Annotated in this window: 92 protein-coding genes (2 of these 92 cut by a window edge); 46 read left to right on the top strand and 46 right to left on the bottom strand. The window is 38.3% G+C overall.

Annotated elements, in window-relative coordinates:
- The 6 genes from ABIB30_RS01930 to ABIB30_RS01905 form a co-directional block, all read right to left on the bottom strand.
- Positions 1 to 492, bottom strand: the start of a protein-coding gene (locus ABIB30_RS01930) for an aldo/keto reductase (RefSeq protein WP_354299060.1). Its footprint begins 513 nt before the window's first position; the window shows 492 of its 1,005 coding nt (coding positions 1-492); its start codon is at positions 490 to 492; its stop codon lies off the left edge, out of view.
- A 144-nt stretch (positions 493 to 636) separates the two neighbouring features.
- A complete protein-coding gene (locus ABIB30_RS01925) occupies positions 637 to 1,548 on the bottom strand; it encodes a helix-turn-helix domain-containing protein (RefSeq protein ID WP_354299059.1) in 912 nt (303 codons plus the stop codon).
- A gap of 59 nt (positions 1,549 to 1,607) precedes the next feature.
- A complete protein-coding gene (locus ABIB30_RS01920; protein ID WP_354299058.1) occupies positions 1,608 to 2,210 on the bottom strand; it encodes an ExbD/TolR family protein in 603 nt (200 codons plus the stop codon).
- A 44-nt stretch (positions 2,211 to 2,254) separates the two neighbouring features.
- Positions 2,255 to 2,836 carry an NAD(P)H-dependent oxidoreductase gene (locus tag ABIB30_RS01915; RefSeq protein ID WP_354299057.1) on the bottom strand — a complete coding sequence of 194 codons (582 nt, stop codon included), beginning with the start codon at positions 2,834 to 2,836 and terminating at the stop codon, positions 2,255 to 2,257.
- Between the two features lie 66 nt (positions 2,837 to 2,902).
- On the bottom strand, positions 2,903 to 3,469 hold the full coding sequence (locus tag ABIB30_RS01910) for a Crp/Fnr family transcriptional regulator (RefSeq protein WP_354299056.1): 567 nt from the start codon (positions 3,467 to 3,469) through the stop codon (positions 2,903 to 2,905).
- 328 nt (positions 3,470 to 3,797) lie between these two features.
- Positions 3,798 to 4,376, bottom strand: a complete 579-nt coding sequence (locus tag ABIB30_RS01905; protein WP_354299055.1) for an RNA polymerase sigma factor — start codon at positions 4,374 to 4,376, stop codon at positions 3,798 to 3,800.
- Positions 4,377 to 5,409: 1,033 nt separating this feature from the next.
- On the opposite strand from ABIB30_RS01905, the gene ABIB30_RS01900 reads away from it, so the two are divergent.
- The gene (locus ABIB30_RS01900) at positions 5,410 to 5,898 is read left to right on the top strand and encodes an RNA polymerase sigma factor (RefSeq protein WP_354299054.1); all 489 of its coding nucleotides are present in this window, start codon (positions 5,410 to 5,412) and stop codon (positions 5,896 to 5,898) included.
- The gene (locus ABIB30_RS01895; protein ID WP_354299053.1) at positions 5,888 to 6,400 is read left to right on the top strand and encodes a hypothetical protein; all 513 of its coding nucleotides are present in this window, start codon (positions 5,888 to 5,890) and stop codon (positions 6,398 to 6,400) included. The genes ABIB30_RS01900 and ABIB30_RS01895 overlap by 11 nt, the downstream gene beginning before the upstream one ends.
- Before the next feature lie 54 nt (positions 6,401 to 6,454).
- Here ABIB30_RS01895 and ABIB30_RS01890 read toward each other — a convergent pair whose 3' ends face one another.
- The gene (locus ABIB30_RS01890) at positions 6,455 to 7,717 is read right to left on the bottom strand and encodes an outer membrane beta-barrel family protein (RefSeq protein ID WP_354299448.1); all 1,263 of its coding nucleotides are present in this window, start codon (positions 7,715 to 7,717) and stop codon (positions 6,455 to 6,457) included.
- 8 nt (positions 7,718 to 7,725) lie between these two features.
- Complete coding sequence (locus ABIB30_RS01885; RefSeq protein WP_354299052.1) at positions 7,726 to 8,892, bottom strand: hypothetical protein; 1,167 nt, start codon at positions 8,890 to 8,892, stop codon at positions 7,726 to 7,728.
- Between the two features lie 153 nt (positions 8,893 to 9,045).
- Here ABIB30_RS01885 and ABIB30_RS01880 point away from each other — a divergent pair, with 153 nt between their 5' ends.
- The 4 genes from ABIB30_RS01880 (at position 9,046) to ABIB30_RS01865 (ending at position 14,552) form a co-directional block, all read left to right on the top strand.
- The gene (locus ABIB30_RS01880) at positions 9,046 to 10,266 is read left to right on the top strand and encodes a carboxypeptidase-like regulatory domain-containing protein (protein WP_354299051.1); all 1,221 of its coding nucleotides are present in this window, start codon (positions 9,046 to 9,048) and stop codon (positions 10,264 to 10,266) included.
- Between the two features lie 215 nt (positions 10,267 to 10,481).
- Positions 10,482 to 11,408: a family 2A encapsulin nanocompartment shell protein gene (locus ABIB30_RS01875; RefSeq protein WP_111633217.1), complete on the top strand. Its 927-nt coding sequence runs from the start codon at positions 10,482 to 10,484 to the stop codon at positions 11,406 to 11,408.
- Positions 11,409 to 11,411: 3 nt separating this feature from the next.
- On the top strand, positions 11,412 to 13,214 hold the full coding sequence (locus ABIB30_RS01870; protein WP_354299050.1) for a family 2A encapsulin nanocompartment cargo protein cysteine desulfurase: 1,803 nt from the start codon (positions 11,412 to 11,414) through the stop codon (positions 13,212 to 13,214).
- Between the two features lie 126 nt (positions 13,215 to 13,340).
- Complete coding sequence (locus ABIB30_RS01865; protein WP_354299049.1) at positions 13,341 to 14,552, top strand: formylglycine-generating enzyme family protein; 1,212 nt, start codon at positions 13,341 to 13,343, stop codon at positions 14,550 to 14,552.
- A gap of 70 nt (positions 14,553 to 14,622) precedes the next feature.
- Here ABIB30_RS01865 and ABIB30_RS01860 read toward each other — a convergent pair whose 3' ends face one another.
- Complete coding sequence (locus tag ABIB30_RS01860; protein WP_354299048.1) at positions 14,623 to 15,072, bottom strand: hypothetical protein; 450 nt, start codon at positions 15,070 to 15,072, stop codon at positions 14,623 to 14,625.
- Positions 15,073 to 15,422: 350 nt separating this feature from the next.
- On the opposite strand from ABIB30_RS01860, the gene ABIB30_RS01855 reads away from it, so the two are divergent.
- The 3 genes from ABIB30_RS01855 to ABIB30_RS01845 all read left to right on the top strand — a co-directional run bounded on the left by ABIB30_RS01855 (position 15,423) and on the right by ABIB30_RS01845 (position 21,093).
- The gene (locus tag ABIB30_RS01855) at positions 15,423 to 17,948 is read left to right on the top strand and encodes a family 20 glycosylhydrolase (protein ID WP_354299047.1); all 2,526 of its coding nucleotides are present in this window, start codon (positions 15,423 to 15,425) and stop codon (positions 17,946 to 17,948) included.
- A 132-nt stretch (positions 17,949 to 18,080) separates the two neighbouring features.
- Positions 18,081 to 19,439 carry an aldehyde dehydrogenase family protein gene (locus ABIB30_RS01850; protein WP_354299046.1) on the top strand — a complete coding sequence of 453 codons (1,359 nt, stop codon included), beginning with the start codon at positions 18,081 to 18,083 and terminating at the stop codon, positions 19,437 to 19,439.
- A 94-nt stretch (positions 19,440 to 19,533) separates the two neighbouring features.
- A complete protein-coding gene (locus tag ABIB30_RS01845; RefSeq protein ID WP_354299045.1) occupies positions 19,534 to 21,093 on the top strand; it encodes a serine hydrolase in 1,560 nt (519 codons plus the stop codon).
- On the opposite strand, the gene ABIB30_RS01840 is transcribed toward ABIB30_RS01845, so the two are convergent.
- From ABIB30_RS01840 to ABIB30_RS01785, 12 genes are all read right to left on the bottom strand, one after another.
- Entirely contained in the window at positions 21,073 to 21,744 is a 672-nt protein-coding gene (locus tag ABIB30_RS01840) for a beta/alpha barrel domain-containing protein (RefSeq protein WP_354299044.1), read from the bottom strand. The two genes, ABIB30_RS01845 and ABIB30_RS01840, sit on opposite strands and share 21 nt — an antisense overlap.
- Positions 21,741 to 22,757 carry a PfkB family carbohydrate kinase gene (locus ABIB30_RS01835; RefSeq protein WP_354299043.1) on the bottom strand — a complete coding sequence of 339 codons (1,017 nt, stop codon included), beginning with the start codon at positions 22,755 to 22,757 and terminating at the stop codon, positions 21,741 to 21,743. Before ABIB30_RS01835 ends, ABIB30_RS01840 begins: the two co-directional genes overlap by 4 nt.
- A 226-nt stretch (positions 22,758 to 22,983) precedes the next feature.
- A complete protein-coding gene (locus ABIB30_RS01830) occupies positions 22,984 to 25,374 on the bottom strand; it encodes a chondroitinase-B domain-containing protein (RefSeq protein WP_354299042.1) in 2,391 nt (796 codons plus the stop codon).
- A gap of 3 nt (positions 25,375 to 25,377) precedes the next feature.
- Positions 25,378 to 26,661: a hypothetical protein gene (locus ABIB30_RS01825; protein ID WP_354299041.1), complete on the bottom strand. Its 1,284-nt coding sequence runs from the start codon at positions 26,659 to 26,661 to the stop codon at positions 25,378 to 25,380.
- Positions 26,662 to 26,673: 12 nt separating this feature from the next.
- Positions 26,674 to 28,254, bottom strand: coding sequence for a RagB/SusD family nutrient uptake outer membrane protein (locus ABIB30_RS01820; protein ID WP_354299040.1), 1,581 nt, complete (start codon positions 28,252 to 28,254; stop codon positions 26,674 to 26,676).
- Positions 28,255 to 28,270: 16 nt separating this feature from the next.
- Entirely contained in the window at positions 28,271 to 31,474 is a 3,204-nt protein-coding gene (locus tag ABIB30_RS01815; protein WP_354299039.1) for a SusC/RagA family TonB-linked outer membrane protein, read from the bottom strand.
- A 134-nt stretch (positions 31,475 to 31,608) separates the two neighbouring features.
- Positions 31,609 to 32,361, bottom strand: coding sequence for an SDR family NAD(P)-dependent oxidoreductase (locus tag ABIB30_RS01810; protein WP_354299038.1), 753 nt, complete (start codon positions 32,359 to 32,361; stop codon positions 31,609 to 31,611).
- A gap of 9 nt (positions 32,362 to 32,370) precedes the next feature.
- Positions 32,371 to 33,657 carry an MFS transporter gene (locus tag ABIB30_RS01805; protein WP_354299037.1) on the bottom strand — a complete coding sequence of 429 codons (1,287 nt, stop codon included), beginning with the start codon at positions 33,655 to 33,657 and terminating at the stop codon, positions 32,371 to 32,373.
- A gap of 49 nt (positions 33,658 to 33,706) precedes the next feature.
- A complete protein-coding gene (locus tag ABIB30_RS01800; protein ID WP_354299036.1) occupies positions 33,707 to 34,588 on the bottom strand; it encodes an alpha/beta hydrolase fold domain-containing protein in 882 nt (293 codons plus the stop codon).
- Positions 34,589 to 34,604: 16 nt separating this feature from the next.
- Positions 34,605 to 34,940, bottom strand: a complete 336-nt coding sequence (locus tag ABIB30_RS01795; RefSeq protein WP_354299035.1) for a cupin domain-containing protein — start codon at positions 34,938 to 34,940, stop codon at positions 34,605 to 34,607.
- 5 nt (positions 34,941 to 34,945) lie between these two features.
- Positions 34,946 to 37,084 carry a heparinase II/III domain-containing protein gene (locus tag ABIB30_RS01790; protein WP_354299034.1) on the bottom strand — a complete coding sequence of 713 codons (2,139 nt, stop codon included), beginning with the start codon at positions 37,082 to 37,084 and terminating at the stop codon, positions 34,946 to 34,948.
- A 52-nt stretch (positions 37,085 to 37,136) separates the two neighbouring features.
- A complete protein-coding gene (locus tag ABIB30_RS01785; protein WP_354299033.1) occupies positions 37,137 to 37,877 on the bottom strand; it encodes a FadR/GntR family transcriptional regulator in 741 nt (246 codons plus the stop codon).
- Positions 37,878 to 38,177: 300 nt separating this feature from the next.
- Between ABIB30_RS01785 and ABIB30_RS01780 the strand changes: the two genes are divergently transcribed.
- From ABIB30_RS01780 to ABIB30_RS01770, 3 genes are all read left to right on the top strand, one after another.
- Positions 38,178 to 38,843: a MarC family protein gene (locus tag ABIB30_RS01780; protein ID WP_354299032.1), complete on the top strand. Its 666-nt coding sequence runs from the start codon at positions 38,178 to 38,180 to the stop codon at positions 38,841 to 38,843.
- A gap of 88 nt (positions 38,844 to 38,931) precedes the next feature.
- A complete protein-coding gene (locus ABIB30_RS01775; protein WP_354299031.1) occupies positions 38,932 to 39,366 on the top strand; it encodes a hypothetical protein in 435 nt (144 codons plus the stop codon).
- Between the two features lie 101 nt (positions 39,367 to 39,467).
- Positions 39,468 to 40,175, top strand: a complete 708-nt coding sequence (locus tag ABIB30_RS01770) for a hypothetical protein (protein WP_354299030.1) — start codon at positions 39,468 to 39,470, stop codon at positions 40,173 to 40,175.
- 78 nt (positions 40,176 to 40,253) lie between these two features.
- Here the strand turns inward: ABIB30_RS01770 and ABIB30_RS01765 are convergent, their stop codons facing one another.
- From ABIB30_RS01765 to ABIB30_RS01720, 10 genes are all read right to left on the bottom strand, one after another.
- Positions 40,254 to 42,680 (bottom strand): TonB-dependent receptor domain-containing protein, encoded by a 2,427-nt coding sequence (locus ABIB30_RS01765; protein WP_354299029.1) that lies wholly within the window; start codon positions 42,678 to 42,680, stop codon positions 40,254 to 40,256.
- 198 nt (positions 42,681 to 42,878) lie between these two features.
- Positions 42,879 to 45,308 carry a TonB-dependent receptor gene (locus ABIB30_RS01760; protein WP_354299028.1) on the bottom strand — a complete coding sequence of 810 codons (2,430 nt, stop codon included), beginning with the start codon at positions 45,306 to 45,308 and terminating at the stop codon, positions 42,879 to 42,881.
- A gap of 199 nt (positions 45,309 to 45,507) precedes the next feature.
- Positions 45,508 to 46,911, bottom strand: a complete 1,404-nt coding sequence (locus tag ABIB30_RS01755) for a serine hydrolase domain-containing protein (protein ID WP_354299027.1) — start codon at positions 46,909 to 46,911, stop codon at positions 45,508 to 45,510.
- A gap of 283 nt (positions 46,912 to 47,194) precedes the next feature.
- Positions 47,195 to 47,890, bottom strand: coding sequence for a lycopene cyclase domain-containing protein (locus ABIB30_RS01750; protein WP_354299026.1), 696 nt, complete (start codon positions 47,888 to 47,890; stop codon positions 47,195 to 47,197).
- Complete coding sequence (locus tag ABIB30_RS01745) at positions 47,887 to 48,360, bottom strand: sterol desaturase family protein (protein WP_354299025.1); 474 nt, start codon at positions 48,358 to 48,360, stop codon at positions 47,887 to 47,889. The genes ABIB30_RS01750 and ABIB30_RS01745 overlap by 4 nt, the downstream gene beginning before the upstream one ends.
- Complete coding sequence (gene idi, locus ABIB30_RS01740; protein WP_354299024.1) at positions 48,357 to 48,884, bottom strand: isopentenyl-diphosphate Delta-isomerase; 528 nt, start codon at positions 48,882 to 48,884, stop codon at positions 48,357 to 48,359. Before idi ends, ABIB30_RS01745 begins: the two co-directional genes overlap by 4 nt.
- The gene (locus ABIB30_RS01735) at positions 48,881 to 49,375 is read right to left on the bottom strand and encodes a hypothetical protein (RefSeq protein WP_354299023.1); all 495 of its coding nucleotides are present in this window, start codon (positions 49,373 to 49,375) and stop codon (positions 48,881 to 48,883) included. The genes idi and ABIB30_RS01735 overlap by 4 nt, the downstream gene beginning before the upstream one ends.
- Complete coding sequence (locus ABIB30_RS01730) at positions 49,372 to 50,208, bottom strand: phytoene/squalene synthase family protein (protein ID WP_354299022.1); 837 nt, start codon at positions 50,206 to 50,208, stop codon at positions 49,372 to 49,374. The genes ABIB30_RS01735 and ABIB30_RS01730 overlap by 4 nt, the downstream gene beginning before the upstream one ends.
- Positions 50,192 to 51,709 carry a bifunctional phytoene desaturase/3,4-desaturase gene (crtID, locus tag ABIB30_RS01725; protein WP_354299021.1) on the bottom strand — a complete coding sequence of 506 codons (1,518 nt, stop codon included), beginning with the start codon at positions 51,707 to 51,709 and terminating at the stop codon, positions 50,192 to 50,194. The genes ABIB30_RS01730 and crtID overlap by 17 nt, the downstream gene beginning before the upstream one ends.
- Positions 51,699 to 52,598 (bottom strand): MerR family transcriptional regulator, encoded by a 900-nt coding sequence (locus tag ABIB30_RS01720; RefSeq protein WP_354299020.1) that lies wholly within the window; start codon positions 52,596 to 52,598, stop codon positions 51,699 to 51,701. Before ABIB30_RS01720 ends, crtID begins: the two co-directional genes overlap by 11 nt.
- Before the next feature lie 159 nt (positions 52,599 to 52,757).
- Between ABIB30_RS01720 and ABIB30_RS01715 the strand changes: the two genes are divergently transcribed.
- Positions 52,758 to 53,414: a phosphatase PAP2 family protein gene (locus tag ABIB30_RS01715; RefSeq protein WP_354299019.1), complete on the top strand. Its 657-nt coding sequence runs from the start codon at positions 52,758 to 52,760 to the stop codon at positions 53,412 to 53,414.
- A 21-nt stretch (positions 53,415 to 53,435) separates the two neighbouring features.
- A complete protein-coding gene (locus ABIB30_RS01710; RefSeq protein WP_354299018.1) occupies positions 53,436 to 53,633 on the top strand; it encodes a hypothetical protein in 198 nt (65 codons plus the stop codon).
- Positions 53,634 to 53,671: 38 nt separating this feature from the next.
- Here ABIB30_RS01710 and ABIB30_RS01705 read toward each other — a convergent pair whose 3' ends face one another.
- Together ABIB30_RS01705 and ABIB30_RS01700 are read right to left on the bottom strand one after the other, a co-directional pair.
- Positions 53,672 to 55,030, bottom strand: coding sequence for a Gfo/Idh/MocA family protein (locus tag ABIB30_RS01705; protein WP_354299017.1), 1,359 nt, complete (start codon positions 55,028 to 55,030; stop codon positions 53,672 to 53,674).
- Positions 55,031 to 55,042: 12 nt separating this feature from the next.
- The gene (locus ABIB30_RS01700) at positions 55,043 to 56,404 is read right to left on the bottom strand and encodes a 3-keto-disaccharide hydrolase (RefSeq protein ID WP_354299016.1); all 1,362 of its coding nucleotides are present in this window, start codon (positions 56,402 to 56,404) and stop codon (positions 55,043 to 55,045) included.
- Between the two features lie 483 nt (positions 56,405 to 56,887).
- On the opposite strand from ABIB30_RS01700, the gene tssD (ABIB30_RS01695) reads away from it, so the two are divergent.
- The 11 genes from tssD (ABIB30_RS01695) (at position 56,888) to ABIB30_RS01645 (ending at position 71,408) form a co-directional block, all read left to right on the top strand.
- Positions 56,888 to 57,283 (top strand): type VI secretion system tube protein TssD, encoded by a 396-nt coding sequence (gene tssD / locus ABIB30_RS01695; protein WP_068398956.1) that lies wholly within the window; start codon positions 56,888 to 56,890, stop codon positions 57,281 to 57,283.
- A gap of 38 nt (positions 57,284 to 57,321) precedes the next feature.
- Positions 57,322 to 57,717: a type VI secretion system tube protein TssD gene (gene tssD / locus ABIB30_RS01690; protein WP_041878824.1), complete on the top strand. Its 396-nt coding sequence runs from the start codon at positions 57,322 to 57,324 to the stop codon at positions 57,715 to 57,717.
- A gap of 90 nt (positions 57,718 to 57,807) precedes the next feature.
- A complete protein-coding gene (locus tag ABIB30_RS01685) occupies positions 57,808 to 59,616 on the top strand; it encodes a type VI secretion system Vgr family protein (RefSeq protein WP_354299015.1) in 1,809 nt (602 codons plus the stop codon).
- Between the two features lie 11 nt (positions 59,617 to 59,627).
- A complete protein-coding gene (locus tag ABIB30_RS01680) occupies positions 59,628 to 60,908 on the top strand; it encodes a hypothetical protein (protein ID WP_354299014.1) in 1,281 nt (426 codons plus the stop codon).
- Positions 60,883 to 61,395, top strand: coding sequence for a hypothetical protein (locus ABIB30_RS01675; protein WP_354299013.1), 513 nt, complete (start codon positions 60,883 to 60,885; stop codon positions 61,393 to 61,395). The genes ABIB30_RS01680 and ABIB30_RS01675 overlap by 26 nt, the downstream gene beginning before the upstream one ends.
- Before the next feature lie 6 nt (positions 61,396 to 61,401).
- Positions 61,402 to 62,226, top strand: coding sequence for a hypothetical protein (locus ABIB30_RS01670; RefSeq protein ID WP_354299012.1), 825 nt, complete (start codon positions 61,402 to 61,404; stop codon positions 62,224 to 62,226).
- A 10-nt stretch (positions 62,227 to 62,236) separates the two neighbouring features.
- On the top strand, positions 62,237 to 65,434 hold the full coding sequence (locus ABIB30_RS01665; protein WP_354299011.1) for a DUF5675 family protein: 3,198 nt from the start codon (positions 62,237 to 62,239) through the stop codon (positions 65,432 to 65,434).
- On the top strand, positions 65,427 to 66,752 hold the full coding sequence (locus tag ABIB30_RS01660; RefSeq protein WP_354299010.1) for an SH3 domain-containing protein: 1,326 nt from the start codon (positions 65,427 to 65,429) through the stop codon (positions 66,750 to 66,752). Before ABIB30_RS01665 ends, ABIB30_RS01660 begins: the two co-directional genes overlap by 8 nt.
- Before the next feature lie 31 nt (positions 66,753 to 66,783).
- The gene (locus ABIB30_RS01655) at positions 66,784 to 67,215 is read left to right on the top strand and encodes a hypothetical protein (RefSeq protein ID WP_354299009.1); all 432 of its coding nucleotides are present in this window, start codon (positions 66,784 to 66,786) and stop codon (positions 67,213 to 67,215) included.
- Positions 67,216 to 67,547: 332 nt separating this feature from the next.
- Positions 67,548 to 70,859, top strand: coding sequence for a TonB-dependent receptor (locus ABIB30_RS01650; protein WP_354299008.1), 3,312 nt, complete (start codon positions 67,548 to 67,550; stop codon positions 70,857 to 70,859).
- A 30-nt stretch (positions 70,860 to 70,889) separates the two neighbouring features.
- Positions 70,890 to 71,408: a hypothetical protein gene (locus ABIB30_RS01645; protein WP_354299007.1), complete on the top strand. Its 519-nt coding sequence runs from the start codon at positions 70,890 to 70,892 to the stop codon at positions 71,406 to 71,408.
- 82 nt (positions 71,409 to 71,490) lie between these two features.
- Here the strand turns inward: ABIB30_RS01645 and ABIB30_RS01640 are convergent, their stop codons facing one another.
- The 4 genes from ABIB30_RS01640 to ABIB30_RS01625 form a co-directional block, all read right to left on the bottom strand.
- The gene (locus tag ABIB30_RS01640; protein ID WP_354299006.1) at positions 71,491 to 72,228 is read right to left on the bottom strand and encodes an SDR family oxidoreductase; all 738 of its coding nucleotides are present in this window, start codon (positions 72,226 to 72,228) and stop codon (positions 71,491 to 71,493) included.
- 80 nt (positions 72,229 to 72,308) lie between these two features.
- Positions 72,309 to 72,893: a Crp/Fnr family transcriptional regulator gene (locus ABIB30_RS01635; RefSeq protein WP_354299005.1), complete on the bottom strand. Its 585-nt coding sequence runs from the start codon at positions 72,891 to 72,893 to the stop codon at positions 72,309 to 72,311.
- A gap of 32 nt (positions 72,894 to 72,925) precedes the next feature.
- The gene (locus tag ABIB30_RS01630; RefSeq protein ID WP_354299004.1) at positions 72,926 to 74,011 is read right to left on the bottom strand and encodes an AI-2E family transporter; all 1,086 of its coding nucleotides are present in this window, start codon (positions 74,009 to 74,011) and stop codon (positions 72,926 to 72,928) included.
- A gap of 95 nt (positions 74,012 to 74,106) precedes the next feature.
- A complete protein-coding gene (locus ABIB30_RS01625; RefSeq protein ID WP_354299003.1) occupies positions 74,107 to 74,331 on the bottom strand; it encodes a DUF6965 family protein in 225 nt (74 codons plus the stop codon).
- A 205-nt stretch (positions 74,332 to 74,536) separates the two neighbouring features.
- Here ABIB30_RS01625 and ABIB30_RS01620 point away from each other — a divergent pair, with 205 nt between their 5' ends.
- A complete protein-coding gene (locus ABIB30_RS01620) occupies positions 74,537 to 75,238 on the top strand; it encodes a DUF4304 domain-containing protein (protein WP_354299002.1) in 702 nt (233 codons plus the stop codon).
- On the opposite strand, the gene ABIB30_RS01615 is transcribed toward ABIB30_RS01620, so the two are convergent.
- Positions 75,227 to 76,360: a PepSY-associated TM helix domain-containing protein gene (locus tag ABIB30_RS01615; RefSeq protein ID WP_354299001.1), complete on the bottom strand. Its 1,134-nt coding sequence runs from the start codon at positions 76,358 to 76,360 to the stop codon at positions 75,227 to 75,229. The two genes, ABIB30_RS01620 and ABIB30_RS01615, sit on opposite strands and share 12 nt — an antisense overlap.
- Complete coding sequence (locus ABIB30_RS01610; RefSeq protein ID WP_354299000.1) at positions 76,360 to 78,714, bottom strand: TonB-dependent receptor; 2,355 nt, start codon at positions 78,712 to 78,714, stop codon at positions 76,360 to 76,362. The genes ABIB30_RS01615 and ABIB30_RS01610 overlap by 1 nt, the downstream gene beginning before the upstream one ends.
- 312 nt (positions 78,715 to 79,026) lie before the next feature.
- Between ABIB30_RS01610 and ABIB30_RS01605 the strand changes: the two genes are divergently transcribed.
- From ABIB30_RS01605 to ABIB30_RS01575, 7 genes are all read left to right on the top strand, one after another.
- Positions 79,027 to 79,662, top strand: a complete 636-nt coding sequence (locus ABIB30_RS01605) for a LysE family translocator (protein ID WP_354298999.1) — start codon at positions 79,027 to 79,029, stop codon at positions 79,660 to 79,662.
- A 32-nt stretch (positions 79,663 to 79,694) separates the two neighbouring features.
- On the top strand, positions 79,695 to 80,045 hold the full coding sequence (locus ABIB30_RS01600) for an MmcQ/YjbR family DNA-binding protein (protein WP_354298998.1): 351 nt from the start codon (positions 79,695 to 79,697) through the stop codon (positions 80,043 to 80,045).
- Positions 80,029 to 84,726 carry an anti-phage protein ProA gene (proA, locus tag ABIB30_RS01595; protein WP_354298997.1) on the top strand — a complete coding sequence of 1,566 codons (4,698 nt, stop codon included), beginning with the start codon at positions 80,029 to 80,031 and terminating at the stop codon, positions 84,724 to 84,726. Before ABIB30_RS01600 ends, proA begins: the two co-directional genes overlap by 17 nt.
- Before the next feature lie 5 nt (positions 84,727 to 84,731).
- The gene (locus tag ABIB30_RS01590) at positions 84,732 to 85,373 is read left to right on the top strand and encodes a LysE family translocator (RefSeq protein ID WP_354298996.1); all 642 of its coding nucleotides are present in this window, start codon (positions 84,732 to 84,734) and stop codon (positions 85,371 to 85,373) included.
- 81 nt (positions 85,374 to 85,454) lie between these two features.
- Positions 85,455 to 85,850, top strand: coding sequence for an HYC_CC_PP family protein (locus tag ABIB30_RS01585; protein ID WP_354298995.1), 396 nt, complete (start codon positions 85,455 to 85,457; stop codon positions 85,848 to 85,850).
- Between the two features lie 121 nt (positions 85,851 to 85,971).
- Positions 85,972 to 86,556 (top strand): hypothetical protein, encoded by a 585-nt coding sequence (locus ABIB30_RS01580; protein WP_354298994.1) that lies wholly within the window; start codon positions 85,972 to 85,974, stop codon positions 86,554 to 86,556.
- A gap of 125 nt (positions 86,557 to 86,681) precedes the next feature.
- A complete protein-coding gene (locus ABIB30_RS01575) occupies positions 86,682 to 87,146 on the top strand; it encodes a DinB family protein (protein ID WP_354298993.1) in 465 nt (154 codons plus the stop codon).
- Between the two features lie 56 nt (positions 87,147 to 87,202).
- Here the strand turns inward: ABIB30_RS01575 and ABIB30_RS01570 are convergent, their stop codons facing one another.
- Positions 87,203 to 87,790 (bottom strand): DUF4142 domain-containing protein, encoded by a 588-nt coding sequence (locus tag ABIB30_RS01570; protein ID WP_354298992.1) that lies wholly within the window; start codon positions 87,788 to 87,790, stop codon positions 87,203 to 87,205.
- 123 nt (positions 87,791 to 87,913) lie between these two features.
- On the opposite strand from ABIB30_RS01570, the gene ABIB30_RS01565 reads away from it, so the two are divergent.
- The 4 genes from ABIB30_RS01565 (at position 87,914) to msrA (ending at position 93,818) form a co-directional block, all read left to right on the top strand.
- Entirely contained in the window at positions 87,914 to 89,071 is a 1,158-nt protein-coding gene (locus ABIB30_RS01565) for a zinc-dependent alcohol dehydrogenase (protein ID WP_354298991.1), read from the top strand.
- 217 nt (positions 89,072 to 89,288) lie between these two features.
- Entirely contained in the window at positions 89,289 to 91,058 is a 1,770-nt protein-coding gene (locus ABIB30_RS01560; RefSeq protein ID WP_354298990.1) for an ATP-binding protein, read from the top strand.
- A gap of 182 nt (positions 91,059 to 91,240) precedes the next feature.
- A complete protein-coding gene (locus ABIB30_RS01555; RefSeq protein ID WP_354298989.1) occupies positions 91,241 to 93,268 on the top strand; it encodes a hypothetical protein in 2,028 nt (675 codons plus the stop codon).
- A 58-nt stretch (positions 93,269 to 93,326) separates the two neighbouring features.
- Positions 93,327 to 93,818 (top strand): peptide-methionine (S)-S-oxide reductase MsrA, encoded by a 492-nt coding sequence (gene msrA / locus ABIB30_RS01550; protein WP_354298988.1) that lies wholly within the window; start codon positions 93,327 to 93,329, stop codon positions 93,816 to 93,818.
- 144 nt (positions 93,819 to 93,962) lie between these two features.
- Here the strand turns inward: msrA and ABIB30_RS01545 are convergent, their stop codons facing one another.
- On the bottom strand, positions 93,963 to 95,507 hold the full coding sequence (locus tag ABIB30_RS01545; protein WP_354298986.1) for an MFS transporter: 1,545 nt from the start codon (positions 95,505 to 95,507) through the stop codon (positions 93,963 to 93,965).
- A 177-nt stretch (positions 95,508 to 95,684) separates the two neighbouring features.
- On the opposite strand from ABIB30_RS01545, the gene ABIB30_RS01540 reads away from it, so the two are divergent.
- Together ABIB30_RS01540 and ABIB30_RS01535 are read left to right on the top strand one after the other, a co-directional pair.
- Entirely contained in the window at positions 95,685 to 96,683 is a 999-nt protein-coding gene (locus ABIB30_RS01540) for a pectinesterase family protein (protein ID WP_354298985.1), read from the top strand.
- Complete coding sequence (locus ABIB30_RS01535) at positions 96,673 to 98,325, top strand: UxaA family hydrolase (protein WP_354298984.1); 1,653 nt, start codon at positions 96,673 to 96,675, stop codon at positions 98,323 to 98,325. Before ABIB30_RS01540 ends, ABIB30_RS01535 begins: the two co-directional genes overlap by 11 nt.
- Before the next feature lie 12 nt (positions 98,326 to 98,337).
- On the opposite strand, the gene ABIB30_RS01530 is transcribed toward ABIB30_RS01535, so the two are convergent.
- Entirely contained in the window at positions 98,338 to 99,348 is a 1,011-nt protein-coding gene (locus ABIB30_RS01530) for a LacI family DNA-binding transcriptional regulator (RefSeq protein ID WP_354298983.1), read from the bottom strand.
- Between the two features lie 184 nt (positions 99,349 to 99,532).
- Between ABIB30_RS01530 and ABIB30_RS01525 the strand changes: the two genes are divergently transcribed.
- The 6 genes from ABIB30_RS01525 to ABIB30_RS01500 all read left to right on the top strand — a co-directional run bounded on the left by ABIB30_RS01525 (position 99,533) and on the right by ABIB30_RS01500 (position 110,352).
- Positions 99,533 to 101,083 (top strand): glycoside hydrolase family 28 protein, encoded by a 1,551-nt coding sequence (locus ABIB30_RS01525; protein WP_354298982.1) that lies wholly within the window; start codon positions 99,533 to 99,535, stop codon positions 101,081 to 101,083.
- Positions 101,084 to 101,089: 6 nt separating this feature from the next.
- Positions 101,090 to 102,295: a glycoside hydrolase family 88/105 protein gene (locus ABIB30_RS01520; RefSeq protein ID WP_354298981.1), complete on the top strand. Its 1,206-nt coding sequence runs from the start codon at positions 101,090 to 101,092 to the stop codon at positions 102,293 to 102,295.
- Between the two features lie 91 nt (positions 102,296 to 102,386).
- On the top strand, positions 102,387 to 103,787 hold the full coding sequence (gene uxaC / locus ABIB30_RS01515; protein WP_354298980.1) for a glucuronate isomerase: 1,401 nt from the start codon (positions 102,387 to 102,389) through the stop codon (positions 103,785 to 103,787).
- 83 nt (positions 103,788 to 103,870) lie between these two features.
- Positions 103,871 to 105,496 carry an NADP-dependent glyceraldehyde-3-phosphate dehydrogenase gene (locus ABIB30_RS01510; RefSeq protein ID WP_354298979.1) on the top strand — a complete coding sequence of 542 codons (1,626 nt, stop codon included), beginning with the start codon at positions 103,871 to 103,873 and terminating at the stop codon, positions 105,494 to 105,496.
- Between the two features lie 241 nt (positions 105,497 to 105,737).
- Positions 105,738 to 108,701, top strand: a complete 2,964-nt coding sequence (locus tag ABIB30_RS01505; RefSeq protein WP_354298978.1) for a SusC/RagA family TonB-linked outer membrane protein — start codon at positions 105,738 to 105,740, stop codon at positions 108,699 to 108,701.
- A 16-nt stretch (positions 108,702 to 108,717) separates the two neighbouring features.
- A complete protein-coding gene (locus ABIB30_RS01500; RefSeq protein ID WP_354298977.1) occupies positions 108,718 to 110,352 on the top strand; it encodes a RagB/SusD family nutrient uptake outer membrane protein in 1,635 nt (544 codons plus the stop codon).
- 343 nt (positions 110,353 to 110,695) lie between these two features.
- On the opposite strand, the gene ABIB30_RS01495 is transcribed toward ABIB30_RS01500, so the two are convergent.
- Positions 110,696 to 111,814, bottom strand: a complete 1,119-nt coding sequence (locus ABIB30_RS01495) for a pectate lyase family protein (RefSeq protein WP_354298976.1) — start codon at positions 111,812 to 111,814, stop codon at positions 110,696 to 110,698.
- A gap of 133 nt (positions 111,815 to 111,947) precedes the next feature.
- Positions 111,948 to 112,343: a hypothetical protein gene (locus tag ABIB30_RS01490; RefSeq protein WP_354298975.1), complete on the bottom strand. Its 396-nt coding sequence runs from the start codon at positions 112,341 to 112,343 to the stop codon at positions 111,948 to 111,950.
- A gap of 128 nt (positions 112,344 to 112,471) precedes the next feature.
- Between ABIB30_RS01490 and ABIB30_RS01485 the strand changes: the two genes are divergently transcribed.
- Positions 112,472 to 114,007 carry an alpha/beta hydrolase-fold protein gene (locus tag ABIB30_RS01485; protein WP_354298974.1) on the top strand — a complete coding sequence of 512 codons (1,536 nt, stop codon included), beginning with the start codon at positions 112,472 to 112,474 and terminating at the stop codon, positions 114,005 to 114,007.
- Between the two features lie 24 nt (positions 114,008 to 114,031).
- Here the strand turns inward: ABIB30_RS01485 and ABIB30_RS01480 are convergent, their stop codons facing one another.
- On the bottom strand, positions 114,032 to 114,433 hold the full coding sequence (locus ABIB30_RS01480) for a hypothetical protein (protein WP_354298973.1): 402 nt from the start codon (positions 114,431 to 114,433) through the stop codon (positions 114,032 to 114,034).
- 59 nt (positions 114,434 to 114,492) lie between these two features.
- Positions 114,493 to 115,343, bottom strand: the 3' portion of a protein-coding gene (locus ABIB30_RS01475; RefSeq protein WP_354298972.1) for an aminotransferase-like domain-containing protein. Its footprint extends 568 nt past the window's final position; 851 of the gene's 1,419 nt are visible here — the last part of the coding sequence; its start codon lies off the right edge, out of view; the stop codon is at positions 114,493 to 114,495.

Genomic DNA, 115,343 nt, shown 5'->3' with positions numbered 1-115,343 from the left:
TGGAGAAGCTTCACTCAGACCAAGGTAGCGCACTTTTCCTTCTTTTACCAGTTCGGCCATTGCACCTACAGTTTCTTCGATCGGGATATTCGGATCCACACGATGTACATAATATAAGTCTATAGTATCAATTTTTAATCTTTTCAGACTTTTTTCTACGGCAATCTTCATCCATGCTGGTGATCCGTCAAAATAAGTTCCGTTTGTATTGCCTGGAGCAGCAACATCTTCCTGAAAGCGGAATCCAAATTTGGTAGCTATAAATATTTTATCTCTGTTTGTTGTTAACACTTTGGAGATCAGTTCTTCATTTATTCCATTGCCATATACGTCTGCAGTATCCCAAAAATTTACTCCAAGATCAAGGGCTTTATGTAAAGTTGCGATACTTTCGGTATCATCCCCAGGTCCATATGCAAAACTCATTCCCATACAGCCAAGTCCTACAGCCGATAATTTTTCTTTAGTTGTTCCTAGATTTCTATATTTCATAATAATCAGATTTGATAGAACAAAGTTAGCATGCAGCACAGGGGGTGAGTTATACTATTCAAACAGATGTTTATAATAATCAAACTGTGTTCTTATTTTGATCAGACTGTGCTCTTATTTTGATCAAAATGCGTTCTTATTTGATCAGACTGTTGTATGCCGAACCTCAATTGGAGAAATACCTGTATTTTTTTTGAAAAAATTAGTAAAGTAAGCTGGGTATTCGAATCCAAGACCATAGGCAATTTCCGAAATATTCCAGTCTGTATGCTGGAGCAAAGCTCTGGCCTCTCTGGTTATTCTTGCGGCAATATGATCAGTTGTTGTTTTTCCCGTGTGTTCTTTTACAGAACGGTTCAAATGGTTCACATGAATAGAAAGGCTTCTGGCATAATCATTTGCAGTCTTTAATTTTAGAGATAAATGATGTGTATCTATGGGGAACTGTCTTTCCAGAAGTTCCATAAACAGTGAAGTAATTCTTGAAGATGCATTAATATGTTTCTCAAAACTCTCTGTTGGATTCATTTTCATGGCTTCGTGAATAATCAAATGCAGGTAATTTCGCAATAAACCATACCTGTGTAAGTAATCTGAGGTAATTTCTTTGGTCATCTTTATAAATAGCTCTGATATTTCCTTCTGCTGGATTTCGTCAAGAAAAAACACAGGATTACTACCAATACTGAATAAAGGAGAGTCTTGTAAAGACTCCTTATGTTCCCCAGTCTGTATAAAGGCTTCAGTAAAGAGGCAGAACCAGCCTTCTTGTAAAGCTGATTCTGCTTCCCATGAATAAGGAATTATAGGATTGGAAAATAGCAGCGCTGGCCTGTCTATGTAAATCCATTTGTCGGCATAATGTACTTTACCCGTACCGATAATTAAGGCTACCTTATAAAAATCCCTTCTGCTGTAGGGGGTAATCGGCGAACAATTGGCTCTGGAGAATACGTTAAAATGACCGGCGCCTGCATTGTCCATTGTTAAGCCTAATGGATTCGCTGTAGGTACGCGGGTATAGAATTCCTGAATACTTTCAATTGACTTCATCATGTAATTTATAAAAATCAAACGGAAATATTCATATTCATGCTAAAATATTCAACTAATTTTTATTCTTGATTGGTCAGCAAACTAAATTTATTGATCTTTTGCTTTTGAAGGATGTCTACAATTTTCTTGATAACCGGATATTCTTCCTGTGCATCTCCTTTGATGCTGACCCGCATGGCGGTTCCCTGTAATTCCGCGACTGCTTTCCTGGAATGAAGTACCCAGTCTGCCAATTGGTTGTTTGCTGAATCGGCAGGAATTCCCGTTTCCAGTCCTGATGCTTTTCTTTTTGCAGCGTCCATGCCAATAAATTTTTTTAAGCTTTGAACGGGAACGCCGAAAGAACTGATTACACTAAATCTCTTTTTCTCTTCCGGGCTAAAATCAATCTGGTATTGTTCCCCCATTTTTTCTAACATGGAGATTTTTACATCCTGTCCTGCAGCCTCAAAAAATACTTTTCCCTTGCCAATGGTCAGTATAGCAATAGCTGTCTCCGGAACTTTTAATTTATAAGTGGAGGAAGGAATTTTTACATCCAAAGGGTCTGGCTGTTTAGCAACTGCAGTTAAGATGAAAAAGGTAAGTAGTAAAAAGGAGACGTCGGTCATAGCAGTCATGTCAACTGTTAAAGCACTGCGCTTGACTTTAATTCTAGGCATAATTCAATTAAAATAAGAGGTCTGTAATTAAAAAAGGGGTAGGATCATTTTTGTTTTTTACCTAATTGATAGATCTTGGCTATCCAGTCAGCTCTTTGTTTTTCTGCTGCGGTCTTCACAATTCCGATATAGGTAACCGCAACTGGTTTGATCCCACAAAATTCCAGTGTGCTTTTCTTTAACTGGTTTACGCTGGGATTTCCGTAAAATATCCAGTAATACCAGGCTGGCTGATCTATGGTTGTAATAATCCTGGCAGTCTTGCCAGTTAGTAATTTATCCCACCAAACGGAGTTCTCCCGGTATTTGTAAGCTATGCCTGGCAGAAATAAGCGGTCAATAAAACCCTTCATCATTGCGGGTAAACCTCCCCACCAAACCGGGTGGATCCAAACCAGGTGATCTGCTTTTTTAATCTTTTCCAGACTGGTGAGCAGATCGGGCTCTAATGGTATCCTTTTTGTATAGCCGTATTGCAGGTTAGGGTTGAAATTCAATTCACCGATATGAATCACCTCTACCTGTGCACCAGATTGTATTGCGCCTTGTTGATAAGCTTTTACTAAAGCGTAATTAAGACTTTCTTTATTTGGATGCCCGTTGATGATCAGAATATTCTTCTTCATTTGTCCTGTGTTTTTATAATCAGGGCAAAGGTATCGGGCAGTTTATTCTAACTACTGGACATTTGTCTAAAAAACGATCTCTTTTCTTAAACGGCTCAGGTGTCTTGGGGTGATCCCAAGATAGGAGGCGAGGTATTGTAATGGAATTTGCTGAACATAGATTGGCTGATTTTCAAGAAGATCCATATATCTCTTCTTTGCTTTCTCTTTTTGAAAAAGAAACAGGCGTTTTTCCAGTTCTATATACTGCTGTTCTGCAATTATTTTGAAGAATGTGATCCAGTTTATGCCAGACTTAGACAACTGATCAATGTCTGTTTTTTGTATGACTAATAATTCGCAGGGAGCCACGGTTTGTATATTTTCCAAAGTAGGAAGTGAAGTGATGAATGAAGAATACGCGGTCATTAGTGTATTAGGGAAGGTGATACAGTAAGTAATTTCTTCTCCCGATTCCGAAGTGAAAAAGGAACGCAATATCCCACTTTTAATGAAAGCGACTTCTTTACATGGCTTTCCTTCACTGATAAAGAAATCTCCTTTCTGAAGGTGTCTTATTGTACCAAGGTGCTGGAAATCATTGATGTCAACATCTGTTAGCACACCGAAACTTTTCAAAAAGTCATTTATCATTTATATTTCAGTTTTTCCTGTGGATAAATGCCGAAAGTAGTCATATTTTATGGTTTGAGCTTAAGGCAAAAGCCAAAATCCAGTTATGGTTTATAAACAAGGGGTTGGCGGGAAAACAACGGCTTGAAAGCATGTTAAATAGTGCCTTGGAATGACATCCAACCTCATTCCAGTATCGTTTTAATGACCTTTAAAGACATTATTCAAGCTTTACACAAACAGTTTCTGTTCTGCACTTAAAATATTGAACAGGATTTAAATCTGAATGATTTTTAGATCTCGCTGACCAAATAAGTGCATATTAAAATGAATTATCTCATAAAGGTGATTACATCACAGACATCATTACCATTAATCTTTCCAGAAACTGTTTTAAGCTGGCATGACTTGTTAAAATCTGATTTTGGACAGTTTTCTGACTGAGGCCCAACTTTTCGCTGATTTCCCTGGTCGTCATTTCTTCCATGAACTTCATTCTGAATATTTCTCCACGTTTTTCAGGTTGCATCGCTAGCCAAACGGCTATATAATTTCTGATTTCTTTTTCATTGACTAAGGAATCAGCTTCTGAACAGGAGTGCACCATGTCATCTAAAGGTTCTTCAAACTGAGGAAGGGTCTGGCCTTTTTTATATAATATGAAAACCTGGTAGCGAACGGCTGTGAACAGATAGGCGTAGATATTTACAATGGTTTTTCTTTCTTTTTTGGACCACAGGTCTACGAAAACTGATTGAACAAGTTCTTCGACCTGCTCCATACTTCTTAATCTTTTGTAGCTCTCCTTATAGAGTCTTTTCCAGTATCTCTCATAAATCTCATCGAAAGCAGCCTTATCGCCTGCAGTCATTGATGCGACTAATTGAGCATCATTCCAAGAGCTGTAAGTGACATGTTTTAGTAGCATTAATTTAGCATGGTTTAGTTGTAAGTGTATGAACCAAAGTTAAATACTTCACCTAATTATGTAAAATAATTTGGAGGTTAATTGCGTTTCTTTTTTGCTAAAAGCATTTAAATTTTTCAGGTGGTAACTTGCTATGTGCGTTTTTTTTTATAAAAGGGAAGAAGTATTCCTGTGGTCTCTAAAAGTATTCCTGTAAGCTATAAATGTATTCCGGCAGGCTATGGAATAAGCTAGTAAATTCTTGGTTTTAGCAGATGGAAAACGGGAACTTTTGACCTTGGTAGAGGAGAGATGTTCTTTGTAAATTTAGTCTAGAATTTAAATGTAAGAAATAGCTACGGTAAAAACCGAAAACCTCAAAGAGTGCAGGTGCGGATTAAAGTTTTTCATGTTTTTTTATGCTACATAATCTTATCAATTCCGGTAAATAATTTAGAAGTTAAATTTATTAATTATAAATAAATAATTTTAGTGGTGCAGGAAGAACAATACCGGAAAAATATTTAAGATGCTTAGTGCTAATTATTAATTAGCTAGCTCTGAACAAGTAGTTTTTTAAATAAAATTTTATATTCCTTAAAGTTTTAAAAATCAAACTATTTACAGCGAATGGTCTCATTGAAAAAGAGTATAATAGTTCGATTTTGATGTTAAGAGCTTAAAATATGTTATCCAATAAAAATGTCAGGTTATGTTTCCATGTTACCACCCTTTCGTGGTGGTAACATGGAAGTGGGGGGCTGTTAACTACTGTTTCTCTGAATAGCTAAATCATTTTAAATTTCACTAACAAATCGATTTTTCATCTCATAAGAAAGAAATTTTCTCAATAAAATTTCAAAACTATCTTTTAATGTGTTTTAAAGCGGTATTTTAGACTGTTGAAAATATATTTTCAATTTAATTCTATTTTAAAGACATAAATTTCTTTGATCCAAATAGTTTTTGCTTAAATTAGATTTATACAAGACAAAAGTCCATTAGATTTTGAGTAGGTGCATAAGGATAAACGCCTTACTTCAAAAATATAATCATGCAAGAAACTGAACAATTACTACTAGTAGCAAATAGACAAGCAAGTATACGCAGCCTGTATGATAAGCATGCAAGTATGTTGTTAGGCTATATTTTTGAAATAGTAAAGAACCAAAAACTAGCGGAGGAATACCTGGTGAAAGTATTTTGTGATATTGCACAACACTTTAATGAAATAGACTGGGAGGATACCAATAACTGGTGTCAGCTGAAAAGGCTTGCGCAAAATAAGCTAAACCAGTTAACAGATTCAGGCAGGGTAGCCAGCGATCTTAAAGATCTGGGATTACAAGATCCTGGAAGTCATGAATCTCAAACCAGATTTCCTGATTACTTTACAGAGGAGCAACATCATATATTCTATAGTGTTTATTATTACGGAAAATCGGTTGAAGCTATTTCAAAAGAATTAAATAAAACAGAGGAATCAATCAGGAAGACTTTAAAAGAGGCTTTCGCTATAATGAGGAAAAGTTGTGAAAATTAACGAATACATCGGGAGCGGAATACTTGAAGCTTATGTATTAGGTTCCACTTCAGAAGCGGAAACCCGGGAACTATTATTCCTGAAAGCAAAACATCCGCAAATTCAGGAAGCCTTGCAGCACCTGGAAATAGATATGGAACGCATGGCGCAACAGCTGTCTATTCCTCCTCCTCCGGATCTCTGGTTGAAAATTGAAGATCACCTTAATGAATTGGCTGAAATGCCTGATTTTGACGCTATCCCAATCAGGAGACCACCAAACCGTAAAGGGGGGAATCACCGTAAAAGTGGACAATTTATCGAAATAGACGCTTCGTCCAGCCATATGCGGGTACATAAAATATGGAGATGGCTATTCATTGGCGTTTTTATTCTTGGAAAAATATTCCTTGGTTTCGCGATTTACTTTTATCTGGAAAACCGTCAGCTCAAACAAGAAGTAATCAAGCTGAAATCACAATTGGAGAAATACGAAAACGCTAAATACAATCAACAACCCTGATAGGTCTCTTAGACCAAATGAATATGGCCTGTTAATATTAACAGGCCATATTCATTAATGACCAGATTTCACCCTGTTCTGTTCGACTTCAGAACTGTTTGGTCTCTCCCTAACAGCCTTTACACCGCTGCTCCCAAAATTATAAGAAAAAGTTAACCTGAATATTCTGCTCTCTTGCTTTTGGGAAAGATTATAGTCCTGGAAAGGAATAGCACTTTTAACTCTAATTTTTCTTGTATTAAACAAATCACTGGCGGATAATTTTATAGCTGCTTTTTTGTCGGCAAATGATTTGCTGATACCCAGATCTACCCCATAAATCGGTCTGGCTACATAAGTTCCAAAAACCTGTGCAGACTGGTAATTTGCTGAAAGTTCAGCATTCATTGTCCCATTCAATGTAAAAGTCTGGACTGTATTCATCATGAATGTTAGTTTTCCATTTTTAAAGGGAGCACCCAGTAAATCAGGAGAACTAAAACGGCTGTAATAAAGTGTAGCATCATTAGTCGTCGCCCACCAGCTTGTAATGGCTAAAGGTCTGTTCACATTCATACTGACTGTACTTCTGGAAGCAAGATTCTGTTCGTAAATCAGTAATGTTTTTTTTACTGTATCCGTTAAAAGTGTAGTTGTCATTACATCCTTCGTATGGATATATCCGAATGTGATATTTGTGGTTTTTTTATACCCATAAGAAAGCTCCAATGAATTTGCATATTCCGGCTTAAGCTGAGGATTACCTTTAGAAAAGGTATACAAATCAGCAAAATATATAAATGGATTTAATGATTGATAATCTGGTCTGTTGATCCTGCTACTATAAGAGAATCCAATTTCATGATCTTTTGATAAACTCTGCTGGATAGCCAGGCTTGGGAACAAATCCAGATAATTCCGCTTCACTACATTTTGAAGTGTAACTGAATTTCCTTCCGAATTTGTTAATTCAGCACGCAGACCAAGTTGAATTGTTGTAGACTTAAACTCTTTATGGAGATTTGCATAAGCAGCATTGACCCGTTCTTTATAGGTGAATCTGTTACTTTGTGTAAGGTCATTCACCCAATTAGCCCCATCAAAATTCTCAGATCGGAAATCATTGTCTGTAGTCACGTAACTGCTTTTTACCCCTGTTTCCAGTTTCATTTTGGAATTGAAAGGATAAGTATAATCTACTTTGCCTGCCAGTATTTTTACCCTGGTCGGTGTCCCGTTTCTAAAAATAAAAGGAGCCTTAACAAGCTGACCACTTGCATTATAAAATTGATTAGTATAGGTAATACTATTCTCGTTATTAAAACGTGAATAATCTATATCAGCATTTAGTTCCTGTCCGGAAGTATCCAGTACACCTTATAATTTAGATTATAAGTTTGACTGGTATATTTACCTTTTCCCAGGTTTGTTGCGGTGACAGAAGAATCAACCGCGCCCGGACGATTGCTAATTAAGGTATTGATATTGTTGTTTGCATCGAGATGATTTATATAACCACTCATCGCAAATCCAATTATATTTCTATCACCCAGGTAATAATCCATACCAGCTTTGTAACTATTGTTTTTCCGGATAGAGATGTCACGGCCCTGCTGGTCAAAATAGGTCCTGTCATTTGATGAAGATGTGCTGCGTTTAATATCCAGGTCCTCATACTCTTTAAGGTTAGAAAAATTATAATTGCCAAACAGGTTTATATCTTTACTCCGGTGGTTTAAGCTGACGCCAGCATTAGATTTGTAGTAATTACCATATCCACTACCTGCTGTCAGGGTGCCATTCGTTCCATAATTTGTGTTCTTTTTCAATTTGATATTAATTAGCCCTCCTGTGCCAGCTGCATCATATTTGGAAGAAGGATTAGTCATGAATTCAATAGTCTGAATGGAATTTCCATCAGTAGTGCGCAGTAAATTGGCCAGCTGTGTTGCAGATAAATAAGTTAGCTTACCATCAATCATCACATTGACGCCTGGTTTGCCTCTGAAGCTAATATTTCCGTCATTATCTATCGAAACTCCTGGAGCTTTAGCAAGTATTTCCAGTGCAGTACTGCCTGCGGCCAGCGTACTATTCGCTACATTCATGATTAACAGATTGTTTTTTCGTTCTATTAAAGGCTTCTGACCAATAATGCTGACAGTATTTAACTGTTTCGTTGCTGGTAAAATGACAATTTGTGGAATACTTAGCAGCCGATTTTCAGAGCTAATCTTAAAAGGTCCATTCAGATTTTTCTGATAGCCCATCCATTCTACCGCAATTAAATAAGTACCTTCTGATAGATTTAGAAACTTAAATTCTCCCTTTTCCGTTGTGATCGCTGATTTGACTTGTACAGAATCGATTGCCCTGACCAAACTTACTGCACCATACATTACAGCTATATGCTTTTCATCCACTACTTTACCACTTATCTGACCAGTTGTTTGTGCCTCAACAGAAAGGAATCTTAAAAAACAAGGGAGTAAAAGCGTAATTATTTTCTTCATGATGCGCATTAATTAATTTGAAATAGCTATTTGCGTTTCTAAACTATGTGTTTTCGCTTGAAAGAAAATTTATTTAACACTGTTTAACAAAAGTTAACATAATTTAACGTGATGAAACATCATATTTGAATTCACAGTATAATTTGATCCTAAATGAATAAAGCAATTCTAATTTTAGCTATTGTTTCTTTAAGTGTAAAAACAATTTATGCGCAAAACTTACAAGAAGCGGGAGGCATTGTGGTCGATGAACATCAGACAACCTTGCCTTATGTTAGCCTGAAGATCGGTAAACAGTTAGCAACGATGACAAACGCCGATGGTGAATTTTTAGTAAAGTATTCAGATGCGATGCGGAAGGATTCATTGATCATCTCTTATATAGGTTATAAAAATCTGAAATTCTCTTTGTCGGAATTGCATAAGGCTATGAAGATCCAATTGACCCCTTCAGTTGTGAATTTAAAAGAAATAACAATCAGACCAGTTAGTGCTGAATTCATTATCCGCCAGGCTATAAAAAACATTCCTGAAAATTATGATACCCGACCATTTGAAATGAAAGGATTTTACAGAGAGATAGGAAAAGTTGATACCAGCTATCTTTCTTTTGCAGAGGCCTCTTTGAATATCTTAAGCCAAGGCTATAAAGAAAATACCGGAAAAGATAAGATTGTCATCAATAAAGAGCGTAATCTTAAAAAATTGGGGGAGAAGGAAGTTAATAACCCATTAAACATGACAATAGATGGCGCTCCATATGCAATCATAGCGAATGATATGGCTAAGGATCCAGTACGTATTTTAGGCAGAAATTATTTTAAGAAATATAAATTTGAGATAGCTGGCTCAGTAACCATCAATGGGGAAGAAGCCTATTTGATTAAGTTTGATCAGCGGGATGACCTTAAAGAAGCCTTATATAAAGGCAAGCTGGTAATTTTGAAAAGCAGTTATGCTATAGTATCTACCGATTTTGCTTTAAGCCCTAAAGGTATTGCCTATGCAAAAGCGGATATTTCATTTATCGCGCGGCCTGTCTATAGTTTACTGGGCTATAGTTTCCGAAAGCTTAATGAAGAATTCAGTGAGCGATATGTCAAAATTAATGATAAATGGTATCCTTATTTCTATAAAATTTCTGCTGTACACCATTTAAAAGCTAAGTACAAACACCTGGAAGGTAGATTGGCAGTAAATGCGGAACTATTTATTTCAAAGATCAATATACCGCCTCAGGGCAATTATGAGAAGATCATGCCCAGAGGTTATGTTTTTAGAAACTATGTCACAGCTTATAATGATGACTATTGGGGAGATTACAATTTTATAAAACCAACAAATTCCCTTAAAGAACTCGCAGAAAAACTCTAAACCAATTGAGTTTCTTCATCTTTATTTAAATAGTATACTATTTTAGTAGATTATGTTTTATATTTGGTATCAGGATGTTTCTATTCATCCTGATAACGCTCTTTTCCTTTCTGGAATTTGTTTTTGCTGCTTGTTTGTTTTCTTCTGTAATTAAAAAAGGAAACAGACAATAGCGCTTTGAAATGAAAAATCTAAAACCGTTAATTATATAAAACATGGCAGGACAAGTTAAAAACACACAACAAACCGCATTAAATGATGTTGCAGCGAGGCCACTAGCAATCGCAACCCGTACCGTACCCCAGGCACCCTGGATTACACCAAGATGGTTACCACATTTGTTAAGCTGGAATCCTGTAGAATCCGGTATTTACAGAGTCAATAAAGTAAAAGAAGGAGAGTCTGTAGATGTGGATTGCTCCAACAGGGATGAGCGCGTATTGCCTAATACCTTTGTTGATTATGTAGAACAACCTCGTGAATACCTTTTAAGTGCTGTAAATACGGTACTTGATGTACATACAAGGGTTTCTGATTTGTACAGCAAGCCTTATAACCAGATCAGCGAACAGCTAAGATTAACTATTGAAGCCATTAAAGAAAGACAGGAAAGTGAGCTGATCAATAACAAAGAATACGGTCTGCTGCATAGTATTGTTCCTTCGCAGCGCATTGTTACCCGCAGTGGTGCGCCAACTCCGGACGATCTGGATGAGCTGATTACCAAAGTATGGAAAGAACCAGGGTTTTTCCTGCTTCATCCGCTTGCTATAGCTGCATTTGGCCGTGAATGTACCCGCAGAGGTGTTCCACCACCAACAGTTTCTTTATTTGGCTCACAATTTATCACCTGGAGAGGGATTCCGCTAATTCCTTCTGATAAAGTGCCGATTGAAAACAACAAAACGAAAATATTGCTGATCCGTACGGGAGAAAGCCGTCAGGGAGTAGTTGGACTTTACCAGCCTGATCTGCCAGGAGAACAATCACCAGGATTATCAGTACGTTTTATGGGAATCAATGAAAAAGCAATAGCCTCATACCTGGTTTCTTTATACTGCTCATTAGCTGTTTTAGTGGATGATGCGATCGCTGTACTGGAAGAAGTGGAAATCAATAAATATCACGAATACAAATATTAAGCTATGAGTAATGCAATTAATGATCCGCAAGGATTACCAGATGTGCATGCCTTAGAAAAGCTGGCGAATGCGTATTTTTCTGCATTACCGGGAAACTACAATGCAGCAGATGTGCCTTCAGCAGAGCTTCTTCCGCAAAGCAACAATCAGATTCAGGAAAACAGCACATTTACCCATTCGCCTTCGGCTATTTACCAGGGAAATGCAATTGACCTTTCTGACCCGCAAACCAGTCTGCCAGATTCTAACGGATTAGGGCTTGGACATGTTCCGAAGTCTACCGCCGGGAGTGGAGGGCCCTCAGGGAATTTTAATACTGTTAAACAGGCTAACAATCCATTTAATATAAGCTCACTGTTACCTTTTGAAGCAGATCAGCCGTACGAAAAGGAATTGCAGAAAGCATTGGCATCGGTTAGTTCATACAGTCCTTCGGCGCAATTACCTTTTAATCCTTCCGGAATTTTAAGCGAGAACTCTTATTATTTTTCTTCAGGAATTCAATTTGTCACCTCAGCAGATACCCTGAATAGCGGACGTTATGGAAATGGAGCAGTTACCGGAAAGTCTCAACCCTCATTTAATGTTAATCTCATCAGAAATGATTTTCCAATTCTTTCAGAGCAGGTTAATGGTAAACCGCTGATCTGGCTTGATAACGCGGCTACTACTCAAAAACCGCGGCAGGTTATTGACCGGCTGAACTATTTTTATGCCCACGAAAATTCTAACATTCATCGTGCTGCGCATGAACTCGCTGCCCGTTCAACGGATGCCTATGAAGGGGCAAGACAAAAAGTACAGCACTTTATCAACGCACGTTCTCCAAATGAGATTGTATTTGTCCGTGGAACAACCGAAGCGATTAACCTGGTTGCCAATAGTTGGGGAGATGAATATTTACAGCAGGGTGATGAAATTATCCTGACGCACCTGGAGCATCATGCGAATATTGTTCCATGGCAGTTACTGGCTAAAAAGAAAGGATTGAAGATAAGAATTATCCCGGTGGATGATGACGGGCAGATCTTGCTGGATGAATATGCAAAACTCCTCAATCCAAGAACAAAACTGGTTTCCTTTACTTTAGTTTCCAATGCACTGGGCACAATAACTCCAGCAAAGCAAATTGTCGCTATGGCGCATGCTGCAGGGGCAAAAGTGCTTGCAGACGGAGCGCAATCGGTTTCTCATATCCGTACAGATGTACAGGCGCTTGATGCAGACTGGTTTGTATTCTCCGGACATAAAGTTTTTGGCCCTACCGGTATTGGGATTTTGTATGGTAAAGAAGATTTATTGAATAGTACCCAACCTTATCAGGGTGGAGGTAATATGATTCAGGATGTCACTTTTGAACATACTCAGTTTCACCAGGCCCCTGCACGTTTTGAAGCAGGAACGGGAAATATCGCTGATGCTGTGGGTTTAGGCGCCGCCATTGATTATGTGCAGAAAATTGGTATTGATAATATTTATCAATATGAACATTACCTGCTAGAATATGCCAGTCAGAAATTAGCACAAATACCAGGATTAAGGCCGATTGGTACTGCGCCTGATAAAACCAGTGTATTGTCATTTGTGCTCGATGGCTTTACCACTGCCGAAGTTGGTGAAGCATTAAGCCGTGAAGGTATTGCTGTTCGTTCTGGTCACCATTGTGCACAACCTATTTTGCGAAGGTTTGGACTCGAAGCTACTGTAAGACCTTCCTTGGCATTTTATAATACTTGTGCTGAAGTTGATACCTTAGTGGCAGTAGTTGGCGGGTTAAAGTCGGCTAAACAAATCTATTTTCATTAGATTTAATAATTAATACGGAAACCTTCTCAGTAAATATCTGGGGAGGTTTCTTTAAGAATGATATACCGCAGTCCAAAATAATAAGGAGCATGAATGATTTGGTGACAGATTTAATACAAGAAGCAGATGAGGTCTAAATACGATTTCTATTATTTAGTTGTGCTTTTATTACTATTATCTTGTAGAAATAAGAAGGCTGATCAAGCAGCAGAAGCGCAAGAAATGCGGGTGAAAAAAGTGGCTTTACTCCAAATGAAGTCTTTCCCGGAAAACGGAGCTGCAATGTGCAGGCCAACAGGTTTTAAGCAATCAGACAGCTTATTGTTTATGCAGGGCGGAGGTAAGGAGTTCAGGAAAACAGTTCTCCATAAATCAATTTCAGGAATCAGTGCGCAACCTGGAATGAAGTTTATCAATGGTGGAGAATTCAGTATGGGAGGGGTAAACCCAGTTGGAATGGAAGGCGGAGGCCATGAAGTAATGAATGATGCAAGGCCAGTTCACCGTGTGGTAATCAATGCTTTCTATATGGACACTGCTCCAGTCACTAATCGGCAATTTGCAGCGTTTGTGAAAGCAACAGGCTATGTTACTGTAGCAGAACAAAAACCAACAAAAGAAGAATTTCCAGATGTAGCACCTGAAAACCTGGTAGCTGGTTCCCTGGTATTTACACCGCCAAAGGAAGCTGTTTCATTAAATAACTATTTACAATGGTGGTCTTATCTGAAAGGTGCAGACTGGAAACATCCAGAAGGACCAAACAGTAATCTAAAAGGAAAAGATAATTATCCGGTTGTGCAAGTATGTTGGGAGGATGCTGCCGCTTATGCCAAATGGGCGGGTAAAAGACTTCCTACAGAAGCAGAGTGGGAGTTTGCTGCAAGGGGTGGCCTTTCTGGTGAACTTTATGCTTGGGGAAATGAACTGAAACCTGGTGGAAAGTGGATGGCTAATATATTTGAGGGGAAATTTCCCAATAAAGATAGTGCTGCAGATGGCTATGCGGGTATAGCACCCGTGAAGAGTTTCCCTGCCAATGGTTACGGATTGTACGATATGGCTGGAAATATTTGGGAATGGTGTAATGATTGGTACCGTGCTGATTATTATGAATCCCTATCAGACCACAACGCGACAGAAAACCCTTCAGGGCCTGCGGTTTCTTATGACCCCGACGAACCTCAGGCGAAAAAGAAAGTGCAGCGTGGAGGATCTTTTCTGTGTACAGAACAATATTGCACGCGATATATGGTAGGGACAAGAGGAAAAGGAGATTACAGATCTGCATCCAATCATGTAGGGTTTCGATGTGTAAAGGATGTAAAGACTTTATAAGCTGGCCATATATAAATAAAGCTGCTTGTTATTCAACAAGCAGCTTTATCAATTAGAAACCATTATATAATTAAGGATTACCGGCAGTGGTGCCAGCAGGTAGTTTTAAACCATCTATGCCGGTTACAACTTCCTCTTCTTCATGTTTTCCTTTTTTCTTTTTCTTATTGCCACCGCGCAGCACTTCTTCTAAATATTGATCATATTGAGTCTGCTGTTCACCTTTTAAAATGTTTCTTACATTTTTAGTGGTTTCATTTTGCATCCTGTAAAACTTAGAAATATCATCTTCATTGTACATACCTGTTTGTTGTTTTTTAGTCAGGGCAGCCTGCTCTTTGAACAAATCAAGCATATAATTGTAGATTATATTTTTTTGAGTTGGGTTCATTTTAATTTTTTTGTCCATGGCCTCTATACTTTTAGTGGTCATTTCGGATGGAGTAGGTGGTGCTTTCTGCGCTTTAGCGAAAAAAACCATTCCCATAACCATACCCAGAGTCAAAATATATGTTTTCATTGTTTTATAGTTTGTTTTTTAATTGTAATGAAGCTATCATGTGCTATCTAGTTGCGTTCATTCCTATTTTTATTCTGCTGCACAGGATGATTTCATCATTCTTGATTCATTAAGCGATGCAATTTATAAAATATTTAGGGAGGAATGCAACCAGATCTTATAAGCTATCAATTTTTAGCTGTTAATAATATAAAGTTAAGCAGAGTATTAGATTATTAGCAATAAAATAATAAATTTATAAAGAAATAATTAATGTTTCACAAATAACCTCTTTCGAAGATGGCAATAACACGTCGCAAAGGATTTTGTGTGTCGTTGTCCGTTTTTAGTTCCCCAAATTAAATTATCAAATGAGATTAAAAAAATGTTTACTAATTGCATTCCTCCTTCCTTTCGTAGCTATGGCACAAAAAGGGGGCACTACTTATCCTGTCAAAGATCTTCACGTCAAGTGGACCTTTAAAGAACATCAGAATAGTAACAAACAATCACTTTCCTTGCTGACCTTCATCAACAAAGCAGCACAGCCTTTTCCAGCAGCAAATTGGAGCCTTTATTTTAACTCTATGAAAGAAATAGAGGTGAAAACTTCCGATCAGCTAATCATTGAACAGGTTAACGGTGATCTTTTTCGCATCCGGCCGGGTAAATCCTTTAAGGCCATTAATAAATGTGACTCTGTAATTCTTGATATTGTGGCCCTTGATGAAATTGTCAATTTTGCTGATGCGCCAGGTGGTTTATATATGGTCTGGGATAATCAACCGGGCAAGGGTATAAAGATTGAGCATTATGAGGTAGAACCCGTCGAAAAGTATATCAAAAATGTCGTTTCTCCTTTAGACACTTATAACAGGAACAGCAAATTTACACCAAAGGATAAAAGCACTTTAATCAAGCTTCTCCCAACGCCGGTATTTTATGAGGCGCGTCCGGGGAACTTTTCTATAAATACAGCAACCTCAATCAGCAGCGATCCGGCATTTCAAAAGGAAGCTGACTACCTGTCAAATGAGTTGTTTAACTTGTTTAAGATTAAGCCTGTAGTTAGTACTGGTACTTCAAAAGAGAAAAGCATTCAACTGGTTAAAACCAATTTACCCGAAGATGAATATCAGCTGGATATTACAGCGCAGTCAATTACCCTGTCAGCAAGTAATGCAACTGGAATTTTTTACGGTTTACAATCACTGAAATCTCTGCTTTTGGCTAGCAACCCGGATAAAGGTGCAAAAGCTGTTTTGGTAAGCTGTGTAGCAATTAAAGACGCGCCCCGCTTCAAATACAGAGGCTTGATGCTAGATGTGGCACGTAACTTTCATCCAAAAGAAGAAGTGTTGCGTATCCTTGATTTAATGGCGTTATATAAACTGAATGTGTTTCATTTTCACATTACTGACGATGAAGCGTGGAGAATTGCAATTCCAGGGCTTCCGGAATTAACAGAAATAGGGGCAAAAAGAGGGCATTCGCTAACAAACGAAAATTCTCTTCAGGCTACCTATAGCTCTGGCCCGGATACCACAGAAGTTTTGAACAAAGCATTTTACACTACAGCTGATTTTGTTGAAATCTTAAAATATGCTGCAAAAAGGCATATAGAAGTGATTCCTGAAATAGAATCTCCTGGTCATGCCAGAGCAGCGATCAAAGCAATGGATGCGCGTTATAACAGATTTATGGCTAAAGGAATGCGCGCTGAAGCTGAACAATACCTGTTACGTGATATCAATGATAAATCTGTTTACAGTTCTGCACAGTATTGGAATGATAACATTGTTTGCGTTGCATTGCCTTCGGTTTATACGTTCCTGAATAAGATTACTGAATCACTGCAGGACATGTACCGCCAGGCAAATGTCCCTTTAAAAACAATCCATTTTGGTGGAGATGAAGTTCCTCAGGGTGTCTGGGAAAAATCACCATTATGCCTTGAGCTTGTGAAACAGGCGAAAATGAAATCTACAGACGATTTATGGAGTTATTATGTTTCAAAATTACAAAGCATGCTCAAGCCTAAAGGAATTGTGCTTTCTGGCTGGGAAGAATTTGGTATGATGAAGACCTATTTGGATGGAAAAAAACTGATGGTTCCTAATCCATTATTTGCCAATGATCCTGTACAGCTTGATGTTTGGAATAATGTGATAGGCGGTGGTACAGAAGACTTGCCATACCGGTTGGCCAATGGCGGCTATAAAGTGGTTTTAACCTGTTCCAGCAATTTCTATTTAGATATGGCTTATAACCGTTCATTGACTGAGCCAGGTCACTACTGGGCAGGTTTTGTGAACATGGAAAAACTCTTTTCTTTTATACCTTACGACTATTACAAAAATGCAAAAGAGAACAATAGAGGTGAACCGGTTTCCAAATCTGTATTTGTTGGAAAGGATCGTTTAACTGATTATGGTAAATCTAATATTCTTGGTTTAAAAGCTGCGTTATGGACAGAGAAAATCAGAGATAAAGAGTTGCTTGAATTTATGTTGTTACCAAGATTGGTTGGTTTTGCGGAAAGAGCATGGGCGGCAGATCCGGCCTGGGCTTTGGAAAAAGACCCTGTTAAATCTGAGGCTGCTTATGAGGATAGTTATACAGATTTCAAGACCAGAGTTGGTTTAATTGAATTTCCTAAATTGGATGAAGGCGGCTGGAATTATCGTATTCCACCAGTAGGCGTAAAGGTCACTGATGGAGAGATTTCTGGTAATACAGAATTTCCTGGTTTTAACATTTACTACACAACCAATGGGAAAGAACCTTCTGCTAAAGATAAACTATACACTAGTCCAATAAAGGAAAAGGGGGTGGTTAAACTCAGAGCCTTTAATGCTAAAGGAAGAGGTGGAAATACAACTACCGTTCAAAATTAAGTATATTATTTTCAGAAGCGCCGTATGATCAAATGATGATACGGTGCTTTTTTTATACAATTATTGTAAATTTTCGCTAATTCCAGAACTTATAATCTGAAAATATGTTTGTCTATAAAATTGATATACCCAATGGAAAAATTAGTAAAGACACAATTAGCGTACTTTAATACCAATACAACAAAAGCTGTTAGCTTCAGAATCGAACAATTAAACAAACTCTATCAATTGCTGGTTAGCAATGAAGCCTTGTTAGAAGAGGCTATATACAAAGATTACGGTAAGTCAACGTTTGAAACCTTTCAAACCGAATTTGCCACAGTTTATGAAGAAATCAAAATTGCAGTCAGAGACCTTGAACAATGGTCAGCCATCAAACCGGTAGCTACTGATGCCAGAAATGCACCTGCTAAAAGCTACCAGATTCCAGAACCTTTGGGCGTGAGTCTGGTGATTGGCCCGTGGAATTACCCTTACCAGCTTTCCTTAGCACCCGCGGTTGCTGCAATTGCTGCGGGATGTACAGTGATATTGAAGCCAAGTGAGTTGACTGCAAATTGCAGTGCGATTATGGCTAAAATTATCAATGAGAATTTTGAAGAACAATATTTCCATGTAGTAGAAGGTGGTATTGCTGAAACAACTGCTTTGCTCGATCAGATATTCGACATTATATTTTTCACCGGAAGTGTTCCTGTAGGGAAGATTGTTTACCAGGCTGCGGCTAAGAACCTGACTCCGGTTGTCCTTGAACTGGGCGGTAAAAGCCCTGTGATTATCATGCCGGACAGCGATCTTGATGTTACTGTTAAAAGATTGGTTTGGGCAAAATATTTGAATTCCGGACAAACTTGTATTGCGCCTGATTATGTTTATGTGCATGAAAGTATAGAGGAAGAGTTCTTACAAAAAGTAGCTAAAGAGATTGAAAAAGCTGATTACAAATTGGAGAATGGTAATTTCGTGAAAATCATTAACGAGCGTAATGCAGAACGTGTATCGGGATTGATTAATTCTGAGAAGGTATATGTTGGTGGCAATTTTAACGTAGGTGAACGTTTTATTGAACCTACAGTTTTACATGGGGTAACCTGGGACGACAAGGTGATGAAAGACGAAATCTTTGGACCAATCATGGCTGTTTTAACCTTCGATGATTTGGATACCGTGATCAGAGAAATTAAAGACAGACCTAAACCTTTAGCGTTATACGTATTTACGAAGGATGAAAACATTCAGAAAAAGGTGCTTGGAGAAATCTCTTTCGGTGGAGGATGTATCAACGAGGCTATTATGCATATCTCGAATGGAAATCTTCCTTTTGGTGGTGTGGGTTCTAGTGGACTGGGAAATTATCACGGTGAAGCTGGTTTTAGAGCCTTCTCACATTATAAAGGAATACTTGAAAAAGAATTCACGCAAGATTCAGACATCAAATATTCTCCACATACTGAAGAGAAACTGCAAAAAATGAAAGCAGCAGCTAAATAATAAGAGAATTTATATCGTATATTTAAAAGCGGCGATGGATGTGATTACATTCATCGCCGCTTTTATAGTAATAGCCCAAAAATTAGTTTAACAAATGAACGGATCCAGTTTTAAAATAGCGCTTCTTTTCTTTTCAGCTATAGTATATAGTCAGGTAACCAAAGCACAGATTTCCCCTGAAAAAATTGATTCTCTTGTGGAAAATTCCATGAAGAAATTTAATGTAACTGGTGTCTCGGTTGGAATTGTAAAGGATGGTAAGGTTTTATATACAAAAGGTTACGGAGTTAAATCCATCACCACCAAAGAAAAAGTAGATGGAAGTACCCAGTTTGCTATTGCCTCTAATACGAAAGCTTTTACCACAGCAGCGCTTTCAATTTTAGTAGAGGAAAGAAAATTGTACTGGGAAACTAAAGTTAAAGATATTCTGCCCGGGTTTAAAATGTACAATGATTATGTAACAGAAAATTTTACTATTCAGGATTTACTGACGCACCGGAGTGGTTTAGGTCTTGGCGCTGGGGATCTGATGTTTTTCCCTAACGGGTCTGATTTTACGATTAAAGATGTGTTGTCAGGTTTTCAATATTTCAAACCTGTTTCTGATTTCAGAACGAGGTTTGATTACGATAATCTTTTATATTATGTAGCAGGAGAGGTCATTGCAAAAATTACCAGAATGAGTTGGGAGGATTTTGTTCAAAGCCGTATCATTAAGCCATTGGGGATGGAGCATAGTTACACTTCTTTAGCATTGATGAAGGATAAAAGTAATCTGGCTATGCCACATACAGATACATTCGGCAAGCTCAAACAAATAGAAAGTTTTGGCGATCAAATTAATGGGGCTGCTGGTGGCATTTATTCAACTTCAGCTGATCTGTGTAAATGGATGCTGGTGCAGTTGAATAAGGGAAAGTATGGGGCTCAATTGGAGCAGCAGCTTTTTTCAAAAGACAGACAACAGCAAATGTGGACGACCCATACCGTAACCGGTTTCAATGACGATCCGCGTTATCAAACTCATTTTGGGGGATATGGGCTGGGATGGTTCTTAAATGATATGAAGGGCAACTTCCATGTTTCTCATACCGGTGGATTACCAGGAATGCTTTCCTCAGTTAGTTTATATCCGGATCTTAACCTGGGTATAGTTGTACTAACGAATTCAGATGGAGGAAGTTACTTATTCTCAGCAGTGAGTAAAACGATAGAAGATAGTTATCTTGGCCTGGATGATAACCATTGGATAGATAAAATCCACGACCAGGTCGAAAATGATAAAATGCATGAAGATGGGGTAACCAATGATGTTTGGAAGAAGGTAGCTGCTTCTAGTCAGAAAAAGATTGATCCGTTGGCTTATATAGGGGTCTATACTGATAAATGGTTTGGCAAAGTGGAAGTTTCGATGAAAGGTAAACAGCTATGGTTTAAATCTTATCGTTCTCCTAAGCTATCTGGCCCGATGTCTTTTTACAACGCTAATTCTTTTGCCATTAAATGGACGTATCCGGATCTGAATGCGGATGCTTTCGCAATCTTCAGCCTTGATGAAGAGGGGAAAGCACAAAGCATTAAAATGAGAGGAATTTCTCCAAGTATTGATTTTAGTTATGATTTTCAGGATCTAGATTTTCAAAGGTTGTAGCTGTAATTTTTCTATCATCTGTAATGCCCTTTTGGTTTGCAGGTACAATTCGTGATAGTTTCTATTGAGCACAATTTCTTTTGTAATCAGTTTAGAGCCCATGCCTACTGCACATACACCGGCCTGGAACCATTCTTCCAGGTTTTCTTCTGCTATTTCTACGCCTCCGGTGGGGATGAAAAGCTGCCCTCTGAATAACTCTCTGATCGACGCTATAAATGCAGGACCCAGAATGTTAGCAGGAAATAACTTGATTACAGGTGCGTTTAACTGTTGTGCAGTATAGATTTCTGTTGGGGTCATACAGCCAGGTATCCAAAGTATATTGTGCTGATCACATAATCCTGCAACTGCCGGGTTGACAATCGGAGATACAATAAAATCAGCTCCAATGGTAATGAAATCGGCAGCTTCTCTGGCTGATTTAATAGTTCCTATTCCTAAATACAAGCCGGGCATTTCTGTAACCTGTAAGGCTTTTAATTGTTTGAAATTGTGAAGCGCGTGTTCACCGCGGTTCGTATATTCTACAATTCTAACCCCTGCTCTATACAGGGTTCTCAAAATGTCAATGCTTGTTTCTGCACTGTTTTCATAAAATAAAGGAAGTAATTTACCCGCTAAAAGGGTATCGATAATATGTTGTTTCATAGGGATTGATTTAAATGAGTAGTGATTTGTTCCGCATGCATAGCTGTGGAATCACCGGGTGTAAATAATTTATAATAAGCAGCAGCGGTAGCAAATTCAACAATTTCCTGTGCGGAATGATTTTGATGAAAACCATAAATCAGGCCTGCCATATAACAATCTCCACTACCTACCTTATTGATCACTTTTTCAGCGTTATATTCCCGGGATTTGTACAGGTTGTTGTCCGTATATAAAGTGGTATAGTATTGAATTCCTTCGCCCTGGTCAAATCTGAAAGTATTGGCAACGGCTTCACATGCAGGGAAAAAATGTTGTATAGCCCTGGAAGTTTTCTCTGCCTGCTGCAAACAAAATTCCATGTGTTTAAGCATAAAGTTGTCGGCTTTCGGTATACCCAGCATTAATTCTGCTGCCCATACATTACCCATAATCAGGCGGCAATGAACAGCAAGATTCTTCATAATTTCTACAGGAGCTTTCCCATATTTCCAAAGCTTTTCGCGGTAGTTCAGGTCAAGTGAAATACTAATACCTATCTTTTCTGCCGTGAGCAGCGCTTCTTTACAGACTTCCGCGATTTCTTCATTAATAGCCGGACAGATTGCCGAGAAATGAAACCAGCCAATTTCTTCAAAAATCTGTTCCCAGTCTATGGTCTGTTTTTTAAGCCCGGCGAAAGCGGAATATTGACGGTCGTAAATGACTTCTGCATTTTTCATATCTGTACCCATCGCAAGATAATAAAGTCCGATCCGTTCACCTTGGTTAAGAAAACGGGTTGTATCTATTCTTTTTTCCTCCAGGTAAGTCTTGATTTGTCTGCTCATTTCATTTTCAGGAAGTGCCGTTAAATAAGCTGAAGGAATATCCCATAAAGCAAGCGCGGTGGCTACATTAAGTTCTGCACCTCCTATATAAGCGGGCATCTGATTTGAATTGAGCCAATTACCTGCAGGGTCGGGGCAGATTCTTAACAGTAATTCTCCAAAACACAGGACTTTTTTTAACATGGTTAGCTGTTTTTTATTGGTATTTATATTTGGTTATTGAAATTGTTGGGTACGTGTTGAAATTGGTAATGCGCGTGTTGAATTATAGGACACGTTTTGGAATTGGTATTGTGCGTGTTGGATTATAGGGTATGTGTTGAAACTGTAGGACATGTGTTGAAATTTCATGAAACGTTTTGGGATTGTATGGCAGGTATTGATTAAGTACTATTTGATGGGTGTACCTTTAATTTGAATAAACACCGATCTTAAGTTGATCTGCAGCAGCAGGACCAGCGTCCGACCAGACAAGATTAAGTTTTCCCAGATCGGTATATTCGGGTTTCACCTGATAGATATGACTTCCTAAAACCCGCTGATAAAAAGATTCTACTTTTCCGGATTCATAGAAATTGCAATGGTCAACAATAATATTGTCCCATCTGTATTCCTGGAAGAAGATCGCTCTGCCTCCCTGACCAGAATAAGAAAAATTGCTATTGAGGATGGAAACCTGTTGTGCGCCAATTAATTTTACTGCTGATCCCTGTTCTCTGTTTTCCACTTCATTAAAAGTACAATGATCAATTTTTACGAATGGGCCTAAAGTACTTTCATCATTTCCGCCCCGGTAAATATTAATTGCCGTACCCATCAGATTGGTAAAGACACAATTAGTGATTAATGTATATTCCGCATTATAAATGCCCTTATCTTCTTTCTCTGCCGAAAGGTTAATGCCACTACCCGAAATATGGTGAAAGATAGAATTTTTGATAATCAGACTATCTGCAAGTGTACTCTTCGAACCCGAAAAACCACTGTTTGTGCTTTCATTATAGTCATAAAATTCGCAATCATCTATCGTCAGTTTGTAGGGTTGATTCATTGGTTTAGCTGTAGATCTGATCCCTGCATCCGCATTGGCATAAATTCTATAGTTGCCTTTGAAAGCGATACCTTTGACAGTCAGTTCACTACCGTTTTCTAAAGTAATAAATGCAGGCAGTGATTTGAAGGATGCATTTACAAAAACTGGCCTGTTTTTTAAATCTTTTGCAGCCATCAGAATCAATGTTTTATCAATGATCAGTTCTTCTTTTAATGGATAGAAACCAGTATCAGTTAGTACAATTGTGTCACCTGCCAGCGCCTCTTTTAGTGTTGCAGCCAGTAATGAACTCTGATAAGCTTTTAAGAAAGTACTTTTTGGTTTTCTCCATGCCTTCCTGATTTCAGGATGATACCAGGGAGCACCTGTTTTTTTCGGACCGATAAGCTTTAGTTTTTGGAGTTCTGCTCCATATACCTTGCTATATGGAAGTTCAATATCCTCAATTCTGTACGGATCTGTTTTTGTCTTAACAAAGCCATTTGGTACTTTTCCCTGATAAGCATCAACCAATCCATTTTCAGAAAAGATAATTCCCTGATCATTATTCGCATCTGTATAAATCTCTTCTCTTGAAGTCGCGATCAGATTCTTCCTGAACTGAACATTTTCTGGCGCTAATGTTCTTTCGGCATCTTTGCCAGCACCAAACAGAATATTTGAACAATCCACAAAAGTATTTCGTTCAATCCATGCATCCTTCACCTGATAGTATCGATTGATTAAAGAATTCGGAACGCCATTTAGTACAGAAAGGGGGGCTCTGAAATTCGTACCCTGTAATTGATAAAAGACATTATTAAAGACCTTTTGACGTGGATTAATCACTCTTACTCCACCAGTAAACGGTTTGTTATTCCCCAGAAATAAATTTCCTTCGACTATATTATCTGACCCGTGTCTCAATACCAGTCCACCTTCACACTCAAAAAAAGTATTAAAGCATACCCGGTTTTCACCAGATTTAATGGATACGATTTCTACTTCTCCGTTACAACGTTCAAATAAATTATGCGCAATTGTTGTTCTGGAAGCTGTTAAGGAATAACGTGATACACCAATCCTGATAGTTTCACCTCCATTCGCACCCAACCGGGGTCTGCCTTTGAAGTAATTACTATCTATCAAATGATCATTTTTCTGACTGCGTTCATCATTAAGTTCCGCAATGATTACAGGGCCAAGATTTAACTTGTCAACAAAAGTAGAATGATCTATCCGGTTGTTCTTTCCATAAAATGTAACCCAGGTATCAGACCTGAACTTTTCTGGCTGGCTATAGTTTTCAATCACTACACCGGTAACTCTGCAATGGTTTGCTAATAGCTCTTCACTGGTTCTGAAAGAGATAATTTCTCTTTTTGGCGTATGTCCATTTTTGAAATGCAAGTCTTTGATGACCAGGTATTCACCGCTCAATTGCAAATAAGATTGTCCGGTCAAAATAACTCCTCCAGGCGTTTCGGGCATGATCATGACAGGTTGCGCTGCCGTACCTTTTCCATGGACCTGCAGCGCTGCATCCGACCATTCTTTATCTTTTAATAAGATAACATCACCTGGTCTGGCTTTTGAAACAGCAGCCTTCAATTCCTGAGGATTGTTAACGATTATAGAATTTTTAACTCCGGTAGTGTTGCCGGCCATCATAGCGCTGTTAATCATCTTGCACTTATCAAATGCAAGAGGTCTTGTATAACCCTTTAAGCTGCAAATGATTAATAAGGATAAGGTTAGATTTTTCATAAGCTATTTAGATACGAGTATGTCAAACTTAATTGTTGAAACGGCAACAGGGCTCCCGATAACTACACTTTTTGCACTTAACAATTGATTGGTAAAAGTTCCATCAGCTTTCGGCACGCGAATCCAGATCAAATAGGCAGCAGTTGTATTAAAAATATTCGCCGCCTGGTTTGCAGTTGCTGCATCGAATTTAGCGGTACTGCTTCCTGGTACTGTAATTCCTTCAAAGAATTGATCATCCAGTGCAGTAATAGTATTCGCATTGTAAGCTGCATAAACTCTGTCAGTTTCAGTAGATCCCGGGATCAGTACACGAAACTTAGTTGCCTTAAGACCCGCAGGATCAGGTTCCCAAACCTGTGTATTACACTTGTAATTCTTGGTAATCGTTGTTGCACTCGCCGGACTATATAAGCTGAACACAGATGCAGTGGTACAGTAAGTCATAAAATCGACCTTTTGCTCTTGACCACCAACATTGCAGCTACCCAGTAAAGTACCTGTTTCACCGTTAAAAAAACTGGTAGCCGAAGGTGTGGATGCCGTTCCATGTGCCATCATCATCAGGTCTTTATACAAGACATAGGATTTGACAGGGATATTTATCAAAGCCTCAGCCTTTAACCCGAAACTGTCAGTAATCACTATTTTGATCTTACTGGCATTCTTGCGGTAAGTATATTGATAACTTAGCTCATATGTTTTTTCATTTTTAGTCAGGATGAGCTGGTCTGTCTTTTCAAAAACACCTTTATAATCATCGTAGAACTCAATCAGCTTTAATCCATTCTCTGAATTCGCTTTTCCCTGAATTAAAACTTTGCCCAGTTCATCAGGGAGTGAACTTGCCGGTACACCAACCAATGTGGGCAAAGGAGGGGAGAAAGCAGTCATTTTTATCAATCCTTCAAAAGAAGAATTGTCAATATGTTTAACCATCACTCTGATACCGGTAACCTTGATCAGTTTTGCAGCAGAGAAACTTTTGGTAGGAATGGAGAAATGATAAAGATTCCTGTTCTCCTGTGCTGGGGTATCCCGGTAAATCAAAGAATCTGTTTTATCGCTCCGCATCAGATAAAAATAGATCAGTCTGATCCCGATTGTAGAATTCAATTCTCCGTTTAATACTGTATCTGGGCCTGTCTGGCCAATTGCTGTATTGAAAGTAAACTCTTTTGAGGTGAGCACATCTGGCTTATCAGTTGCAGTTGTTTTATCCTTTTTACAACTGTTCAGCAAGATAAAACCTATCACCGTTATCGCTATTAAATAAAAGTTCTTCATCCTTAATATATATTAATAACCAGGGTTTTGAGGGATTTTTAGCTGGTCGTTTGCATCCAGCTCCCGTTGCGGGATAGGCAATAGTAATTTTTCAGGCGTCAGGTTAGCTTGTAATTCAGCTAAGGTAAAGGCTGGTCTGTAATTTTTATAATGCGAATCAAACTCCAAAGCAAAGTGATTTTTTATCACTGCAATGGCCTGATCAGTCCTCATTAAATCAAAGAAACGCTGGTTCTCAAAGGCAAATTCTAATCTTCTTTCATTTAATAAAGCAGTTAAGAATTGAGTTTGATTTGTAATTGCATTCGGATTCGCCGGATCTGCAGGGTATTTATAAAAACCAGTTTTAAAATCTCCTGAAGTATATTCAGTAGCACCAGCTCTTGACCTGACCTGGTTAATTAATTCCAGGCTTGTGTTTCCATAACCCAGAGCTTCAGCTTTCATCAATAACACATCTGCATACCTGAGCACAGGGAAATCGTTTTCCGCGTCAAACTTCATCAAAACAGGCGAGATGAATTTTTTTACATAAAGCTTGGTTGAATATTTAGCCATGGTTACTGCCTTACGACTGTCAATTGCTCCCGAAGCAGGGGTTTTATAAGTTAAATCCAGATCATTTGTGGGAAAATTATAACCGCTTCCATCTCCATTTACCACTGCACTACCACTTGAAGTCGGTGCGAAATTATTAGCCATCAGGTTGCCCAGTCCCAAACCGCCTGCTTTAAATCTGACTGCGAATAAAATTTCCTTGTTCATCTCATTGTTAATAGAGAATACATCTGGAAAAGAAGGCAGCAGGCCATAACCACTATTATTGATAACTTCTTCGAGCAAAGGCAAAGCTTCAGCTCCGCGGTGTAATGTCAAATATACTTTTGCTAATAAGGCTCTTGCAGCCCAGGTATTAGCTCTGCCCACATCAGCACTGGTAGAAGGAGTAAAGGCCGTTTGTGGTAACAGGCTTTTTGCTGCTAAAAGATCAGCTTCAATCATTTGATAACATTCAGCAAGTGGAACTCTGTTGATTTGTTTGGACTGCTCAGGATCTACCGGATCGGTCACTAAAAATACCCCTCCATATAACCTGACCAGATTGAAATAGTGATAAGCGCGTAAAAACAAAGCTTCACCCGCCAGCTGATTTCTTTGCTCCGGAGTCATTTTTGCTGTTCCTTCGCCTACCGTAGTTTTTCCGGCCGTATAAACAACCCCAAGACTTTTCAATACGTAATTGATAGACCTGATGTTTTTATAAGTTACCAGCCAGTATTGATAAACTTTATCATGAGAAGAATTTAAAGTGAACATATCCAGGTCATTGAACTCGAAATTAATGGCTGCCGAGCTGTTCGCTACCCCTTGCTTGGAATTGTCGGTCCGTAAATCGGTCAGCATCCACTCAAATTCCAATGGTTTCTGCATCCCATTATAACTTCCTGTTAAAGCTGTTTTAGTTTGGTCATATGTTTTGTAAAAACTATCAACCCCAACATTAGAGATAGGATCGATATCAATGACTTTTTTGCAGGATACTATGCTTAAACACAGTACCAAGCCTGCAGTTATATAGTGGAGATTTCTCATCTTATGTCTATTTAAATTAAAAATTAACATCTATACCAAAAGTGAAAGTGCGTGAAATTGGAAAAGCACCACGTTGATACCCGTCTACCAAAGGGGAAGAATATTGTGATGAAGTTGTTCTTGCTTCCGGATTTATGCCCCGATATGAGCTTCCGGTCAGGTAGAATAAATTATCAGCAGAGCTGTAAACTCTGACACTGCTTACACCGAGTTTTTTAATCAGCTTACCAGGAATTGTATAACCTAGAATTACGTTTCTTAAAGCTGCATAAGAGCCACTTTCAATCACATAATCTGTGAGCAGCCAGTTTTCACCATTCGTATAATAAGGTGTTTTTCCATCACCGGGATGTGCAGCACTAACCCATCTGTTCTGATTGAATTTCTCATTATATCTTCTGGACTCATTGTAGTTGGCATCTCCATTGATAATTTTGCCACCCTGTACACCCTGAATCATGATATTAAGATCAAAACCTTTATATTTAAATGAATTGTTGATTCCCCAGGTGAAATCTGGAAAAGGACTTCCGATGGTTGTACGGTCGTTCACATCAATTTTACCATCTCCATTTACATCTACGAACTTCAGACCTCCCGGTGCATAATATTTAGAAAGGGTAGAGGTCTGTCCTGCGGCTTTGGCTGCATCAATTTGCGTTTGTGAAGTCCATATACCATCAGTTTTATAACCAAAAAACTGAATAGCCGGCTGCCCGACAATAGCCGCATAGATTTCATTCCGCTCTCCGTAGTTATATTGAAAAGGTTCTCCGCCAAGCTCCAGTAAACGATTTCTGTTTGCTGAAAAGTTAAGCGAGGTGGACCATTGAAAATGATCAGTTTTGATATTTACGGAATTGAATTCAACTTCGATACCTTGGTTTTTAACCTTGCCTGAGTTATCAAAATATTCAAAAGAGCCGCTGAAAGATTGTGTAGATCTCTTGTACAGCAATTTATCCGTATTGGAATTGTAATACTCTATAGTCAGCCCAAAGCGGTCTTTCATAAAGCCAAGGTCTAAACCTGTATTGAATTCAAAAGTACGTTCCCAGGTAATGTCAGGGTTAGCCAGTACATCTGAATTCGGTGACAAACCAAGATTTACAGAGCCCGTACCACTCCCGAAAGGATAATTGCCCGGATATAAAAGATTTTGAAAAGCGAAACTCTGGATCTTGTTATTTCCGGTTGCGCCATAACTCGCCCGGAGTTTCATGTTGCTGATCCAGGAAACATCCTTCATGAAATCCTCTTTTCCGATTCCCCAGCCCGCTGAAATTGCAGGAAAAGTACCCTGTTTTTTCCCTTCTTCGAAATAAGAACTACCATCCATCCTGAAACTGGCTGCCAGTAAGTACTTGTTCTTATAATCATAAGTCAAACGTCCGAGGTAAGATACCAGGCCAATCTGGTCTTTTAAAGTATTGGTTAAAGCCTGGTCAATCTGACCAGCCTGGTTTAAAGTTTCAAAAGTTTCTGTAGGGAAATTCCTTCCCACCATATTGCTTTCTTTTATCTTGGTTTGCTGTGTCGTAAAGCCCAATAACCCGGTAAAACTGTGGTTACCCCTGGTTACATTATAATTTAGCGTATTTTCCAGCAGCAAATCCATATAGCTTCTTGTGTAAAGCGTAGCTTCGTTCACATCACCATCTTTTCTTGCATTTGATCTGGTCAGCGTTGTATTTTCTTGCTGAGAGTAATAGCCGCCGATGGAACTTTTAAAGATCAGGTTCGGCAGGAATTTAATGCTGATATCACCACCCCCCAACATCCGGTAAGTCTGCTGATCGCGTGTTTCCCTTGCAGCAATGGATAGCGGAGTATTGTTACTTGTAGCAAACGGTTCTACAGGGCCGGTACTAGTCCAGTTACTGCCATCAGGCATTGTTCCGGAATATTGCAACCCATTGAAATGTCTGGCTTGTACAAATTCACCCGGGAGAATACTTGCCCAGGCTGCATTTTGATGCACATACGCTGCGGTGAAATCACTATGGTTAACAGGAAGAAAAGAGCCGAAACGGAAATAATCTGTGAAATTTACAGCAGGTCTTTGTGTCTTTACATAAGAAGGATTGAAGTTAATGCTAAAACTGACTTTCTTACTCAGTGTACCATCTAGTTTGGTCTTCAGGTTAAACTTACTGTTATCACTATATTTTAATACCGCTTCATCTTTCTGGCCACTGGCCGATACATAATATCTCAGCTCTTTTTTACCACCAGAAATACTGAGTTGGATATTGGAAATAGCTGCGTTTTGCAGGGCTTCCTGCTGCCAATCTGTAGGGCCTCCGCTAATTTCGTTTTCAATTACATAAGCTGCTCTTTCCGGATCAGTAATCAAGTTCTTCATGTTTGCCGGAACTGTAGGATCATCCGCACGCAATGCAGCTTCCGCATAAAGCAATTTGGTATAATCAGTAATACTCATGATCGGATTCAGTTTATAAGGCTTTTTAAAACCATAATAACTTTTCAAAGTATACCTTGGTTTATCAGAACCTCCGCTCTTGGTTGTGATCAGGATAACTCCATTAGCCGCTCTGGAACCATAAATAGCACCAGAAGCGGCATCTTTAAGCACTTCAATACTTTCCACATCCTGGGGATCTACAAAAGATAATCCATCAGGTACAGGATAACCATCCACCACTACCAGAGGTTGGGAACCCGCACTAATTGAACTAAAACCGCGGACACGTACAGTAGGGGCGGCACCTGCTTCAGAACTGACATTTTGAATCGTTACCCCCGCAATTTTACCAATCAGTGCATTGTCTAAACGCGCGGTAGGAATCTCATCCAGGTTTTCGTTTTTCAACTTGCTTACTGCACCGGTAACAGATGATTTCTTTTGCGTACCATAACCAATCACAACAACTTCATTCATCGTATTGGGAATTTCCTTTAACGTGATGGTAATTGTTTCTGCCTGTTTCACTGCAAAAGCTTGTGGTTCATAGCCCATGTAATTAATCACCAGTAGTTTTCCCGGTTCGGCTTTGATTTTAAATTCTCCCTTGTTGTCGGTCACTACACCCTGTTTGGTGTCTTTGAGGATAACCGAGGCGCCTGGCAGAGCTTCCCCTTTCTGATCCTTCACAGTACCCTGAATGGATACTTTTGTCTGTGAATAGGCCGGTTTTAAGTATAAAAAACACGACAATATCATGACTAGTAAACCTTTAAAGTAAACTTTTAAATTCATAATAATTTATATTTGGTTATAGGTTGTACCTGCTTCGTAAAATCTCCTTTACCGCAGGAGACAGCTTGTTTTGCTCAGGTCAGCTGCCAGTTTTTAAAATGCAGGAGACCGGAGTCTCCTGCTGCAGTAGTGAATCAGGAGAAATTCAAGCCACCGTTAATGTCAATATTGGTACCTGTTACATAACTTGCTTGATCAGAAGCTAAATAAACAACCAGATCAGCTACTTCGGTTGCTTTTCCCTCTCTTTTCAACAAGGTTGAATTGGCAACATTAGTCCGTACTTCGGGTTTAGTGAAAGTATCGTGAAAAGCAGTCGCGATCATTCCTGGTAAAACTGCATTCACCCGGATATTTTTTGGACCCAGTTCTTTAGCCAATGCACGTGTATAAGTCATAACTCCACCTTTAGCTGTCGCATAAGCACTTGCGCCGGGGCCACCACCATCTCTGCCGGCTAAGGAGGAAAGGTTGATAATTGAGGCACCAGAGCCCATAAATGGAATTGTCGCTCTACTAACCAGGTAAACACTTTTTAAATTTAAGTCCATCACTGCATCCCAGAAATCTTCTTCCAGTTCTGGTGTTGGTTTTCTGGCCACCATTCCACCGGCTACATTGACCAGGATATGAATTTCTTCCCCAAAAGCTTTTCTGGTCTGGTCAATTAATGCAGTAACCTCCGCAGATTTAGTGACATCACCTTTAACAATAATCCCTTCTCCACCTTCCGATTGAATTAATTTTAGCGTTTCTTCAGCATTAGCCAGGTTGTCGAAATAATTGATGACTACTTTCGCACCTTCACGGGCAAGCTGGCAGGAAACCGCTCTGCCAATATCTCTTGATCCACCGGTAACTACGGCTACTTTGTTTTTTAATCTCATATGATTTGTTTATGAATGAATGATTCTTTTTGAGGTAATATATTTGATGCAGACCCAGGTAATCGGTACCAGCACTGCTGCCAGTACGAAAAAGGATACATAACTTGTTTTGGTCATTACAGGAACTAACCAGGTGGTTAAAAGTGTTCCGGCTACGGCCGCTGTACCACCCATTCCCGCTACTGTTCCTACGTTTTTACCGTTGAAATAATCACTGGGTAAAGTTTGCAGGTTTCCGATAAGAAACTGGAACCCGAACAGGGTTAAACCTATCAGTACCATTGCCAAACCCGGTTCTGCTTTCAGGTCATCCAGCTTATAAACAATAGCTAGCAAAGACAGCAGCATGAATGCACAGCCTACGGCCACCGAATTCTTTCTTGCTTTTACCGCATTGACACCTTTTTTGACCTGCCATGAAGAATGATACCCACCAAGCAAACTGCCGATTGCCGCAAATAAGTAGGGGAGCCAGGTAAAAGCGCCAATTTGTTTAATGTCAAAAAGGAACTGTTCTTTTAAAAAGGTTGGCAGCCAGGTTACAAACAGCCACCATACTGGATCGATAAAGAATCTGGCCATAATGATACCCCATGTATTTCTGAATTTTAACAATTCTTTCCAGCTGAGGACGGGAGCTTCATCTACCTGGGTATGTGCTTCGGTATCTACGTCCAGAATGTAGTTTCTTTCCTTTTCGGTGAGCCATGGATGTTTATCGGGGGTTGCCTTATTGATAATCAGCCATGGAGTTACCCAGATCAGTCCTAATGCTGCGATGAATACAAAAGTCATTTTCCAGCCAAATACGATATACAAAAATGCAATGGCCGGAGCTGATATAACTGAGCCTAAAGATGCACCTGCACCAAAGATCCCCTGTGCAATAGCTCTTTCTTTGACCGGAAACCATTCTGCATTACTTTTTGTAGCACCAGGCCAGTTTCCAGCTTCTGAAAAACCCAGCATGAAGCGAAAGATATTAAAGGACACTAAGGATTTAGCGAATGAATGTAAGGCTATAGAAACGCTCCAGCCAATAATGGAGACAGTCATTCCCAATCTTGTCCCCACTGCATCCATCAGTTTCCCCGTGAACGTCTGTCCCAGCGCATAGGCAATCATGAAGAATGTCGTAATCAGGGCAAGTGCATTTTTATTGTCAGCTGCTGCAATGCCGAATTCCTTGTAAATATAAGGCCACATAATATTGATGGCACTTCTGTCGATGTAATTGATCACTGTTGCCAGCGAAATCAATGCGATAATGTACCACCTTAGTCCTTTTATCTTCATGAGGTTATATTTGGTTTTTGTTGATTAATTTGCCCAAAGGCAGGTCATGTTATAAGCCCAGACCTTTCAGGAATTCCATGATCTTTGCATTGACCACTAAATTATCTGCTGGCTGAAACTTACCATGTAAGCCACCCTTTACAGTGACAAACTCATTTTTAACACCCAGTTCATCCAGTCTGGCTTTTAAAGCCACAGACTGTTCATAAGGAACAATCGGATCGGCATCGCCATGCACTATAAAAACCGGCGGGCTTGTCTTTTTTACCTGGAACAAAGGGGAAACAGATTTAGCAAATTCCTGATCTGATGCTTTAGCTCCTAACCAGCTAGTCGCAGATTTACTGGTCTTTAATTTCCCGTAACCCCAGTCCCAGACATCGGTAATTCCGTATTTATCAATGATCGCTGCTACTTTGATATTTTCTGTGCCTTTGCAGTTCCCATCAAACAAATGATTATTTTCAAGAAGCCCGCCCATGAGTGCAAGATGACCACCAGATGAAGCGCCCATAATGACAATTTTATTTAAATCAATATGTAGTTGTTTTGCATGGCTGATCAAATAAATTAATGCACACCTGGTATCTTCTACTGCAGCCGGAGCAGTCGCTTTAGCAGTAAGGCGATATTCAATATTAGCCACCGCATATCCCTTTTTAAAGAAAGCGCTAAAACCACTTTGAGATTCTTTCGTTCCTTTATTCCAGCCACCACCATGAATGTTGATGACCAGTGGGGCAGGTGAGCCCTGAGTTGGCGGGAGGTATAAATCTAGTTTACCATCCCAGTCGCCTACCTGCGTATAAACTACATTTAGCTGTTCACTGAATCCAGCAGGATAACTTACTTTTTTGATCTGAGTTGTGTCTTGTGCCACTGCAAGATGGGTTGTCCATAGCAGACCGGCAATCAGTATAATTCTCTTCATCCTGAACCTTTTAAGCCTATAAAAAATCTTCGCGGTGCGGAGAGAATACATCTATCAATACACCTTCTTCTAAACAAACGCAACCGTGCATTTCGTGCGGAGGGGCATAAAACCCATCACCCTTTTTAAGAATTTTTTTCTCTTCACCAATACGCATTTCAAAGACTCCGCTGTCTACATAAGTTACCTGTGCATGGTGATGCTGATGTAACTGACCGATTGCTTCTGCCTCAAATTTTGCTTTAACCAGCATAATCTGATCATTGTAACCAAAAACCTGTCTTTTAACTCCGTTTCCGAGATCCTGCCAAGGCGTTTCTTCTTCTATTTGAAATAAATTGCTCTGTAACATATTGATTAGTTTAGTTTTATAAAGTTTTCTTTGTTTTTGAAGTTGATCTGGTAGTGATATAATTTCTCTTTCACTTTAAAGGAAACTGAAATCTGTTCTGGCCCTGCAGCGATGATTTTTAAATCACTTACATTACCTGAAGCTCCAGAAGTGGTTTCGTCTACTGTGTTTGTACTGCCATGCGTTTCAGTCACTGTAAAAAAAGTTTGCGTTTTACTACCTGTTGAAGAAAGCATAAAAGCTTTGCTCTCTAACAAATTCTGATCTGGATCATTCGCACCAAGCGTTAACAATTTCAGGTTTATTGGGGACTGTGCAGCGAAATTAACCGTATAAAAACGTTTATTATTTAGCAACGTCAGGTAACCTTTCTGTTCAGGAACGGCCTGCTCCGCATTTAACCAAATATGCTGGTAACCGTATTGTGTACCCAGAGCTTTAAGCTGATCCGTAAAAGATTTGATCTGTACAGAAGAATCCGTCAAGTGCCCTTTATACCAAAAAGGGAGATCATATTGGTGGGCTTTATCTGCATCAACTCTGAAAACATCAATCATTAAAGATTTTTGAAGCTCTTCTACTTTGAGCAAAGCCGTAGTTCTTGTCATTTTTACCCCCGGATAAGCATTGTTTTCTGCCGCACTGATTACCTTCAGGTTCTGATCGTCTTTGAAGTAAAGGATTTCAGCAGCAGTTTGCTGTGCACGATCCGCATTCCCTTTAAAATTCGAAGTTTCATCTACTGTAAGCGTATTGTGTGCAACAGTTTGCTTAGCCCAGGACTTATTCTCAGGCAGGTAATCACCACCTTTTTTAGATTCTATGTTGATGAAACGTGCAGATCCATAATCCGGGAACACTTCTACATTATTGTCATCATACAATAGGTTAAGCCTGTCAAAATGCCCATGGCCCATACCCTGAGAGGTGGCTTTAATTAATACAGCTTGCTGATCCTCATTTGTTCCAGCTCTTAAAATTCCAATACCACCGTCTTTACCAGTTGCACCATCAGTAATTAACATGGTCTTATAAACAAATGGTTTAGTTTTTCCTGCAGCTACATCAGCAGCAATTTTTAACCCGGCATCAGAAATAATAACCTGGCCTTGTTTATTGACTATATCCAGTAATTCTGGTTGTGATTTAATATCCGCATAAGCAATATCAACGCCGTAAACCAGTTCGGCAGATTCATAGGTTTTTCCCTTTACTGCATCGTTAAATGGGAAAAATGTACCATCTGTATAGGTGAGCTGAAGCGAGGTTTCAATAGCTTTAGCGAGAAGTTGTTTACGGTATTGAAAGATTTTAAGCGCGGGCTGATAATTATTAATCGTTTTTGCAAATATCAAAAAAGGAAGAAGCGCATAGCGCTGATAATAAGGTCCTTCTGTGTAATATCCGTCTGGTGAAAACAACTGATCAATCTGAGCAAGATAGCCCGCCTTACCATCCTTAGCTGTTCCTTTTAACGCCATTTCAACATATTCAGGCTTGTTGATCACATAGCCGGTCATTCCCACAGCTGCAACAGCCCAGGTGGCATGGTTATGGATTTTATTAAATGTTTCTGCACAATCTTCCGTGAAGAATTTAACTGCTGGTACAAATAGACCCTTTTCTATTTGCTGACGCTGAACCGGTGCAATTGCCTCATAAACCAGATCATAGCCTTGTATGGTATAAACTTGCCACACAAAATCATTCAAACTCTGCCAGAAGATCCTGCCACCCTGATGACCTTCTTTGCTTTTAGGATGAAGCGGCCATTTCTGATATTCGGAAGCATATTTTAACAGGATCTCTTCTACGTAGGCTGCATATTTTTTGTCCCCGGACATTTGATAAGCAATCCCGCAATTCAGGATGTTGAGATAATTCTTTTTATGTTGCTCATGGGTTGCACCGCCTCCAGCATCCTTAGGAACAGGTACATTAACAGGTTCTTTAATGGCTTTGTCGGCATCTGCTTTAATCTTCTTGTAAGATTTACTTAGCAGGGAGTAAGTTGAAATTCCTTTCCTCAGCGCTTCTATATTACCTTTGGTCAGCATGATAGATGGATGCTGCTGCGCATAAGCAGAGAGTCCAAAAATAAGGCAAATCAATCCCATTACCGACTTTTTCAAGTAGTTCATCATATCATTATGAATAATAAATTTTAAGGCTTATGCCATTTTTCTGAGCGTAGTTTTAAGCTTTGTCCTGTATGATTTTTTGTGCGGCAAACCCAGCCTTACTTAATTGAAACATATCATTTAAATGCGCTGCCACTGCATTTTCTGCGGCATCGATATCCTGATCTACAATCGCTTGTAATATTTTTCTGTGTTCTTCAATCGCCAGTTTACCTCTGTTATCTCCGCAGATTTTATTCTCTACAATACTTTTAATCAGATCGGGGATTAAAATCAGGATCATAGATTCAATTACTGAGTTTTTAGAAGCCTTTGCAATCCTGATATGGAAAATCATGTCTTCCTCTACTGCATTCTGATTGGTATTAACTTTCGCTTCATAATCCAGTAATGCTTCCTTTAAACTTTCCAGATCTTTTTCTGTTCTTCTTTCTGCAGCCAATTTGACCGCGTCAAGCTCCAGATAATACCTGGCTTCAAGCAATGCATTAAAATCTTCTTTATTGAATTTGATGATATCGGTGATGATACTGTCCAGCACTTTGATGCTCAAACCAGCTACGTAAGTTCCGCTTTGTGGATTGGTCTTTAAAAGACCATAGAATTCTAGTTTCAGAATAGCTTCACGTACATAACTACGACCTACGCCAAACTTTTCAGCAAGTATCCTTTCAGCAGGTAAACGGTCGCCGGGCTGCAATTGTCCAGAAGTAATCAGCTGTTTAAGCTGTCCGATTATTTTATCTACAGGAGTTTCAAGTTCGATAGACTTGATGGTTTCTATAAAGGATTTCATAAAGATAGATTTGGTTTACCAATTATTGGTTCACCAAATCTATAAAATATAATCAGTAATCAAAAATTATTTAAGCTTATGAGGTATGTTGTTGATATTCAGTAGTGATAAAAAAAATATGCATAATGATCGTTGCTTTTATGAATGCAGCAACTGCTACGTCTTATCCTATACCGAAGCCAAAATCACCACGATTAAAAGGATATATATTAAATATTGCTTGAGCAGGGTGATGAAATCTTCAGGAAAAATGCTGATATTCCATATTTATAAATTGATAGCTAACCTAATTATTTTATAATGCCTCTTTTATACCATTCGTTTTTTCACTTGCTTTTTATTGGTATTATTGCCTTGTTTCCAGTTGTAAACCCGATCGGATCTTCGTTCATTGTCAGCCCTTTTTTTACCGGGCTAAGTTCTGCTGAAAAGAGAAAGGCAGTTGGGAAAATTACCTTTTATGCTTTTTCAATCTGTACGGTATCTTTATTTGCTGGTCAGTGGATCCTCGAATTATTCGGTATTTCAATTCCGGTTGTGCAGTTGGCAGGAGGGATTATGATTTGTAAAATGGGGTGGGAGAACCTGTCTTCTGATAAAAAGCAAGGAAATTCAACAACGGATACGGAAGCTAATTTGTCTGGATACAGTAACATTGAAAGCCAACTGTTTTATCCGATCACTTTTCCAGTCACTACCGGAGCAGGTACTATTTCTGTCCTGTTTACATTAAGCGCCCATAGTATATCATCAAACCGTTCTGATGATTTTATGAATACAGCGGCTATTTTATCTGCTATTATTGTGATGTGTATCTTGATTTATATTTTCTATCTGAATACAAAAAATATTATTCATTACCTGGGCTCCAATGCAGAGGCAATCTTTAACCGTATTTCTGCATTCCTGATCTTTTGTGTAGGATTACAGATTGCAATTACCGGAATAAAAAGTTTAATGAAGTAAGCTCATAAATCATTGGTAATGGTTAGCGTGGGGGTATTGATCAATATTGCGTTTAAATAGTATAGTCTTACACACACGCATCTGATTCATGAACTACCTCATCTTTACTAAATACAGACCTGGTCCATACAGTCTTAAAATCATTTTCTTCTTTACACTACTTGTTTTAATGGCTTCCTGTAAGAAAGAAACAGGAAAACAGCCGGTTTATGCGCAGAAAGAAGTCACAATTGAGTATAAGATAAGTCCTTATCAGAATATCGTTACAGGTGGGCATATCATTTATACCGATGAAGGTGGTGTAGTCACTGTTGCCGATAAAAGAACACTACCATTCTCCCGGAAATTCAAAAGAACTATCAAAAGATCAGCAGTTTTATCTTTAGGTATTATTGCTGAATATGCGGGATCGGTGAAGATGGAAATTCTGGTCGATGGTCAGGTTGTTTCAACGCTGATTTCCACCAGTGTTTTTAACAAGAGAGAAATGATAAGGTATACAATTGTAATACCACAGGAATAACATATTAACCAGCTGTTTTCTGTAAGCTTATCCTTTACAAAACGTGATCATCGTAATTATTTAAAAAATTAAGTGGCACTATATTTGTTTAAGCGCAAGATATGTTTATAATCTACGATATTAAGGAAAAAACTCTCAATTCCAGGACAGTATTAATAGAAACTGATTCGTTAACGAGGAGTAAAAGCGATGTTCAGCTGGATGTATACCAGCAATACATGTCAATTTTCGGCCCGCTTGGCCCGATAGGTGTACAGCAGGTCAGAGCAATTGATCTTAATCAAAATATTGAAATTCCGAAAAAGGAATGGTCAGAGGAATTAAAATCAGAAGCTCAGAATTTAAAAGCAGAAACTCCATTTGCCTGGAGACTTTTCCAGAATATCTTTATTATTGCAGGGGTTTTTATCGGGCTATCTGTGATTGGGCCAATCCTGAATAAGAACAGAGCTGAAAAAGCTGCTGTTGCCAGTGAAGCCAGGGCTGCCTCTCTTGTTGCTGTAGCCCCGGGTGATGTACTTAGAATATTCTTAATGCCTTCACCAGAGATGACAGAACCACAGGTTACTTTAATGAAAGTAGTTAGAATTGAAGGAGATACCTTAGTTGTGAAGGGGCATAAAGAAGTTAAAAAGGGATTTAGTGCAGAAGATGCAGCTGCGCTGGATCATCATGATGCTGCCTTCAATGATGAAGAAAAGAAATACAATTTTAGAAATTTCAAGAGTAATAAATTGATTTCAGAATTTCCTGCAAGTTCACATAAAAATATCGGAACAGTGTTGGATGCTGTGAAATCCAGTACCTGATAATCGATCTTCTGTCATGGAATCTGTATAATGTGATTCCATGACAGAAGATTATTTCATCCAGACTGAACAATCGGCTTATCCCCCAAGTCTTTTCTGTTCTTCATCTACTCCGGTTGACCGTGTTCTCTCAGATTTAACGGTCATTTTTCCAAACCGATAGGTAAAAGTTATCCTGATGCTGGTCGAAGTTGACGACTGAGTATAAGCATAGGTATTCCCCGGTAAAGCGCTGTATAACCTGGTTTGTTGCGTATGGAAGATATCACTTACGCCTAATTTCAAATTGCCCAGTTTATTTGGGAAATTATAACGTAGCCCGGCATCTGATCTGAATCGTGTTTTACGCTTAAATGCGGCCTCAGTTTCCGGAGTATTAAAGGCCAATGCCGCATCTGCACTAAAAAGTTTATTCAACGTGAAGTTATTTTGTGCATAAAAACTGGCACTGAACTGCTTTACATTCATATTTGCTTCTTTTAACTCCGGTGCATTTACCCGGTAATAATAGGCGGAAACATTGTTATTCATTTTCCACCATGGATTAATAGTCAGGGGGAAATTCAACACCATGGAAAACAGTTCATTCGATGATAAGTTTAAAATGGTCTGATAGAGTGATTTTTTATTTTCATTCTGCAATATAGTTGTACTAATTACATCAGTTGTACGGCTATACGCTAAAGCGAGACTATATTTTTTTTTGTACAGATAGCTGATTTCCACATTGTTTGAATACTCTGGTCTCAGATTAGGATTGCCCTGGTTGTAGGTATACTGATCAATGTAAAATATAAAAGGATTTAAAAATTGATAACCTGGTCTGTTTATTTTTCTGGAATAAGAGAGGTTTAAGCTGTTATCCGCATCGAAATTCTGAGTTAAAAGGAGCGAAGGAAACAGATCAGTGTATTTTTTTTCGTTTACTTGCTTTGTTGTCACAGAATTACCAGAGGAGACCGTATGTTCCACACGCAATCCGCTCTGTATAGACGTTTTCCCCAATGTAAAATTCAGCGTTGCATAAGCTGCGCCAATTTTTTCCTCGTAAATAAACTGGTTGCTCTTGGTCTCATCAAATATCCAGTTTCCATTGATATTATTCTCATAAACGTAATTGTTATCACTCTTTACACCAGATATTTTAACACCAGTATTGAGCATTATTTTTTTGTTTATTGGCAATATATAGTCTGCTTTGACAGCTTTAATATGAATTTCAGACGGCGCATCGTTCTTGTAAATCAGACCATTCTTTAAAAAATCACCGTTGGGTAAATAAAAAAGGTTCGTGTAACTGGAATTATTACTCACTTCGAAAGTAGAATAATCTGCATCTATGGTTATTTCCTGACCTGCGGTATCCAGTATGCCTTTATAGTTAAGATTATAAGAGAAATTCTTGCGTTTAGCAGCTGCATTACTGGGAGTTATTAAAACAGAATCTGTCGCTTCATACGATTTGCCAATATTTACGCGGCTTAAACTGTTTTGGGCTATATCGGTAAGCGTTCCTTTAATTAAAAAACCAATAGTATGGTTCCTGGTTAAAAAATAATCCGTTCCAATTTTGAAATTCTGAGCATCAATTATGGGTTTATCTAAATTTTTCTGGTCAAAAGATAAAGGATTTACACCCGGGGTTATGCGTTTGATTGATGTGTTTCTATCTTGTTTATTCCTGTTATACCCATAAGATCCAAATACGTTATATTTTTTCTTCCGGTAATTCAGATTGATTGAATTCGTAGTGAGCAAATATTTATTAAATCCAACACTGAGCGCGGCATTTCCATTAAACCCTTCTGCCAGACCTTTCTTTGTTTTGATATTGATGATACCACCGGTGCTGTTGGCATCATAAGCTGATCCTGGATTGTTAATGATCTCCAGGCTTTCTATCTCATTGCTCTGCATAGATTTAAGCAGGTTAGCGACGTCAGACGCTGCCAAATAGGTCTGTTTACCGTCAATGGTAATCAATACATTACTCTTGCCGGCAAGGGAGATATTCTCGTTCTGATCTATATTGACCCCAGGCGCTTTATTTAATAATTCAAGCGCATTTAAGCCTGCTGCTGAAGAGATCGCATCGACATTTAAAATGATTTTATCTGCCTTGCGTTCCAATACTGGCTTGGAAGCCGTAATGCTAATTTCACCAAGTTTTTTGGAGTGCTCCCTTAAAGTAATAGCGGGTAGCTGAAATGCTGAATTACCGGACAATTGAAAAACTGCGGTTTTTACTTTGTAATATCCTATGGAGGAACAGGTGATATAATATTTGTCCGGAACAGCCAGGAAACTAAACTTACCATCCAGATCAGTCATGGCTGTAGTCACCAGAACAGAATCACCAGCAGTATATAAAAGTACAGTTGCAGCTGGTAAGTTTTGCTGATTATCTTGTACTATCCCGTTAATCTTAACTGTTTGCTGAGCAATAGCACAATTTGGGAAGAGATAGAGTGAAAAAAGGAAAAGTACAGGTGAAAATAATTTCATAAGGAGTACAGGTTGTTGATCAGGTAGGTTTTTGCTTGCAACTATTTATACTTAATTGAAATTATAAGTAATTGTATAACAAATTTAATATTATAAATGAACATACAACCATCACCAAGGATTAATTATTAACTAATAAAAAATGGTTTGCCCTTTAGAGGCAAACCATTAAGCTTTTTGTATTCCTGAAAATACTGATTATTTTCCGCCAAGTCTTTTTTGTTCGTCGTCAAGACCAGTTGATCTGTTTCTTGCAGATTTTACGGTCATTTTTCCAAAGCGGTATGTAAATGTCAGCCTTACACTTGTGGTATTGCCATATTGCTCCAGGTTATAGATATTGCCTGGCAGTGTGCTGAATACCCTGGCTTTTTGTGAATGGAAGATATCGTTTACGCCTAATTTAAGATTTCCTGTTTTGTTGGGGAAACTATAGCGTAATCCAGCATCAGCATTGTACATACTCTTCACTTTAAAAGCACCTTCAATTTGTGGTGTACTAAACATTAATCCAGCATCAGCACTGATCAGTTTGCTCAATGTGAAATTATTTTGTGCATAAAAATTACCGCTGAATTGTTTCGAATTCAAATTAGTACCGTTTAAGTCAGGCGCTTTAATCTGTTTGAAATACCCCAGTACATTATTGTTCATGTTCCACCATTTAGTAACCGTTACCGGAAAATTCAATGTTAAAGAAACTACGCTTTCTGAAGCAAGATTCAAGATCGTCTGATACATTGATTTTCTGACTTCATTTTGTAATAATACCTGCGTAATTACATCAGTAGTACGACTGTAATTCAAAGCCAGGCTATATTTTTGTTTGAACAGGTAACTGGCTTCCAGGTTATTGGAGTATTCTGGTTTTAGATTAGGATTACCCTGATTATAAGTGTATTGGTCCAGAAAAAACACAAAGGGGTTTAAATTCTGATAATTGGGTCTGTTTATTTTTCTGGAGTAAGAGAAATTTAATGTGTTATCTGCATCAATATTCTGACTTACAGATAAAGACGGAAACAGGTCTGTATATTTTCTATTTGTTAATTGATTTGTAGTGATAGAGTTTCCTGTAGAATTGGTATTTTCAGCACGTAATCCTCCAGATAACGATGTTTTTCCAAGCGTAACATATAAAGTCGCATAAGCGGCACTTACCTTCTCGTCATATAAGAACCTGTTACTTTTGGTATCATCAAAAATCCAGTTTCCTTTAATGTCATTCTCATAAATATAATTGTTATCACTCTTTACGCTGGCAATTTTAGCACCAGCTTCCAGCTTGAACATTTTATTAATGGGTAAAGTATAATCTGCTTTGATAGCCTTGATGTCAATGTTAGAAGGAGCAAAATTTCTATAAATCTGACCATCTTTAAAGAAAGTGCCATTTGGCAGATAAAAGCGGTTAATGTAGTTCGCATTGTTGGTTCCATCAAAAGTTGAATAATCCGCATCTACAGTTATTTCCTGTCCTGCAGTATCTAATATCCCTTTATAGTTGATATTATAAGAGAAGTTTTTGCGGTTGGATGAATTATAACTTGGTGTTTTTAAAACTGAATCTGTTGCCGCAAAGGATTTGCCGATATTTACAGTACTTAAACTTTGCTGATTGTAATCACTGATATTTCCTTTAACCAAAAATCCAATCGTGTGTTTCGGAGATAAAAAGAAGTCAGTTCCAATTTTAAAGTTTTGGGAGGAATAAACAGAGGTGTCTTTGTTCCGCTGACTAAAAGATAATGGATTTGTACCGGGGGTTATACGGTCAATTTTAAGCGTTTGAAGAGACTTACTTCTGTTATAACCGTAAGAACCAAAGACATTGAAGTCTTTTTTACGATAATTCAAGTTTATAGAGCCATTAGGAAGCAAGTATTTGTTGAATCCTGCACCTAATGCTACACTGCCGTTGAAGCCTTCTGTTTTGCTTTTCTTGGTTTTGATATTGATAATTCCTCCGGTACTGTTGGCATCGTATCTGGAACCTGGATTATTAATGATTTCAATACTTTCTATCTGATTGCTCTGCATTGATTTCAATAGATTAACGACTTCTGTAGAACTCAGGTAGGTTTGTTTACCATCGATCGTAACCAAAACATTGCTTTTTCCAGAAAGGGAAATGTTCTCATTATGATCTACATTCACTCCCGGCGCTTTTTTTAACACTTCGAGCGCTGTTAAGCCAGCTGCTGATGGCGTCGCATCTACATTAAAGATCAATTTGTCTGCTCTGCGTTCTAAAACCGGTTTAGCAACTGTAATGCTAACTTCGTTCAGGTTTTTTGAATTCTCCTTTAGGGTAATAGCAGGGATCTGCAAAGCTGCAGGGCCGGTCAATTGGAAAGGCGCAGTCTTAACTTTGTTATAACCTATAGAGGAGGATATGATATAATACTTGCTTGGAGCTGCTGTGAAATTGAATTTTCCATCCTGGTCAGTCATGGCAGTGGTTACCAGGGCAGAATCTTTAGCTGTATACAGTAAAACCGTTGCAGCAGGTAATGTTTGTTTACCATCCGTTACAGTACCGTTAATTTTAACAGTTTGCTGGGCATGTAAGGTGTTAGGGATAAAATAAAATAAGAATAGGAGAGTGGTTAGTAAAAGTGGTTTCATGGTTGTTATTATTTGTAAATAAGATACCATGAGGAGCAATAAGTTACATCGAAATCAAATATTTTATGATTTAAAAGGATTTTGCAATTTTACTTAAGCACCATTCTCTTTCTGAGTCTGTTCATAGAAAAAGCTTAAGTGCCTAAGTAAGAAGCGATATGATGTAACGTGGTGAAAAGCAGGATAATTTTAACCTGAGTTAAAATTTGGAGCTGAGTTCTGCAATAATCTTTTTTGCATCTCCATTTTCAGGATTTAATACAACCGATTTTTTATAATTTAATAAAGCTTTGCCTTTGTCTCCTTGTTTATAGTAAGCTTCTCCTAAACTGTCAAATACATTACCTGACTCAGGGAAAAGCTTTGTATTTTGTTCAAAGACCAAAATGGCATCCCTGAATTTGTTTTGGCGTAAAAAATTATAACCGATTTCATTCAATGTCGCTTCTGCATCAAAACTATATTCATTATTATAATCTTTCTTCATCTTTTCATAGAACGTAATAACTTCTGGACCATCCATCTGTTCTATTTGTTTACCAAAGGCGCCCAATACAGATTTTTTGATTTGAGTATAGGGTTTCCCATCCAGAATTGCCTGAATAGAGACGTCAAAGGTGTATAAATTGTTCTGCTGATTGTTTGTCATCAGGATCACTGTTCTGCCTTTTGAAACAGTGCTTACCAGCAAAGCCTGGTAGTTTCTTGCGGTGCCGTCGTGTTTGTGGGTGATCACGCGGTTAGCTTCCATCATACCGCCACCTAGACCAGCCTGTTGATTGGGGCCCGCAGGTTCCAGAATTTGTTTGGTCGAAGCGGGACTGATTAGTTTAAAATTTGTGATTGCATTGACCCATTTATAAAAATCATCTAGCGTAACTGCGACCCAACCATTAATTGGATAGGTGAGCTCGTCTTCAACATGATCGTTGTTGTAGGCTCTGGCAATCAATTTATCAGTAGCTACTGGATCTACAATCGCTGTCTTCATCCCACAAGGTTTTAATAAGTATTTTTCGGTAAAGGCAGTAAATGATAAACCGGTAATTTTTTCAATGATCCTTCTTTGCAGAAAGACATTGTTGTTGTTATAAGCATACTGGCTGCCAGGTTCAAAGTCAAGTTGTGTTGTTTTCTTCAGGTCTTCCATATTCTCTGCGTTACTTTTAACCGACTTCCATTTCACATCCGGAATACCACTCGTGTATTGCAATAAATTGATGATATGAATTTTTGAAGCCCATGCAGGCAGTTCGGGCAGGTATTTCGAAACCGGATCTTCCAGGCTTAATTTTCCCTGTTCTTTTAAGATCATGATTCCAACCGCATTAAATTCTTTAGCGATTGAGCCGATATGAAACCGGTATTGTTCTGTTAACTTAATTTTTCCTGCTGCATCTGCGAAACCAACAGCGTTTTTATAAATCACTTTATTATTTTCTGCAATCAGGATATTACCGTTAAACAGGCCGAGATGATTTGCCCGATGAATCAGGGAATCCATTTGAGCAGATTTATTGGTTTGTGCATTGGTTTTCTGGATCAATAAGATCAGGGTGGTAATAGCGAGTAAATTGATTGCAGATTTTTTGAAAGTGCTCATATTCGGTGTTTTAGGATGAGACTCATAAAGCACTCAATTGTTTCAGTAATTTTTCGGTTTTTTTCCGCTTAGCTAAACGGGGGGATTTGGCTAGGTACTGTAGGGGTTGTGGTACACATTGAAGTAGGGTTGAATTAGCGTTGAAGAACCGTGCAAGTAGCCCAGGCTACTTCAAGGGTAGTTCAACCCTACTTGAACACTACTTCAATGTATACCAGTACCTAGCCACAACCCCGCTAATGTATAGGCAGTTTAACCGTTTTTTGATATAGAATTACTTAAGCTATTGAGCGGCAGAACGACGGCTAAGCAGATGCTTATAAATTAATAAGTTGACTAATATAAGTGCCATTCCATAAAACACATCTTCTACGGGGATACTTAATATTCTGAAACCAATAATCTGGTTATTATTATACCAAACTATTGGTGCCTCCAATCCGGTCCCTGTCAATAAACCGTTGACGATTAAAAAGGGAAACAGCAGTACTGCATAAATGATGTAAAATTTTGGCAGCCAGCCAATTTTCAAAATATATCTGCTCAACGTAAGCACAGCGGCTAATAATAAAAATGTGGCTGCGGGATAAATATGATTGCGGTATAAAATTGACATCATTACACAAATCAGGATGAGTAAGGGCGTCAAGACTTTTTCAACGCCGAGCGGGATCGGTTTTTTAATGAAAAGATCCAGGCAATGAAAAGTGAATACACAGGCATAGGGAATGCAAAAGAAGAATAGAATTTCTTCTATAGGCATATTACCTGCTTTTAAACCAATCAGATAATCGGGATTAAACCCCCATACACCCAGGCTGGTAAAATATACATCCCAGATTAAAAACATAATTCCGGTTAAAAATACTGCAGGAAAAAAGGCTTTCCAGGTCTTGTAGAAATTTAGTTTTGGATGAAAAGAATAAATGAAAGGGACACTAATCGTGAAAAAATCAATCAGGAGATACGCGTACTTCATGCTTCAGTTTTTTTATTGTTTTCAAAGAAGTATTTAAATGGCACCCATAACATTCCGAAACACTCTCCATGTTCTTTATTGATATGTTTATGGTGCATCTTGTGTGCCCTTCTGATTGCTTTAAAATACCAGTGATCTGAGGTCCTGAATATTTTAAACCGCTGATGTATAAAAATATCATGGATAAAAAAGTATGCAGCTCCATATAAGGTAATTCCTATACCTATATAAAGCGCAGTTGTGTTCCCGTAAAAAGATCCCAGGCCCAGGCAAATAATCCCTGGAATAGCAAAAATCAGAAAGAAAAAATCATTTCTTTCTAAAAAGCCTTCATGATCTTTACGGTGATGGTCACGGTGTAAGTTCCAGAATAAACCATGCATCACATATTTGTGTGTAAACCATGCGACCCCTTCCATACCAATGAAAGTTGCCGCTACAATTAAGGTGTTAATTATCCAGTTATTCATAAGTTGAACAGTTGATTATAATGACTTTTGACACGGTCAAAGCAAATCTTTAACCATATTGTATAATGCTCCGGGTTTGTTTTTAAATGCGTTTCCAGCGTTTCTAAAGGTACGTATTGGAAAGCGGCTACTTCATCTGAATTGGGTACAGGAATTATATTGCTGATGCCAAAATAAACATGATCAAATTCGTTTTCTGAAAGCCCATCCTTGAGATCAGCGTAATAGATAAAACTAAAACCAAATTCCAGCTCACAGTCCATGCCCATTTCCTCTTGCAACCTCCTTCTGGCTCCGGTCGCTGTCTCTTCGCCAGGATAGGGGTGGCTACAGCAAGTATTGCTCCATTGACCACCTGAATGGTATTTCTCTAATGCTCTTTGTTGCAACAGAAATTCACCTTTTTGATTAAAAATAAATACCGAAAATGCACGATGCAGTTTCCCCCGCTGGTGTGCTTCCATTTTCTCCATCAATCCTGTCACCTGGTCAGTCTGATCGACAAGTATTACGTGATCTTTCATTTTTTTATGCTATTACGTTCTTTTTCAGTCATGTGTTTAGAGGCAAACAAATAGTCAATTACCAGTTGTTTGAATGGCTTGTCATGTATCTGGTCCAAATTCTTTATTAATATTTTTTTATCTGCTATAATATGGTCATTGTAGCCAAGAAAAGAGGGAAGATTTGTCTGAATTGTAAATCTTAAAAACCTGACCTCCAGGTTTTCCGGATCAAGAGCAACTGCACTTTCAATGTATTCTTTACCTTTCTTAAATCTCCTGAATTTTGAAATAGGGCTCATCGTATATTTAGCCTGCATCATTTCGGCAACTCCTTTATAGCAGATCAGGAGTTGACTGGATTGATCATCCACTTTGGAAAGTAAATCCAGAAGTTTACCTGCGGCTGCTTTATCATTTGCTGATTCATAATATAAAGTGCGCAATTCTGTAATTTCCGGATATGGATGACTCCCATACATGAAAAGTATAAAAAGGGTCAGCGTTTTCATATGGCATTCATTTTGTAACGAATAATAGAATCACACATCAGGCCAAATTTATGGCTGTTGGAAATCCGGATTCTTTTGGACATTACTTTCTCTGCTGTTGCACCTTTAATTTTATTAAATAGTTCTTTATAATAGATGTAGGCAAGGTAAACACCATTTTTAGAGGAAGCTGGTAATTGTTTAATTCCAGCGAGCGCTTGCTTAAATTCTTCTTCTATTTCTTTTTCAATAATTTGTTTTTCGTGATTTGAGAATATAGTAAGATCAATATTTGGAAAATAAGTGCGGCTCAGGTTGAAATAGTCTGCATTGATATCTCTGAGGAAGTTAACTTTCTGAAATGCTGATCCTAATTTCATCGCTGAATCTTTTAGTCTTTCATATTGTACTTTATCACCTTCTGTAAAAACATTGAGGCACATCAATCCAACTACTTCTGCTGATCCTAAAATGTACTGATCATACAGTTCGGGGGTATATTGCTTTTTATCAAGATCCATGGCCATGCTTTTTAAGAACAGTTCGATCAGTTCTTTATCAATTGCATAATCATTAACTACCTGCTGAAAAGAATTTAATATCGGGTTCAGACTGATTTTATGTTCAATAGCTTCATAGCAGTCCTGTCTGAATTTTGCAAGCAGGAACGGCTTATCAAAGTCATGGAAGCTATCTACAATTTCGTCTGCAAGGCGTACGAATCCGTAAATCGAATAAATTGGATTACGTAATTTCTTCCCTAAAAAATAGATACCTAAGGAGAAACTCGTACTGTAACGCTTGGTTGTGATCTTACTGCATTCTGCAGATAACCGATCAAATATCTCTTTCATAGTTTTTATTAAAGTATTTTATCAGTTGACTGGCAGCTACGTGGCCCGAAATAATAGATGGAGGAACGCCTGGACCAGGTACAGTAAGCTGGCCTGCATAGAACAGGTTTTCGACCTTTTTGTTTTTTAAAGAAGGCTTTAGATTGGCGGTTTGCATTAATGTGTTCGCTAAACCATATGCATTGCCTTTATAGGAGTTGTAATCCAGTTTAAAGTCCGCTACACAATAACTGTTTTTGTAATTCAGATATTTACGGATTTCAACGCCGGTATAAGTTTCCAGGCGATTCATAATGAGCTCGAAATATTGCTCCCTTAATGCTTCGGTATCTTCCATATTCGTTGCCAGTGGCATCAATACAAACAGGTTTTCATGTCCATCCGGTGCTACAGTGGTGTCAGTTCTGGATGGGCAGCAAACATAAAATAAGGGCTTAGAGGGCCATTGTGGTTCTTTGTAAATTTCAATGGCATGCTGTTTCAGATCTTCATCAAAGAATAACGTATGATGGCCCAGGCGTTCTGTTTTTCTGGTTACACCCAAATAAAAAATAAGGCAGGAGGGAGCAAGAACACGTTTATCCCAATATTTCTCCTGGTAATTTCTGTACTTTTCTCCAAGTAGTTTTTCTTCTACATGATGATAATCGGCAGCAGCAATGTATCCATCATAGGCATTTGTTTGTTTGGAAGAGCTCAGCGTTTTGATTTCTTTTCCGTCGATTTCTAAGGCAGAAACAGGTTCGTTTAAATGGAATTTTACACCATTCTTTTCTGCAACGGTTTTCATCGCCTCAATTACTTTTCCGAATCCACCTTTAGGGTACCATGTACCTAGCTTAAGACCTGCATAATTCATTAAGCTATATAATGCAGGAGTATCTTCAGGGGTTGCACCCAAAAATAAAACCGGAAATTCCATCAGCGCAATGAGTTTCGGATGCTTAAAATATTTTTTAACGTGGCTGCTGAAAGAGGTGAATACTTGTAATTTAAAGACACCTTTAATAAGATCCATATCTGCAAATTCCATTAAAGACAAGCCTGGTTTATAAACTAGCTTTTCAATTCCGGTTTTATATTTATAAGCAGCTTCTTCTAAAAATTGCTGAAGTTTTAAGGCACTTCCAGGTTCAATAGCTTCAAAAGTATCACAGAGTGCGTTAAAATCTGCTGGAATATCGAGAACATCATTTTGCCCATAGACAACGGAGAAACCGGGGTCTAAAAGTTCCAGTTCATAAAAGTCTTTAGTTTGATAACCAAAGTCATTAAAGAATTTCTCAAATACATCTGGCATCCAATACCAGCTTGGCCCCATATCAAAAACATATCCGTTTTCAGTTTCTAATTGCCGCGCTCTGCCACCAACGGTACTATTTTTTTCATACACATCAACCTCATAGCCATTTTTGGCCAGATAAGCTGCTGCACTGATACCTGCAAATCCGGCACCTATAACTGCTATTTTTGGTGTTTGCTGAGCTATTTTAGTTTGCATTTGAGACGCTTTTGATAGTTTGTTCAAATTCATTTATTGACCTAAACCAATTTATGTTTTTACCCATTTTCAATTCATGAATTAATTTGCCATTACCGGCAAGATGAATTCTGACTTCGGGATAAGTTGTACTTAATTCGTTAAGATAACCATTTGCTGACTCTAATGGCTGACTGCGTACCATAAACAATAACATATGTTTAATTTGTTTGTTCTGCATCGCATTTTTTACGGAGTCCAATGGGACTCTGCCACCGAGATAAATTACTTTCTGTCCTGCTTGTTTGAGTATATAATTAGCAAACAAGAGTCCAATATCGTGTCCTTCGGCTTCTGGCAAGAAAAGTAACCATGATGATTTAACCTCGGTAACTGCAGGAAGGTCATTAATAGCTGCATAGAGCTTTTGCCGGATGATATTGGATAAAAAATGTTCTTGTGCAGGGCAGATGTCGTCTTTCCTCCACATGAGCCCTAATCTCACTAACAAGGGATAAATTACCTGCTGGTAAGTGGTGATCATTCCGTTTTCCAGTATACATTTATTAATGAGCTGATCAAATTCAGACTCGTTATAAATCAATCCATATTTTAAAAGCTGAGAAGTATAGTATTCAAAATGTGCGTCGTTTGAAATCGTCCGTTCTATTTCTTTTTTAAGGAAATCATTCATTTCTTTTTCAGAGAGGGCACAGACTTGCGATATTTTCAGCCCGGTCTGGCTAATGCTGACAATATTCAATAATCTTTTCAGGTGATCATCGTTGTACATGCGTGTATTTCCTGCTGAGCGCATGGGTTCCAGTGCATTATATCTCCGTTCCCAAATCCTGATCGTGTGGACTTGTACGCCCGATAGTTGTTCAAGATCAGAAATTGAGTAGTTCATTATATTTGTCTAGATTTATTTTGTTAAATCTAGACAAACATAATGAACTTTCAGCTGGTTTTGGTTGAATAAACGATAGTTTATAGCTAAGTGTGCTAAAATATATTTAATGTTATAGGAGTTGATAGGGGTTTGGTGTTATGGATGCGTCTAGCTTACATGATATGGAAAGCGCTAAAACACTGCCCTTTATTTTTTGCCGTTCTGGTTTCTATATTGATGATTGGGCTGATTTCTTGTGCTTTAACATCTAAACTTACTAGTTTCAACTTTCTAAATTTCTATCATTGCCAGTTTCTGGATGTGTTTTTTTCTTATTATACTTTTATGGGAGATGGGGTCATGTGTCTGCTCACTATTATTTTTCTATTTTTTGTAAAGAGAAAGAAGTTAGCCCTGGCTTTATTACTGGCTTTTTTGGGTTCCGGGCTTATCGTTCAGATTTTAAAGAAATTGCTCAATGAGCCCAGACCATCCCTTTATTTTGATCAGATAGGGTTCAAGTATTCATATTTTGTTATCGGAATACAAAAAATGCACTCTGCATCGTTTCCTTCAGGCCATTCGGCATCTGCTTTTGCGATGTGCATAGTGATTGCCTTATATTTCAAAGACAAACGGGTCAGTATTTTGTGTTTGTTGCTGGCTTTATTTGCGGGTTATTCGAGGATCTATCTTGCACACCATTTTTTACCTGATGTAATGTTTGGTGCATTGATTGGGTCTGTATCTGGGTTGTTAATGTATTACTTTGTTTGGCATCCTGCGGGTATTTATACAAGGGTGAATACTGGTTTTAACGGGGTATTGAAATAGTTTTGTAAACAGTTGATTTTTTTGGACAATAGATTTGCTAACGAATATTTCTTGTTTGCTCCGGTATGTCCTGGTAATCTAGGTTTTATTTGTACAATATTCGCTGAGGATAATGGACAAACGAAACCAGGGATTGATGGAGATTTATATGACGAAATCTGGTCTGCCATAAGTATGGAAACAGACCAGACCCGAGTATTATTAATGGCAATTAATTAAAGTTCAATAATGGTTTGATAAAGATTTTTTAGCGTAAATTAGTATTTGAAAACTTTACCGTCTACCATAACTTCCTGAGTGGCTTCATCAAAGACTGCCTTCTTTCCGGTTCTAACAGCTGCATTAGTCATAATATTAGCAATAGAGTGATAATAACCAACTTCTACAGGAGCATGAGGTTCTTTACGTGACCTGATACATTCCATCCAGTTTCGCATGTGAGCAGAAGTTAATTTGTCGCCTCCGGTATTTGCAGAAGCAGCAACTTTCTCCGTTACACTGGTCAGTTTCAATTCAGGCAACAGATTCGGCTGCATATGCATCGCACTGGCAGCATCAGCTTTAAGGCCGCCTTTTGAAGAAACAAGGTTTGTATTCAGATTCAATTCGCCACCATTGGAATAATAAATTTCCGCCGGGTTTTCATCCCCATTATGCATGCGTGAGGTAAAGACAACCTGAAAACCATTCTCAGGATTATTTTCCTGGCCATAATCAAATACCGCTGTAGTTGTATCCCAGTTCCGCCGGCCATCTTTCCATTGGTAGATTCCGCCATTGGCCACTACACTGCGAGGATGCTTTAAGCCGGTAAACCAGTGTACTGTGTCAATCTGATGCGACATCCATTGTCCGGGCATTCCTGAGGAATATGGCCAGAATAAACGATATTCCAGGTATATACGCGGATCCCATTCTTCAAATGGGCGGTTGATTAAAAAGCGTTTCCAATCTGTATCTTCTTGTTTTAATTTAGCCACTAAATCTGGTCTGCGCCAACGTCCGGGTTGATTTACATTCCAGCTTAATTCAACCATAGTGATATCGCCAAATTTGCCTGATTTGATGAACTGTTCAGCTGCTATATAATTATCACCACTTCTTCTTTGTGAACCAATCTGAAGAATCTGCTGAGAAGCTTTTACCGCTTTTAAAGCTGCACGGGCATCAGACATAGTTTCTGCAAAAGGCTTTTCACAGTAAACATCACATTTAGCATTGATAGCTTCTATGGCATGAACAGCATGCTGGAAATCGGCTGTGCTTACAATAACAGCGTCGAGATCTTTCAGCTGATACAATTCATCGTTATTGCGACAGGCCTTAATGTCATGTCCTAATTTGGCTTTTAAAAAGTTTTCACCCAATCCTCTGCGATAATTCCAGAGATCTGATACCGCAACGATATCAAAATTCAGCTCTTTATAATGATTGAGAAAGCTAGGGAAGAGTGAAGTGGCGAAGCGGTCTGAAAAACCAACTACACCAACTCTGACGCGATCATTTGCACCAATAATGTTTCCATAACTTTTAGCAGATAACCCCATTGTTCCCATGTAGGTCCCCGCGGCAGCAATTGCAGTTTGCTTAATGAATTTTCTTCTTGATGATAACATAGCTTGCGGGATTTAAAGTTGTTTTAATTTGATGCTTCTAAAAAACACCTGGTCACCATGATCCTGTAACAGGATATGACCTTTTGGTGCCATCCCAAAGTTTTTCCAGTCCTTGTATTTACTATCGGCTACCAAAGCAAGGAATTCTGCCGATCCTCTTACATATTCCAGAATTTTATAGCCATTTAACCAATATTCTATCTTATTATTCGGATATACCCTAATTAATCCACTGTTCCATTCTCCTATTTTTCGCTGCGCATTGGGAATCTTTTTACTGGTAATCAAGTCATATAAAGAACCTAATGTCCTGTTACCGTTTTTTCCAAGTTTCGCATCAGGATGCCTTTCATCATCCAGTATTTGATATTCAGGGCCAATTGCAGAACCTTTATTTCCTTCGGTAAGGGTTACAAAATATTTAACGCCGCTATTTGCACCTTCGGTTAACTTAAAATCGAACTTCAGCTCAAAAGTGCCATATTGTTTTTCGGTTACAATATCACCGCCATTGGTCGATTCTGCACCGTTAGATTTCTGCACACTGAGTTCTCCATCTTTAATGATCCAGCCACTTTCAGGAAAGGTTGTTTTGTAAGCACCTCTCCAGCCTTTATTCGTTTTTCCGTCCCATAGCAAGCTATAGCCTTCTGCTTTTTCCTGAGGAGATAAGGTATTCGGAACCAGGTTTACGACATAAATATCATCAGCTTTTGATGGCTTCAGTTGGTCGGTCTGTATGCGGATATTGCGCCAATGGATTTGTTTGCCAGGCTGGTCATCTTTACCAATTGCATGTACTTGAAGCGCAATAAAGCCGGAAGGAGTGAGGGCGTCTATTACATTAGCTGTGGGAACGCCATTAATCCAGGTACGTATAGAATTTCCAATACATTCTATACGGTATTTATTCCACTGGTCATTTTTAAAGGCTTGTTGTCCTTTGGGATTAATGTCCAGTGGATATAACCAGCCTCTTCTTGCTTCATCGTAAATACCTCCGGAAAATTTACGGTCGGAAGGATCAACTTCTACCTGATAACCGTGTACTCTTCCAATTTGATATCCAGCATTGCTTTCACTTCTGATTTGCACGCCAGAATTCATGGAATTATCTACTTTCAGTTCCAGTTCGAGAATAAAGTCACTATAATTCTTTTCGGTTGTAAGAAAGGAGTTCGGCGTGTTAGAGACAGTTGTGCCTACAATTTCGCCATTATTTACTTCGTATTTGGCCTGCCCGTTAAGTTGTTTCCAACCTGTGAGGTCTTTTCCGTTAAAGAGGTTCTGCCATTTCTGATTTTGTGCGTGTAAAGTTGCGGGAAGGCTGACCAATAATAAGCCTGCTAAGGTTAATAGGTGTTTTGTGTTCATATTTGGTTAGTAGGTTGATTTAGCTTTGCTGGTTTAGCTAATCTAATATAGTATAATGATAGGTAAGAGTGAAACTATGAGTTTGCGGCAACTTGTTGATATTTAATGGTGTAAAGGGCGTGTAGTGTATTAAATACACATTTTTATTGGCTATGTTTTCTTTGTAAGAATTTAGTTACGTAAAAAAGAAATAATAGTATTTGAACATTTACGGCTGCGTATCTGAATTTATACAGCTTGTCTATAAAATGGAACGTACACTAAAACAGACGTTTGTGGTGACATTATAATAATTTTAAGATGTGAGAGGTTAAGTTTGAAAATATTTATAATGTTTTTGCTTTTAAGTTTAAGCCCTGGCGACATTAAAAAAGCAGTTTTCTTATTTTACATTCCTATATACACTTGATTACTAGTTGTTAATGGCAGAATTTTTGACGTCATCCGAACAGTTAATATTTTACAACCCTAAAACAAAAAGTTATGGCTTTCAAAGCAAGATTAAACTTTTCGGGCAAGGAGTACGATGTGCTTCACTGTGCCTATTCTCTAAACCGTGATGTAGATGCAAAAGGAAGACCCTCTTCCGGAGTGTATGGTGGAACAATCGATATCGAACTCGAATCTACCGAAGACACCTCTGTCATCGAAGCAATGGTAAACAACCAGTACAAACCTTTAGCCGGTACGCTGCTGATTAAAAAATCAGAAGAAGATGCCAAGATGAAGGAAGTTCATTTTGAAGACGGGTATATTGTGAAATATACCGAAGGGATCAACATCACTGGAGATAATCCAATGACCTTGAAATTCCAGATCTCTGCGCGCAAATTAAAAGCAGGGAATGCCGAACATGTAAATGATTGGCCAAAAGCGTAATTCAAATTCAGGAAGTTTAACATTTAAAAAAAATTATCATGGCATTTAAAACCAGATTGACTCTAGGGTCTAAAGAATTCGATGTGCTGCAATGCAGCTATTCATTAAACAGAGATGTAGACGCAAAGGGACGTCCATCATCAGGAGTTTATGGTGGTACTATCCATTTAGAAATTGAATCTACTGAAGATACTTCAGTGATTGAATCTATGGTGAATAACCAGTATAAACCACAAGCAGGAACGATTGTATTTAAAAAGGGTGAAGAAGATGCAAAAATGAAAGAATTGCATTTCGAAGATGGTTACATCATCCAGTACAATGAAGGGATTGCAGTGAACGACAATACTCCAATGACTCTGAGCTTTGTGGTATCTGCGCGTAAACTTAAGATTGGTAATGCTGAGCATACCAATGACTGGCCTAAGGCTTAGTCAGCAAAATCCACCGCTTTATCTGCAGGAAGCCGGGACGGTTTCCTGCAGTTTTTTCAGTAGTCCCCAACCTAATTAATACTCTCAACCATGGAGCATAAAGTGCAAATAGAACTGCAAATTGCTGAACAAAATATCTTTCATTATACTTCAATAAAACTCACACAATCTTTTAATCAGCATCATGAATTCGAAATCGTTCTGAATCATGACGTCATCGAAGTTACAGGATCCTATAAAATAGATCAGTCACAATCCTGGATAGGTAAACAATTTGTATTAAGCCTTGATTCGGGAGCAATGAATTTTAAGGGGATTATTTGTGAAGTTGGATTAGAACAGAACCATGGACTTAGAGGTAATCTTGTTGTTAAAGGTTACTCGTCGTCAATTTTGCTGGAAACAGGACCACACTTACTTTCTTTTAATCAGGCAACCTTAGCTACTATAATCAAACAGGTTATTAAAAATGTACCTGGAAATGAACTTGATGTAAATATTTCACCTGCCTATAAAGATACACTGCCATATCTCACACAGTTTAAGGAGAGTAATTTTGAATTTTTGAACAGACTGAGCGCAGAATATGGAGATTTCTTCTATTACGATGGAAAGATCTTAAACTTTGGACGTCCAAACGATCAAAAACAGGTAAATCTGATTCATGGACAAGACCTGACGCTGATGAAAACTGCTGTACGAATTAAAACTCTTAATTTTTCTTACTTTTCATATAATTCACACGAAGATAAGATGATTGACGCTGATAGTCCTTCTGAACATGAGGGATTAAATGAATATGCAAAATTCGGAGTAAGTAAAAGCAGTGATGTGTTTGGTGAACAGGCCAATTCTACCATAAAACCGAGAATAAGTAATAAACAGCAGCTTGACTTATTGACAAGCAGGCATGCTGCTGGTGAAGCAGCTGGACTTTCTGACGTGAACGGAGAAAGTACCAATACTAATTTGAATATTGGCAGTATTGCCGAAATCCATGTTTCAAGAAAAGGGCTCAATGGTTTGTTTAATCAGGATGAATTTGGAAAATACCTGATTACTGAAATCACGCATCATATTAACGATGTTGGCCGTTATAAAAACACTTTTAAAGGAATTTCTGCTGATGTCAGTGTCATTCCTGCACCTCCCATTAAAAATCCTGAAGCGGTATCCCAGGTGGGAATAGTTACAGAAAATAATGATCCTGAACATATGGGGAGAGTTAAAGTCCGGATGCTTTGGCAAAAAAACAATCAAACTACCGACTGGATCCGTGTATTAACTCCGGATGCTGGCTCAAGTGATCAGTTTAGTCAAAACAGAGGACAGGTTTTTATACCTGAATTAGGGGATCAGGTGATCCTTGGATTCAGATACAATGACCCCGATCGTCCTTTTGTAATGGGGAGTATTTTTAATGGAAAAACCGGTGCTGGCGGTGATGTCAATAATATTAAGAAATCTATATCCACCAGAAGTGGTCACTTGATTGAATTTGACGATAGTGATGCAAAAGAAATGATTACCATTACGGATAAAAACAACAATGTGATCAGGTTTGACACGAATGCTTCGAGCATAGAAATCACAGCACCAGAGTATATTCGCATTCATGCAAAAAATATTGAAATAAGTGCTGTTGATGATATCAGCTTTACTGCTGGAAATAATATCAGTGCTTCTGCTCAGGAGAATATTACGCAGCATGCAGGTAAAGATCAAACTATTGCTGCCGAAAATATAACGATGCTTGCAAATGATAATATCAATAAGACAGCAAGTCATATTGAGAAAACTGCCGAGAGTATCAATGTTAACAGTACAAAAGAAAATATTGAACTACATAGTTCAAAACAGATTATTAATAAAAGTGGCGGTAAAGTCAAACTGTTTTAAGCTGTAGGTATATGGGCAGTATAAGATCTTTTTCTAAAAATCTATCGGAGACTTCTGAAAGTTCCAGGTGGTTTGCTACTGATGGCGATTTACAGTTGAATGCAATTAAAGAGGTAGATATCCAAAGTAAGGATAAGGTTCAGTACGAACCCTATGTCGCTCCTGAGAAGGGTACACTTGAATATGAAGTTGACAGTGTAATCACTAAAACTAAATTAGAAAAGGGGTATAATGAACAAGGAACCGGGCCTTTGGTCGATGGAATGGTTTATGGCAAGGTTTATGTTTTTGAGGCCGTAACTTTTAAAGACGGAAAGGCACCCACCGATTTTTCTACGATAAAATGGGCATACAGTTTTGATGGAGAAGAAGGAAAAGTGGAGGGTAATTTTCACGGCCATAAAGGGAAAAAAATGGCTCTTTCTATTGAAGCGTTAGCGGTTTGCGGGCGCAACCTGACAATCTATGCTTATATAAAAAGTAAAGAAAGTGGTGCTTCAATCACTATCTGGGTTCATTACAGGTTCAGATATTTTTCGCGTGAGGTTGTGGTGAGAGAGATCAGTGAACGTCTGAAGAAAAACTCTCTAATTGATCAGAATACGACTTCTTTATGTGGTATGGCTGCTATTTATTATGCTTTTTTGAAAGTTGCTCCGGCTGATTATCAAAAAATAGCTTTAGAACTTCATCGTAAAGGAGAGTTTACTTTTAATAAATATACTATACAACCCAATTCTTCCATGTACGATATGACACCTCTATTGGAGAATGAAGAATACCCAGGTCAGCGGGAGTATAGCAATGGCAAAAAGATGGAAAAACCGGAATTGATGCCTCAAATCGACTGGATTGTAATGGCTAGTACCAGAAGCAGCGAAAGTGGGATAGGCTATAGCGGTAAAAATAGTGAAACTGTTTCTGCGATCAATTGGGGATCTGTGATGGAAAAGCTCCTGAAAGATTTAATGGGATATTCCACAATTATTGACAATACTGCAATCTCCAAAATCAATAATTATCCTGAGGTACTTAAAACAATGGAGACTGAATACAATCAAGGCTATCAGATCATATTATTGATCAATGCAAATATGCTTGCTAAAAAAGATAGCTGGATGAATTTTGTGAACTGGCATTACATTGTTTTTGAAGGAAATTTAAACATAGACGCTGAGAAGGGAGAATGTTCATTCAATTACTTTAGCTGGGGAAAATTAAAAGAAGCTGATATCTTCAGTAAATCTGTTTTTAATTCAAATTTTTATGGCTATTACAAAATCAAAAAATAAGTGGCCGGTTTTTATAGGCGTTATTGTAATCGCTGCGATTGCCTTATATGCCTTTATGGGTTACAATAATAAAAAACAGGATGATCGGATAACCGCTGATTGTGTGGCTAAAAAGTATTATGAAATACCAATGATATCATTTGCTGGTCTTGATTCATCCGGGTTAAAAGGTGCTGTTATAGAGATAAGAAGAAATGGAAAACGTATTAAATCAGAATTAGGTATCAAATCAATTTTAAATGATGATCAATCTGTTGATTTAGTGCTTTACAGTAATAATACTAAACATCCTTTTGTTCAGAAGCAGGATTCTATTGTAATTACAATCAAGAGTGAGCAACACGTTATTTCCGGATTTAAGAGTAATACGATAAAAGTTGACCACGGCATATTGTTGTGTCATGAAAGTTATGAAATGAACGGAGAACCTTTTAACAGTGACCGGCCTAATTTTATATTAAAAAAAGCTAAACAGGTTTTACATTAGGAACAGATGAGTACCAGTATCCCTTATAAAGCATTAGAAAAACCTCTCCAGCTGACCTTTAGTTCGGAAATCACTGAAAGGAAAGAAGGCGATTTTAAAAGTTCAGCGAAAGTCAGTTATGTAACTATTATACCTGAAAAACTATCATTTTGGTTGGGAAAGCAGTGTATCCAGGTTATTCGTGAAGCTGCACCTGTAAATAGTCTTTCCGATAATAATGCGGATGCTTTCGTTCAGCAGGCTTCGCAGGCATTAAGCTACCTGACATTTAAGATAGGATTTAAGGGGATGCCTGTGTTGTTGGAAAAACAAGATGTACTCTGGAAGAAATGGCTTTTATTACGTGAAGTTCTGGCTAACACTTATACAGGTGATTGGGTGGAGGAAAGACTTACTGAAATTGACCTTAAAATGTTGCCCTCTGATCAATTGATGAATTTTGTTATGCGTGATTTATTCTTAAATGATTACTTCAGGAATATTTATGAGATGAAATTTGAATCAGGTATAAGTCGTTTACAAAGAACTATATATGGTTTGACACCTGAAGCGACCAGACTTCATGAAGTCTGGAAACTGAAGTCATCAGCAACTCATTATAATCTTGAATTTTCCGGAAAATGGAAGGGAACTGAAATTAGTGAGCAACTCGAAAAATGGATAAAAAATAAAATAGATAATCAGCCTTTGCTGAAACCAGAAATTACAAGTAGCGGGTCTTTTACAATCAGTAAAGAAACTGGCTGGTGCTCTTCTTTTGAAAGCAATTACGTTCTGATCACGGAATCAGGCTTTGAAAAAGTAATAAAAATAAAATTAACGTCTATCTAAATTGTTTGCTATGTGGAGTACTGATCCTGAAACCGTAAGCGAAAAAGAAAATAATAAAGGCACTGAATCCTCAGGAAATCAGCATGATACTGGAGTCAAACAAGAACCTGTTGCTGAAAGTGGTGCTGCTTCTGCAGAATTACTGGTCTGTGATGGTGCAAAATGTACCTGTGATAAGGCTGTTGATCCTTCTCCAAAGTCTTTGAAGGTATTGAGTCATCATAAATATGTGATTAATGATAATGGGGAATCAAAATTACTTGCAACAAATAAAGAAAATGCCCTGCCTAATCTTAATTTTGGTCAGTGCAAAGTTCCTAATCCAAATTATCCAGTTCCCTGTACAGCTAAGCTGGAGTGGAAAGACTATTATGACCATGTAGAGTTACCTGGCGGGGCGTATGTGCTCACAGAAAAAAGTACCGCAAAATGTACCGCTAAAGGTGGGACAATCAAGATTGTTCAGCATGGACAGCAGGCCGAAGTGAGCACGGCAGAGGTTGAAAAAGCAAATGCAGGTGCGTGGGCTGCTGACGGACCTTTAGTAACTGAAGAAATTATAAAAACTGAACAGGCGGCTAATAATAGTGATACAGATGGTGCGAGTGTTAAATCTGTTGAATCAGTTTTATACCATTCCGATCAACCACTGAATACTCCTGTAGAGTTTAAAGCTAATTTTAACGGAAAACCAACTGATGCTGAAAAACAGGGCGTTAACTGGATCATTTATGATGCAAATGGGAAACCAATGCAATTTCGGACTGATGTTGGAGAAAAAATCACTATCACCTTTAAAGAGGCTGGTACTTATCTTATTGAAGCTTACGGTAAAAAAGCAGGCGATAAAAAAGTTACTAAGCCATTTCATATCAAAGCGAACGAGATTGATACGGTTACAACTATTGATGGCAGTTTGAAAGTAAGGACACAAGAAGCTGTAGAATTTAAATTGAAGAGTCTTTTTCCCGGCATTGCTATACCAGGCAATACGGAGGCAATCAGTTGGACCGTCACTAAAAATAAAGGAGCGGGGGTACCTTCATTGTTAAATCAGACAGGGCCTGTTACACAGGTAATCTGTAATGATGAAGCCAGTTATGTAGTCACTGCTTATTTTAACGGTGTTGCTAAACAATCAAAATTAATTGAAGCCCTGAAAAATGGAATACAATCCGTAAGTGCTTCCAGGGCAAGTGCCCGTGTAAAGGACAGCATTAAGTTTACTGTCAAGGATCAGTTTAAAATATTACCAGCCCGCGAAAGTGAAAAAGCATTAGTGAAGTGGCAGTGTACGGATGCAAAAGGGAAACTGGTGGCAGATTTTAGTTCAAAAATGGGCGAATCTATAGACTATGTATTTGAGCATCCGGGGGAATATACTGTGCAGCCTTTTATGGTTAAAGCTTCTTCAAAAGTTGCTGTAAAAGTCATCATTGCGCAACCAACCTTACTCAGTGCGCAATGGGAATATCCCGAGGGTAGAGTGAAAGACAAAACAGGATGGAATGAACTGAATCATGCTGCGATGGTTTTTCAGGCAGCGGAAGGATTGATCTTTGATCTGGAATATGGTTATCTCAATAAAGATAATAAAGCAAAGCCTTTGCATGTAATCACAGGTTTGAAAATTCCAGAAAGTCAGGTGGTTAATTTAAAGGGTTGCGACTTTAATACTAATCGTGATAAATATAGTAAAGAAATTAAAGCCGGTGATCTTTTCTATTTCAAAGTGAATTGCCAAAGTAAGGGCTATGAAATTATAAATGCCGCTGTCATGCAGCCGCAGAAAAAGTTGCAGTTGGTTACCGGCGAACAGATTGTAAGTATTGAATTTCTGAAAGCTGGGAAGTCGGTAATGAGTGCTGAATATGGCGATAAAATGCAATGCCGGGTTCGTACTAGAAATCTTTCGGCTACCAAGTTAAGAGTTAAGATCTGCCGACAGGAAAGCCGGATGGGTGTTGATATTTTTAGAGGAGATACGCCTGTTCTTAATGAAGTTTATCCTATACCTGCAGGCGGCCTGGTTCAGTTTGATTTCGTATTGGATAAGAGCTGGGAGAAGAGCTATAGTGAGAAGCTGCATAGTTTTTATGTTGTTATAGATGAGGTAGAGGTTGGAGGTTTGAGGAGTACTTTAATGGTCTTCAAGAATGGGGTGCCGGCTAATGGCGGAAAGGCTATGGCTGGGGTGGAGAAAGTTAAAGGGAAAGCGATTAATAAAGATGGGATTTGCGATTATGAGGCGAAGGTAAGAGCGTTTATGAGAATGATCAGAGTGGGAGAAGGGACCGAAGATGAGGCCGGGTATACAAGAATTGTAGGTGGCAGTACTTTTGCTGATCATGGAAAGGACATGAGTTCACATCCAAAAGTTTACATCAAAGCTCATGACTCAACAGCTGCCGGTGCTTATCAGATCACGAAAACAAACTGGAATGATGATCCATTTGTTAAATGGAGAAATAAAAATAATATACATGATTTCAATGCAGTAAGTCAGGATAAATATTGTTTTTATCTGTTAAAGGAAAAAAAGAAAGCTATAGAATTGATAAAGAGTGGGGATATAAAGGGAGCTATAAATAAAGCTAAGGGCGAATGGGCTAGTCTGCCTGGTGCAGGGTATGGACAAAGAGAGGAGAAATTAACGACGGTATTGAAAAAATATGACGATTATTATCAGCAAGAATTAAAAGGTAAAACAACGTTACATATAGAAAATGGTTTTTTAAAAGAATTTGGTGATAATTGTTGTGAAGGAGGTAAGCCCATTACAGACATAACTACTGGAGTGACAATCAGGCTAGTTAGAAAATGGGAGACTAAAAATTCAACTATTGGTGAATTTACGATTGATGGTTCCGAAATAAAAGGATTTATCTTAGAAGAAAAAGGGCCGGACACTACAGTATCAGGAATAGAACAAAGAGTTCCTGTTGGCACTTACAATTTGGAATGGCATAATGGAACAAAGAAAAAAAATGTCCTAAAATTATCTAATGATGAAGTTCCAGCTTCCAGAGCAATTTTGATACATTCAGGAAATGATGCAAATGATACCGAAGGTTGTTTATTAGCTGGAAGTACCCGGTCAAAAGATTTTGTAGGTGAAAGCAAGACGAAATTGAGTGAAATAAATAATTATGTAAAACTAAAGGGAATAAAAGGAGCCAGAATTATAATAACAGCAAACTATGAATAAGATCTTTATTTTATTATTATTATTAATTTCATGTAATAATATAGCCCAGACTAAAACTGATATAGAGGTGCTTAAAAAAGCATACTCAGCTAAAGATGAGCATGTGTTTTTAGCTAATTTTCCCCATAATTTTGAGGAATTCAAAGCGACTTTTGGATGGGATGATAAGGCAGATAAGCCAAACCCTTTGTATAGTGGAGCCAATAAATATATTGAGTACTTTTTTCAATTGGCAAGCCAGGCAAAGTACGAAAGTTATAAAAGTCAGCTTATAGATATTGCTGTAAATGGTACTTGGCAGGCGGATGCAATTGGTTATTTTCAACTTAAACTGCATAACATTACTGAAACAGATAAAAGTTTCGTTTCATTATTAAAGAAGTTAGATAAAAAAAGAGCAGAGTCATTCTGGAGATTTTATTTTGATAAAGAACAATTGGCGTATTCACCAAAATTAGAATCAGTTCTTGATGAACCAATGAAAGCTCAATCAATGGCTGTTTTTAAGTCAATACAAAAAGAACGTCATGTTGACCGTTTACCCGTCGTTTATGAAATCTTTGATAAAGACGGATATTCCAACTTAAGAAAAGAAAAAAGTGCATCATCTGCTGTATTAGAAGAAGTGAAAAGTGGAGAAAGTATCTCTGTCCTGAATAAAACAGGTGATTGGTGGTTTATTCAAACCGGGAGCGGGAGCAAAGGCTATATGCATAAAAGCAGAATAAGGTTGAAAAAAAAAGGCAGTATGGAAGGAGCAAATACAATTAATCCGAATAAACCTTCTGCTCAATGTGTTTTTAGTGATGCTGCTTCAAAATTTAGTTATCAAATAATTGCTACAAAGTTCCGTGATGGTGGTAAAGTACCTTCTGAAATAAAGATTACTATTTCTGATCAGAAAAATAAAGACCAGGAGTCTGCGGTGATTTTTAAACCCGAATACTGGATGAAAAGTGATTGTAGTTCAATTTCTTACCTGGGTAAAACAAAAACCAATGAGGGGATAGAAAATTATCATCAATTTATAGTAGCAGATTACAATTTTGATGGCCTGGAAGATTTTGCAATTTTAAACTATGAAGGAAGTAACGCCGGACCTCAGTATGTATTTTTTTTGCAGAATACTAACAAACAGTTTAAAAAAGAAGATGTTTTCCCTCTTCAGGGAAGTTTCTTTCCAAAAAGCATAGATCCTAAAAATAAAACTTTAACTATCAGCGGACCTGTTGGTTGTTGTAAGATTAATACAACAATCTATCAACTTAAGCCAGATAGTCAATGGAAAATGATTTCTTCGGTTGAAAAGAAGATGTAAGAAATTTATGTTTATGATGATATTAAAGTAAATGAATACGCTGAAAATTAGGTTTCTTATTTTCTACTTGGTTTTTAATCTTGTGGTTAGCTGTAAAAACAAATCCGACAAAATTTCTGAGAAGTGGTACGGTGATTATTATTTTATTATAAATGAAGATCACGATGACTGGAGAGATCAGCAGAAAATTTCATTAAAGATTACAAAAGATTCTATTTTATATCATGCAGAAGGTTATCAAATAGATCAAACTTACCGGCTATCGGGAAAAGAAAGTGATGATTTTTTGAAATTAGATTATCTTAGTACCGAAGATGACACAGAAAGTGCCGTTTTGAAAAAAACAAAGAATTTCGGTACAATAACAAATAGCAATAAATTCTATACTTGGTCTTCTCCTTATGTTGACCTTAGTTTTGGAGAGGGGAAAAGTAAAATTTATACCCTAACCAAAAATAATTGAGTATGAAGTTAACTTATGCAATTGTCATGTATAATCATTGGGCCTAAGTTTTAACATGAATAGGTCCCTGTTCTCTACTAAATAATTGTTAATTATTGGTTACCAGTTTGTTAACGTAATCCATTTGTTAAAACCTCTCCAAGCCTCAAAATCCACGTTTCTGAATCAGTATTGGAGTATATGACACCGTTTGGTCATATTTCATTAAATATATACTAAATCGTTATTTCTTAACATTAATTTAATCTTGGAATTGGCAGGATAATCTATTTTTGCGCCTCGAAATATCGAAACAAAACAAAAAATTTTACTTCTAACAAAAAACAACAAGTATGAGAAAATCTTTACTCATTTTTTTATTTTTCCTTTTTACTACCGCGGTTGCCTTTGCACAGGTAACTTCAAGTAGTGTATCAGGGAGCGTTAAAGATGCCAAACAAGGGCCGCTTCCAGGTGCATCGATTAAAGCAGTTCACGTACCATCGGGAACATCTTACTCAGCAGTTTCTAATAAAGACGGTTTGTTTAACATTCCAGGTATGCGTATTGGTGGGCCTTATACGATTGAGGTTAGCTATATTGGCTTTAACAAAAGCACAACTACTGACATTGTGCTTCAATTAGGCCAGCCATTTATTCTTAAAGCCGTTTTGTCTGATGGTGGTGTACAGTTAGAAGCGGTATCTATTAAAGGTACAAAACGTATTATGACTGCAAAGTCGGGCGCAAGCACGAACATCAGCTCTAAGCAGTTGTCTACTTTACCAACTTTTTCAAGAAGTATTACCGACTTTACTCGTTTAACACCTCAGTCAAACGGAACAAGCTTTGCAGGTCGTGATAGCCGTACAAATAGTATTACTGTTGACGGAGCGAACTTAAATAACACTTTCGGTACTTCTTCAGATTTACTGCCAGGTGGGGGAGCCCAGCCTATTTCTATTGAAGCTTATGATGAGCTTTCTATTAATATCGCGCCATTTGACGTGAAGCAATCTGGTTTTACAGGTGCTGGAATATATGCAACAACTAAAAGCGGAACCAATACTTTCCACGGTTCAGGATATACTTATTATAAAGATCAATCCTTTAACGGAACAAAAATTGGTGACAACGACATCAGCGCTGCGGTTGCTAAGTCAAGCACTAAAACTTACGGATTTACTTTAGGTGGCCCAATTATCAAAAACAAATTATTTTTCTTCACCAACTTTGAAAGAGAAGTATCAAGTAATCCAGGTGTTAGTTTCTCTCCAACAGGTACAGCAGGTAATAAATCAGCTACACCAGTTGCAGATTTAGAGGCTGTTTCTAAGTACTTGAAAGATAATTACGGTTATGAAACAGGTTCTTATGATAACTTCCCGGCGTTCCAAAATAAGAACACTAAAGTCTTGATGAAATTAGACTGGAATATCAATGATAAAAACAAATTAAGCGTTAAGTACAGTTACTTACATGCTACTGCTGATCAGATTATCAATTCCACAGGTACTCCTAACAGTGGCTCTTATACTTTTACAGGTGCTAATGGTCTGCCTCAGACACGTGGTAACGGCGGTTTGCCAAATGGTCGTTTTGGTCTTAAATCTATGGGATTTGAGAATTCTAACTACGGTTTTTTAAACAAAGTGAGTACAGGTACTGCTGAATTAAACAGCACAATCAGCCCTAAATTATCTAACCAGTTGTTACTTACTTTCAAGAAATATGATAACCCTCGTACTTCTAAAGGTAGTATTTTCCCAACAATTGATATCTTTAACGGTGCTGGTGATAACTATATTACAGCTGGTTCTGATCCGAACACAAAATACAATGAGGTTATTGACAATACAGTAAGTATATATGATAACATCACATACTACGCAGGTAAGCACACTTTAACAGGTGGTATCAATTATGAATTCCAAAAAATTGGTAACTCATTCATGCCTGGTGCTGCTGGTTCTTACATCTACAATTCATTAAGTGACTTCTTAAACAACAGAGCACCAATTCAATTTACCTACAATCAATCTTTGATTCCAGGTGTTGATCAGGTATTCTCTGCCGACCTTAAAGTGGGTACTTTCAGCTTATATGCGCAGGATGAGTATAGTGTAAATGACAACTTCAAAGTAACTTTCGGTTTACGCGCTGATAAAGGTATTTACATGCAGGATCCTGTAGAAAATCCTCAGATTACGGCTTTACAGTTACCTGATGCAAATGGAAAAATGACCAATTACAATACTGGTAAATTTCCAAAATCAAGTATCTTACTTTCTCCAAGAGTTGGTTTCAGGGCGAGCTTACTAGAAGACAAATCGTTAGTGATCCGTGGAGGTATGGGTATTTTCACAGGTCGTATCCCTTATGTATTCTTAACAAATAGCCCAAGTAACAGTGCCATGTATAACTTTGGTGGTGTTGCAACAGCAGAACAGTTGAAAAATATTACTTTAAAAGCTGATCCTTCTGAATATGCAAACTTATTCCCGCAAACTGCCGGAACAGCGCTTCAGAATTCTACGGTAGTGATCGACAAAAACTACAAATTCCCTCAGGTTTTCAGAGCTGACTTAGCGATTGAGAAAAACTTGGGAAATGGTTTTGCTGCTACATTCGAAGCAATTTATACCAAAGATATCAATGCAACCAGAATGAGAAATGCCAATCTTAAAACGCCAACTGGTGTGATTAATGAAGGTGATTTTTCAAGAGTACGTTATGTAGGTACTGGTACTAATAATGCTGTTCAGGCATCAGACAGATCTATTTATCCAAACATTGGAACTGTAGTTGTTCTTGAAAATACAAACCAGGGTTATTCATCTGCTTTAAGTGCGCAATTGACTAAAAACTTCTTTAACGGCTTTAACGCTTCGATAGCTTATACTTATACAAAATCAAAAGAAGCATTCTCTACCGCAGGTTCTACAGCAGCACAAGTTTGGGCTATCACTTCTAACGTAGGTACAAGTAATGATGTTGAATTGAGAAACTCAGGTAACTATGTTCCTCACCGTATTGTTGCCAGTGCATCTTACAAATTCAACTACCTGAAACATGGTGCAACTACAATTGGCCTGTTCTATGAAGGTCAGGCAGGAAGTAATCCATTCAGTTATGTAGTTAACGGAGATTTAAATGGTGATGGTAATGGATCTTCAGATTTGATGTACATTCCTAAAAGAGGTTCAGATGTAAACTTTACTTCATATACTACAACTGTTAATGGTGTAGGTTATACCTATACTGCTCAGCAACAGGCTGCTGCATTAGAGCAATTCATCAATAACTCTCCATACTTAAGTAAACACAGAGGTGAGTACGCAGATAGAAATGCTGCTTTCTCTCCTTGGTATAACCGTGTTGATGCAAATATCCTTCAGGATTTCTATATCAATACTGGTGGCACAAAACATACCTTACAGTTAAGTGCGGTAGTGATCAATTTACCTAACTTATTAAATAGAAACTGGGGTATCAAAAAATTCAATACAACGAATAGTCCACTTACATATACTGGTATTGATGCAAATGGAGTGCCTTCTTACAACCTTCGTCAGTTTGATGGAAAACTAGTAAATCAGCCATATCAAAATGCAACTTCTGGTACTACATGGAGTTTGCTATTAGGCGCTAAATACATTTTCTAATCAAACATTAATTATTTAAAATATATACTAATGAAAAAATATATAAGTATCGCTTTAACTTCGCTATTGGTGCTAACTATGTTCTCCTGTACTAAAAAGGCAGACATAGCTGGTATTGAGCCAAAGTTGCCTAATTTGCAATTAAGTAGTTTAGGCTATCAGCAAAGCAGCCCTTTTACTTTGACTACAGTGCTGCAATTGAACTTTGGTGCAACGGCAAAAGTTCCTGTAGGGAAATTTACAATAGAAATATTAGACGGAACTGCGGTTGTAAGTACAGTAACCTTTCCTTCATGGTCTGGTAGTGATGCAAGTTCAACAGCTAAGGTTGTTAACCACTCGATAAGCTACATCTTACAAGATAGCAACTACCCGAATGTTCAGGTTTACAGCGGTTCTATACTGCTTAGCTTAAGCAAACTGAATCTTGCATCTGACAAAACATATGCTGTAAGAGCATCTGCTTATTCAGCAACTGGTGATCTGGTTTCTAAAATGACTCAGTCTTCATTTTTCAAAACTGTCCCTGCACCTGTAGTGCCTAAATAATTAAAATCAATTGCATGCAAAAGGCCTGGCAAAACTCAAAAGAGAATTTACCAGGCCTTTTTGTATATAGCAAAAAATGTATTTAGACTAAAGATGCACCGCCATCTACGATGATTGTTTGTCCTGTCCCATAATCCTGCTCCATTAAATAGACATAAGTTTTCGCAATATCATCAGCATTTCCGACTCTTTTAACTGGTAATGAACTCCCAATCTGACTATACATTTCTTCCCGCTCCGTTAACGACATACCAGACCATAAATCTGTTTTTACCACACCTGGCGAGACTATATTTACCCTGACCGGTGCAAGTTCTATAGCCATTGCTCTTGCAAAACCTTCCATTGCCGAGCAGATACTTGCGCCCAATGACCAGCCTTTACCCGGACGGTTACTTGCGATACCACTTGTCAATACGATTGAACCTTTAACATAAGGTGAAGCATATTTTACTGCTGCAAAAGCGCCCCAATATCTGATCTCGAAGAATTGATGCGCTCCAACTAAAGAAGTATCTTTCAAATCACCTAGCTCTAGATTCTCACCTGCAGTAAATACAAGGTGGTCGAAAGATCCTATTTGCTCAAAAATATTTTTTACCTGTATCTCATTGGTGACATCAATTGCATAACCTGTTGCGCTTTCAGGTAATTCTTCCAGCGCTTTATCGATTCGTTGTTGATTGCTGGAGATAATAATGACCGTTGCATTTTTCGCAGCAGCCGATTTTGCAGTTGCCAGACCGATGCCTGCACTTCCACCTATAATAACAATTTTTTGTCCTTGTAAAACTTCTTTGCTTTTTGCTATTTGTTCCATTTTTTTTATTCAATATTTATGGTAACAAAGGTAAGCAGGGTGTTTTTGAAGGGATTTACCAAATGGTAAAAAGCAAAAGCTTAACGTATATTTTTGCGGATTCTGCTTAAAGATTGTTGTGTAACGCCCAAATAAGAAGCTACATCACTTAAAGAAACTCTTAAAGCGATATCAGGCTGTTGCGAAATAAACTTTTGATAGCGGGTCGTAGCATCTTCGCCCATATAAGAATTGCGGACTTTTATTTTTTCTAACAAGCTTTGCTGGAAAATATTCGTAGTTAAATCCTTAAAATAGGGAAGCTTTTGATATAGCTGCAGTAACTTGTCTTTAGACAATACAATTAACGCTGCATCACAGGCTGCTATAATACTCTCATTAGCAGGGATGCCATCATCGAAGCTTTTTAAGATAGTACAAAAACGATGCTCTTTTAGAAAAAACTGGATCACTGGATTCCCCTTATCACTGAAAGAAACTATTTTTAAAATCCCTTTACAAACAAAAAATAATTCTTTTGCTGGTTTACCTTCCTGTAATAAAACTTCTCCTTCGTTTACTTTACGAAATTGTAGCTGCTGACAAATAATAGCTGCATCAGACTCCGAAATATCTTTGTATAATCGAAGAAAGTCGAAAATGGGCTTGAAATTATCATAATGCATTTACAAATCTATCAAATTGATTCGTTCTATTTTTATTGCTGGTAAAGGATATTATCAATTCTCTGGTCCATATCCGGATCATCAGGAAATCTCTGTAAATAAAACTCTTCGTAATATGCTTTGATAATTGCGGCCATCGGTGCCGCAAGAAGTGCTCCCATTAAACCAAAAGCTGTAGTCATTGCCAGCAATAGAAAAAGCAGTGATACCGGATGAATATTCATGGTTGATGACCTTAGTTTAGGCATGACAAAGTCGGAAATCAACTCATTCAATAATAAGAAAAAAACGAGGCACCAAAATGCAGTAGCCGGGCTTATCGATAATGCAACAAGGGTAGGAGGAATGGCCATAATGTAAAAACCGATCTTTGGAATCAATTCTGAAAAAAAGGCTAACGCAGCCCAGACTAATGCTCCCGGAACGTTCATAATCGTCAAAAATATATAGACTAATATGGCTTGAACTATACCACCTATAAGATTTGATTTCATCCATCCGCCCAACATGATTGAGGTATGCTGTAATGCTCTTTCTGCTTTTCCACGTTTTTCAGGTTCAAAAACTGATAAGTACATATTGATGATCGGCCTTGGATTTCCGACAAAAAAGATAATCATAGATAGAAATACGATGAACATAAATATGCCGCCAAGCACACTAAATGAAATACTACTTAGGCCGATAACTGTTTTTCCCAGGGAAGGTACAGCCTCAGAAATTGACATACCATCTCCCTGAAGTTCTTTATTCAGCTCAGGGTACTTTCGCAAAACATGTGTAACATGATCAGATATACTATTAAAATAACCAGGCAAATCTCCTACAAGCGTATCTATTTGCTCACTGATATGTGGTACGACCAAGAACCCTAATAATGTAGAGACGATAAAAATAATTCCTAAGACAATGAGTGAGGCTAACCACCGCTTCATGCCTTTCTTTTCCAGCTTGCTTACCGGCTGATTAATGATCAATCCAAGTACAATGGCAAATATAAACAAGATGAATATGCTCATGATCTGGTATAGAAACCATAATAGCACAACCAGGCCAAATGTATATAAGATAACAGAAGTTGTAATTTTGTAAAGATCTTTAGGATATTGATTAGTCATGAGCTAAGAACAGCGTGTTTGGATAATACACTCTAATTTTAACACCTAAAAAAAAATAATGTTTTGATTAATGTGGAATCTATGATTTCGCTAAGTTAGAACTTTAAATCTTCCTGCTGGTTGTTTTGAATCAATTCAATCAACCGGTCAAGGCGCACTGCGTGTAATTCTTTTTGCCTTTGACTTCCTGCACCTTTTAAAGTCAATAAATGACTTTCAATGAATTTACTAACATCTTTTATATATACCCCAGGCCACAATTTAACCTCTTTAGGCAAATTTAAATGGCTAAACATTTCTTCATATTCTTCTGGTTCCATGCGTGTTATTGCAAAAATAAACTTGTTTAAAAGCATCTTTTCCAAAAACATGCCAGAATAAGATTGATGGAATAAGTAATCTTTATTTTTGAAATAATTTCATTTTTAAAGAAAATATGGCAGTATGGCAGACATTTTTTCAGCTTCAAAAGCTAGATAATAATCCTAACTTACGCCCGCTATAACGAATCGTAAATAACAGTATATGAGTTCCAGAGATATCTTCTTAGCCGCATGTAACCAGCTTGGTGATGGGTTGGCCGAATTCGGATTCAAAGCCAGCCAGAAGGGAGCTTGTCTGAAAAAGGCCAGCAGGAATAAAGATCTTACTTTCGAAATTAGTTTCCAGTCCAGCACCTTAAACAGTAATGGTTATGTTAAACTATTGCCACATATTCTGATTACCTCCAAGCGCTTAAAAAAGTGGCTGAAAGAGCAAACCAGTGATGTTTATAGCAATGATACTATCTATAGTAATCAATTAGGATATATTTCTCATTTCCAGGAATGGAAGTCATGGAATGTTTCGGGGATCAGTCAGGAAAAAACAATTGCAGAGGTAATCGATGTTATAAAAACTTATGCAATCCCTATTTTTGATCTCTTTGAAGATACAAATAATGCGATACATTTTTTGATGCATAAGGGAACGAAATTTAATCGTTATACAGATAAATCATTAACTCCATTAGCCTTTATGCTTTGTTTTGCTTCAAAAGATGAAGCGCAATGCTTTTTTGATAACTATCTTATTGATGCACCTGGTAAACGTTTATTACTAAATCTCTATAAGGAATTAGAAGGAGGGAAGGCTGTTGATTTAATGCATGCCGAATTTGTGGATGCATTCGCTGTTAAACTAGCTTTTCTACAGGGATTAAATTTTCTACAGGGATTAAAAATGTAAGCTTATTGCAGAGCTCTTAAGGGTGCTAATTTTGATTTTCTTCTTCTTTCCTCTCTTCAACCAGATGATAAAACCAGTAATTGGTAAACTTGCGGCAATCAGGCTGACTATGGTAGCTACAATCTTACCAAACAGACCGAACATTTGCCCGGTATGCAGATTGTAGTTGCCAGCTTCAATCCAATCGGCCTTGTTAAAATCTTTATAGAGTTTAGAACGGATCAACTGTCCATTTTCCGGGCTATAAAAAAAAGTGTTCCGCTTTCTTGCCCAGTCTGATGGATAATTTAACCTTAGCCTGAGATTTCCATCTTTACGAATTGATAAATTGGTCAGTATAGCGCCTGGATATTGTACAATTGCTTTCCTATAGATACGCTCATAATGCTCCGGGATAGTTTCCTTGAGGAAAGGTTGTAAAGCTGGTGCTGCTTTTACTCCTTCAGTCAATTTTGAGCCACTTAAAAAACTAACAGCTGTCTTTACTTCCTTGAAACCAAAATAAAGTCCGGATAGTGCACTTACCAGTAATATTCCTGAAGCATAGAAACCCAATACATTGTGCAGGTCATAATTAACCCTTTTAAAGGATGCTCCCCATTTAATGGTAATAGCTTGTTTAATTAACCTGACCTGGCCAGGAAACCATAGGATAAGGCCAGAAATCAGCATGAGTAAAAAAATCACGACAGACCACCGGATGATAAATTTCCCTGTATCTCCTAAAAGTAAAGAGGTATGAATTTCTTCAACAGTAACTAAGAAATCTTCTTTTGTTTTCTTAACCAGACTTCCATTGTAAGGATTCAGGTAATAAACATGATGTTTGCTGGTTGTAAAACTGATAGTCGCATTGGGTGCGGTATTGTTGATCTCAATGCCCGTAACCTTTTGAGCCGGAGCAATCTTTTCAAATTCCTGCATTAGTTTGGTTAAGCTGGCCTGCGGCTGCTGGCGGGCGGGAACAAATGCATAATCCTTTTGCAGATAATCTCTGATTTCTTGCTCGAAAACATACATACAGCCCGTTATACCGATAATTACTACAATAATTCCGGTAAAGAGTCCTAGCCATAAATGGATCAGCCCAATTGCTTTTTTAATTTTTTTATTAATTTTCATTAGAAAGAATAACCAGCTGCAAGATTAAAACGACGCCCATTTCCCCTGGTATAAACAGAATTGTTCCCGTAAAATTGAGAAATGCTTGGGTAATAAGCTTTATTAAATAAATTTTCCAGTCCCAGGCTCAGCTTTAAAGCTTTTGAGGCTTGGTAAACTGTAGCCAGATTAAACAGGTTATAGGCTTTTACAGGGCCTTCTCCAATCAGATATTTACCTGTAGTTGCATTAGGTTTAAAACGATCTCTGTTTCCAACCCTCATCCAGTTCACATCAATTGACAAGTTTTTAATACCAGCGTATTTCAGGTAAAGTGTGGATTTAGAAGGTGGGATACGGGTTGTATTTAAATAAACATCTTGCGCACCATCAAACTTTCCATCGTCATCTACATCACCTTTTCCTTCTACATAAGCGTAATTTCCACCAACTGAAAGTTTTTCTGTAACCGCATAATCTGCCTGGAACTCATAGCCCCAAACGCGTTCAGGAATTCTTTGAGAAATATAAACGCCGTTAACCTCTAACAAGTTTGCGCCTAATTTAGAAGTACTGATATAATAAGCCGCACTAATATTTACCGGCCCCAGAGAACTGCTAAAACCAGCTTCGTAATTATTTACAATGATAGGTTTGGTTTGTAGTTGAGAAAGGGTATTACTTTGTGCTGCACGCAGTACTCTGCCTAATTCAAAAACAGAGAAAGATTGCGCATAACTTATAAAAGGATTGAATAACCTGCTTGCTGAATATCTGGCGCCTACATTAAATACTAAAGCATTATAATTAAGCGTACCACCTTTAACCGCGATACTTCCGGCGTTATTAGCGCCAGTAGCAAGTGTATTGAAATCGTCTACTTTAATATTGATATTTTCTACTCTCAACCCACCTTTAATAGTCAGATCTTTAAAAATATTAGCGGTAGTTTGCAGGTAGGGGGCAACATTGACCATATTCATATCTGGTACCCAAATCCGGCCATCAGTGAGACTTTGTGAAGTTTTATCATTCATCAGGTCTACCCCATAATTAAGCTGCATCAATAAATTTTCTGAAACTGGAAGGGGAGTATTCAAATTTACCCTTGCACCTTTTTTCGCAGATTTAATAGCTGACTGGCCTCCTTCGTAAAAAGAAGCCACATTGGAATAGATTGTATAAAAGTCTTGCAAATATACATTGGCCTGTAAATCTGTCTGACCAAACACTTGCTTGTTGCTATATTGAAGATTTGCATTATGGTTATAGCGTGTACCTTCATCTTCTCCTTTACGCGTACCATGAACTCCAATTGCCGGCTCTTGTCCGTATATTCCATTTTTTAAAATGTAGTCAGAATGTTGTCTTGAACTAAAATAGTTATACATCAATTCTAACCTTTGTTTAGGAGAAAAATCATAACCAACTTTAACAAATCCATTATAGGTTTTTGTTTCCCCTAATCCGTAATCCGGAGAAATTACCTCATTTTTAGCATCTCTGAATACGCCTGTTTTTTCATAGGTACCACTTACTATATAGTCGAGTTTACCACTTTTACCATAAAATTGCTGAACTACCCGATAGCCCAGCGTACTATCTCCTTTGGTATTACCTGTTAATCCAATTTGCGAATAACCACCTAATACTTTGCCAGAAGCAGGCTTTTTAGTAATGTAATTGATTAAGCCACCTTCGGCGCCATTCCCATAGATTGCAGTTGCACCTTTGATAACCTCAACTCTCTCAATTACTGACGGGTCTATACTACGGATATCACGGCCACCTGCGCGCAAGGGGGTTGATTGTGGCACACCATCAATCAAAACCAATACACCTCTTCCACGTAACGTCTGACCTGAATTTCCAGTTTGATTAGTAGATGCGCCGAGTCCAGGTACACTATAAGCCAATATATTGGCCAGATTCGGACTGATCACCGATTGGGTATTGATGTCTTTGGCAGTTAATATAGTTACAGAAGAAGGCGTTTGAGCCAGAGATTCTGCCTTTCTGCTTGCGGAGACAATGACTTCATTTAAATCTGAATTTTTATCTTCCAGTACATACGCTACTTTTAGTGTGTCATTTGCCTGAATGCGTATCTGGGTTTCGTTGGTTTGAAATCCTGTCATGGAGATACGTACAGTATAAGTGCCCTCAGGAATCCCTTTGAGCTGAAACCTCCCTGTTTTATCTGAAGAGGTTTTTATATTAAGTTTTTTGATCTGTATAGTGGCGTAACTTATCTTTTGATATAGACTGTCAGTTATACTTCCAATCAATATACCTTGTCTGCTTTGAGCCTTTGTTATAAAGGAAAGCAGGAAGAGAAACAGGATAGTGCATAGGGTTAAAGGTTTAAACTTCATGTACGTTGATTTCCGGCAAATATACTTTTATCTGGATTTAATACAAATAACGTCGCGGAGGTTTATCAATAGATAAGCAATCTTTAAAAAGGATTTAGTTCAATGTAATTTCTAAGAATTAAATATGCCAACAGGTTTTTCATACTGCTAATAATTTATTTCCGGTTTTTGAATTTTATGCACGATAAAGCCGCTAATTTTTCAGCATAGATTAAATGGTAATTTTTAAAATTAAATTGCTTTAACATCGTTAATAATGTAGATTAACAGCTGTATTTAAATATTAACCAATAAAAAGCAGCCTTAATTCCAATGATCGCACAAAAAGAACTTTTAGTTTTCCTTATTGCAGCTATTGCTATGTCCATTACACCCGGACCGAATATGATTTACCTGATTTCACGTTCTATCACACAAGGAAAGAAGGCTGGAATAACCTCACTTTCGGGTGTGATTTGCGCATTTTTATTTCACATTACTATGGTTGCATATGGGTTGACCGCAGTTCTGCTTGCAGTACCTTTCTTATTTACGACACTGAAAATCTCTGGTGCTTTATATTTGATTTATCTTGCCTGGCAAGCAATAAAACCAGGCAATGGAGGCATTTTTGCCGTACAGAGCAATTTGCCTGACGATAAACCAGTCAAGTTATTTACAATGGGATTTCTAACTAATTTATTGAATCCTAAAATGGCTGTGTTTTATTTGTCCCTTTTCCCGCAGTTTATCAAACCGGAAGCTGGTCATCTTGTGGCACAGTGTTTTCAACTGGGGGCTCTTCAGATGATGGTTAGTGCACTAGTAAATCTTAGCGTGATTCTTGTAGCTGCAAAGGCTGCTATATGGTTTAGTGCTAATCCAGTTTGGATCAGGATACAGAAATGGGTCATGGCCAGCATTTTGGTTTCACTTGCAGCTAAAATGATGTTGACAAAAGCAAAATAGTTACATAGAATTAGCATCTTTGGGTATATTATATGAATATAGAAGAATTAAGAGATTATTGTTTGTCAAAGCCAGGGGCAACTGAAGGTCTTCCGTTTGGAGAAGAAACCCTGGTTTTTAAAGTCGGTGAAAAGATATTTTTGCTTGTAGGTCTTAACGAAGGAAATCGTTTTAATGCTAAATGTGATCCTGAACGTGCAATCACACTACGCGAACAATATGAAGAAATAATACCAGGCTATCATATGAATAAAAAGCACTGGAACACCGTTTATATGAATGGCCGCCTCAATTTCAAGCAATTGCACGAAATTATAGATCATTCGTATGAATTGATATTTAATAACCTGCCTAAAAATAAGCGGGATGAAATTGGCGGTTAATCAAATGATGCAGGAAAATATATTACCCAAACTAGAAGCCTCAAGAAAAGAATTGCTTGATCTTGGTATGCGAAATACGCTTTTGAATTATAAGACACCAAAAGCAAGAGGACTTCGCATTATTCAGGAAAAGTCAACAGCTATATATGATATTCTTGTAAAGCAGAATAAAGCGATGACCTTTTTAGGGAGGCCAGGGAGAGAAGAAGATCAGGAAGATGAATTACCAGAACTTCCAGTGCTTAGCGAAGAAGAATTGCAGGATGCGCAGCATGATACCCGGTTGCAGACTAATGAAAATGAGCAAAAGCTACAAACAAAAATTCTCAACACCTATTATTTTGCGAAGACCAGCATCGAGGAACAGGGCGTAAATATCTTGTATCTTGCTTTGGGGATGCTCAACTGGTATGAAAAGGGCAATACAGAAGACATTAGATTGGCCCCATTGGTATTAATTCCCGTATCCTTAGAACGGTCTAGTGCAAATGAAAGATTCAGATTACGCTTTACAGGCGGTGAGGTAGGTGCTAATCTTTCCCTGCAGGCCAAAATGATGGCCGATTTTAATATAACAATTCCAGATTTACCAGATTTAGACGATTTTGATATCAATGATTATTTTGAAGATATTCACAAAAGGATAGGTCATCAGGGGCTTTGGAAGCTGGATGCCAATGCGATTGAACTTGGCTTTTTCTCTTTTGGGAAATTCATGATTTATCATGATCTGGATAGTAGTAAATGGCCGGATGGCAATAAGCCATTTGACCATCCAATCCTGATATCTTTATTTGGCGGAGGATTTAATGAACCAAAACCAACGGCTACCGAAGAACATAATTTAGACAAAGAAACCAAAGCGCATGAATTATTTCATGTAGTTGATGCAGATAGTTCTCAGGTTTTAGCAATGCTAGCCGTGCATGAGGGACGAAATATGGTGATACAAGGGCCTCCTGGTACCGGTAAATCTCAAACGATTACCAATATTATTGCTAATGCAGTAGGTCAGGGTAAAAAGGTTTTATTTGTAGCCGAGAAAATGGCCGCTCTTGAAGTTGTGAAGCGAAGGTTAGATTCTATTAATCTTGGTGAAGCTTGTTTGGAACTTCATAGTCATAAAGCCAACAAAAGAGATTTACACGACGAATTAAAGCGGGTATTAGATTTAGGTAAGCCAACGCTAACCCATTTGCGTGACGAAATTTTGCAATTGGATTCTTATAAAGATATATTGAATGCGTATTGCAACTCAGTTAATGATTTGATTGCGCAAAGTGGACTTTCTGCGCACAAAGTAATAGGATACTTATTAGAAATATCAGCTCAGCTTGGTACACTAATGCTTCCTGCCATACCTATAGAGGATATCGAATCCTGGAATGCAGATATGATGCGCCGGGCTTCTGTGAGTGCAGATTTAATAGAAGCGAGATTAAAAGATATTGGAGAACCATCCAGGTTACTTTTCTATGGAACAAGATTAACACTTTTCCTGCCGCATGAAAACGAGGTGGCAACTGAAATTATTGGTCAGGCAGTAACTCTAACTGAAAGCTTACAGGCAGAGCTTCAGGGTACTTCATCTTTTATCGGGATTGAAGCCTCATTCTCTTTAGCTTATACAGAGAAACTAATAACAATGATGAGCTTTTTAAGTGATAGTCCGGACCTAAGAGACATTGCAATAAAGGATCAGGCATGGATACTCAATCAGGAAGATATTGAAGAGCTTTTTCAGACAGGTGCCGATCTTTCGGATTTACATACACGGTATGAAAATATATTTTATCCGGAAGCCTGGGATCAGCAAGTACTGGAACTGCGTCAAAATCTGATTACTCATGGTCATAAATGGTATAAATTTCTTTTAGGAGATTATAAAAGAAGTGTTAAACAGTTAGCCTCCTTTACAAGGATCTCTTTACCTGATGACCTGAATGATAAAATAAAATATATCGATGATATCATTGCAGCTAAGCGGTTAAGTAACATACTGGATGAGAATTCAGCGCTTGCAGTTCGCTTATTTGGAAGCAGGTGGCGAAAGTTGAAAACGAACTGGGAGTCGTTAAAAAGAGTATCAGCATTCTTATCTGAACTACACCGCCATATTTCTGCTGACGATTATCCAATATTGGTGTTGGATTTTCTAAGCAGAAACGAAAATCCAGTACTGGTTAAGGAACACCTGGCTAAATTGAAAGACCTTTTGGTAAGTTACCAGGCAAGTATTGTTGCCGTATTTAAAAAGCTGGATTTAGAGGAGAAACTGATGAATTCAAATCAATATTTCAGCGCATTACCTTTTAATGAGCAGCTCGTAAAACTAAAGGAATGGAAATTGAGAATTGGCGAAATTCAACAAGCTGTACAATGGAATAATCTTTCCCAGTCGGTACAAAAAGATGGATTTGATAACCTGATAAAGGCCTCGTTAAATTGGGAAGGAGCTGCCAGCTATTTAAAAATTGCTTTACAGAAAACCTGGTACGAATATCTGATCAAAACAGTAATGACTGAAAAACCAGACTTACGCGGATTTGAACGTACTTCTCATGAAGAAATCATCAATAAGTTCAATAAGACTGATTTGTTGAATCTTCAGTATAACCGGGCGAGAGTGGCTTTGAAGCATTTTGAATCTGTACCTAAACAAGAGGGCGGGGGGCAATGGAATGTATTGCGCAGTGAATTTAATAAACGTGCACGTCACATGCCAATCAGGAAACTTATGCTGGAGGCCGGATTGGCTATTCAGACTATTAAGCCCGTTTTTATGATGAGTCCAATGTCTATCGCTAACTTCTTATCTCCAGGTAGTATTGATTTTGATCTGGTGATTTTTGATGAGGCGAGCCAGGTCAGACCTGTTGAGGCACTGGGTGCTTTGCTCAGAGGAAAGCAACTTGTTGTGGTCGGTGATACCAAACAACTGCCACCAACTAGTTTCTTCGATAAAATGAATGCAGAGGTGGAGGATGAAGAAAACGTTACCGCCGATATACAAAGTATTCTGGGAATGTGTGATGGACAGGGGGCTCCGCAACGGATGCTGCGCTGGCATTACAGAAGCAGGCATGAATCATTAATTAGTCTGTCTAATCATGAGTTTTATGAGAACAAACTAGTGATTTTTCCGAGTCCGGGATCTAAACACAGAATGGGACTGGCTTTCCATCATTTGCCTGATGCTGTATACGATCGTGGTAAAACGCGTACTAATCCAGTAGAATCAGAAGCTGTTGCGCATGCAGTAATGGAGCACGCTTTGAAAAATCCAAAACAAAGCCTTGGCGTTGTTGCTTTCAGTACAGCTCAAATGCAGTCAATTCAAAATGCAATAGAAATTAAAAGACGTCAAAATCCAGAAACTGAAAGCTTTTTCAGGAGCCATAATCATGAACCTTTTTTTGTTAAAAACCTTGAAAATGTTCAGGGAGATGAGCGCGATGTCATCTTCATCAGTATCGGATATGGACGGACTGAAGATGGGAAAGTTCCGATGAGTTTTGGTCCACTGAATAATGAAGGTGGCGAAAGAAGATTGAATGTATTGATTACCCGTGCAAAGTACAGGTGTGAGATATTTACAAACATTACTGCTGAAGATATCAATCCAACTGCTACGACTAAGTTTGGTATCAGAGCGCTGAAGAGTTTTTTATATTTCGCTCAGCACGGCACTTTTGATACACAACAAGATTTACCGGTACCTGTTATCCGTCCTTTTGAAGATCATATATATGAACATTTGGTAAAGTCAGGATATACTGTCCGTAAAAAAGTCGGGTCAGAAGGTTTCTATATTGACCTTGCCGTAGTAGACACAGCTAATCCTGGTCGTTATTTAATTGGTATAGAATGTGATGGTGAATCTTATAGTCAGGCTAAATCTGCCAGAGACCGCGACAGACTTCGTAAACAAGTTTTGGAAAATATAGGCTGGAAGATTTTTAAGATATGGAGTCCGGAATGGTATAGAAATCCTGAAAGAGAATTAGCCCGTTTGATAGCCGCAATTGAAAGCGCTAAGAAGCAGATTTCTTTGGATGATCTTGTGGATGAAGAATTGGAGCAGGAAGTTAAAGCACTGGTTCGTGAAGTAAAAGTGGAAATAACTGTTGAAATCCCTGTTTACACTTTGGCTGTTTTGCCGGGAGAGATAATGCTTGAAGAGTTGCATCTGGTTCCTTTTGGCAAACTTGCAAGCTGGATTAATGAGGTGGTCAATTTAGAAGGTCCTGTGCATTTTGAAGAAGTAGCAAGAAGACTTGCAGACGCTGCTGGTGCAAGTAAAATCGGTTCCCGCATCAGGTATACAATCAATGCTGCTGTAAATTATGCAGTTACTTCTAATATTATTTCAAGAAAAGGAGATTTCTTATGGGCTGTTGACATGGTTACGCCAGTCATACGTGACAGAAGTAAACTTTCTCCTGGATCTAGAAAAATTGCACTGATTTCCCCAGAGGAAATGGATCTTGCTATTAAAAAGGTTGTGGAAGATTCCATTGCTATACAGGCTGATGTAGCTGTTCCCTTGATTGCCAGATTATTTGGGTTTAACAGAGTTACTGAGGATATCAGAAAGGAATTATTAATTATACTCGATTCGAGTATTGACAATGGATTAGTGGCCACGGATGGCGTCTATTTAAAAATTAATTCAATATAAATTGTATGACGACTGGAATCATTAATTTCGAGACCTTTTTACTAACTGCAATATTGCTGAATATCACTCCAGGAAATGATACTATATTTATTCTGTCCCGAAGTATTGCGCAAGGAAGAAAGGCTGGTATCGTTTCTGCATTGGGAATTGGAACAGGTACTTTAATACATACTCTTTTGGCGGCATTTGGGCTTTCTATTATTATTGCTGAGTCCATATTGCTATTTAATATCATTAAATATGCGGGTGCTGCTTATATCATTTATATTGGGCTGAAAATGCTTTTTGGCAAATCTCAGTTGAGTACAGTTATCAGTGCATCTAAAAAATCTGCCGACTATTTAAAGGTTTATAGAGATGGCATTATTACCAATGTCTTAAACCCTAAAGTGGCTTTGTTTTTCATCGCGTTCTTACCCCAATTTATTGATCCTGCTTTAAAAAATACGGTATGGCCATTTCTGACCCTTGGCTTCACATTTATCACTATGGGAACGATTTGGTGTCTGATATTGGCAGTTTTTGCATCTTCCTTTTTTATCAAACTTAAAGACAACCATAAGATTTCCGGATATATCAATAAATTTTGTGGCATCACCCTGGTTATTCTTGGTATTAAAGTTGCTTTGACTAACCGACATGCTTAGCTGTCTTTTTTGTCATAAAAAAGCATAAATCAAGTGGTTATAGCTTTTGTTTAATGAAATTTCAATAATTTTACCCCTGAAATGAAAAAAGCACTGTCCATATTACTGTTATTTTTATATGCTACAACCAGCTTCGGTTTTAGTGTAAAACAGTTTCGTTATTGTGGACAACTTAAATTTGTATCCTTCATAGTTAAACAGGCTGGTAATGAAAAATATGTAAAGGGCTATGAAAAGGAGAGGTGCTGTGAAAATCAATTTGGTAATCTAAAAATAGAGGATAATCATCTTCTTTCCGGACAATTCAATAGTGCAGTAAAGTATTTTATCAAGCTTTTTCCAGCCACTTTTGATAGTTATTATCATAATTCTGATTTTACTATTATTAAGCGTGTATCTATTGCTGATTCAACCCATGCACCACCATTACATGGTGACATTCCTATTTATATTTTTAACTGTACCTACCGAATCTGAGCACATACCCCAAATCGTATTTAAACACCAATTCTGTCTGTTTAAACCTTGATTATTTACGTTATTAAATAATCTCAACTCTGATTTTTCAATTCATATTAAGACCTAAAAAATGAAATCTTTGAAATTTTTAATAATTGCGCCCGCTCTATTTTTATCAAATATAGTTGCACAGGCAGCAAACTTAAATGCAGTAACAAATGATCCGGAAAGTGGGATTTACCTTACGGCATCTGATTATAAAAACAAACAATTACATCTTGCCGGCGATCAGTCTACGAATAATAAACTTCGTTTAAATGACTTTTTGGGTGGCAGAACACTAACAATGAGTCATAATGGGGAGGACCATAAATTCTCAAAAGACGGCATTTATGGCTATAGGGATAAAGATGGCAGTGATTACAGGCTTTATAAAAGCAATAGTGCTAAATATAAAATACTGGAAAATGGTGCAGTAGTTATCTACAAAGCCGAGCAAACAGGTAATAAACAGACTGGTTTTAAACCGTTAGTTCAATACTATTTTAGCAATGGAGTAGCTGGTGATGTTCATTTGCTTTCTTTGGCTAACCTGGAAAGAACTTTCAAGGGCCAGCCTGCTTTTGATATTATAGATGCTAATTTTCAAACTGATTCCGATTTGATAAAATATGATGAGTATCATCAACAATTCAGGATCAACCGGCTTTTAGCTAAATTGTAAATTGGCCTGGCTATTATTATGTCGTAAATCACCCTTAATATTGGCCGGATTAAGGGTGATTTAAAAATATATTTATGTCAAATTAGAATAAACTAAAAAGGCGGAAATATAATTACAGGAAACTAATGTTAAACTCGAATCAATTGGTAAGTACTTTTAACCGTAAAGTTTTGGCAAAGTTGCTTTTGACACTAAACGCCGAAATTAAACCACTTTGGGGTAAAATGAAGCCACAGGAAATGGTTGAACATCTGATTAATCAAGTACAGTATACGAATGGGAAGAAAGAGCCATTTTGTGAGATCTCTGAAGAAAAAGCAAGCTTAGCTAAACAGGATTATATTTATGGTGATAGGCAAATACCCAGAAATATAACATTTGGAGAAGCTCCCGGTCAATTGATTTATCCGGATATAGAAAGTGCTGTTGCTCAGTTAATCAATGAGCTGGAAGGTTTTGATAATTACTTTAGAAAAACAGGAATGACAGCTATACATGGTGGATTCGGTGCTATGAACTATAAAGAATGGGTTTTCTGGCACAGTAAGCATTTTAAACATCATTTTGAACAATTTGGTTTAATCCATTAATCCTTAAAACAAATAAGAAAAGAGCGGTATTATTTTCATAATACCGCTCTTTTTGATTATTTCATACTGTCATGAATCTTATTGATCATATCCAGGTGTGCCTGAACAACAGGAGTAGTTTTAGCAGCAAATGCCTTAATATCTGCATCTTTACCATCTTTTGATTCGTCCTGCATTAATTTAAGTGTGCTTTTATGTCCGTCAACCATAGCATCAGCATAAGCTTTGTCAAAGTCTTTACCAGATTTTTTACTAAGATCATTCATTTTTTTCTGGTGATCTTCATCCACAGCAGCAGGTAATGTGATATTTTTCTTTTTAGCGATTAACATCAGTTCCTCATTTGCTTTTCCATGGTCGCTTACCATCATTTTTGCAAATTCTTTAAGTTGGGCATTTGTCGCTTTTGTTAAAGCCATTTTACCAAGTTCAACTTCTGCCATTCCGCCAACAGCAGCTTTTGTAGCAAATTCAGCATCTGATGGCTCTACGGCTATACCACCTGTAACCATAACATTTGAGGTTGTATCTTTTGTTTTATTGAGGCTGTCAGCGGTTTCCTTAGTGTCTTTAGTTCCACTATTACAACTTTGAAATGCCAATGCAGCCGCAGCTATTGAAAGAGAATAAATTATTTTTTTCATGATATTGGTTTTTTGTTTTTTCTATAACAAAGAGATTCGCTTATGGTTTATCGAAATTCAAAATCTCTAAACAATCATTGATACAGTGTGTTGCCATGGTATTCTAAAACTAAAATTATTCTTATGAAAGCAGCAGTATTTCACAAACCAGGTGACATCAGTTATACAACTGTAGCCGATCCCCGAATTGAACTCGCCACAGACATTATATTAAAAGTTACCTCGACAGCAATCTGTGGTTCTGACCTTCACATTTTGAGTGGAGCTGTTCCCCAAACTACTGATATGGTAATGGGGCATGAATTTATGGGTATTGTTGAGGAAGTGGGCGCCGAAGTAAAAAACCTGAAGAAGGGTGACCGCGTAATCGTTCCTTTTCCAATTGCCTGCGGACATTGTTTTTTTTGTAATCATGGTGCATCTCCAAGTTGCGAAAATTCAAATTATAAACATTATGGACCAAATGGTGATATGATGGATCAAAAAGGAGCCGCTTTATTTGGCTATACAGACTTGTATGGCGGGTATTCCGGAGGGCAGGCTGAATATGTTCGTGTTCCTTACGGAGATGTTAGTCCAAGGATTATCCCTGACAATATAACTGATGAACAAGCACTTTTTCTGACTGATATTTTTCCAACCGGTTGGTCAGGTGTAGATTGGGCACAGCTTAAAGGCGGAGAAGTCGTAGCTATTTTTGGGTCTGGTCCAGTGGGCTTGATGGCACAGAAAGCAGCTTGGTTACATGGTGCAAGCCGGGTAATTGCCATTGACCCATTAGACTATCGACTTGAAAAAGCAAAGGCGGTGAATAATGTGGATACGCTGAACCCACATCAGGTTGATGTAGTTGCAGCTATTCGTGAAATGACTCAGGGAAGGGGTGCCGATGTCTGCATAGATGCAGTAGGTTTTGAACCTGAACGCACCTTTATGGATAAGGTAAAAGCGACGATGAATTTTGAAAAAGGGAGTATTAAAGTTCTTGAAATGTGTTTTGAAGCTGTGCGAAGGAGTGGAACGGTTTCTATTCTTGGAGTATATGGAAGTCCTTATGATAACTTTCCGCTATTCCGGATTTTTGATAAGGGTCTTACTATAAAGCAAGGACAAGCCCCTGTTTTGAATCATATTGATAAACTAATAGAGCTCGTAAAAGAAGAAAAGGTTGTATTGGATGATATCATTACGCATACATTACCACTTAGTGAAGTAGCTCATGCCTATAAAATTTTTGATGAAAAGCAGGAGGACTGTGTTAAGGTAGTTCTAAAACCATAGCTTTTATGGCGGTAATGCTAAATTGAGGCTATTTCTATTTCTCAATTTAGCATTACATAGTATCGTGTCCAACATGAATAACGTCCACAACCTCAATAGGTAATTTAATAGCTATTGTGCATAATCATGACCAGAAGAATTTTTATTTAATTTTATTTGGAACTAAACAAAAAATAAGAAATTGGGTTATATGAACTATTAAATTCCCTTTCTGTATATGAGCGACGTCCAACCATTAAATAAAAAGCAATTAATTGAAGTTTTGAGTCAGACCAAAACCGCTACTGCCATTCATATAGGAGAAGAAGCGCTGATTCAAATGGCTAATCAGGCCATGTTAACAATTTGGGGTAAAGATCAATCTGTAATAGGGAAAACTTTAGAAGATGCTCTTCCGGAACTTAAAGGGCAGCCTTTCGCACAGATGTTCAAAAAAGTCTGGCTAGAAGGAATAACCATATCAGGAGCAGAAACGGCCGCCGATCTTGAAATAGACGGAGAAATCAAGACTTTTTATTTTGACTTTGAATACCGGGCCATAAAAGATGAATTCAACCAGACTATTTGTATTCTGCATACTGCAACTGATGTAACAGACAGGGTAAGCAACCGCAAGCTGATGGAGGAGTTCTTTAACAAAGAAATAGCTCTCGAACGAGAGCAGGCTCTTAATGAAGAATTAGCTGCCTCTAACGAAGAGCTCAATGCAGTAAATGAGGAACTCGCTCAAAGCCAGGAAGAGTTGTTGACTCTAAATGAAACTCTGGAGAGAAGGGTGGAAGCCAGGGTAAAAGAGCTTTCGGCCAGTGAAACCCGGTACCGTATAATTTCTGATGAGCTTGCGGCAATTAACGAAGAAATGACTGCTTCTAACGAGGAACTAGCCTTAGCACATGAGCATTTAAAAGAAACATTCGATGAATTGGAAGACAAGGAGATTGCATTAAGATTGGCTATCGAGGCTGCCAATTTTGGTACTTGGCATATGCATTCTGAAAGCAGGGAATTGGTAACATCAGCGCGCCTGAGAGAACTATTTGGGTTTGATGCAGCTCATGAAATTACCATTGAACAAGCACTCGGACAGATTACTGAGCAATACCGGGCCTACGTTGCTGAAAAAATTGAAAATGCACTTCATGGTAATGGAGATTATGATGTTTCTTACGCTGTGATTGGATTTAATGATAAAAAAATCCGGTGGCTTAGAGCGGTAGGTAATCTAAAGGCAGATAAGTCCGGGGAGTTTTCCTCTTTCACTGGTGTCGTGATGGACATCTCTCTAATCAAAAAGGATGAGCAACGTAAAAATGATTTTATAGCGATGGTCAGTCATGAATTGAAAACCCCACTCACTTCCTTGAATGGCTACATTCAGGTACTCCAGCGTAAGGCAATTGTATTTCAGGACAACTTTGTAAATAGTTCGCTGGAAATGGCCGCTAAGCAGGTTAAAAAAATGACCGGAATGATCAATGGATTTCTAAACGTTTCCAGATTGGAATCAGGAAAGATTGTCTTGAACCTGAGCTATTTTTCATTAACAGATTTGATCGGCACGGTAGTAGAAGAGAGCAGGTTGATGGAGACAAGTCATACTATCGATTTCCAGAGTTGTGAGCATACCCCCGTATATGCTGATTATGATAAAATCAGCAATGTAATTGTTAATCTTCTAAGTAATGCAGTCAAATATGCACCCATAGCTAAAAATATAGAAGTTACCTGCACAATTATTAATCAAAGGGTCCAGGTTAGTGTGAAAGATCACGGCATAGGGATTAGTGCCAAAGATATTGGTAAACTTTTTGACCGTTATTACCGGGTAGAAAGCGACAACCAGGTCTCTGGCTTTGGGATAGGATTGTATCTCAGCGCTGAAATTATTGCCCGCCATAATGGTACAATCTGGGTAGAAAGTGAATTTGGTGACGGTGCTACCTTCTATTTTAACTTACCATTACATAATGGAAATGTTAAATCGTAAGGCGGATGCCCGGAAGCCTCATTTGTTATAAGAAGGTCTGTTGATCACAGGCCAGAATCCTGCCTCAGCAGAAAGGATTGCAGAAAAGATAATTGCTTCATTATCAAAATAGATCAATGTAATTCGTGACCAGATCATGGTCAGGTAACGGATTTTTGATAAATTAGGTAAATTTATAATCAATGTCTGCTAAAATACCGGCCCGTACAGGGTTGATACTAATTTTGTTCGTCTTTTTTAAAAGTACTGTAATAGCACAAAGTCTTTCTGCCAGAAAAATCAATCAGATTGGACAATCATTAGTAGATCAACAGCTGCTAACAGAAAAGGGTAGAGCTGAATTGCAAAGATTTTCAAAGAAAAAGCCGCTGCAAGTATATGAAGGCTTCAATAAAGATTTTTTAACTGCCATTCATTGCCCAGTATATTTTCTCAAATCCTGTCAGGACATTCTTCCAGGTCAGGGGATTTTTCCGATAACCTATTTTGACTCCCTTTTAAATAAAAATCCTGATTTTGAGAAGGAATGTGCAATTAAAGAAGAACGCTATTTGGCAGCTAATTTTCCTAACCGTTTTGACCTTTTTAATTTTCTGTCCGGTGCAGCTGGTTTTTATAGGGACAATATTTCTAATACCGACTCTACAAAAATTCTTGCCGAAAGATTTGGAGAATACTTTGGTCCAGCCATCCAGCCACTCTACAGGGACAGTACTATCGAATTTAGTGTTTCCTATCTTGAAGATACCAATACCTTACAAGAAGAACGAGTTAAACAAGCCAGACCTTATCTAAAGTGGATAAATATATTCAAGCAAGCAGATATACTGGATGCTTCAGATGGTAGAATGGAAGCTAAATTCAATAATGGAAAAGAAATATATACTGCTATCAGTCATCGTAAAATGATCAGTGATATCGGTGATTTAATTTTATACCATGATAAATCACCTTATTACAAACAGCAGCAATATATGCTTTTGGACAGCCTGACTGCCAGTGGTTTTATAACGCAGGAAACTAATGAAAAACTATTGGGAAGTTATAAAAGAGATACGCTGTTGAATATTGATGATATCGTTCCGTATACAAAAAACTATATGGCCTTTGATACAGAAACAGAAATCAAACCTTTTGATTTCCTGACCAGAGAATATTATGGTGAGATCCCTGTAGATAAAATAAAAGGATTCTATGAGTTAGTGTTGAAAAAGGCCGCGCTTCTTCTGAATTTTACTTACTCAGATCTTGAGGTTCATGCCACTAAAGAGGAAGATCAGTTGATCATGGATCACGGTAACAGACAGTTTTATATCTATGTAAAGCTTAACGGTATTATATATAAAGAAGAACTTAAAGAAAGGGAACTGGAAAGCTGGATTAATCCACAGAATTTTCAATTTCTTAATCACTATCTGGAGGATCAGAATGATCAGCGGCGCTTATATTTTACGAAATACAGCTTTTTTACCGGTTATGAGCCACAAGATAAAAAAACATTGTTCATTACCTTATTGAAAGAGAACGAAGCAAAGTTTGTGAAAAATGTATATCTGGCCAGCAGATTAAATGCTTGTTACAATGGTAGTCCTGGAGATTATAATTATGCAGCATGGGAATATTACGATACAACTCAGCGGCTAACACGTGCACAGCTAACAGATGTCGTTGACTTTTTGATTAAACAGCAGCTTTTAAAAACTACAGTTGATCAAAACAGAGAGAGATTGGTTGCAGCAAAGAGAGAACAAAATCCAAAATCTATTTCTAATATACTTTTGGAATTGCCTAATGCCTTTACATCAGGCGGTAATTCTAACATTAGTGGATTTCTGAATTCCTTAGACGCTAAAATTCGGCAACTCCAAAATCGCAAGACAAACTATTTTACTGACTATTCCAACATTTACAAGGAAGAACCTGCTCATGATCGCAGCAAGGTGAGCTTTAACCTCAATCATAAAAAATATCAAATGACGGTAGCAAATGAGGATATGCTTTGGGAAAATAACCTGTTGCTTAATACCGTTAACAAAGCCTTAATGGAGGCCAAACTACCCTATGCAGTATATCCTTTACCCGAGGATAGCAAATTCTTTCGTCAAGACCTGTATGGTGATAATTATATAGTACTTTCTCCAGATCAGGCTGCAGATATTGTACGCAAATATGGTGACATCTTTAAAAAAGAAGCAAAAACGATTAATTGATTACACTTGCCTTTTACACATCTGTACTGTACCTTTATTCAATTAAAAGGAAAATCATATGAATACTGAAAAAGCCATTCTTGCCGGCGGTTGTTTTTGGGGAGTGGAAGAACTTATCCGTCATTACCCAGGTGTTATTTCAACAGTTGTAGGCTATACCGGAGGGGATGTACCGAATGCAACTTACCGTAACCATGGAACACACGCCGAAGGCATAGAGATCGTATTTGATCCATCAAAATTATCATATCGCGGATTACTTGAATATTTTTTCCAGATTCATGATCCAACAACACGCAACAGACAAGGTAACGATATCGGAACCTCTTATCGTTCTGCCATTTTTTATACAGATGACGCACAGCGTGAAACCGCGAATGCGTTAATCGCAGAGATGGATGCTTCTGGGGTCTGGCCTGGAAAAGTCATAACCGAGGTAGTTCCGGCAACTGATTTCTGGAATGCAGAGGAGGAGCATCAGGATTATTTGCAAAAACAGCCATACGGCTATACTTGTCACTTTGAAAGACCAGACTGGAAATTAAGCTAATTCTTTATTGATAGCGAGAATATTTATTATAGGCTTTGCAGATGGGCTTGGACAATCAGCAGCAAAATGACCTGGTGGCAAATGGCCACCAGGTCATTTTGTACACAGTATAAATCAATAGTCAGGATGCAGCCAATTTTAAATCTATAAAAGTGCTTTTTTCTTAGGTGTCTGCACAAAGATCAGTGCCATTAACGCGGCAATAAAACCAAGACCGGCAGAAATCTTCATTATTTTACCATAAGCAGTAACGAAACCCGCATGGTAAGCCATTGTTACTTTCTTTTTCTGAATGGCGGTTAATCCTGCTGGAGCCCTGGCATTCCCAAGATTTGAAGTTTGGGCAATTATGGCTTGCTTTTGCTGCGCATTAAATGGTAATGCTTTAATTTCCTGCTGTAAAGCTCCAGAAAATAAAAGCACTGCCATGGAGCCCAGAACCGCATTTGCGAAAACGCCCGCAATTCTTGATACCGCATTGTTAATACCAGAAGCCGTACCCGTAAAATGATCACTTACTGAACCCATTACTGCTGCGGTAAGGGGGGCAACGGTCAAAGACATCCCAAAACCGAAAACAAGAATGCCTGGTAAAAAGGTAGTCCAGTAAGTTGAGGGGCCATTGGTTTGTTTGATAAAAGATAGTAATAGTAAACCCAGGCCAGCTAAAAACGGACCTGCAATCAGAAATAACCTTGGCCCATATTTATCGGCCAGACTACCGGCAAAACGTGCGTTAATAACCATGAAAATCGTAAACGGCAAAAACGTAAGACCGGATTCCAACTGCGTATAACCCTGTACCTGAACCATATTTAACGAAATAAATAGCATTCCTGCGCCAAGCCCCGCATAAAGGAAAAAAGTAAGCAAATTTGTTCCAGTGAAAATCGAATTGCTGAATAAACCCGGTGGCATCATTGGATGGCTGCTTTTGCGTTCGATCAGGATGAAAGCAAACAACAATAAAATTCCTGTACCAATAGCACCATATCCCTGCATATGGCTAAAGCCAACGGTTGGTAAACGCAGAAATCCAAAAGTGAGTAAAGCCAGCCCAAAAGCTATAGCAATTGCTCCATAAAAATCCACCTTCTTTGTATTCTGGTCATCTTTGATCTCTTTTACTTTTGTCGCTAAAAAGAAAAGTACAATGACTCCAATAGGCACATTGATAAAAAAGATATAACGCCACAAACCCGCATCAGCCAGTGCCCCGCCAAGTGCAGGGCCACCCATTGTCACTAAAGTAGTTGCCGCAGACCAGGTTCCGATAGCTTTTCCCCGTTCTTTTTCGTCAATGGAAGAAGAAATCAGTGATAAACTTCCCGGTATCATAAGCGCACCACCAATACCCTGTATCACTCTGAAAATGATGAGCATCGTGGCCGTAGAAGAGAACCCGCAAGCCGTGGAACCAAGAATGAAAATAAAAATCCCAATCATAAAGATTTTTTTCCGGCCCAGCCGGTCTCCTAATGTACCACCGATCAAGATCAGAGAAGCCAACATCAGCAAATAGGCATTTAATACCCAAAAGAGATCCGGCCCTGAAGCCTTTAAATGTTGTTGTAAAGAAGGCAAAATTACGTTAAGTGCCGTGGCATCGATAAATGCCATTGCCGAAGCCATAATAGTACAAGCCATAATCCATTTACCCTGGATACTTCGGAGTGGTACTGTTACCATAAATTTAATCATTAATCAAACCTTAAGCTTTTGGTCTGCCTATCCTAAATTAAACAAAATTTGTACAGGTATCCATAAGAATAAGAAAAGGTCAAAGGATAACGTTCCCGGCATCGTTTGCGCAGATTTAAATCTTGTACAGAATTAATTCCTGAAAAATTACAATTAGCATTGTCTATGAAAGGAAAATTAGTACTGCTCATCATTAGCTGTTTATCCATCTCATTCTTTGCTGAAGCTCAGGATAAGCAAATAGTTGTTGCCAAAAATGGAACCGGTGATTATCTCACCGTACAGGAAGCCATCAATGCAGTCCCCGATTTTAGAAAAGTCACAACCACAATCTTTATCAGGAATGGGATATATCAGGAGAAACTAAACCTCTCTCCATCAAAAAAACTTGTTAAACTGGTAGGAGAGGATGTTTCAAAAACGATTCTTACCTACAACGATTATGCAGCAAAGAAAAATCGCTTCGGAGAAGAAATGGGAACATCAGGGTCTTCTGGTTTTTACATTTGCGGAGATGGATTTACTGCACATAATATTACTTTTGAAAACTCTTCAGGCCCCGTTGGTCAAGCCGTTGCCCTTTGGGTATCAAGTGATCAAACGGCTTTCTTCAATTGCCGCATAAAGGGTTTCCAAGATACACTATATACCTATGGTGCAGGGAACAGGCAATATTTTAAAAACTGTTACATTGAAGGTACAGTAGATTTTATTTTCGGTGCTGCAACTGCCTTATTTGAAGATTGTACTATTTTTTGCAAACAAGGAGCCCGTTATATCACCGCGTCTTCTGCTCCAGATACGATCAAATATGGCTATGTGTTTTTAGATTGCCAAATAACAGGTGATGCATTAGAGCGTACTGTTTATCTTGGCCGGCCATGGCGTCCATATAGTAAAACTGTTTATATCAATTGTTCGCTGTCAAAACTGATCAAATCAGAAGGCTGGGACAACTGGCGTAAAGCAAGCAACGAAAAAACGGCTTACTATGCAGAATATAAAAATAAAGGTGAAGGTTTTAACCCGGAAAAACGTGTTGCATGGTCCCACCAGCTAAGTGACGATGAAGTTAAAAACTATACTACAACTTCAATTTTTAAAGGGTGGAATCCAAAAACGACCCTGGCAGAAACAGGGAAATATATCAATTATGAGCACTAAAATTTTAAAAATTCATCCCGATGATAATGTGATTGTCGCATTAACAGCTCTTAAAGCAGGTGAGACTGTTCAATATCAGGATAGTTATTATTTGCTTACCGCAGACATTCCAGCTAAACATAAGTTTTATACCACTGATATGCAGATCGGTGATCAAGTAATCATGTATGGAACCTTAGTTGGGAAAATAGAATCTAATGTGAAGGCAGGCTGGTTAATGACCACTGATAACCTGAAACATGCAGCTGCCCCGTACTTTTTCAGACCTTATCAATATCAATGGCAAGCACCGGACATCAGTAAATTCGAAGGCCTTACTTTTAATGGTTACCATCGCAAAGATGGAAATGTAGGTACTGCAAACTATTGGCTGTTTATACCGGCTGTATTCTGTGAAAACAGGAATCTTGATGTAATCAAAGAAGCATTGCATAATGAACTGGGGTATGCCGTAACAGAAAAATATAAATCTTATACCCACCAGTTAGTAGAAGCTTATCAGAACGGGGCAGATACGGCAACGCTTGCAGCGATTCCAATTGCACTGGAACCTGAGTCCCTAAGAACCAAAAGACTGTTTAAAAATATTGACGGAATCAAGTTTTTAAATCATCAGGGGGGCTGTGGCGGTATCCGCCAGGATGCCGCCGTATTAAGCAAACTATTGGCTGCTTATGCAGATCATCCCAACGTTGCAGGGGTTACCTTATTGAGTCTGGGCTGTCAGAACTTGCAGGTTCAGGATTTTCTAGATGATTTAAAAGAACGTAATCCATCTTTTGATAAAAAGCTCTATATTTTTGAACAACAACAATCTCAAAGTGAAGTGCAGTTGATTACAACAGCCATCCGTCAAACCTTTGAAGGCTTAATTGAAGCAAATCAAATGGAACGTCAGCCAGCTCCTTTAAGTAAATTATGTATTGGGGTAAAATGTGGGGGCAGTGATGGTTTTAGCGGTATTTCTGCAAACCCTGCGGTTGGTTATTGCGCCGATTTACTAGTTGCACTTGGGGCTAAAGTCCTATTGGCAGAGTTTCCTGAACTCTGTGGTGCAGAACAGGATATCATAGACAGGACAAAAGACGAAAGGGCGGCCAGGAAATTCATGAAGCTGATGTCTGCCTATAACCAGGCAGCCGAAAATGCAGGTTCAGGTTTTCACATGAACCCTTCACCGGGTAACATCAAAGATGGTTTAATTACGGATGCCATCAAGAGTAACGGTGCGGCGAAAAAAGGCGGGACATCACCTGTAGAAGATGTATTGGATTATACTGAACCTGCTTTAAAACCTGGCTTGAACTTGGTTTGCACACCAGGTAATGATGTAGAGGCCACTACAGGTAAAGCTGCAAGTGGAGCGACACTGATTTTATTTACTACAGGTTTAGGCACACCAACAGGAAACCCCGTTTGCCCGGTTATCAAAATATCCACCAACAATGCCTTAGCAGCTAAAATGAATGATATCATTGATATTAATGCAGGAGCAATCATCGCAGGTGAAAAAACTATTGAACAAATGGGCGAAGATATTTTAACCTACTGCATTCTTGCTGCCAGTGGAGAAGTGATCCCTAAATCCGTTTTATTAAATCAGGATGACTTTATCCCCTGGAAAAGAGGAATCTCCTTATAAGACAAACTGGCTTTAACGTACAAACAGGCTTGTATCCAGTACCTTTTTTTCGAAATCGTATACTGGATACTTACTTTCTATAACCTTAAGCAACATCTGCGTCGCTATCTGTCCCATCTCAAAGGCTGGCTGGCGAATCGAAGTCAGCGAAGGATTCATCAGGTCCAGTACGTCCGAATTGCTAAAACCTGTAATTGCGATATCCGCCGGAGTTTTAATATTTAAATTCTTAAATACCATCAGGCAATCAATACTTAACCTGTCACCGGCTACAAAAATGGCGTCGGGCTTTTCCCTCAGGTTCATTAATTCTTTGATTGCATTTTCAGTCTCCTGATAAAACATTCCTCCATGCGGACAATATTTAACATAGGCTTCCTCAAAAGGGATATGATGTTTGGCTAATGCTTTTTTGTAGCCATCCAGACGCTCTACACTAATTGATAAATGCGCAGAACTCGTTAAATGTGCAATTCTCTTATACCCTTTATGAATCAAATGCTCTGTAGCTTCAAAAGCTCCTTTTTCATTGTCAGCGATAACTTTGTGGGTGATTATATCTTCTGTAACCCGGTCAAAAAACACCATCGGTAATCCTTTCTGATGCAAATCCTGAAGATGTAAGGTATCACTTGTTTCAGCAGATAAAGAGATCAGCAATCCATCTACAGATCTGGAAGCTAAATGTTGAATATTGATCTTTTCCCGCTCATAAGACTCGTGGGTCTGCGTGATAATGACGTGATAACCGCGATCATAAGCAATAGATTCAATCCCGTTAATTGCCTGAGAAAAGTAATGATTGGCAACCTCAGCGACGACAACACCTATTGATTTGCTCCGGCGTTCCTTTAAACTCTGTGCAATAGGATTGGGGCGGTAGTTTATCTTTTGCGCATACTCCCGGATAATCTTTTTAGTTTCAGGGCTGATCTCATAAGTATCACGTAAAGCCCTGGAAATTGTAGAAGTTGAATAGCCAAGTGCACTGGCTATATCTTTTAATGTAGAGGGTACAAACATAACGCCTTTTTTCTATTGGTTAGAATTAACTGATCACAAGTTTACATATAAATTCTGATTGTAAAATGATAGAAAGTACGTACGGCAACGATTGCGTATTTATTTTAAGTGTAATTGTTTTATGCTGTCCTAAAACTATGTAGACTTGTCACCTATTGAAGTTAAAACAGCTAACCAAATTTTCATGAACAACTTCCGTCTAATCTTTGCAAGCTTTATCATCAGTCTGGCCATTAATGTAAATGCACAGCCTAAAGAAACAGATCCCTTTGCTCATCTGCCCGTAGTCAAAGAACCTGTATTTAAAAATGATACGCTGAGTATCCTTAAATATGGAGCAGTAAATGATGGCGTAACACTCAATACCATACCAATTAATCAAGCTATAGCAGCTAGCAGTAAAAATGGAGGTGGTGTGGTGCTGATTCCCGAAGGAATGTGGTTAACAGGGCCTATAGAACTCAAAAGTAATGTAAACCTGCATTTACAAAAAAATGCTTTGCTTCAATTTACCAAAGATCTCAATCAGTATAAATTGGTAGAAGGAAATTGGGAGGGAGTTGCTCAAATGCGTAATCAATCTCCCATCTGGGCTAATGACGAAGAAAATATTGCGATAACTGGTTATGGGATTATAGACGGCGCAGGTGATGTATGGCGGATGGTTAAAAAAGATAAATTAACAGAAAGCCAGTGGAAGGCACGTATAGCTTCCGGTGGTTTGATGAATGAAGAAAAAAAGATCTGGTATCCTTCAGAAAAAACATTTAAAGGAGCTGGAATGAAAGATCCCGGGCTGATTACTCCAGATAAATCTGCTGAATTTTACGATACTATCAAAGACTTTCTGCGGCCAAACTTACTAGTGCTCAATAATTGTAAGCAAATTTTGCTCGAAGGTGTGACTTTTCAAAATTCTCCAGCCTGGAATTTACACCCACTGCTGTGCAGCGACCTGACTGTTCGGAATGTATATGTGAAAAATCCATGGTATGCACAGAACGGTGATGGAATAGATATAGAATCCTGTAAAAATGTGCTGATCGAAGGAAGTACATTTGATGTTGGGGATGATGGAATTTGTATCAAATCGGGAAGAGATGCAGCAGGCCGCAAGCGTGGAATTCCAACAGAAAATGTAGTCATCCGCAACAGTACTGTTTATCATGCACATGGAGGCTTTGTAATCGGCAGTGAAATGTCCGGGGGAGCCAAAAATATCTATATTACAGATTGCACTTTTATTGGGACAGATATCGGTCTGAGATTTAAAACCACCAGAGGAAGAGGTGGAATTGTGGAAGGTATTTATGCCAGGAATATCAATATGAAAGATATTGTTGGAGAAGCTATCCTCTTTGATATGTACTATGCCGCAGTTGACCCAATAGTTTTAGCTGGAGAAAAAAGAGAGGCACCTCAAATTAAGAGCGTACCTGTCACTGAAGAAACACCAATATTCAGAGATTTTCATATCAGTAATATAGTCTGCGATGGAGCTTCCAAAGCGATATTTATCCGTGGTTTACCAGAATTAAACATTAGTAACATTTACTTTAATCACCTTACGATCAAATCTAAAGAAGGAATTGATTTACAGGAAGCTAAAAACATACAGCTGAAGGATATAAATCTGATTGTTGAACAATCAAAACCACTCATCAGGATACAAAGCGGAAACAACGTATCTTATAAAAATCTTGATCCGGCTACCAGATCACTTCTTCTAAAATAAGCGCAAATGAAAAGATCATTTTTCCTGAAAACGGGTTTGGCTTGCCTGTTCGTTATAAATTATGGCGTAAGTGCAACTGCACAGACTAAACCACTCAGTGAGGCCATGGCCGCTACGGTAATGGATATTTGGCAGGATTCTTTAAACCTTGATCCAGCAAATCCTAAACCTGTAAAGTGGGCTTATGATCAGGGAGTTATTTTGGAAGGGATAGAGGCTATCTGGAAAAGAACCAAATCTGATACGTACTTTAAATACCTGCAGAAATCTATGGATTTTTTTGTCACAGAAGATGGAGGAATCAGCCGCTACAAACAGACAGATTATAACATTGATAATGTTAAAAACGGGCGTACACTGCTTTCCTTATATAAAATAACCGGGCAGAAGAAATATTTTAAAGCAGCAACACTGCTCTGGGATCAGCTTAAAAGACAACCCCGTACGCAAGAAGGTGGGTTCTGGCATAAAAAAATATACCCGCATCAAATGTGGCTGGACGGGCTGTACATGGGAGAACCTTTTTATGCGGAATACGCAGCTCTGATCAAAAAAAATAAAGCTTACAACGACATCGCGAACCAGTTTATTTACATGGAGAAAAACGCGCGTGACTACAAAACAGGACTACTCTATCACGGCTGGGACGAATCAAAACAAGAACGCTGGGCAAATAAAACTACTGGTGTTTCTCCTAATTTCTGGGGCCGGGCAATGGGGTGGTATGGTATGGCTCTGGTCGATGTACTGGAATATTTTCCTGAACATCATCCAAAAAGAAAAGTCCTGCTCAACATTCTGGACCGTTTATCAATTGCTATTGGTCAATATCAGGATAAAAATTCTGGTCTGTGGTACGATATTCTTGATCAACCAGAACGCGCAGGTAACTATAAAGAAGCTTCGGCCTCCTGCATGTTTGTTTACACAATCAGTAAAGCTGTTCGCAAAGGATATTTAGACCATAAATACTTCAGCATTGCAAAACATGGCTTTCAGGGGATACAAAAAGAGTTCATTGAAGATGGGGCGAAACCTGGACAAGTCAACTTAAAAGGTACAGTAAGTGTCTCCGGATTAGGTGGGAAACCATATCGCGATGGCAGTTATGCATATTATATCAGTGAAAAGGTAATTACTAATGATCCTAAAGGCGTAGGAGCATTTATATTGGCTGCCTCAGAAATGGAAATTGCCTCAAAAGATCTTTAACCAAAACAGATCTTCAAATAAAAACAACCGCTTAAAACAAATAAAACGCATTGAGCAACTAATAACCAATTTCTTATACTAATCCATTGCTGTGAAAAAGTTTATTGATGAAAATTTCTTATTAAATAATGAAACCGCCGTATTGCTCTATCATCAATACGCAAAAGACATGGCTGTGATTGATTATCACTGTCATTTACCACCTGATCAAATTGCTGAAGACAAGAATTTTGAAAACCTGACACAGGTTTGGCTGTACGGAGATCATTATAAATGGCGTGCAATGCGTGCTAACGGAGTTCCTGAAGAATATATCACTGGAAATAAAAGCGATTGGGAGAAATTTGAAAAGTGGGCGGAAACTGTCCCCTATACACTGCGTAACCCCTTGTATCACTGGACACATTTGGAATTACAGCGTTATTTTGATATTTATGATATCTTATCTCCCGCAACAGCCAGGAAAATATATGAGGAATGTACAGCTAAACTTCAAACACCAGCTTACTCGGTAAGGAACCTGCTGCGGAAAATGAAAGTCAGTGTACTGGCTACTACCGATGATCCAACCGATGACCTCGCACATCATCAAAAGATCAAAGCCGATGGTTTTGAAATAAAAATCCTGCCAGCATTTAGGCCCGACAAAGCTATGAACGCAGATGATTTGCCTTCGCTTATTGCCTATATTAAGAAACTGCAAAACATTTCATCTCATCAAATAACAGATTTCGACAGCTATTTAAAGGCATTAAAAGACAGACACGACTACTTTGCAGCAAATGGCTGCTCTGTTTCTGATCATGGCTTAGAACAACTTTATGCTGCTGTTTATACAGATCAGGAAGTCGCTTCAATCTTTGATAAGATAATTAATCAGCAAGAATTAAATGCACAGGAAGTTTTACAGTTTAAATCTGCCATGCTTTATCATTTCGCAACCTGGGACCATGAGAAAGGATGGGTACAGCAATACCACCTGGGTGCATTAAGAAACAATAATTCACGTTTATTAGAGCGTCTTGGGCCAGATACCGGGTGGGACTCCATAGGAGATTTCCAGCAAGGACCACAGTTATCAAAATTTTTAAACAGATTGGATACGGATAACCAGCTCGCCAAGACCATTCTTTATAACCTGAATCCTTCAGATAATGAACTGATGGCAACTATGATCGGTAATTTTAACGATGGTACTATTGCCGGAAAGATTCAATTTGGTTCGGGCTGGTGGTTTCTTGACCAGAAAGATGGGATGACGCGGCAACTTAACGCGCTTTCAAATATGGGTTTGTTAAGTCGCTTTATAGGGATGCTTACCGATTCAAGGAGCTTTCTTTCTTATCCCCGTCATGAATATTTCAGAAGATTACTCTGTAATTTGCTTGGTGAGGACATAGAAAACGGAGAATTGCCCAATAATATAGACTGGGTTGGACAAATCATCAAAAATATCTGCTATAATAACGCAAAAGACTACTTTAATTTCTAAAATGATTATATAATTTAAACGTTTAAGTATAAACTATTTCCTATTTTGTACCTGATAACTTTTAATAAACATAAATTTAACGGATGAATTTTCAAGACCAGCTCAATTCCATTTTTGTTGAAGAGCATGAAATACCCGAAGCATTCCGATTGCAGCAGGAACTGCATCAGCGCGCGTATTTAAGTAATGGTGCCATGCATCCCTGGGATGGAGAAGTCCACACTGTAGTTTCCCCTGTTTGTATCAAAACTACCGAAGGCTTACAACGTAAAGTGATCGGTACTTATCCTTTGTGTAGTGAAAAAGAAGCAATGGAGGCGCTTGACGCAGCTGTCGCGGCCTATGACAATGGCCGTGGCGAATGGCCTACAATGAGTGTAGCCGACAGGATTACCCATGTAGAGAAATTTACAGGCAGAATCATTGAAAAGAAACAAGAAGTCGTTAAGCTGCTGATGTGGGAAATTGGTAAATCCTACGCCGATTCTGTGAAAGAATTTGACAGAACCGTAGAGTACATTCACGCCACCATTGACGCGCTGAAAGACCTGGATCGTCAATCTTCAAGATTTACGATAGAACAGGGGATTGTTGCACAGGTGAGGCGTTCTCCACTTGGTGTAGTACTTTGTATGGGGCCATTTAACTATCCTTTAAATGAGACTTTTACTACTTTAATTCCTGCACTTATCATGGGGAATACGCTGTTATTTAAACCACCTAAACACGGTACGCTTTTACACTATCCATTGCTGGAAGCCTTTAGAGATTCTTTTCCAAAAGGAGTAGTCAATACCATTTATGGCAGAGGAAATGTGATCATTCCCGGCTTGATGAAATCTGGAAAGATTAATGTTTTAACATTAATTGGTTCCAGTAAAGTAGCAAATGAACTGAAAAAACTGCACCCTAAAGTTAACAGGCTGCGGGCTATTTTAGGATTAGATGCAAAAAACGCGGCAATCATCACCGCGCATGCAGATTTGGCTTTGGCAGTTCAGGAAACAGTTTTGGGATCGCTGTCTTTTAACGGACAACGCTGTACTGCGCTGAAGATTATTTTCATCCATCGTTCTTTGGCCGAGGAATTCCTGAAGCTATTATCAGCAGCGGTTGCCAAACTGAAATTTGGTATGCCATGGGTAGAAGGTGTTTCCTTAACTCCTTTACCTGAACCTCATAAGCCTGCCTATCTTAAAGAATGTATTGAAGACGCTATAGCGCATGGTGCTTCAGTTATCAATGAACATGGCGGAGCTTCCAATGAATCTTTTGTATACCCTGCTATTGTTTATCCTGTAAACAAAGAAATGAAACTCTATACCGAAGAACAGTTCGGGCCAGTTATTCCTGTCGTTCCATTTGATGATCTGGAAGAAACGATCGAATACCTGATTGAATCTACCCATGGTCAGCAAGTAAGTATTTTCAGTAATGATCATGTAGAAGTGGCAGCATTAATTGACCCGCTAATCAACCAGGTAAGTCGTGTAAACATCAATTGCCAATGTCAGCGCGGGCCTGATGCGTTTCCATTTACGGGTAGAAAAGATAGTGCTGAAGGAACATTGTCAGTTGTAGATGCTTTGCGATCTTTCTCCATCCGATCTTTAGTAGCTACCAAACTGAATGATGCTAATAAGCTTTTAATCAATGAAATAATTGACGGTAATGATTCCAATTTTTTAAGCACAAAATATCTTTTTTAAAAGAATCAACAAATCTTTGACCATAAAAAGGGGAGTTCTGAATTTGTTTCAGGATTCCCTTTTTTTATGTGTCTTATTGATTTCATATTTCGGCAACGATTGCGTAGTTATTTTCCCGGATTTAAATCCATTTCGCTTGAAAACTATGTAGACTTGTTATAAAACTTAATTGATTTAATTTTTTGATTTCTCCCGGGAATAAAGAATTATACCCTTAAGCGATTATCCTAACCAAATATTTATGAGCAAATTTTATCTTTTAACTGTAGGGGTCTGCTTTTTCTGCAGTTTCCTATCCGCACAGACCCGTAAAATCTCAGGGCAGGTGACCGATGCAAAAAGCGGAGAAACACTAATTGGCGTGAGTATACTGGTTAAAGGGACCAGTCAGGGAACCAGTACCGATACCAACGGAAAATTCAGTTTAAACATTTCAGGCAGCGAGACAGTACTGGTGGTCAACTATGTAGGCTATCTGAAGAAAGAAGTTAACGCAGGCAATCAAACACAGCTACAAATTAAACTAACACCTAATGAAACGGCCTTAAGTGAAGTTGTAGTAATTGGCTATGGAACCGTAAAGAAAAGAGACCTTACCGGCTCAGTAGTTTCGGTTAAAGGCGAAGACATTGCTAAAGTTCCATCCTCAAACCCACTGGAATCTATTCAAGGTAAAGTACCGGGCGTAGATATTACCCGAAGCAGTGGTGCTGCATCATCAGGCGTAAACATCAATATCAGAGGTACAAGATCAATTTCGGCAGGCAATGGCCCGCTGATCATTGTCGATGGGGTACAATATTCAAGTCTGCAGGATTTAAACCCAAATGATATTGCCTCTATGGAGATTTTAAAAGATGCCTCTTCCACAGCAATATATGGCTCCAGAGGGGCTAACGGTGTAATCCTGATTACCACAAAAAAAGGAATTTCAGGATTGGCCACAGTTTCTCTGAATACTTATTATGGCGTATCAAAAGTATCCAGATATCCTTCAGTAATGAATGCAGAACAATATATCGAACAACGCAGACAAGCCAATCGTACCACCGGTAACTGGTCAAGTCCGGCCGACGACGTTAAAATATTTAATTCCGCAGAATATACAGCCATACAAAATAAAGAATATCTGGACTACCAGGATCTGATTTTTCATGATGGAAGTCAACAGGATTACCAGTTAGGCGTAAGAGCTGGGACTGAAAAAACCAAAGTATATTTTTCTCTTGATTACCTGGATGAAAAAGGGGTACTGAAAATGGATAAATCCAGCCGTTATACAGCCCGTTTAAACCTTGATCAGTCTATCGGTAAATACTTTACAACCGGAATGCAGGGACAATTTACGCATTATGAACAAGATAACCGCCGTGATCCACTAAATCAGGTGAACAAAATTTCTCCTTTAGGGACGCTTTACGACAATGAAGGTAAATTCATCGTTTATCCACTTGCAGGTACTTTTGTAAGTCCACTTGCCGATGAACAGCCAGATGTATATTCCAATCAGACTATCATCAATCGTACACTGCTGTCAGCTTATATGGAGTTTAAACCATTTAAAGGATTAGTTGCCCGCTCCAATCTCGGTGTAAACTTAAACAGTGACAGAACAGGGACTTATGCAGACCGTTTTTCTCTTGACCGTAACGGCTCTGTTCCAAAAGCGACTTATTCAGCCTCCAACGGTCATCTAATTAATATAGAAAACTATATCACCTATACTAAAGAAATCAAAGATCATGCTTTTACAGTCACTGGTATTAACAGTTTGCTTTATAACAGATCGGATAATATTGCAGCTTCAGGTGAAAATCAATTGTTAAAATCACAATTGTTCTATGGTCTTGGAAATACGCAAAATCAGGCGGTAAACACGGCTTATACCATGAATAACCTGATTTCATTTGCAGGCAGGTTAAATTATGCCTACAAAGGTAAATATCTGTTAACAGCAACAGGACGTACTGATGGTTCTTCGAAATTGGCAGAAGGCAATAAATGGGCGTTTTTTCCCTCTGCCGCTGTAGCCTGGAGAGTTAGTGACGAACAGTTTCTAAAAGACAATAAAATTATCAGTGACTTAAAATTAAAGTATAGCTATGGTATTGCCGGCAGTGATAATATCAATTCTTATTCAACCCAGAGCAGTTTATCAAGAATTGGATTTGCTTATGATGACGCACCAGCTCTGGCTTACGGTTACTCTCCAAGAGTCGGTAATCTGGATCTCACCTGGGAAAAAACGAAAACAAGTGACTTTGGATTAGAGATTGCACTCTTTAAAAATAGAATCACTGCGACCGTTGATTATTATGATTCTAAAACATATGATTTATTACTCAACAGAAGTCTGCCTCCAACAGATGGTGTAATCAGTGTGATTCAAAATATTGCAAAAACACGTAATAAAGGTATTGAGGTTTACATTTCTTCAAAAAATATCGTCAATAAAGATTTTCAGTGGACTACAAATATCAGTTTCAGCAGAAACAGAGAGAAGATTGTTGAACTTGCAGGAGGAGCGCAATCAGATGTGCTGAACTCCTGGTTTGTAGGCTCACCGATCCAATCTTTCTATGACTACGAAAAGATAGGGATCTGGCAAACAGCCGATGCGGCAGAAGCCGCAAAATACGGACAGAAACCAGGGGACATCCGGGTTAGTGATCTCAATAACGATGGAAAAATTGACGCAACCAATGACCGGAAAATTATAGGGACTAACCGTCCGGATTGGAGTGGAGGACTGGAAAATACATTTACTTATAAAGCCTGGGACCTGAACATTTATCTTTTCGCCAGAATGGGGCAGACTGTATATGCTGAATTCTTGCGCAGATACGATCCGCAGGGAATTAATAACAGCTCTACAATTATTAACTACTGGACACCAGAAAACGCCTCCAACGATTTTCCACGTCCAAATAAGAACATCTCGTTTAATTCTACACTATATTCTACCTCTTTAGGCTATACTGATGGATCTTTTATCAGGTTAAGGAATATTACGCTGGGGTATACAGTACCAAAAAATACCCTGGAAAAGAGTTTTATCAAAAGTGTGCGCATCTATGCAACTGCCAGAAACCCTTTTACCTATACCAAATCCTCTTTACTTAAAGAATATGATCCTGAACGGGGTGGATCAGAAGGTGCACCTATGACTAAGCTTTATACTGTTGGCTTAAACGTTACTTTTTAAACTCAAACTCATCGAAATGAAACATTATATATATAAAGGCCTGATTGTCTTTGCGGGATTGTCTGTAATGATCTCCTGTAAAAAATCACTTGTAGAAAATAACCCTTCAGGAATTACTGCTGAAAGTGTCTATACCACGCCCGCAGGATTTGAAACCCTGGTGAACGCTGCTTATTCCTACCAGCGCTGGTGGTATGGAAAAGAAGAAGGTCATAGTATCTCTGAAATGGGAACAGATCTCTGGATGAGCGGGGCTGGGGATATCAGCACTGATTTGACCCAATATATTAATTTACAGGGAACAAACGCAGCTATTACCACAGAATGGCAGCAATTATACGCTGCTGTTAATTTATGCAACGCAGGAATAAACAAAATTGCAGGAGCAGGGCTGTCCTCAACTGCCAGACCTATAAGAGAAGCTGAACTAAAGTTTCTGCGTGCATTTTATTACTGGCATATTGTTGAAACCTGGGGAGGCGTTCATTTTTCACTAAATGAAACCCAGGGTGTAATTACGACGGCGAATAAAACACCAGTAGAGACATTTAATAAGCAAATCATTGATGATTTGTTATTTGCTGTCGCTAATTTACCTTCAACCACTGCAGATTATGGAAGGGTGACCAAGCCAGCTGCTCAGGCTTTCCTGTCAAGAATGTATCTTACCCAAAAGAAAAATACGGAAGCCAGAGATATGGCACTTTCGGTAATTAATGGTGGTTATGGTTTTATTTTATTACCTGCCTATGCCGACCTGTGGAAAATGTCAAATCTCAAAAATAAGGAAGTTGTTTATACCGTTAATTACTCAACAAATCTATCATTGAATGATCTTATAGATCCGATTCTCAATCCATTAGGGCACAGCAGAGGTAGTAATAATGGACATATGTTGTACGCCATGAAATACGATGATCAGCCTGGCATGTTGCGTGACCTCGCAAATGGAAGACCATTTGACCGTTATATGCCTACCCGCTTCTTATTGGATTTATACGACGATAACGATTCCAGATATGAAGGCTCATTTCAAACGGTATGGTACGCGAATGGTACGACCAGGCCAGCTGGTATGAAAATAGGAGATACCGCTATTCTGACTACTAAAAAAGTGTTTCCATCTGCGGGTAAATTGTATAAAGTATTTGATCGCAATGCTGTTTATAATGCTAACGGAACTGTTAAGGATCAATTACATTACGTTTCTTTGATTAAGTTTGCAGATCCTACCAGAACAAGCATTAATGAGGCTCAAAGTGCCAGGGATGTCTTTGTCATCCGTTTTGCAGAATTATATCTGATTGCAGCTGAGGCTGAATTTAACCTGGGTAATCCGGGAGCTGCAGCAACTTATTTAAATGTAATACGTACCAGAGCTGCAAAACCAGGTAAAGTCACAGCTATGCAAATTACACCAGCTCAGGTTACCCTGGATTTTATATTAGATGAACGCGCAAGAGAGTTTGCCGGTGAGCAAATACGCTGGTTTGATCTGAAAAGAGCAGGTAAACTGCAGGAGCGCGTTAAAGCATTTAACCCTGATTCGAAAGGTATAACTGATTTCAATCTGGTCAGGCCCATTCCAAGAACACAAATCGACGCAGTTACCAATAAAAGTGAATTCACGCAGAATCCTGGATACCAATAGTAAATATTTGAGGGGGTTAATTTCTTTATTAATTTCTTTACAATAGAGATATTTATTACCTGATCCGGCTGATCCATCAGCAAAAGTTAAAGAGTAACCGGCACTGGGAAGTTAAGATGAAAGAGGTTAATATCGCCTGAATGAGGAAATTATCACCAGAATAACAATTTGTATACGACTTGATTCTACAGCGGGAAGAAGACGATTACAGACGGCTTAAATCTGCGGAACGCAGTTTACCGCACTCTTCCTTGAAGAAGTAGAAAGTCTTTAAGTATAAAAGGAAGTGTAGCCTTCAACCAGGCTACACTTCCTTTCCTTCATTTAATATTTCAATATAAGATCAGGAACAATTATTACCCGAAACCGTAGCACCTGCACCATTGGATGAAGTAACCGCAGCTTTGACACTGGATGAATTCAGCGTTGAAATACTGTAGGAGGGAGTAAATGCAGTATTGCCATTGCCCGATATATTCCCGGTTACATTGGTAAACGTATTTTCTTTAAGCTGAACAGCAGTAGAGGTATTGTCCATTAAGTCAACAGGATTTTTAACGTTCTCGAAAACATTAGACTCCACTAAAATATTTGCTTCAAAGCCTGCCTGTATACAACTTTTACTCACTGTACTGCTAAAATAATTGTTAACCAGGTGCACTTTGCCGAACCTTACTCTTGGCATTCTGGCTACACAGCCCTCAGCCCACCAGCAACGTACAAATGTAACCCGTAAGCGGTTCCTGTCTGCAGTAGCACTATCACTGGAACCAATCAGTCCCGAAAAACGATGGTCATCTGAACCACCCGAACCACCTGCTCTCGGTGGTTTTAAATAAGCAAATTTACAATTAGAAACCGTAATATAGTCAGAGATGTTTTTGATGTCAAAGTTACCATCCACACCATCTCTGAACTCACAATGATCTACCCAAACATTTGTACTCGCGTCTATTATTGCATTATCCCAGCCATCAACATCATAAGCTCCAGGCCCTTCGAAAATCAAATTCCTGATTATAATATTAGTACATCTTTTGATATTAATAATACCCGAATTAGCCTTTGTCTGATCTGCTGAGACTAATTTTGCTCCAGCTGTTCCGAAAATGGTTTTCCCAGTCTGATCTTGGAAAGAAATTCTTCCACCCGAAGGTATTGTGATTGTACCATTGACTTGGACTACCTTCACATTCGCATTGAGTATGGCAGCTTTTAAATCCGCATAATTGGTCACAACTGTTGGCGTTGCTGTCCCGCCACCAGTCGTTCCTCCATTTTGGGAAGCCCAACCTTGCACAACACAAGTAGCCTCGGTTGCTGTTTTCGCCTGATTTGACGTTAAGTTTTCTGTGCTGGCACCTGGATCTTTACTTTTCTGGCAGCCAAAAGAAATAAAGGCTATGCATAAAGCGACAGCCGAAGAGGTAAAGTAGTTTACGCTCATTTTCATGTTTTTCATATTAGATTTATAATTGGTTAATTATTAATCTAATCATTGAAAAAATGGAAACGAGAGTAAACAGGGAAATAAAAATCCGCAATCGATGCCGGTAACGATTGCGGAAAATATGAAGTTGCTGACCGGAACCAGATTACTTTATATTCATTTTCATCACCTTGTCCAACTCAATTGCAGAAACCTCAATAAGCTCAGGTCCAGAGTCTAAGGGATAACCATCCACTTTCTTACCCGTGATGATGACTTTTTTACCAGCATACTTATTTAAATTTATTTTTTTTACTGCCTTTAATGCAAATGTAGTCTCCGGTTGATCAGGCTTCCCTGATAAAGACTTACCATTCAATATATGTGTTCCATACTGATAAGCAGTCATTCCTCGTTTTTGCAGCACACCTGCCCAATAAAACTTAGCTTGTTTAGTATGGTTGATTTTTGGCCTTTGAGGGTTTGTTTTCTTTTGTGCAAATGAATTAGTGGAAGAAAGGCAGATTAACGCTACTGCTGATAGTGCAAGTAAATACTTCATAGGGATAAAATTGATTAATAATATAATGTCTGTGTATTATCGCTAAACGCTAATAATCATTATTACGCTACAAAACCTCAACATAAAGAGCGTAACATTTTATTAAAAATCTGGTCTATTAAACAACTATGAAAATAAAAAACATGTTGCGCTTCTTTTTTGTGCTGATTTTAGTAATTGGTGGTTTGTTGGATGTAGCTAAGGCACAGGATACCGTCCTTAGAAAAATTGATTATGGTAAGCTTGATTCCTTGAATTCGAAATTTCTAAACGAAAAAAGGCAAGTAGAGATATTTCTTCCTCAAGATTATAAGCCTGGCAGTGATCGCAAGTATGATGTGCTCTACGTGCTGGATGGTGGGAACTGGAATACAGGATTAATCAAAGAAACCCAACGTTTTTTAGAAGAGATATCCTTTATGCCCTCAACAATAATTGTCAGCGTTTTAGGTATAGATCGCAATAAGGACCTGACTCCAACACATCTGGAAGGCTGGTCAACCTCAGGCGGAGCGGATAAATTTCTGGGTTTTCTTAAAAATGAACTTATTCCTTATATCGACCAAAAATATCCATCAAATGGTGACAATACACTTTGGGGGCATTCATTGGGCGGCATGTTCGTCACTTATGCACTCTTGAATGAACCGAAAGCTTTTAAATCTTATATCGCAGTCGATCCAAGTCTTTGGTGGGACAAATGTTATATCCAAAAAATTGCATCCAGTAAGTTACCTGAATTAGCCGGTTTAGCTATCACATTTTTCATGAGTGGCAGGGAAGGTGAGCGGGGGAAAGTAATGAGGATTGATACCATGAATACTGTCCTTAAAAACTACGCTCCTGCAGGATTAACGTGGAAAAGTATAGCTTATCCGAACGAATCACACAATTCTATAAGGCTGAAAAGCACCTATGACGGCTTGAAGTTTTCTTATGCAGGTTTTAATAACAAAGCAATGTTTCATCCAATGAATGGCATTATATTGAAGGATAAACCTATTAACGTATGGTATTTTAGTGATACCACAACTGTTAATTACACGCTCGATGGAACAGTGCCCACTACAGTATCAAATAAAATGCGGCATGAACTGACTTTAACTAATGCAGCAAAAGTCACCACTAAAAATTTTACCGCCAGAGCTCATTATAATCAGGTTGTAACTGGAGATTTTATAGCCGGAAAAACATTGCATCCTATTTCAAAACAGAAAAATGTAAAGCCAGGTGGTTTTAATTATGCTTACTACGAAGGTAAATGGGAAAAATGGCCTGACTTCAGAGATTTAAAAAACCCTGTAAAAACAGGAATAACAAATGGCGATTTTAAGTTGGATAAAATCCGGAAAAAAGACAATGTTGCTGTAGTGATTGATGGACAATTGGAAACAAAGGAAGATGGTTATTATATGTTTATAATGGAGAATGGTGAAGAAGCAAACTTCTATCTTGGCAATCGTCTATTAATGAGAATGACTACTTTAAATAGCCAGCTGTGTACCTATGTAATACCATTAAAAAAAGGATTTTATCCTATTCGCTTAGAGTCCTTCCATAAAAATGAACCTTATAAATTGAAACTGAGTTATCTTACACCAAGCATAATAGCTACTAAAAATGGGGTTTCTATACCATTCAATCTTCAATATGGTCAGCACTAGAAATATTCAATGATAATATGCTGTTTATCTTACGGAAATCAGGTATGCTGAAATAAATGACAATAAAAATGGACCTGCTAGGAGCATAAATGAATAGAGACGGTCAGCAGGCTCTCCTTTGACTAAGTCACCACGCTGGATAAAACAGAAAGGACGGCCAAGATGAGAAATTGAAATTTTAATCAGCAGTAAATCAATCACAATAAAGACAGCAGGAAGGACAGCAAAAGGAATTACAGGGTCAGAAGTAATAAAAACATACCCGGATATTAAAAATGTCATTGCAATGAGTAAGGAAATAATTAAGAATTTTTTATCCTCGTATAAGCGCAAATAATTGCGGTTTAAAGGTCTGCTGCAAAATGGATCGATGAGGTATACCCAGCAAATTAATGCAAGTACAAACAATATTGATTCAGGTTTCATATCGTCAAATAATGGGAGGCGAAAGTAGTTTAAATCTTTCCGAACTAAAAATATAATCGCTAAGCTTTCAAACTCTTCGCCAGATTTCCAAGTAGTTTCAACTTTGTCTTTATATCCTCAGACCAGGGCAAACCAATACAAAGCCTCATACAGTTCTCAAACTGATTTTGAAGCGTAAATATTCGTCCCGGCGTAATGCTGATCTGTTGTTTAATAGCCAGATAATACAATTTCTTCGTATCAATTTCCTTACTAAACTCAACCCAGATAGCCAATCCTCCCTGAGGTCTGCTTGTCTTTGTTCCCGCTGGAAAATAAGCTGCTATAGCCTGAACATAATTTTGGTAATTGAGCTGTAAAGTCCGGCGAAGCTGCCGCAAATGATTTTCATACTTACCCGTTTTCAAAAAGTTAGCTACAGACTCCTGGATAATAGAAGCAGAGGAAATAGAATGGATCAGCTTTAGCTTAAGCAACTTTTCTTTGTATTTACCTGGTGCAACCCAACCCACGCGATAGCCCGGTGCCAGGGTTTTAGAGACAGAACTACACCACAAAACATTTCCTTCAGTATCAAATGATTTGCAACATTTTGGCCGTTGTGAACCAAAATACAGATCACCATAAATATCATCCTCAATCAGCGGAATATGATGCCTGGCTAAGAGCGCAACTATTTCCTTTTTATGTTCATCAGGCATACAACTGCCCAGAGGAGTATTGAAGTTTGGTACCAGTAAACAAAGATTGATCTTTGGAATTGCCTCCCTCAATGCAGTAATCTCCAAGCCGGTAGTTGGGTGTGTGGGTAGCTCCAATACTTTGAATCCGAGGCTTATAGTTAATTGTAAAGTGCCTGGATAACAGGGGCTTTCCATGGCAATTGTGTCTCCAGGTTTTCCAAGAGCCA

Source organism: Pedobacter sp. UYP1 (assembly GCF_040547305.1).
In the GTDB taxonomy this organism is placed as follows: Bacteria; Bacteroidota; Bacteroidia; order Sphingobacteriales; family Sphingobacteriaceae; genus Pedobacter.
Note: the sequence above shows the minus strand (reverse complement) of the source record. Positions and strands in the feature narration are given on the sequence as shown.

Coding starts and splice junctions, on each gene's coding strand:
- ABIB30_RS01880 (WP_354299051.1), top strand. CDS start 9,046: ATGAATAAAGCAATTCTAATTTTAGCTATTGTTTCTTTAAGTGTAAAA.
- ABIB30_RS01545 (WP_354298986.1), bottom strand. CDS start 95,507: ATGGTAACAGTACCACTCCGAAGTATCCAGGGTAAATGGATTATGGCT.
- ABIB30_RS01500 (WP_354298977.1), top strand. CDS start 108,718: ATGAAACATTATATATATAAAGGCCTGATTGTCTTTGCGGGATTGTCT.
- ABIB30_RS01735 (WP_354299023.1), bottom strand. CDS start 49,375: ATGAAAACGCTGACCCTTTTTATACTTTTCATGTATGGGAGTCATCCA.
- ABIB30_RS01565 (WP_354298991.1), top strand. CDS start 87,914: ATGAAAGCAGCAGTATTTCACAAACCAGGTGACATCAGTTATACAACT.
- ABIB30_RS01755 (WP_354299027.1), bottom strand. CDS start 46,911: ATGAGCACTTTCAAAAAATCTGCAATCAATTTACTCGCTATTACCACC.
- ABIB30_RS01675 (WP_354299013.1), top strand. CDS start 60,883: ATGGCTATTACAAAATCAAAAAATAAGTGGCCGGTTTTTATAGGCGTT.
- ABIB30_RS01850 (WP_354299046.1), top strand. CDS start 18,081: ATGGAAAAATTAGTAAAGACACAATTAGCGTACTTTAATACCAATACA.
- ABIB30_RS01800 (WP_354299036.1), bottom strand. CDS start 34,588: ATGAAGAGAATTATACTGATTGCCGGTCTGCTATGGACAACCCATCTT.
- ABIB30_RS01720 (WP_354299020.1), bottom strand. CDS start 52,598: ATGAACTACTCAATTTCTGATCTTGAACAACTATCGGGCGTACAAGTC.
- ABIB30_RS01805 (WP_354299037.1), bottom strand. CDS start 33,657: ATGAAGATAAAAGGACTAAGGTGGTACATTATCGCATTGATTTCGCTG.
- ABIB30_RS01830 (WP_354299042.1), bottom strand. CDS start 25,374: ATGAAAAATCTAACCTTATCCTTATTAATCATTTGCAGCTTAAAGGGT.
- ABIB30_RS01660 (WP_354299010.1), top strand. CDS start 65,427: ATGAATAAGATCTTTATTTTATTATTATTATTAATTTCATGTAATAAT.
- ABIB30_RS01525 (WP_354298982.1), top strand. CDS start 99,533: ATGAACAACTTCCGTCTAATCTTTGCAAGCTTTATCATCAGTCTGGCC.
- ABIB30_RS01745 (WP_354299025.1), bottom strand. CDS start 48,360: ATGAATAACTGGATAATTAACACCTTAATTGTAGCGGCAACTTTCATT.
- ABIB30_RS01655 (WP_354299009.1), top strand. CDS start 66,784: ATGAATACGCTGAAAATTAGGTTTCTTATTTTCTACTTGGTTTTTAAT.
- crtID (WP_354299021.1), bottom strand. CDS start 51,709: ATGCAAACTAAAATAGCTCAGCAAACACCAAAAATAGCAGTTATAGGT.
- ABIB30_RS01490 (WP_354298975.1), bottom strand. CDS start 112,343: ATGAAGTATTTACTTGCACTATCAGCAGTAGCGTTAATCTGCCTTTCT.
- ABIB30_RS01505 (WP_354298978.1), top strand. CDS start 105,738: ATGAGCAAATTTTATCTTTTAACTGTAGGGGTCTGCTTTTTCTGCAGT.
- idi (WP_354299024.1), bottom strand. CDS start 48,884: ATGAAAGATCACGTAATACTTGTCGATCAGACTGACCAGGTGACAGGA.
- ABIB30_RS01480 (WP_354298973.1), bottom strand. CDS start 114,433: ATGAAACCTGAATCAATATTGTTTGTACTTGCATTAATTTGCTGGGTA.
- ABIB30_RS01630 (WP_354299004.1), bottom strand. CDS start 74,011: ATGACTAATCAATATCCTAAAGATCTTTACAAAATTACAACTTCTGTT.
- ABIB30_RS01835 (WP_354299043.1), bottom strand. CDS start 22,757: ATGTTAAAAAAAGTCCTGTGTTTTGGAGAATTACTGTTAAGAATCTGC.
- ABIB30_RS01870 (WP_354299050.1), top strand. CDS start 11,412: ATGAGTAATGCAATTAATGATCCGCAAGGATTACCAGATGTGCATGCC.
- ABIB30_RS01535 (WP_354298984.1), top strand. CDS start 96,673: ATGAGCACTAAAATTTTAAAAATTCATCCCGATGATAATGTGATTGTC.
- ABIB30_RS01495 (WP_354298976.1), bottom strand. CDS start 111,814: ATGAAAAACATGAAAATGAGCGTAAACTACTTTACCTCTTCGGCTGTC.
- ABIB30_RS01920 (WP_354299058.1), bottom strand. CDS start 2,210: ATGCCTAGAATTAAAGTCAAGCGCAGTGCTTTAACAGTTGACATGACT.
- ABIB30_RS01915 (WP_354299057.1), bottom strand. CDS start 2,836: ATGAAGAAGAATATTCTGATCATCAACGGGCATCCAAATAAAGAAAGT.
- ABIB30_RS01840 (WP_354299044.1), bottom strand. CDS start 21,744: ATGAAACAACATATTATCGATACCCTTTTAGCGGGTAAATTACTTCCT.
- ABIB30_RS01820 (WP_354299040.1), bottom strand. CDS start 28,254: ATGAGAAATCTCCACTATATAACTGCAGGCTTGGTACTGTGTTTAAGC.
- ABIB30_RS01825 (WP_354299041.1), bottom strand. CDS start 26,661: ATGAAGAACTTTTATTTAATAGCGATAACGGTGATAGGTTTTATCTTG.
- ABIB30_RS01760 (WP_354299028.1), bottom strand. CDS start 45,308: ATGAAACCACTTTTACTAACCACTCTCCTATTCTTATTTTATTTTATC.
- ABIB30_RS01650 (WP_354299008.1), top strand. CDS start 67,548: ATGAGAAAATCTTTACTCATTTTTTTATTTTTCCTTTTTACTACCGCG.
- ABIB30_RS01645 (WP_354299007.1), top strand. CDS start 70,890: ATGAAAAAATATATAAGTATCGCTTTAACTTCGCTATTGGTGCTAACT.
- ABIB30_RS01810 (WP_354299038.1), bottom strand. CDS start 32,361: ATGAGATTAAAAAACAAAGTAGCCGTAGTTACCGGTGGATCAAGAGAT.
- ABIB30_RS01575 (WP_354298993.1), top strand. CDS start 86,682: ATGTTAAACTCGAATCAATTGGTAAGTACTTTTAACCGTAAAGTTTTG.
- ABIB30_RS01855 (WP_354299047.1), top strand. CDS start 15,423: ATGAGATTAAAAAAATGTTTACTAATTGCATTCCTCCTTCCTTTCGTA.
- ABIB30_RS01485 (WP_354298974.1), top strand. CDS start 112,472: ATGAAAATAAAAAACATGTTGCGCTTCTTTTTTGTGCTGATTTTAGTA.
- ABIB30_RS01765 (WP_354299029.1), bottom strand. CDS start 42,680: ATGAAATTATTTTCACCTGTACTTTTCCTTTTTTCACTCTATCTCTTC.
- ABIB30_RS01665 (WP_354299011.1), top strand. CDS start 62,237: ATGTGGAGTACTGATCCTGAAACCGTAAGCGAAAAAGAAAATAATAAA.
- ABIB30_RS01730 (WP_354299022.1), bottom strand. CDS start 50,208: ATGAAAGAGATATTTGATCGGTTATCTGCAGAATGCAGTAAGATCACA.
- ABIB30_RS01705 (WP_354299017.1), bottom strand. CDS start 55,030: ATGTTATCATCAAGAAGAAAATTCATTAAGCAAACTGCAATTGCTGCC.
- ABIB30_RS01685 (WP_354299015.1), top strand. CDS start 57,808: ATGGAGCATAAAGTGCAAATAGAACTGCAAATTGCTGAACAAAATATC.
- ABIB30_RS01815 (WP_354299039.1), bottom strand. CDS start 31,474: ATGAATTTAAAAGTTTACTTTAAAGGTTTACTAGTCATGATATTGTCG.
- ABIB30_RS01590 (WP_354298996.1), top strand. CDS start 84,732: ATGACGACTGGAATCATTAATTTCGAGACCTTTTTACTAACTGCAATA.
- ABIB30_RS01520 (WP_354298981.1), top strand. CDS start 101,090: ATGAAAAGATCATTTTTCCTGAAAACGGGTTTGGCTTGCCTGTTCGTT.
- ABIB30_RS01570 (WP_354298992.1), bottom strand. CDS start 87,790: ATGAAAAAAATAATTTATTCTCTTTCAATAGCTGCGGCTGCATTGGCA.
- ABIB30_RS01775 (WP_354299031.1), top strand. CDS start 38,932: ATGAACTACCTCATCTTTACTAAATACAGACCTGGTCCATACAGTCTT.
- ABIB30_RS01910 (WP_354299056.1), bottom strand. CDS start 3,469: ATGATAAATGACTTTTTGAAAAGTTTCGGTGTGCTAACAGATGTTGAC.
- ABIB30_RS01510 (WP_354298979.1), top strand. CDS start 103,871: ATGAATTTTCAAGACCAGCTCAATTCCATTTTTGTTGAAGAGCATGAA.
- ABIB30_RS01795 (WP_354299035.1), bottom strand. CDS start 34,940: ATGTTACAGAGCAATTTATTTCAAATAGAAGAAGAAACGCCTTGGCAG.
- ABIB30_RS01670 (WP_354299012.1), top strand. CDS start 61,402: ATGAGTACCAGTATCCCTTATAAAGCATTAGAAAAACCTCTCCAGCTG.
- ABIB30_RS01585 (WP_354298995.1), top strand. CDS start 85,455: ATGAAAAAAGCACTGTCCATATTACTGTTATTTTTATATGCTACAACC.
- ABIB30_RS01555 (WP_354298989.1), top strand. CDS start 91,241: ATGTCTGCTAAAATACCGGCCCGTACAGGGTTGATACTAATTTTGTTC.
- tssD (WP_068398956.1), top strand. CDS start 56,888: ATGGCTTTCAAAGCAAGATTAAACTTTTCGGGCAAGGAGTACGATGTG.
- ABIB30_RS01680 (WP_354299014.1), top strand. CDS start 59,628: ATGGGCAGTATAAGATCTTTTTCTAAAAATCTATCGGAGACTTCTGAA.
- ABIB30_RS01900 (WP_354299054.1), top strand. CDS start 5,410: ATGCAAGAAACTGAACAATTACTACTAGTAGCAAATAGACAAGCAAGT.
- ABIB30_RS01600 (WP_354298998.1), top strand. CDS start 79,695: ATGAATATAGAAGAATTAAGAGATTATTGTTTGTCAAAGCCAGGGGCA.
- proA (WP_354298997.1), top strand. CDS start 80,029: ATGAAATTGGCGGTTAATCAAATGATGCAGGAAAATATATTACCCAAA.
- ABIB30_RS01925 (WP_354299059.1), bottom strand. CDS start 1,548: ATGATGAAGTCAATTGAAAGTATTCAGGAATTCTATACCCGCGTACCT.
- ABIB30_RS01605 (WP_354298999.1), top strand. CDS start 79,027: ATGATCGCACAAAAAGAACTTTTAGTTTTCCTTATTGCAGCTATTGCT.
- ABIB30_RS01620 (WP_354299002.1), top strand. CDS start 74,537: ATGAGTTCCAGAGATATCTTCTTAGCCGCATGTAACCAGCTTGGTGAT.
- ABIB30_RS01845 (WP_354299045.1), top strand. CDS start 19,534: ATGAACGGATCCAGTTTTAAAATAGCGCTTCTTTTCTTTTCAGCTATA.
- ABIB30_RS01785 (WP_354299033.1), bottom strand. CDS start 37,877: ATGAAATCCTTTATAGAAACCATCAAGTCTATCGAACTTGAAACTCCT.
- msrA (WP_354298988.1), top strand. CDS start 93,327: ATGAATACTGAAAAAGCCATTCTTGCCGGCGGTTGTTTTTGGGGAGTG.
- ABIB30_RS01700 (WP_354299016.1), bottom strand. CDS start 56,404: ATGAACACAAAACACCTATTAACCTTAGCAGGCTTATTATTGGTCAGC.
- ABIB30_RS01875 (WP_111633217.1), top strand. CDS start 10,482: ATGGCAGGACAAGTTAAAAACACACAACAAACCGCATTAAATGATGTT.
- ABIB30_RS01615 (WP_354299001.1), bottom strand. CDS start 76,360: ATGAAAATTAATAAAAAAATTAAAAAAGCAATTGGGCTGATCCATTTA.
- ABIB30_RS01540 (WP_354298985.1), top strand. CDS start 95,685: ATGAAAGGAAAATTAGTACTGCTCATCATTAGCTGTTTATCCATCTCA.
- ABIB30_RS01770 (WP_354299030.1), top strand. CDS start 39,468: ATGTTTATAATCTACGATATTAAGGAAAAAACTCTCAATTCCAGGACA.
- ABIB30_RS01635 (WP_354299005.1), bottom strand. CDS start 72,893: ATGCATTATGATAATTTCAAGCCCATTTTCGACTTTCTTCGATTATAC.
- ABIB30_RS01625 (WP_354299003.1), bottom strand. CDS start 74,331: ATGGAACCAGAAGAATATGAAGAAATGTTTAGCCATTTAAATTTGCCT.
- ABIB30_RS01610 (WP_354299000.1), bottom strand. CDS start 78,714: ATGAAGTTTAAACCTTTAACCCTATGCACTATCCTGTTTCTCTTCCTG.
- ABIB30_RS01715 (WP_354299019.1), top strand. CDS start 52,758: ATGATATGGAAAGCGCTAAAACACTGCCCTTTATTTTTTGCCGTTCTG.
- ABIB30_RS01885 (WP_354299052.1), bottom strand. CDS start 8,892: ATGAAGAAAATAATTACGCTTTTACTCCCTTGTTTTTTAAGATTCCTT.
- ABIB30_RS01560 (WP_354298990.1), top strand. CDS start 89,289: ATGAGCGACGTCCAACCATTAAATAAAAAGCAATTAATTGAAGTTTTG.
- ABIB30_RS01530 (WP_354298983.1), bottom strand. CDS start 99,348: ATGTTTGTACCCTCTACATTAAAAGATATAGCCAGTGCACTTGGCTAT.
- ABIB30_RS01640 (WP_354299006.1), bottom strand. CDS start 72,228: ATGGAACAAATAGCAAAAAGCAAAGAAGTTTTACAAGGACAAAAAATT.
- ABIB30_RS01750 (WP_354299026.1), bottom strand. CDS start 47,890: ATGAAGTACGCGTATCTCCTGATTGATTTTTTCACGATTAGTGTCCCT.
- ABIB30_RS01780 (WP_354299032.1), top strand. CDS start 38,178: ATGCCTCTTTTATACCATTCGTTTTTTCACTTGCTTTTTATTGGTATT.
- ABIB30_RS01790 (WP_354299034.1), bottom strand. CDS start 37,084: ATGATGAACTACTTGAAAAAGTCGGTAATGGGATTGATTTGCCTTATT.
- tssD (WP_041878824.1), top strand. CDS start 57,322: ATGGCATTTAAAACCAGATTGACTCTAGGGTCTAAAGAATTCGATGTG.
- ABIB30_RS01905 (WP_354299055.1), bottom strand. CDS start 4,376: ATGCTACTAAAACATGTCACTTACAGCTCTTGGAATGATGCTCAATTA.
- ABIB30_RS01860 (WP_354299048.1), bottom strand. CDS start 15,072: ATGAAAACATATATTTTGACTCTGGGTATGGTTATGGGAATGGTTTTT.
- ABIB30_RS01865 (WP_354299049.1), top strand. CDS start 13,341: ATGAGGTCTAAATACGATTTCTATTATTTAGTTGTGCTTTTATTACTA.